This window comes from Romboutsia sp. 1001285H_161024_C4, from assembly GCF_015550185.1.
GTDB classification, from domain to species: Bacteria; Bacillota; Clostridia; order Peptostreptococcales; family Peptostreptococcaceae; genus Romboutsia_C; species Romboutsia_C hominis.
Genome location: NZ_JADNAJ010000003.1, coordinates 57,672 through 173,014, shown reverse-complemented (window position 1 = coordinate 173,014; position 115,343 = coordinate 57,672). Strand labels below are relative to the sequence as shown.

At 26.5% G+C, this 115,343-nt stretch carries 118 protein-coding genes, 1 pseudogene and 1 riboswitch (2 of these 120 cut by a window edge); of the genes and pseudogenes, 34 read left to right on the top strand and 85 right to left on the bottom strand.

All coding sequences use genetic code 11. The features are described 5' to 3' along the window. From I1959_RS07455 to I1959_RS07435, 5 genes are all read left to right on the top strand, one after another. Positions 1 to 540, top strand: partial view of a hypothetical protein gene (locus I1959_RS07455; protein WP_195237747.1) — the 3' portion only. Its footprint begins 198 nt before the window's first position; only the last 540 of its 738 coding nucleotides appear in the window; its start codon lies beyond the left edge, outside the window; the stop codon is at positions 538 to 540. Between the two features lie 15 nt (positions 541 to 555). Further along, complete coding sequence (locus tag I1959_RS07450) at positions 556 to 867, top strand: hypothetical protein (protein WP_092925833.1); 312 nt, start codon at positions 556 to 558, stop codon at positions 865 to 867. A 116-nt stretch (positions 868 to 983) separates the two neighbouring features. Beyond that, positions 984 to 1,943 carry a magnesium transporter CorA family protein gene (locus I1959_RS07445; RefSeq protein WP_195237745.1) on the top strand — a complete coding sequence of 320 codons (960 nt, stop codon included), beginning with the start codon at positions 984 to 986 and terminating at the stop codon, positions 1,941 to 1,943. 292 nt (positions 1,944 to 2,235) lie between these two features. Further along, a complete protein-coding gene (locus I1959_RS07440) occupies positions 2,236 to 3,438 on the top strand; it encodes an alanyl-tRNA editing protein (protein ID WP_195237743.1) in 1,203 nt (400 codons plus the stop codon). 347 nt (positions 3,439 to 3,785) lie between these two features. Continuing rightward, the gene (locus tag I1959_RS07435; RefSeq protein WP_092925839.1) at positions 3,786 to 4,610 is read left to right on the top strand and encodes an alpha/beta fold hydrolase; all 825 of its coding nucleotides are present in this window, start codon (positions 3,786 to 3,788) and stop codon (positions 4,608 to 4,610) included. Positions 4,611 to 4,951: 341 nt separating this feature from the next. Here I1959_RS07435 and I1959_RS07430 read toward each other — a convergent pair whose 3' ends face one another. After that, the gene (locus I1959_RS07430) at positions 4,952 to 6,064 is read right to left on the bottom strand and encodes a tyrosine-type recombinase/integrase (protein ID WP_195237741.1); all 1,113 of its coding nucleotides are present in this window, start codon (positions 6,062 to 6,064) and stop codon (positions 4,952 to 4,954) included. Positions 6,065 to 6,336: 272 nt separating this feature from the next. On the opposite strand from I1959_RS07430, the gene I1959_RS07425 reads away from it, so the two are divergent. Beyond that, a complete protein-coding gene (locus tag I1959_RS07425; protein ID WP_092925843.1) occupies positions 6,337 to 6,903 on the top strand; it encodes a GNAT family N-acetyltransferase in 567 nt (188 codons plus the stop codon). A 34-nt stretch (positions 6,904 to 6,937) separates the two neighbouring features. Then, positions 6,938 to 8,035: a leucine-rich repeat domain-containing protein gene (locus I1959_RS07420; protein WP_092925845.1), complete on the top strand. Its 1,098-nt coding sequence runs from the start codon at positions 6,938 to 6,940 to the stop codon at positions 8,033 to 8,035. 21 nt (positions 8,036 to 8,056) lie between these two features. On the opposite strand, the gene I1959_RS07415 is transcribed toward I1959_RS07420, so the two are convergent. Beyond that, complete coding sequence (locus tag I1959_RS07415; protein ID WP_092925847.1) at positions 8,057 to 8,917, bottom strand: YitT family protein; 861 nt, start codon at positions 8,915 to 8,917, stop codon at positions 8,057 to 8,059. Between the two features lie 454 nt (positions 8,918 to 9,371). Here I1959_RS07415 and I1959_RS15650 point away from each other — a divergent pair, with 454 nt between their 5' ends. Both I1959_RS15650 and trmB read left to right on the top strand, forming a co-directional pair. Then, complete coding sequence (locus I1959_RS15650; RefSeq protein ID WP_271892928.1) at positions 9,372 to 9,503, top strand: hypothetical protein; 132 nt, start codon at positions 9,372 to 9,374, stop codon at positions 9,501 to 9,503. A gap of 98 nt (positions 9,504 to 9,601) precedes the next feature. Next, positions 9,602 to 10,240 (top strand): tRNA (guanosine(46)-N7)-methyltransferase TrmB, encoded by a 639-nt coding sequence (trmB, locus tag I1959_RS07405; RefSeq protein WP_195237739.1) that lies wholly within the window; start codon positions 9,602 to 9,604, stop codon positions 10,238 to 10,240. Positions 10,241 to 10,263: 23 nt separating this feature from the next. Here the strand turns inward: trmB and I1959_RS07400 are convergent, their stop codons facing one another. Further along, positions 10,264 to 10,524 carry a hypothetical protein gene (locus I1959_RS07400; protein WP_092925853.1) on the bottom strand — a complete coding sequence of 87 codons (261 nt, stop codon included), beginning with the start codon at positions 10,522 to 10,524 and terminating at the stop codon, positions 10,264 to 10,266. A gap of 195 nt (positions 10,525 to 10,719) precedes the next feature. On the opposite strand from I1959_RS07400, the gene I1959_RS07395 reads away from it, so the two are divergent. The 8 genes from I1959_RS07395 to lexA all read left to right on the top strand — a co-directional run bounded on the left by I1959_RS07395 (position 10,720) and on the right by lexA (position 18,069). Beyond that, positions 10,720 to 10,923 carry a hypothetical protein gene (locus I1959_RS07395; RefSeq protein ID WP_092925855.1) on the top strand — a complete coding sequence of 68 codons (204 nt, stop codon included), beginning with the start codon at positions 10,720 to 10,722 and terminating at the stop codon, positions 10,921 to 10,923. Positions 10,924 to 10,994: 71 nt separating this feature from the next. Next, complete coding sequence (locus I1959_RS07390; RefSeq protein ID WP_195237738.1) at positions 10,995 to 11,567, top strand: hypothetical protein; 573 nt, start codon at positions 10,995 to 10,997, stop codon at positions 11,565 to 11,567. Between the two features lie 167 nt (positions 11,568 to 11,734). After that, the gene (gene accB / locus I1959_RS07385; RefSeq protein WP_195237737.1) at positions 11,735 to 12,205 is read left to right on the top strand and encodes an acetyl-CoA carboxylase biotin carboxyl carrier protein; all 471 of its coding nucleotides are present in this window, start codon (positions 11,735 to 11,737) and stop codon (positions 12,203 to 12,205) included. A gap of 11 nt (positions 12,206 to 12,216) precedes the next feature. After that, entirely contained in the window at positions 12,217 to 13,584 is a 1,368-nt protein-coding gene (gene accC, locus I1959_RS07380; protein ID WP_195237736.1) for an acetyl-CoA carboxylase biotin carboxylase subunit, read from the top strand. 13 nt (positions 13,585 to 13,597) lie between these two features. Then, positions 13,598 to 14,446, top strand: coding sequence for an acetyl-CoA carboxylase, carboxyltransferase subunit beta (accD, locus tag I1959_RS07375; RefSeq protein ID WP_092925863.1), 849 nt, complete (start codon positions 13,598 to 13,600; stop codon positions 14,444 to 14,446). Between the two features lie 168 nt (positions 14,447 to 14,614). Then, positions 14,615 to 15,568: an acetyl-CoA carboxylase carboxyltransferase subunit alpha gene (locus tag I1959_RS07370; protein WP_092925865.1), complete on the top strand. Its 954-nt coding sequence runs from the start codon at positions 14,615 to 14,617 to the stop codon at positions 15,566 to 15,568. A 624-nt stretch (positions 15,569 to 16,192) separates the two neighbouring features. Beyond that, the gene (locus tag I1959_RS07365; protein WP_207733553.1) at positions 16,193 to 17,338 is read left to right on the top strand and encodes a tyrosine-type recombinase/integrase; all 1,146 of its coding nucleotides are present in this window, start codon (positions 16,193 to 16,195) and stop codon (positions 17,336 to 17,338) included. Between the two features lie 101 nt (positions 17,339 to 17,439). Further along, the gene (gene lexA / locus I1959_RS07360; RefSeq protein ID WP_092925871.1) at positions 17,440 to 18,069 is read left to right on the top strand and encodes a transcriptional repressor LexA; all 630 of its coding nucleotides are present in this window, start codon (positions 17,440 to 17,442) and stop codon (positions 18,067 to 18,069) included. Between the two features lie 67 nt (positions 18,070 to 18,136). Here the strand turns inward: lexA and deoD are convergent, their stop codons facing one another. Further along, a complete protein-coding gene (deoD, locus tag I1959_RS07355; protein ID WP_092925873.1) occupies positions 18,137 to 18,850 on the bottom strand; it encodes a purine-nucleoside phosphorylase in 714 nt (237 codons plus the stop codon). Between the two features lie 214 nt (positions 18,851 to 19,064). Between deoD and I1959_RS07350 the strand changes: the two genes are divergently transcribed. Then, entirely contained in the window at positions 19,065 to 19,469 is a 405-nt protein-coding gene (locus tag I1959_RS07350) for a DUF4829 domain-containing protein (RefSeq protein ID WP_166505394.1), read from the top strand. A 34-nt stretch (positions 19,470 to 19,503) separates the two neighbouring features. Here I1959_RS07350 and I1959_RS07345 read toward each other — a convergent pair whose 3' ends face one another. Next, positions 19,504 to 20,127 (bottom strand): OmpA family protein, encoded by a 624-nt coding sequence (locus I1959_RS07345; protein WP_092925877.1) that lies wholly within the window; start codon positions 20,125 to 20,127, stop codon positions 19,504 to 19,506. Further along, positions 20,117 to 21,517: a MotA/TolQ/ExbB proton channel family protein gene (locus I1959_RS07340; protein WP_166505393.1), complete on the bottom strand. Its 1,401-nt coding sequence runs from the start codon at positions 21,515 to 21,517 to the stop codon at positions 20,117 to 20,119. The genes I1959_RS07345 and I1959_RS07340 overlap by 11 nt, the downstream gene beginning before the upstream one ends. A gap of 539 nt (positions 21,518 to 22,056) precedes the next feature. On the opposite strand from I1959_RS07340, the gene rluF reads away from it, so the two are divergent. Beyond that, the gene (rluF, locus tag I1959_RS07335) at positions 22,057 to 22,761 is read left to right on the top strand and encodes a 23S rRNA pseudouridine(2604) synthase RluF (RefSeq protein ID WP_092925881.1); all 705 of its coding nucleotides are present in this window, start codon (positions 22,057 to 22,059) and stop codon (positions 22,759 to 22,761) included. A 77-nt stretch (positions 22,762 to 22,838) separates the two neighbouring features. Further along, entirely contained in the window at positions 22,839 to 23,579 is a 741-nt protein-coding gene (gene ymfI / locus I1959_RS07330; protein ID WP_092925883.1) for an elongation factor P 5-aminopentanone reductase, read from the top strand. Between the two features lie 79 nt (positions 23,580 to 23,658). On the opposite strand, the gene I1959_RS07325 is transcribed toward ymfI, so the two are convergent. The 11 genes from I1959_RS07325 to I1959_RS07275 all read right to left on the bottom strand — a co-directional run bounded on the left by I1959_RS07325 (position 23,659) and on the right by I1959_RS07275 (position 33,555). Beyond that, positions 23,659 to 24,018 (bottom strand): hypothetical protein, encoded by a 360-nt coding sequence (locus I1959_RS07325; RefSeq protein ID WP_166505392.1) that lies wholly within the window; start codon positions 24,016 to 24,018, stop codon positions 23,659 to 23,661. A gap of 81 nt (positions 24,019 to 24,099) precedes the next feature. After that, positions 24,100 to 24,765, bottom strand: a complete 666-nt coding sequence (locus tag I1959_RS07320; RefSeq protein WP_166505391.1) for a glucosaminidase domain-containing protein — start codon at positions 24,763 to 24,765, stop codon at positions 24,100 to 24,102. Positions 24,766 to 24,957: 192 nt separating this feature from the next. Continuing rightward, positions 24,958 to 26,202, bottom strand: coding sequence for a peptidase U32 family protein (locus I1959_RS07315; protein ID WP_166505390.1), 1,245 nt, complete (start codon positions 26,200 to 26,202; stop codon positions 24,958 to 24,960). Between the two features lie 179 nt (positions 26,203 to 26,381). Continuing rightward, the gene (proC, locus tag I1959_RS07310) at positions 26,382 to 27,203 is read right to left on the bottom strand and encodes a pyrroline-5-carboxylate reductase (protein WP_092925891.1); all 822 of its coding nucleotides are present in this window, start codon (positions 27,201 to 27,203) and stop codon (positions 26,382 to 26,384) included. A 158-nt stretch (positions 27,204 to 27,361) separates the two neighbouring features. Beyond that, positions 27,362 to 28,144 (bottom strand): HD domain-containing protein, encoded by a 783-nt coding sequence (locus tag I1959_RS07305; protein ID WP_330615173.1) that lies wholly within the window; start codon positions 28,142 to 28,144, stop codon positions 27,362 to 27,364. Positions 28,145 to 28,297: 153 nt separating this feature from the next. Further along, a complete protein-coding gene (locus I1959_RS07300; protein WP_092925895.1) occupies positions 28,298 to 30,268 on the bottom strand; it encodes a [FeFe] hydrogenase, group A in 1,971 nt (656 codons plus the stop codon). Between the two features lie 105 nt (positions 30,269 to 30,373). Further along, the gene (locus I1959_RS07295) at positions 30,374 to 30,514 is read right to left on the bottom strand and encodes a hypothetical protein (protein ID WP_166505387.1); all 141 of its coding nucleotides are present in this window, start codon (positions 30,512 to 30,514) and stop codon (positions 30,374 to 30,376) included. Positions 30,515 to 30,667: 153 nt separating this feature from the next. Continuing rightward, the gene (locus I1959_RS07290; RefSeq protein WP_195237734.1) at positions 30,668 to 31,339 is read right to left on the bottom strand and encodes a response regulator transcription factor; all 672 of its coding nucleotides are present in this window, start codon (positions 31,337 to 31,339) and stop codon (positions 30,668 to 30,670) included. A gap of 19 nt (positions 31,340 to 31,358) precedes the next feature. After that, positions 31,359 to 31,634, bottom strand: a complete 276-nt coding sequence (locus tag I1959_RS07285; RefSeq protein ID WP_195237733.1) for a hypothetical protein — start codon at positions 31,632 to 31,634, stop codon at positions 31,359 to 31,361. 79 nt (positions 31,635 to 31,713) lie between these two features. Then, positions 31,714 to 32,649, bottom strand: coding sequence for a dipeptidase (locus I1959_RS07280; protein ID WP_092925901.1), 936 nt, complete (start codon positions 32,647 to 32,649; stop codon positions 31,714 to 31,716). A gap of 90 nt (positions 32,650 to 32,739) precedes the next feature. After that, a complete protein-coding gene (locus tag I1959_RS07275) occupies positions 32,740 to 33,555 on the bottom strand; it encodes an Mrp/NBP35 family ATP-binding protein (protein WP_195237732.1) in 816 nt (271 codons plus the stop codon). 488 nt (positions 33,556 to 34,043) lie between these two features. Here I1959_RS07275 and I1959_RS07270 point away from each other — a divergent pair, with 488 nt between their 5' ends. Next, positions 34,044 to 34,868, top strand: a complete 825-nt coding sequence (locus tag I1959_RS07270; protein WP_195237730.1) for a thermonuclease family protein — start codon at positions 34,044 to 34,046, stop codon at positions 34,866 to 34,868. A gap of 124 nt (positions 34,869 to 34,992) precedes the next feature. Here the strand turns inward: I1959_RS07270 and I1959_RS07265 are convergent, their stop codons facing one another. Together I1959_RS07265 and I1959_RS07260 are read right to left on the bottom strand one after the other, a co-directional pair. Then, on the bottom strand, positions 34,993 to 35,157 hold the full coding sequence (locus I1959_RS07265) for a hypothetical protein (protein ID WP_166505384.1): 165 nt from the start codon (positions 35,155 to 35,157) through the stop codon (positions 34,993 to 34,995). A gap of 52 nt (positions 35,158 to 35,209) precedes the next feature. After that, entirely contained in the window at positions 35,210 to 36,460 is a 1,251-nt protein-coding gene (locus I1959_RS07260) for a chloride channel protein (RefSeq protein WP_207733552.1), read from the bottom strand. Positions 36,461 to 36,636: 176 nt separating this feature from the next. On the opposite strand from I1959_RS07260, the gene I1959_RS15345 reads away from it, so the two are divergent. Continuing rightward, complete coding sequence (locus I1959_RS15345; protein ID WP_207733551.1) at positions 36,637 to 36,804, top strand: hypothetical protein; 168 nt, start codon at positions 36,637 to 36,639, stop codon at positions 36,802 to 36,804. Positions 36,805 to 36,837: 33 nt separating this feature from the next. On the opposite strand, the gene I1959_RS07255 is transcribed toward I1959_RS15345, so the two are convergent. Beyond that, positions 36,838 to 37,458, bottom strand: a complete 621-nt coding sequence (locus tag I1959_RS07255) for an HAD family hydrolase (protein ID WP_195237728.1) — start codon at positions 37,456 to 37,458, stop codon at positions 36,838 to 36,840. A 60-nt stretch (positions 37,459 to 37,518) separates the two neighbouring features. Continuing rightward, positions 37,519 to 37,926 (bottom strand): hypothetical protein, encoded by a 408-nt coding sequence (locus tag I1959_RS07250; RefSeq protein WP_195237726.1) that lies wholly within the window; start codon positions 37,924 to 37,926, stop codon positions 37,519 to 37,521. Positions 37,927 to 38,196: 270 nt separating this feature from the next. Here I1959_RS07250 and I1959_RS07245 point away from each other — a divergent pair, with 270 nt between their 5' ends. Then, positions 38,197 to 38,742, top strand: a complete 546-nt coding sequence (locus tag I1959_RS07245) for a peptidylprolyl isomerase (RefSeq protein ID WP_243240020.1) — start codon at positions 38,197 to 38,199, stop codon at positions 38,740 to 38,742. 99 nt (positions 38,743 to 38,841) lie between these two features. On the opposite strand, the gene add is transcribed toward I1959_RS07245, so the two are convergent. Further along, a complete protein-coding gene (add, locus tag I1959_RS07240; protein ID WP_092925913.1) occupies positions 38,842 to 39,828 on the bottom strand; it encodes an adenosine deaminase in 987 nt (328 codons plus the stop codon). Positions 39,829 to 39,909: 81 nt separating this feature from the next. Then, a riboswitch (purine riboswitch) is annotated at positions 39,910 to 40,009 on the bottom strand. A 109-nt stretch (positions 40,010 to 40,118) separates the two neighbouring features. On the opposite strand from add, the gene I1959_RS07235 reads away from it, so the two are divergent. Then, positions 40,119 to 40,847, top strand: coding sequence for a M48 family metallopeptidase (locus tag I1959_RS07235; protein WP_166505378.1), 729 nt, complete (start codon positions 40,119 to 40,121; stop codon positions 40,845 to 40,847). 138 nt (positions 40,848 to 40,985) lie between these two features. Then, on the top strand, positions 40,986 to 41,762 hold the full coding sequence (locus I1959_RS07230) for a hypothetical protein (protein WP_092925916.1): 777 nt from the start codon (positions 40,986 to 40,988) through the stop codon (positions 41,760 to 41,762). Positions 41,763 to 42,277: 515 nt separating this feature from the next. Here I1959_RS07230 and I1959_RS07225 read toward each other — a convergent pair. Genes I1959_RS07225 through I1959_RS07215 form a run of 3 tightly spaced genes read right to left on the bottom strand, consistent with a single transcriptional unit; the run spans position 42,278 to position 43,382 of the window. Then, positions 42,278 to 42,844: a manganese catalase family protein gene (locus tag I1959_RS07225; protein ID WP_195237722.1), complete on the bottom strand. Its 567-nt coding sequence runs from the start codon at positions 42,842 to 42,844 to the stop codon at positions 42,278 to 42,280. A 53-nt stretch (positions 42,845 to 42,897) separates the two neighbouring features. Continuing rightward, a complete protein-coding gene (locus tag I1959_RS07220; protein WP_195237720.1) occupies positions 42,898 to 43,161 on the bottom strand; it encodes a spore coat protein CotJB in 264 nt (87 codons plus the stop codon). Beyond that, entirely contained in the window at positions 43,158 to 43,382 is a 225-nt protein-coding gene (locus I1959_RS07215) for a spore coat associated protein CotJA (RefSeq protein ID WP_195237718.1), read from the bottom strand. The genes I1959_RS07220 and I1959_RS07215 overlap by 4 nt, the downstream gene beginning before the upstream one ends. Positions 43,383 to 43,971: 589 nt before the next feature. Between I1959_RS07215 and I1959_RS07210 the strand changes: the two genes are divergently transcribed. Then, a complete protein-coding gene (locus tag I1959_RS07210; RefSeq protein WP_195237716.1) occupies positions 43,972 to 44,112 on the top strand; it encodes a hypothetical protein in 141 nt (46 codons plus the stop codon). A gap of 51 nt (positions 44,113 to 44,163) precedes the next feature. On the opposite strand, the gene I1959_RS15645 is transcribed toward I1959_RS07210, so the two are convergent. After that, on the bottom strand, positions 44,164 to 44,289 hold the full coding sequence (locus tag I1959_RS15645; protein WP_271892903.1) for a hypothetical protein: 126 nt from the start codon (positions 44,287 to 44,289) through the stop codon (positions 44,164 to 44,166). 88 nt (positions 44,290 to 44,377) lie between these two features. On the opposite strand from I1959_RS15645, the gene I1959_RS07205 reads away from it, so the two are divergent. Further along, complete coding sequence (locus I1959_RS07205) at positions 44,378 to 44,608, top strand: integrase (RefSeq protein WP_240275834.1); 231 nt, start codon at positions 44,378 to 44,380, stop codon at positions 44,606 to 44,608. Positions 44,609 to 44,723: 115 nt separating this feature from the next. Here the strand turns inward: I1959_RS07205 and I1959_RS07200 are convergent, their stop codons facing one another. From I1959_RS07200 to I1959_RS07190, 3 genes are all read right to left on the bottom strand, one after another. Next, entirely contained in the window at positions 44,724 to 45,596 is an 873-nt protein-coding gene (locus tag I1959_RS07200; RefSeq protein ID WP_092925918.1) for a MurR/RpiR family transcriptional regulator, read from the bottom strand. Positions 45,597 to 45,865: 269 nt separating this feature from the next. Further along, on the bottom strand, positions 45,866 to 46,447 hold the full coding sequence (locus tag I1959_RS07195; RefSeq protein WP_195237712.1) for a tRNA (mnm(5)s(2)U34)-methyltransferase: 582 nt from the start codon (positions 46,445 to 46,447) through the stop codon (positions 45,866 to 45,868). Positions 46,448 to 46,454: 7 nt separating this feature from the next. Further along, a complete protein-coding gene (locus tag I1959_RS07190) occupies positions 46,455 to 47,171 on the bottom strand; it encodes a pseudouridine synthase (RefSeq protein ID WP_166505374.1) in 717 nt (238 codons plus the stop codon). A 175-nt stretch (positions 47,172 to 47,346) separates the two neighbouring features. On the opposite strand from I1959_RS07190, the gene I1959_RS07185 reads away from it, so the two are divergent. After that, complete coding sequence (locus I1959_RS07185) at positions 47,347 to 48,441, top strand: AI-2E family transporter (protein WP_195237710.1); 1,095 nt, start codon at positions 47,347 to 47,349, stop codon at positions 48,439 to 48,441. A 114-nt stretch (positions 48,442 to 48,555) separates the two neighbouring features. Here the strand turns inward: I1959_RS07185 and I1959_RS07180 are convergent, their stop codons facing one another. The 5 genes from I1959_RS07180 to I1959_RS07160 form a co-directional block, all read right to left on the bottom strand. Further along, complete coding sequence (locus I1959_RS07180; RefSeq protein ID WP_166505372.1) at positions 48,556 to 49,224, bottom strand: tetratricopeptide repeat protein; 669 nt, start codon at positions 49,222 to 49,224, stop codon at positions 48,556 to 48,558. Positions 49,225 to 49,519: 295 nt separating this feature from the next. After that, a complete protein-coding gene (locus I1959_RS07175; protein ID WP_092925928.1) occupies positions 49,520 to 50,137 on the bottom strand; it encodes a hypothetical protein in 618 nt (205 codons plus the stop codon). Positions 50,138 to 50,298: 161 nt separating this feature from the next. After that, positions 50,299 to 51,936, bottom strand: a complete 1,638-nt coding sequence (locus tag I1959_RS07170) for a hypothetical protein (RefSeq protein ID WP_195237708.1) — start codon at positions 51,934 to 51,936, stop codon at positions 50,299 to 50,301. Between the two features lie 88 nt (positions 51,937 to 52,024). Beyond that, positions 52,025 to 52,594 carry a hypothetical protein gene (locus tag I1959_RS07165; protein ID WP_195237706.1) on the bottom strand — a complete coding sequence of 190 codons (570 nt, stop codon included), beginning with the start codon at positions 52,592 to 52,594 and terminating at the stop codon, positions 52,025 to 52,027. Between the two features lie 122 nt (positions 52,595 to 52,716). Continuing rightward, entirely contained in the window at positions 52,717 to 53,289 is a 573-nt protein-coding gene (locus I1959_RS07160) for a TVP38/TMEM64 family protein (RefSeq protein WP_195237704.1), read from the bottom strand. A gap of 307 nt (positions 53,290 to 53,596) precedes the next feature. Between I1959_RS07160 and I1959_RS07155 the strand changes: the two genes are divergently transcribed. Further along, positions 53,597 to 55,261, top strand: coding sequence for a glutamine--tRNA ligase/YqeY domain fusion protein (locus tag I1959_RS07155; RefSeq protein ID WP_195237702.1), 1,665 nt, complete (start codon positions 53,597 to 53,599; stop codon positions 55,259 to 55,261). A 35-nt stretch (positions 55,262 to 55,296) separates the two neighbouring features. On the opposite strand, the gene I1959_RS07150 is transcribed toward I1959_RS07155, so the two are convergent. Both I1959_RS07150 and I1959_RS07145 read right to left on the bottom strand, forming a co-directional pair. Beyond that, the gene (locus tag I1959_RS07150) at positions 55,297 to 56,184 is read right to left on the bottom strand and encodes a YegS/Rv2252/BmrU family lipid kinase (RefSeq protein ID WP_092925938.1); all 888 of its coding nucleotides are present in this window, start codon (positions 56,182 to 56,184) and stop codon (positions 55,297 to 55,299) included. Between the two features lie 90 nt (positions 56,185 to 56,274). Then, positions 56,275 to 56,916 (bottom strand): lactate utilization protein, encoded by a 642-nt coding sequence (locus tag I1959_RS07145; protein WP_195237700.1) that lies wholly within the window; start codon positions 56,914 to 56,916, stop codon positions 56,275 to 56,277. A gap of 227 nt (positions 56,917 to 57,143) precedes the next feature. Here I1959_RS07145 and I1959_RS07140 point away from each other — a divergent pair, with 227 nt between their 5' ends. Beyond that, positions 57,144 to 57,914, top strand: coding sequence for a YaaA family protein (locus I1959_RS07140; protein WP_195237699.1), 771 nt, complete (start codon positions 57,144 to 57,146; stop codon positions 57,912 to 57,914). A 97-nt stretch (positions 57,915 to 58,011) separates the two neighbouring features. Here I1959_RS07140 and I1959_RS07135 read toward each other — a convergent pair whose 3' ends face one another. From I1959_RS07135 to I1959_RS07115, 5 genes are all read right to left on the bottom strand, one after another. After that, complete coding sequence (locus I1959_RS07135; RefSeq protein ID WP_092925944.1) at positions 58,012 to 58,893, bottom strand: GGDEF domain-containing protein; 882 nt, start codon at positions 58,891 to 58,893, stop codon at positions 58,012 to 58,014. A 40-nt stretch (positions 58,894 to 58,933) separates the two neighbouring features. Continuing rightward, positions 58,934 to 59,779: a YihY/virulence factor BrkB family protein gene (locus I1959_RS07130; protein WP_092925946.1), complete on the bottom strand. Its 846-nt coding sequence runs from the start codon at positions 59,777 to 59,779 to the stop codon at positions 58,934 to 58,936. Positions 59,780 to 60,182: 403 nt separating this feature from the next. Next, positions 60,183 to 61,595 carry a cation:dicarboxylate symporter family transporter gene (locus I1959_RS07125; protein ID WP_243240015.1) on the bottom strand — a complete coding sequence of 471 codons (1,413 nt, stop codon included), beginning with the start codon at positions 61,593 to 61,595 and terminating at the stop codon, positions 60,183 to 60,185. A gap of 449 nt (positions 61,596 to 62,044) precedes the next feature. Further along, positions 62,045 to 62,986, bottom strand: coding sequence for an alpha/beta hydrolase (locus tag I1959_RS07120; protein WP_166505369.1), 942 nt, complete (start codon positions 62,984 to 62,986; stop codon positions 62,045 to 62,047). 144 nt (positions 62,987 to 63,130) lie between these two features. Continuing rightward, on the bottom strand, positions 63,131 to 63,562 hold the full coding sequence (locus tag I1959_RS07115; RefSeq protein ID WP_166505368.1) for a hypothetical protein: 432 nt from the start codon (positions 63,560 to 63,562) through the stop codon (positions 63,131 to 63,133). A gap of 201 nt (positions 63,563 to 63,763) precedes the next feature. Between I1959_RS07115 and I1959_RS07110 the strand changes: the two genes are divergently transcribed. Then, entirely contained in the window at positions 63,764 to 64,570 is an 807-nt protein-coding gene (locus I1959_RS07110) for an N-acetylmuramoyl-L-alanine amidase (RefSeq protein ID WP_166505367.1), read from the top strand. 62 nt (positions 64,571 to 64,632) lie between these two features. On the opposite strand, the gene panF is transcribed toward I1959_RS07110, so the two are convergent. The 36 genes and pseudogenes from panF to I1959_RS06925 form a co-directional block, all read right to left on the bottom strand. Further along, positions 64,633 to 66,132 (bottom strand): sodium/pantothenate symporter, encoded by a 1,500-nt coding sequence (gene panF, locus I1959_RS07105; RefSeq protein WP_166505366.1) that lies wholly within the window; start codon positions 66,130 to 66,132, stop codon positions 64,633 to 64,635. After that, complete coding sequence (locus tag I1959_RS07100) at positions 66,132 to 66,440, bottom strand: YhdT family protein (RefSeq protein WP_092925957.1); 309 nt, start codon at positions 66,438 to 66,440, stop codon at positions 66,132 to 66,134. Before I1959_RS07100 ends, panF begins: the two co-directional genes overlap by 1 nt. A 129-nt stretch (positions 66,441 to 66,569) precedes the next feature. After that, positions 66,570 to 67,316, bottom strand: coding sequence for a polysaccharide deacetylase family protein (locus tag I1959_RS07095; RefSeq protein WP_092925959.1), 747 nt, complete (start codon positions 67,314 to 67,316; stop codon positions 66,570 to 66,572). A 273-nt stretch (positions 67,317 to 67,589) separates the two neighbouring features. Then, complete coding sequence (locus I1959_RS07090) at positions 67,590 to 68,915, bottom strand: APC family permease (RefSeq protein ID WP_092925961.1); 1,326 nt, start codon at positions 68,913 to 68,915, stop codon at positions 67,590 to 67,592. A gap of 455 nt (positions 68,916 to 69,370) precedes the next feature. Beyond that, positions 69,371 to 70,717, bottom strand: coding sequence for an APC family permease (locus I1959_RS07085; RefSeq protein ID WP_166506248.1), 1,347 nt, complete (start codon positions 70,715 to 70,717; stop codon positions 69,371 to 69,373). 779 nt (positions 70,718 to 71,496) lie between these two features. Beyond that, a complete protein-coding gene (locus tag I1959_RS07075; RefSeq protein WP_092925963.1) occupies positions 71,497 to 71,841 on the bottom strand; it encodes a PqqD family protein in 345 nt (114 codons plus the stop codon). Beyond that, positions 71,831 to 73,762: an OPT family oligopeptide transporter gene (locus tag I1959_RS07070; protein WP_092925965.1), complete on the bottom strand. Its 1,932-nt coding sequence runs from the start codon at positions 73,760 to 73,762 to the stop codon at positions 71,831 to 71,833. The genes I1959_RS07075 and I1959_RS07070 overlap by 11 nt, the downstream gene beginning before the upstream one ends. 472 nt (positions 73,763 to 74,234) lie before the next feature. Then, positions 74,235 to 74,966 (bottom strand): DUF4184 family protein, encoded by a 732-nt coding sequence (locus I1959_RS07065; protein WP_092925967.1) that lies wholly within the window; start codon positions 74,964 to 74,966, stop codon positions 74,235 to 74,237. Between the two features lie 216 nt (positions 74,967 to 75,182). Further along, a complete protein-coding gene (locus I1959_RS07060) occupies positions 75,183 to 75,731 on the bottom strand; it encodes a BMC domain-containing protein (protein ID WP_092925969.1) in 549 nt (182 codons plus the stop codon). A gap of 106 nt (positions 75,732 to 75,837) precedes the next feature. Beyond that, entirely contained in the window at positions 75,838 to 76,758 is a 921-nt protein-coding gene (locus I1959_RS07055; RefSeq protein WP_092925971.1) for a hypothetical protein, read from the bottom strand. Between the two features lie 21 nt (positions 76,759 to 76,779). Beyond that, on the bottom strand, positions 76,780 to 78,105 hold the full coding sequence (locus I1959_RS07050; protein ID WP_195237698.1) for a 4Fe-4S dicluster domain-containing protein: 1,326 nt from the start codon (positions 78,103 to 78,105) through the stop codon (positions 76,780 to 76,782). An 11-nt stretch (positions 78,106 to 78,116) separates the two neighbouring features. Next, on the bottom strand, positions 78,117 to 79,511 hold the full coding sequence (locus tag I1959_RS07045; protein ID WP_195237694.1) for an aldehyde dehydrogenase family protein: 1,395 nt from the start codon (positions 79,509 to 79,511) through the stop codon (positions 78,117 to 78,119). A gap of 24 nt (positions 79,512 to 79,535) precedes the next feature. Further along, a complete protein-coding gene (locus tag I1959_RS07040; protein ID WP_195237692.1) occupies positions 79,536 to 80,543 on the bottom strand; it encodes a cob(I)yrinic acid a,c-diamide adenosyltransferase in 1,008 nt (335 codons plus the stop codon). A 10-nt stretch (positions 80,544 to 80,553) separates the two neighbouring features. After that, entirely contained in the window at positions 80,554 to 80,820 is a 267-nt protein-coding gene (locus tag I1959_RS07035; protein ID WP_092925979.1) for a EutN/CcmL family microcompartment protein, read from the bottom strand. Positions 80,821 to 80,835: 15 nt separating this feature from the next. Beyond that, the gene (locus I1959_RS07030; protein WP_166505359.1) at positions 80,836 to 81,681 is read right to left on the bottom strand and encodes a flavoprotein; all 846 of its coding nucleotides are present in this window, start codon (positions 81,679 to 81,681) and stop codon (positions 80,836 to 80,838) included. 11 nt (positions 81,682 to 81,692) lie between these two features. Next, positions 81,693 to 82,514, bottom strand: coding sequence for an ethanolamine utilization protein EutJ (eutJ, locus tag I1959_RS07025; RefSeq protein WP_166505358.1), 822 nt, complete (start codon positions 82,512 to 82,514; stop codon positions 81,693 to 81,695). Between the two features lie 4 nt (positions 82,515 to 82,518). Then, positions 82,519 to 83,166 (bottom strand): phosphate propanoyltransferase, encoded by a 648-nt coding sequence (locus I1959_RS07020; RefSeq protein WP_195237691.1) that lies wholly within the window; start codon positions 83,164 to 83,166, stop codon positions 82,519 to 82,521. A 20-nt stretch (positions 83,167 to 83,186) separates the two neighbouring features. Continuing rightward, a complete protein-coding gene (gene pduA, locus I1959_RS07015; protein WP_092925987.1) occupies positions 83,187 to 83,462 on the bottom strand; it encodes a propanediol utilization microcompartment protein PduA in 276 nt (91 codons plus the stop codon). Between the two features lie 3 nt (positions 83,463 to 83,465). Beyond that, the gene (locus tag I1959_RS07010) at positions 83,466 to 84,047 is read right to left on the bottom strand and encodes a BMC domain-containing protein (protein ID WP_195237689.1); all 582 of its coding nucleotides are present in this window, start codon (positions 84,045 to 84,047) and stop codon (positions 83,466 to 83,468) included. Positions 84,048 to 84,143: 96 nt separating this feature from the next. Further along, entirely contained in the window at positions 84,144 to 84,503 is a 360-nt protein-coding gene (locus tag I1959_RS07005; RefSeq protein ID WP_092925991.1) for a glycerol dehydratase reactivase beta/small subunit family protein, read from the bottom strand. 9 nt (positions 84,504 to 84,512) lie between these two features. Next, complete coding sequence (locus I1959_RS07000) at positions 84,513 to 86,324, bottom strand: diol dehydratase reactivase subunit alpha (protein ID WP_195237688.1); 1,812 nt, start codon at positions 86,322 to 86,324, stop codon at positions 84,513 to 84,515. A gap of 21 nt (positions 86,325 to 86,345) precedes the next feature. Next, positions 86,346 to 86,870 (bottom strand): diol dehydratase small subunit, encoded by a 525-nt coding sequence (locus I1959_RS06995; RefSeq protein ID WP_092925995.1) that lies wholly within the window; start codon positions 86,868 to 86,870, stop codon positions 86,346 to 86,348. Positions 86,871 to 86,885: 15 nt separating this feature from the next. Next, entirely contained in the window at positions 86,886 to 87,563 is a 678-nt protein-coding gene (locus I1959_RS06990) for a propanediol/glycerol family dehydratase medium subunit (protein ID WP_195237687.1), read from the bottom strand. A 23-nt stretch (positions 87,564 to 87,586) separates the two neighbouring features. Next, complete coding sequence (locus I1959_RS06985; protein ID WP_092925999.1) at positions 87,587 to 89,248, bottom strand: propanediol/glycerol family dehydratase large subunit; 1,662 nt, start codon at positions 89,246 to 89,248, stop codon at positions 87,587 to 87,589. A gap of 26 nt (positions 89,249 to 89,274) precedes the next feature. After that, on the bottom strand, positions 89,275 to 90,087 hold the full coding sequence (pduB, locus tag I1959_RS06980; RefSeq protein WP_195237686.1) for a propanediol utilization microcompartment protein PduB: 813 nt from the start codon (positions 90,085 to 90,087) through the stop codon (positions 89,275 to 89,277). 36 nt (positions 90,088 to 90,123) lie between these two features. Next, positions 90,124 to 90,402 (bottom strand): propanediol utilization microcompartment protein PduA, encoded by a 279-nt coding sequence (gene pduA / locus I1959_RS06975; protein WP_092926003.1) that lies wholly within the window; start codon positions 90,400 to 90,402, stop codon positions 90,124 to 90,126. Positions 90,403 to 90,692: 290 nt separating this feature from the next. Beyond that, a complete protein-coding gene (locus tag I1959_RS06970) occupies positions 90,693 to 91,463 on the bottom strand; it encodes a hypothetical protein (RefSeq protein WP_195237685.1) in 771 nt (256 codons plus the stop codon). A 123-nt stretch (positions 91,464 to 91,586) separates the two neighbouring features. Continuing rightward, entirely contained in the window at positions 91,587 to 92,597 is a 1,011-nt protein-coding gene (locus tag I1959_RS06965) for a phosphotransferase (RefSeq protein WP_195237683.1), read from the bottom strand. Between the two features lie 12 nt (positions 92,598 to 92,609). Then, the gene (locus I1959_RS06960) at positions 92,610 to 93,545 is read right to left on the bottom strand and encodes a PocR ligand-binding domain-containing protein (RefSeq protein WP_195237681.1); all 936 of its coding nucleotides are present in this window, start codon (positions 93,543 to 93,545) and stop codon (positions 92,610 to 92,612) included. Between the two features lie 419 nt (positions 93,546 to 93,964). Continuing rightward, positions 93,965 to 94,111, bottom strand: a pseudogene (locus I1959_RS15875) (GNAT family N-acetyltransferase); the annotation flags it as partial. Positions 94,112 to 94,244: 133 nt separating this feature from the next. Beyond that, positions 94,245 to 95,291, bottom strand: coding sequence for an HD domain-containing phosphohydrolase (locus tag I1959_RS06950; protein WP_195237679.1), 1,047 nt, complete (start codon positions 95,289 to 95,291; stop codon positions 94,245 to 94,247). A gap of 160 nt (positions 95,292 to 95,451) precedes the next feature. After that, positions 95,452 to 97,440, bottom strand: a complete 1,989-nt coding sequence (locus I1959_RS06945) for an elongation factor G (RefSeq protein ID WP_195237678.1) — start codon at positions 97,438 to 97,440, stop codon at positions 95,452 to 95,454. A 347-nt stretch (positions 97,441 to 97,787) separates the two neighbouring features. Next, positions 97,788 to 100,352, bottom strand: coding sequence for an ABC transporter permease (locus tag I1959_RS06940; protein WP_092926017.1), 2,565 nt, complete (start codon positions 100,350 to 100,352; stop codon positions 97,788 to 97,790). Further along, the gene (locus I1959_RS06935; protein ID WP_092926019.1) at positions 100,339 to 101,028 is read right to left on the bottom strand and encodes an ABC transporter ATP-binding protein; all 690 of its coding nucleotides are present in this window, start codon (positions 101,026 to 101,028) and stop codon (positions 100,339 to 100,341) included. The genes I1959_RS06940 and I1959_RS06935 overlap by 14 nt, the downstream gene beginning before the upstream one ends. Positions 101,029 to 101,199: 171 nt before the next feature. Continuing rightward, on the bottom strand, positions 101,200 to 102,261 hold the full coding sequence (locus tag I1959_RS06930) for a sensor histidine kinase (RefSeq protein ID WP_195237677.1): 1,062 nt from the start codon (positions 102,259 to 102,261) through the stop codon (positions 101,200 to 101,202). Continuing rightward, the gene (locus I1959_RS06925) at positions 102,251 to 102,946 is read right to left on the bottom strand and encodes a response regulator transcription factor (protein ID WP_166505346.1); all 696 of its coding nucleotides are present in this window, start codon (positions 102,944 to 102,946) and stop codon (positions 102,251 to 102,253) included. The genes I1959_RS06930 and I1959_RS06925 overlap by 11 nt, the downstream gene beginning before the upstream one ends. A 230-nt stretch (positions 102,947 to 103,176) precedes the next feature. On the opposite strand from I1959_RS06925, the gene I1959_RS06920 reads away from it, so the two are divergent. Continuing rightward, entirely contained in the window at positions 103,177 to 105,099 is a 1,923-nt protein-coding gene (locus tag I1959_RS06920) for an FUSC family protein (protein WP_195237676.1), read from the top strand. A gap of 101 nt (positions 105,100 to 105,200) precedes the next feature. Here the strand turns inward: I1959_RS06920 and I1959_RS06915 are convergent, their stop codons facing one another. The 3 genes from I1959_RS06915 to I1959_RS06905 all read right to left on the bottom strand — a co-directional run bounded on the left by I1959_RS06915 (position 105,201) and on the right by I1959_RS06905 (position 108,052). Continuing rightward, positions 105,201 to 106,535 (bottom strand): ClC family H(+)/Cl(-) exchange transporter, encoded by a 1,335-nt coding sequence (locus tag I1959_RS06915; RefSeq protein WP_195237675.1) that lies wholly within the window; start codon positions 106,533 to 106,535, stop codon positions 105,201 to 105,203. A gap of 129 nt (positions 106,536 to 106,664) precedes the next feature. Further along, positions 106,665 to 107,030, bottom strand: a complete 366-nt coding sequence (locus I1959_RS06910; RefSeq protein WP_195237674.1) for a CGGC domain-containing protein — start codon at positions 107,028 to 107,030, stop codon at positions 106,665 to 106,667. A 338-nt stretch (positions 107,031 to 107,368) separates the two neighbouring features. After that, on the bottom strand, positions 107,369 to 108,052 hold the full coding sequence (locus tag I1959_RS06905; RefSeq protein ID WP_166505341.1) for an MBL fold metallo-hydrolase: 684 nt from the start codon (positions 108,050 to 108,052) through the stop codon (positions 107,369 to 107,371). A 231-nt stretch (positions 108,053 to 108,283) separates the two neighbouring features. Between I1959_RS06905 and I1959_RS06900 the strand changes: the two genes are divergently transcribed. Then, a complete protein-coding gene (locus tag I1959_RS06900) occupies positions 108,284 to 108,679 on the top strand; it encodes a (deoxy)nucleoside triphosphate pyrophosphohydrolase (protein WP_166505340.1) in 396 nt (131 codons plus the stop codon). Positions 108,680 to 108,792: 113 nt separating this feature from the next. On the opposite strand, the gene I1959_RS06895 is transcribed toward I1959_RS06900, so the two are convergent. From I1959_RS06895 to I1959_RS06880, 4 genes are all read right to left on the bottom strand, one after another. Continuing rightward, on the bottom strand, positions 108,793 to 109,992 hold the full coding sequence (locus I1959_RS06895) for a S41 family peptidase (RefSeq protein ID WP_195237673.1): 1,200 nt from the start codon (positions 109,990 to 109,992) through the stop codon (positions 108,793 to 108,795). Between the two features lie 279 nt (positions 109,993 to 110,271). Then, positions 110,272 to 111,117, bottom strand: a complete 846-nt coding sequence (locus I1959_RS06890) for a creatininase family protein (protein WP_166505338.1) — start codon at positions 111,115 to 111,117, stop codon at positions 110,272 to 110,274. A 15-nt stretch (positions 111,118 to 111,132) separates the two neighbouring features. Then, the gene (locus I1959_RS06885; RefSeq protein ID WP_195237671.1) at positions 111,133 to 112,509 is read right to left on the bottom strand and encodes an MFS transporter; all 1,377 of its coding nucleotides are present in this window, start codon (positions 112,507 to 112,509) and stop codon (positions 111,133 to 111,135) included. Between the two features lie 118 nt (positions 112,510 to 112,627). After that, positions 112,628 to 113,527, bottom strand: a complete 900-nt coding sequence (locus I1959_RS06880) for an AraC family transcriptional regulator (protein ID WP_166505336.1) — start codon at positions 113,525 to 113,527, stop codon at positions 112,628 to 112,630. 479 nt (positions 113,528 to 114,006) lie between these two features. Between I1959_RS06880 and I1959_RS06875 the strand changes: the two genes are divergently transcribed. Further along, positions 114,007 to 114,858, top strand: a complete 852-nt coding sequence (locus I1959_RS06875) for an AraC family transcriptional regulator (protein WP_195237669.1) — start codon at positions 114,007 to 114,009, stop codon at positions 114,856 to 114,858. A 25-nt stretch (positions 114,859 to 114,883) separates the two neighbouring features. Here the strand turns inward: I1959_RS06875 and I1959_RS06870 are convergent, their stop codons facing one another. Beyond that, on the bottom strand, positions 114,884 to 115,343 hold the 3' end of the coding sequence (locus I1959_RS06870) for an MFS transporter (RefSeq protein ID WP_207733550.1). 917 nt of this gene lie beyond the right edge of the window; 460 of the gene's 1,377 nt are visible here — the last part of the coding sequence; the start codon falls outside the window, past its right edge; it ends in the stop codon at positions 114,884 to 114,886.

Genomic DNA, 115,343 nt, shown 5'->3' with positions numbered 1-115,343 from the left:
ATGAGTACATATATATCTAACTTTAAAAATGGATTAGAAAATTCTTATAACATATATAACAGACAAAGTAATTGCAAAATCTCTTCACCATTTAGCAAAAGTTTGACTAAAAATATTATATACATGTTAGATGAAGTTAAATTAAATGAAGCTTTAAACATAAAAAGTTGTGAAGAATTATTTAATTCTAATAGTCATTTGTTATACACAGATGCTCTTATTCCTTATCCTGTTTTTGTAAATAGCAAAAATTATACAGGCCATACTCCAAAGCTTATGAAAAATAAGCTACTGATGAAATACATTAATAACAACTTTAAAAATAAATTAGAAGATTTAAAAGGGGTTTTAATAATACCTATGGGAAAAGCAGTAGAAGAAGTTTTGATACATTTAGCAGATGAAAAAATATTAGATAGAGACCAAATACTAATAGGATTTCCTCACCCATCAGGTGCTAATGCTTATAGATTAATCCAATTAAAAGAGAATAAAGATAATATGATTAAAATAATAAAAAAGCATAACTTTAACTTATAATATTAGGGGGATAACATGGGAGTATGTAAAAATGAGATGAAAAAACTTATTAGAGGAGAAGTGGAAGCTGTATATATAACATCAGAGATAGAGTTACATGATACTACAGCTATTTCTGTTCAAGTATGGAATTATGATAAAGAAAAAGATATAATATCATATACCACATTAACTAAATCAAATATGAGTAAACCATACCTTATAAAAATAAAAAATGGAACTGAATTTGTAGATAAAAAGTATGTAGGTGAGAGTTTAACAGATGATGCGAAACTTACATTAACGACTAAAGAGAATGCATATAAACTTTTAGAAAGTTTAAAATAGATAAAATATCCTACATATATCTTGGTTAAAGATATATGTAGGATATTTTAATATAAAAATTAAATGTATGTATATTTAATCATAAATAAAAGGAATAATATAACATAGGTGATAAAATGTATATACTTAATCTAGATACTAGAGATAAATATGATAATTTTACTGAAGGATTTTACAATAAAAATAATTCTTATATTATACTAAGTGATCCTAAGCAATTAAATCTACTTAAAAATATATTAGAGATAGATGAAATTACTTTTAATGATTGCCTTAAATTTGATGAAAATATAAAATTAGATTTATTTGATAATTATGATTTTCTTAGCATAAATACCTTTGAAATAATGAATAATGATATATACGTAGAAGAAATAAATATATACTTATCAGAAAATTTTGTATTAGTTGTATGCAATGAAGAAAATTTTATATTCGAATTTGTAAAAAATATAATAACTAATAATATTAAATTAAATAATACTTCTAATATAGTTATTTTATTTAATATTAATTATTTAATACTTAAAAATATAATAATGCATCAATTTGAAATACTAGAAAAGATAGAAGATATCATATTAAAATTAGAAGATGATATACTTGAAAATGCAATAGATGAACATGTAATAAAAATAAATCATATAAGAGGCATAACTAGATCTATCGTAAAAAATACAAGACCCCTTTTATATATAGGTGATAGAATATTAAAGGAAAATATAAGGTACTTGAAATACTCTGATATAAGGAAGCAAAATCTCGAAAACTTTCAAAGTATAGACTTTGGTATAGAGAAACTTTATTCATTTTCTTTATCCACTAGAGAACTAGCAGATAAGCTTCTTGATATTTATTCTTCTCAAGTAGCAGAAAAAACTAATAGCTTGATAACAAAACTTACTTTACTTACAGCAATATCATCGCCATTGACTATTATAACAGGTATATATGGGATGAACTTTAGATTTATGCCAGAACTTGACTTTGTATATGCTTATCCAATAGTTATAACTGTTATGATTATAATAGTTATAATAGGCATTCTAATATTCAAACTAAAAAATCTACTTTGATTATATCTCTTAATTTAATATTTTAATACTACAAATACTGGAATATAATGGTTAAAACTATTTTTTAATTGAAAATGATTTATTAATATATTTTTTAGAGGGTTTAAACCCTCTTTTTTATTTTATATTAGATTAACTTAATTATTTTAAGTCGTCTCATTTGATCAAAAGGCATTTTAGTTTATTTAATTAAGTTAAAATACTTAAAAATTAATATTATTAAGAAAGCTTTATTCTTTATAAGAAGTAGTGTAAAATTACAATTATAAATAAATTCACAGTAGGAGGTAATATGGAAAAATTATACTATACAAATCAATATATAAAAGAATTCGTCGCAGAAATAGAGGAAATATTAGAAGTAAATGGAAAATATCATATAGTATTAGATAAAACAGCATTTTTCCCTGGTGGTGGTGGACAGTTTTGCGATTTAGGAAAGATAGATGTTCATGATGTTTTAGATGTATATGAAAAAGACAATAAGGTATACCATGTAGTGGAAAAAAAACCTATAAAAATACATAAAGTAAAATGTTTTATAGATTGGGAAAGAAGAGAAGATGGAATGCATCAACATTTTGCACAGCATATATTATCAGGATGCTTTTATACTTTATTTAAAAAAAATACAACTGCTTTTCATTTAGGTAGTGAGATAAGTACTGTCGATATAAAAGGTCCTCTTACTACTGATGAAATAAGAGAAGTTGAAAGAATGGCAAATGATATAATAAGTGAAAATATAGAGGTAGAAACATTGATTCCATCTAAAAAAGATTTAAAAAAGATATGGATAAGAAGAGATTTACCAGATACTTCAGAAGAAATAAGAATTGTTAAAATAGGTGATTTAGACTCTAATGCTTGTTGTGGTGTTCACCCAAAGTCTACACTAGATGTTAGAATGATAAAGATAAGAAGATGGGAAAAAAATAAGGATTCTATAAGAATCGAATTTTTAGCAGGAAAAAGAGCTATAAACAGCTCTCTAAAAAGAGATATTTATTTAACGGATATTTGTAGATATTTAAGTTCAACTGAAGAAGAAGCTATAAATGGTGTTAAAAAACTTCACGATAAACTTGAAGATGCCCTTTATGAAAAAAGGAAGATTGAAGATGTTATTGTTAATTTTGAAATAAAAGAGATGATAAATAATTCAGATAAGGTAAATGATATATCTATTATAAAAAAGATATACATAGATAAGGATATCAAGTATATATCTAAAATAGCATCTAAAATAACTGAGTCAGAAAATGTTATATCTTTAGTTGGAGTTAAAAATGATGGTAGAGTTAATTTAGTTTTTGCTAGTTCTAAAAATATAAATACTATTAGTATGAACAATATCTTAAGAGATACAATGACACTGCTTGATGGAAGAGGAGGAGGAAGTACATTCTTAGCCCAAGGTGGTGGTAAAAATAACGGTAACTTAGAAGTAGCTATTGATTATGCTTTTGATAAAATAAAAAAAGAGTTGATTTAGTTGTTAAAGGTAAGTGTAGATTTCTATAAGTGCTATACTTACCTTATTATGTATGTTTTGGATTCTAAAATATATATTTTTAATTATATAACTTACTTTAGTTTACATAATTAAATTATTTTAAAACCTTTTTTTATTTAAATGATTAAAATTAAGTAAAAATACTTAGATTAGATTATAAGTGCATATTATTTATTCTAGATATAAATCAACATGATTTTTATAACTCTCTCTTAAAATCTAATTTAAACATTCGAATTTAGAATAAAACTTATAGAATTTTTATAAAATAATTTACAAATTAAGTCGAGATTATTATTAGACATTTTCAGAATAAAGGAGAATTTATGTTTATAAAAAATAGAGAAAATATAAATTTATATATTGAAGAATATGGGGAAGGTAAGAATTGTATATATATACATGGTGGTCCTGGGTCTTGGAGTGAAGATTTTAAAATTTATTGTAAGGACGAGTTTAGTAAATTTTGTAATATGATATATTTAGACCAAAGAGGGTGCGGACGTTCTGATGGAAACTTGGATGATGACTATTCTATAAACAGTTTAGTTGATGATATTGAGGATATACGTAAAAATCTTAAATTAAATAAACTTATTTTAATAGCACATTCTTTCGGTGGGATAATAGCAGTAAATTATGCATATAAATATAAAGAGCATGTTGAAGCTTTAATATTAACTAATTGCACTTTGAATTTAAATGATTCTTTACAAAGTCAAGTAGAGTATGGATGTAAGTTATTAAATATAGATATTGATATATATAAATATGACGAACTTATAACTAAGTGGACTTTGGTTGCCAATAAACTGATCAGAGATGATTTGTATTATAAATTACAGTATATGAATTATTCTAATTATAAAAATATTGAAATAATAGATAAAAATATGGTTAATGAAAATTTAGCTAAAAAAGCATTTTTTAATGAAGACTATTTTTACGACTATACAAATCTAACTAGAAGCTTAAATGTAAAAACACTTATAATCTGTGGTGATGAAGATTATTCTATTGGAATTGATCATTATAAAGATTTTAATTTTAAAAACAAGACCGTAAAAATATTAAAAAGTAAACACAATCCATATGTAGAAAATACAAAAGAATATATTTCTGTTGTTAGGGAGTTTTTAGAAAGTATTTAATAGTTTACTGAACATAAATTTTATTAAATAATAGTGATGTTAGAAAAGATATTAGTTTTGAACTAACATCACTATTATTTTGTTTTAAAAATTTGATATATAATTTAAATTGGGCATAATTGATGTATCATACATACTTAAGTTTACATAATTAAATTATTTTAAATGTTTTTCTGTGTTTTATAAATAAAACAACTTCAAAATATTAAAAAACTTCCTTAATTCAATTTAAAGGTTATAATTTTTATTAACATATTTACTGTTGAATAAATTTAAATATCGCCTTAAAAACGAATATAAAAAGTTAGTTTTATTACTATTTTATTTTAGAATATTTATTATCATCCTAACTTGAATAAATTTTCAGAGATTTTTTCGCTAGCTTCAACATCCATATTTTTAAGTGCGTGAGCGTAAATATTTAATGTTGTATTTATATTAGAATGACCCACTCTTTCTGATATAACTTTTATAGGTACTTTTGAATTTATAAGTAAAGTTACATGTGAATGTCTTAAATCATGAAATCTTATATGTTCTAAATTATTCTCGCATAAAAATTTACTAAACTTTTTGCTAAGGACATCTTGGGCTATAGGTTGTCCATTTTTATCATAGAATAACAAGTTAAAAGGATTTTTTATGCCTTTTAATTTAGCTTCTAATTGTTTTTTCTTATGTTCTTTTAGTAAAGATATAATCTCTATAGGAACTGATATTGTTCTTTCTGAACTTTCAGTTTTAGGTTCTTTAAGTATAACTTTGCCTTCATTTCTTACAGTTATTTTATCTATTGTTATAGTATTTTCATTAAAATCTATATTATCCCAAGTTAGCCCTAGTGTTTCAGATATTCTAAGTCCTAATCCTGAAGCTAGATATATAGGTAGTTTTAAAGGTGTATTTTCACAAGTTTTAAGTAATTTTACCATATTATCTTTATCATATATATTATTTTTAAACTTTCTAATTCTTGGAGTTTCTACACAATCTACAATATTTTCTCTTATAAGTCTTAATCTATAAGCCTTTTTCATAGCTAAATTTAATATATTTATGTGTATCTTTATAGTTTGAGGGCTAAGAATTCCAACTAAATCATCTACGTAATTTTGTATATGTATAGGTTTTAAATCTTCTAACTTATGATTTCCTAGCTTAGGTATTATATACTTTTTGCATATTCTTAGATAACAATTATATGTAGTTATAGATAAATTTATCTTATGTTTTTCTAAAAAATCCAACAAAAAATTACCGAATTTTATAGAGTTTGGTGTAGCTAATTCATCGTTTAAAATGGATTCTTTTAATTCTATTAACTTCTTAGATGCATCTCTTTTTTTATCAAATGAACCCATATTTTTCTGTATCTTTTTTCCACTTTCAACATCTTTATATTCTAAATAAACTATATAGTTTTTGCTTCTTTTTCTTATAAATGCAAAGCTCATTCAATTCCTCCATATTATTACAATTATATATATATTATATCATAAAAGAAAAAATAAAAACATTTAAAGTTCTGACATACAACTGACATAATATGTTATGTATTGCTCTAATATGTTGAAAATACTTCACTTTATTTTTTTGGCATAAAACTATATATTTTATGTTTATAAAGAACAGTTAATGCATAAATCTCATAAGTTATATAAAAGTCTTTTGATTCTATATTGTTTTTTTATAATCAAAATTAAATTTCATCAAAGGGGAGTTAAAAATGTACAACTCTAAAATGAATGTTTTAGAAACAAAACGATGTATACTTAGACCTATAACTTTAAAAGATGCTCCAGATTTACATGAGTGTTATAAGCAAGAAATAGTCGTAAAATATCTCCCATTTAAAGCACATCAGAATATTTATGAAACTAGAGAATTTATAAAAAATTTCTTTTTAAAAAAGTATAATGAGAACAAACTAGCCCATTACGCAATAGTATTAAAATCAAACAAAAAAGTTATAGGTAATATAGGTTTTAACAATATCTCTAAAGATAATAAAAAGGGAGAAATCGGAATATGCATAAACCCATCTTATTGGGGGTATGATTTATCAACCGAATTAGCTAGAGAGATCGTAAAATATGGATTTAAAAAATTAAAACTTGAGGAAATTATAGCTATAACTTATGAAGACAATAATTATTCAATAAAATCATTAGAAAACTTAAATTTTGAATATATAAAAACCTATTACAAAACATTTCATTCATCTAATAAAAAAGTAAAATGTAATTTATATAAAATATCACGAAAAAATTACTTAATGAGTAAATATAAATAAAATTTAACATCTATAATAAGGAGATGAAATTTTTATGAAAGATTTGAATGATAATTGGATAGATGATCATTTAAAGTATGCTATATCTAGTACATTAGGTGTAGAAAATTTTAATGTTACAAAAAATGAACTAAAGTTATTAGAAAAATTAGACTTATCAGATAAAAATATATCAAGTTTAAAAGGGATAGAGCATGCAGTCAATTTAAAACATCTCAATTTATGTAGAAACGAGATAAGGGATGCTTCTTTACTTTCTAAGTTAGTTAATTTAAATACATTAGAGTTATCAGAAAATAAAATTGAAGATGTTAGCTTTTTGAGTGATTTGGTAAATTTAAAATCTATAGGATTAGATAGTAACAATATATCCGAAATAAGCAATTTAGCTAATCTTACAGAGTTACAGATATTAAATATTTCAAATAATCAAATTCAAGATTTAACTTTTTTAGATTCTATTAGATCTGATAATATTAAAATTATAGCTAGCGATCAGTATATAATGCTAAATCCTGTAACTGTTTATAAAGGTCAAGACTATATTTTTAATAGTCCAATTCATTTTAGTGATGAAACTATAGTGTTATTAGACAATGTCCAGGTAAGAGGTAACTATAATTCGATTAAAACAGATAAAAGACCTTCTATATTATATTCAATTTCTAAAGTAATGATAAAAAATATCCTTTCTAATTGTTTGTTAAAGGCTGATTTTTATCATGAAATTCCATTTTCAAAATCTACTATATTAAGTGGTACAATAATCCAACAAATAAATTTAAAGATAAAAAATGTTTTAAGTGTTTTTGAGCCTGACAATATAGTTAAAATAAGTTCATTATCAAGAATATCTGGAAATTTATTTGTAGTAAATAAAGAAGCAGGTACTAATACTAAAAGTATACCATTAAAAGAAAAAACTATTACCATTATAGATAGTAATGGTAATAAAGCTTATTCATTAACCAATGAAAATGGATCATATGAGTTTAAGAATTTAAAAAAAGGAAGATATACATTACTTTTTCCATTTTTAAATGGCTATGAGTACACAACACCATCTTTAGTTATATGTAATTTATCACAAAAAGGAGAAATAATCATAGATTCTAGGGTATATAAAAAATAAAAGCGGTATTTACATACCGCTTTAACTTTCTAAAACTTTAAATCCTTCTCCTAATACCTCATGAACATTACTAACTATTATAAATGCATTGGGATCTTTCAATTTAACCAATCTTTTTAAGTGAACTTCTTGATTTCTAGGAACCACTACTAAAAGTACTTCTTTTTTATCATCAGTATATCCACCTCTACCATTTAATATAGTAACACCTCTAGATAAATCATTAGTTATAACTTCTTTTAAGCTCTCCGCTTCTTTAGATATTATAAGGAAAGCTTTAGAGTAATCAAATCCTTCCATTATTGCATCTGCTACCTTGACCATTGTATAGAGTGCTATAGCAGAATAAAGAGCAATTTCAATATTTTTACTAGCAATTCCTGAAGATATAACTACAAAAGCATCTAAACATACCATAAATTGTGTAGGCTTAATACCTTTAAACCTTTTGCTAAGTATAAGTGCAATTAAATCAGTACCACCAGTAGAAGCATCTGCTCTAAACATTATACCTATACCTATACCTAGTAGTATAGCACCTGATATAGCTGATAATAATAAATCATTTGTCACAATTAGGTCAGAAATTGGAGCCATTAAATTTACTATAATAGAAAACATAACTGTACCTATTAAGGTTTTTATAGAATTTTTTCCTCCAAGTATTTTAAATGAAAATATAACTAGAGGAACACCTATAGCTAACATTATAAAAGATACTGACATGCCCGTAACCTTACTTAATACTACAGAAAGGCCGCTAAGTCCTCCAGGTGCTATTGTGTGTGGCTTTAAGAACATATTAATACCTATACTCATAGATATACACCCTAATATTAATCCAAAAGCTTCTACAAGTAACTTAGAATTTTCCTTTTTCATTTTTACCCCCATTATATTAAATTGTCAAATTTTATCACATTTATATATTATAACAGTAAATACATAGTATATAAAGTATAATAATTATATAGTAAAATAAATTTCGTTTATTATTGATATCAAAGGGTATAATATAAATAAATTTATATAATTTAAATGATATATTTTTATTAATTTCTAGTATATTTTGTAAAATTTAATTGATTATATACACAATAAAAGTATATAATATATATAAATTTAATAATTGAAAGGAAATGATTATATGAAGGTTACTTTACCACAAACAGCGGTAGATACGCTAAAAGACATATTAAAAGATAATCAAGACAGACCTCATAATATAAGAGTATACTTTGCAGGTATAGGCTGAGGGGGTCCATCATTTGGAATTGCTCTGGATGAGCAAAAGGCTGATGACTTACAATACGATGTAGATGGATTACATTTTATAATGAGTAAAGATGACTATACTAAGTATGGAGATATAGTTATAGAAGATACAGGATACGGCTTCAAAGTTATACCTGAAAATATGAAAGATGATAATGGATGCGGTGGAGGATGCTCTGGTTGCGGACATTAATATCTAAAAAGAGTATTAGCAAATGCTAATACTCTTTATTTTTTACTAAAATTAATGTATTATTAATAGATAATAAAGTATAAAGCAAGGAGCAACTTATGAGAAGAAGAAAAGTAAAGGGTGCAGATATAAAATTATTAAGCTATGAAAATTATGTACTAAAAGATAACATAGAACAATTTAAAGGAAAATGGAATAAAAGATTTGAAAATAATAATCCTATACATGTAGAATTTGGTACAGGTAGAGGAAAATTTTTAACCACTTTAGCTAAAGAAAATCCTAATATAAACTACATAGCTTTTGAAATAAAAGAAGAAGTTCTATTAAAGGCTGTGGAAAAGGCTATAGAAAATAACTTAGATAATATTTTATTTGCATGGGCAAATGCAGCTAATATATTAGATTATTTTGAAAAAGAAGAACTATCTAGAATTTATATAAATTTTTGTGACCCTTGGCCAAAGAAAAGATGGGCAAAGAGACGACTTACACATAAAAACTTTTTAAATATGTATAATGAAATTTTAAATGATGATGGAGAGATACATTTTAAAACTGATAATGAAAATTTATTTGAATTTAGTTTAAATGAAATCACTGATAACAACTGGAAATTAAAAAATATATCTCTAGACTTAGCAAATAGTGAATTTGAAAATGTAACAACAGAATATGAAGATAAATTTATGTCTTATGGAATGAAAATATTTAGATGTGAAGCTAGAAAAAAATAAGAGGTGATATCACCTCTTATTTTTTAAAATATTCCGTTTTTTCTTCTCATAGTATATAATCCCAAACATACAACTAACAAATATAGTATGTATAAGATAATTCTTGTTGACTGTAACTCAGTATTTGAATGATGAGGTAGTACTGAAAGTATTGCAGATATTCCTATAAGTAGTGGATTTATAACGATTTGCTTATCGCTTCTTAAAACCATGATTTTTCCAATCCAAACAATAGATAAAATTAAAAATAAAATCTTTAATATAAATTCTATAGTGTCTAACATATTCAAAACTCCCCTTAACTCAGTGGATTTATTTTATAGTATTTCCATACAAAGTATATTTAATCATTAGCTTATGATATTGATGGTTATGTACTAATTTTTAATATACATAAATTTAATTATAATACTATTTGGTATAAAAATAAACATATTAAATAATAATTAATATAACTAAATTAATTAAAGGAGTTTAAAATGTGTATATATAATCATAATCTTAATAATAATAACGAAAATATATTAAAGGAAAATGAACTTATTATACTAAAAAAAATATACAAATGTATAGATATAGGAGATATTAATGAAGCTAAAAAATTAACTAATGATTTAATACAACTTCAAGATAATCTATATAATATAAAAATATTAACTACAGCTTATAATTTAATTAAGTAATTTATATAATATAGAGATATTCAAATAATAAATAGCATATTTATTATATATAGATATCTGGGGGGGATATTATGAATTTACGATTTATAAATTGGTATACTCAAGCCCTTGGAGCCATATTGGGAATAATGGCATGTGTATATGCATATTTAAAAGGATTTATATGTACATATAATAATATTTCTGTGTTTTTTGATACTATGAATTTCTTTGAAATAGTATCTAGTTATCTCTTATTACCTTTATGCATAACAACTTTTATATTATCTATAATAAAGGGATATGGCACTGACAAAGAACCTTTAAATAATAATTTAGAAAAATTAAATCTGATCTTTATTTCATTAAATGTCATTATAGGTTTTATTGGAGCTAGGATATATTTTTTAATACCTGCTTTATTTATATTATTTAATGTTTTTATGGATAATGTATTTAAAGAATATAAGGAGATTGATAGTGATGATGAGTGCATTAAAAATAATTGTCTGTTAAGCAGTAATGATATGGATTTAATTTTAATGAATACAAAAAAGGAGATAGCATTAGAACTTTTACTGAAAAATGCTGATATAGAGTTTATTGTTGATATTACAGGTTTATCTAAAGAAGAAATAATAGATATCGGTAAAAACTTAAATTAAGAAAAAAAGATACTAATTTATTAAATTAGTATCTTTTTTTGTTTATATAAAATGATATAGATTCATAATTTAATGCAAAAACTTAAATGAGATTAAATCTGTTTACAAAGTTATTTTTTATGATATAATATTAGTACCTGGTAATAATATAAGGGGGGTAAAATTATATGAAAATAAATGAAATAAAGGAACTTTTAAAGGCTATAGATAATACAAGTTTAGAATATGTAAAATTAGAAAATGCTGAACTAAAACTAGAAGTATCAAAAAAAAATAGTTCTTTAAAAAATAATATTAAAAATGAAAAAGACACTTTAAAAAATAGCGAAGAAATAGAATTAGAAAGTATAAATCATGAAAATATTAATGAATATGAAAACTCTCAAAATAAAGATAATTTATATATAGTAAAAGCTCCTTTAATGGGAACATTTTATCCATCGCCAAGTCCTAATGAAAAAAGTTTTGTAAATATTGGCGATATAGTTAAAGAAGGAGATAAGCTATGTATATTAGAAGCAATGAAGCTTATGAATGAAATAAATAGTGAAATAGAAGGTGAAATAGTAGAAATATTGGTTGAAAGTGAAGAATTAGTAGAGTACAATCAACCTTTATTTAAAATTAGGCCATTATAAGGAGGTATATTATGATTAAAAAGATATTAGTTGCGAATAGAGGAGATATAGCTGTTAGAATAATCAGAACTTGCAAAGAACTAAACATAAAAACAGTTGCTATATACTCTAAAGCAGATAGTGAGTGTTTACATAGATATCTGGCTGATGAATCAATATGTATTGGGCCTAATAATATCTCAAAAAGTTATAATAATATAGATAATATAATATATTTAGCTCTTAAACTTGAATGTGATGCTATACATCCTGGATTTGGATTCTTATCAGAAAATCATGAATTTGCTAGAAAATGTGAAGAAAATAATATTATTTTTATCGGACCAAGTAAAAAACAAATGGTTTTAATGAGTGATAAATCTAGAGCTCGTGAAACTGTTATTAGTTTAGGTATAAAGGTAGTTCCTGGTTCTGATGGAGTACTAAAAAACAAAGAAGAAGCTTTTGAAGTAGCAAATAAGATCGGTTATCCAGTAATTATAAAAGCTTCTAATGGTGGCGGTGGGAAAGGTATGAGAATAGTCTATACGCAAGACGAACTGTTTTCAAGTTTTGATATAGCTAGTTCTGAATCTTTAGCATCATTCGGAAGTAGTGATTTATATATGGAAAAATTCATAGAAAATCCTAGACACATTGAAGTTCAAGTATTTGGAGATAAATTTTCAAATGTAATACATTTGGGTGGAAGAGATTGTTCTATGCAAAGGAAAAATCAAAAAGTACTAGAAGAATCACTTTCTAACTACTTAAGTGAAGAAGAGAAGAATAATTTATATAAAAGTGCTGTTAATATCGTAAAAGGAATTAATTATATAGGTGCAGGAACAATAGAATTTATAATAGATAAACACAAAAATTTTTATTTCATAGAAATGAACACAAGAATACAAGTAGAGCATCCTGTTACGGAAATGATTACAGGAATAGATCTTATAAAACTTCAGATCTTAATTGCTGATAATAAGCCTATACCTTTTAATCAAGAAGAGATAGTATTTAAAGGACATGCTATTGAATGTAGAATAAATGCTGAAATACCAGAAGAAGAATTTAAACCATGTCCTGGTGAAATAACATCACTAAACATACCTGGCGGATTTGGAACAAGGTTTGATACCTTTGTTTACTGTGGATATACTATACCTCCTCTTTATGATTCTATGATAGGTAAGCTTATTTGTTGGTCAGAGAGTAGAGAAGAGTGTATAAAAAAAATAAATAGAGCGTTAGATGAAATAATTATAGAAGGTGTGAGAACTAATATAAATTTTCAAAAATCACTTATAAATAGTGAAGCTTTCTTAGAAGATAGGCATTATACTAAATTTATTGAAAATGAATTTCTGGGAAATACGCAGATAGCAACAACTATATAAGGGAGAAATCATTATGATTAAAAAATTTTTACCATCTAAAGAAACTAAATATATCACAGTTTCTCTGGATAATAAATTTAAAAAGAATAGTGTAGATGATAAATTTTGGATATATTGTGAAGGTTGTAATGATCATGTTTTTAAAAAAGATATAGAAGATAATTTAAATATATGTCCAAAATGCGAAACACATTATAGTATTAAAGCTAGAGATAGAATAAGTTTAATTTCTGATAATGGTACTTTTAAAGAGTTTATGTTTAAAATTGACATTCAGGATCCATTAGAATTTCCGAATTATTTAAATAAACTTAATAATTACAAGGAAAAAACTAAAGAAGATGAAGCTGTTATTTGTGGCACTTGTAGTGTAAATGGAATAAAAATAGTTTTATGTGTAATGAATCCAGATTTCATGATGGGAAGTATGGGCAGTATTGTTGGTGATAAGATAACATATTCTATAGAATATGCAGCTAGTAATGATCTTCATATAATTATTTGTACGGCCTCAGGAGGGGCTAGAATGCAAGAAGGAATGGTATCATTAATGCAAATGGCTAAAACTTCTCAGGCCATTTCTAAGCTCGAGGAAAAAGGATTATTATATATAAGTTTATTAACACACCCTACAACTGGCGGTGTTAGTGCTAGTTTTGCTATGCTTGGAGACATAATTTTATCTGAACCAAATACATTAATTGGCTTTGCAGGTAAGAGGGTTATAGAACAAACTATAAATCAAAGGCTTCCTAATAATTTCCAAACTTCTGAATTTTTACTAGAGCATGGATTTATAGATAAGATAGTTAATAGAAAATATTTAAAAGATACATTATATACTATACTTTCACTACATTAAATAAATAGATATAAATTAGCGAATAAATACAAAAAATTTATTCGTTAATTTTTTAGAAATAAATATTAAATAAATGAATATTTACATTTAAGTTGAATATATAAAAATTTAATTTAAGATATTTCTATGGAGGAATAGAATGGATATAAATACTTATGGAGGAATAGAATGGATATAAATACTATTGAGATAAATAAAAAAATACAGAAATTAAAGGCAGATATAAATAATTTAACTGAAATATCCAAATCTAATCAAATAGATTTAAGTAATCAAATAAGAGAATTGGAAGAAAAACTAAGTAAATTAAAAGATGAAGCTAATGTTAATTTATCACCTTATGAAAAAGTTTGTTTAAGTAGAGATATAAAAAGACCTACAACAAAAGATTACGTTGATAGAATTTTCTCTAATTTTATAGAACTTCATGGAGATAGGCTGTTTAAAGATGATTCATCTATAATCGGAGGAATAGGCAATATAAATAATTTTAAGGTTACCATTATAGGTCATCAAAAAGGAAATGATGTTCATGAAAATATTAAAAGAAACTTTGGGATGCCTCATCCAGAAGGATATAGAAAAGCCCTTAGGCTTATGAAACAAGCTGAAAAATTTAAAAGACCTATAATTACATTTATAGATACACCGGGGGCATTTTGTGGTATAGAAGCTGAAGAACGTGGTCAAAGTGAAGCTATTGCAAAAAACTTACTTGAAATGAGTAAACTTAAAGTACCTATCATATCCTTTATAATCGGGGAAGGGGGAAGTGGAGGAGCACTCGGAATTGGTATTGGAAATGATGTATGTATGTTGGAACACTCAGTTTACTCGGTAATTTCTCCTGAAGGACTGTCGAGCATATTATTTAAAGATTCCTCTAAAGCTAAAGAAGCTAGTGAAGTAATGAAACTTACTAGTAAAGACTTATATGCGCTTGGTATAATTGATAAAGTTATAAAAGAGCCATTAAACGGTGCTCAAGAAGATGTGGATTTAGTAGCTAACAAAATAAAAGAATTTATATTAGATAGACTTGATTACTATGAAAAACTTACTGAAGCTGAAATAGTTTCTAAAAGATATGATAAATATAGAAAAATCGGAAAATGCTTGTAGATTTAAAAAAATATACCTATATGATAAATTTAATTATATAGGTATATTTTATTTTGTATTATAAAAAAATACACTAATATAAATTCATTTAACAAATTTATCTATTATGCATGCAGATTTATTAAATTAATATTAATAATAAAAATTAAAATAAATTTAATATTGATAATTGGAAGTAGTGGTATATTTATAAATCTTTAAGATTTAACTAGTCTTTAAATGTATATTTAGGGAATAGTTATTATAATTAATAATATTATGCATATAAATTTATTAAATTTAGCAATTTGTACCTATGCTTATATAGATTTAATTAATTTATATTTATTTGCTAATACTCTTTTTTTGTTTCTATATATTTTGTTTATAAATAGTTTTTCATATTGCATTTTATAGTTATCTTTCTTAAAGATATATTTATACATTAATATTAAAGATTTTTCATCTAATATATAAGTATATTTAATATACTTTATTTTAAGCTTCAAATGCTTATACTTAATCTCTTTACAATGTAATTTGTAAGTAATACTTAAATTTTAGGAATAGTTGAAATACGAAAAACCTAGTGTTATTATATTTTATAGTTATAATAACTTTTCATTTTATAGTTGGAGGTAAATTTTGAAAGATACAAAAATATTAAAAATACATAATAAATCAGATAAACCAGATAACATCGTCATACGTGATAACAATCTTATAGAAGAATGTATAATAATAGAAAAATCATTGCCTAATTTTATGAAAGATTACTTTGTTTATTTAAAAGGATCTGTATCTGTCTCTACTAGACATGCATATTTAAAAGATATAAAATTTTTCTGCAATTACTTAGTTGAATCTCAAGAACTAACAATAGCTAAAGAAATATGTGATATTACCTTAGAAGAATTTAATTTAATAAAAGCAAGAGATGTAAACTTATTTTTAGGTGATTATTGTACTAGATACTATAAACATACATCCCAAGATACAACTTTAATTTATGAAAATAATAATAGAGCCCTTGCTAGAAAAAAATCATCTCTCTCTACTCTATTTAAGTTTATGTTTAGAAATGAACAATTAGACAGCAACATAACTGATGGCTTTAATCCAATTAAACTTCCTAAGCCTCAACCAGATGCTATAAAAAGACTCGACATAGATGAAGTCGCTAAAATGCTTGATTCTGTTGAAAATGGTTATGGATTAACTGATAAAGAAAAAGTTTATTGGAGGAAAACTAAGCTTCGTGATAAGGCTATTTTAGCTTTATTTGTTACTTATGGACTTAGATTAAATGAGCTCAGAGAGCTAAATATTTCTTCTTTTAACTTTTCTAGGGGTGAATTTAAAATATATAGAAAAAGAGGTAAAGAAGTCTTGATGCCAATTAACCATACTTGTGAAGTCGTTGTTAAGGATTATATTTATAATGAGAGGACAAAAAGTGAATTATTGGCTGAAGAACACAAAGATGCTTTATTTTTATCTTTACAAAATAAAAGAATTACACCAAAAGCTATCAGACAACTTGTTAAAAAATATACGTCTATTTCTATGGAAACATCTAGAGATAGTGGTTATAGCCCTCATAAACTTCGTGCTACTGCCGCTACTTCTCTAATTCAAAATGGTTTTTCTATATATGATGTACAAAATCTATTAGATCATGACAATGTCACTACTACCCAGCTTTATGCTGCACATAAAAAACATGTTAAAAGAGATATTGTAAATAATTTTGAATGGATAGATGATAAAAAAGAAACTTCTTTAGACTAAATAGTAAATACTTCTTATTTCGGAACGAATGTTTGAGAAAAGGGAAACATTGTGCTACAATATAAGTATAATGCAATAATTGACTAGGAAGGAGAGATTTTATGTATATAGATTTGAGTAGCAAGCAAATATTAATATTAGAATTTATAAAAGATCAAATAGCCTCAAAGGGGTATCCACCATCAGTTAGAGAAACATGTGATGCTGTAGGGTTAAAATCAACTTCTACTGTACATGCACATTTAAATAAGCTTGAGAAATTAGGGTATATAAGAAGAGATGCTACTAAGCCAAGAGCTATAGAAGTTTTAGATAAAGCTGGATTCGAATCAGATTTTCCTACACCAGAAATGCTAAATCTTCCTCTGGTTGGACAAATCACAGCAGGGTTACCAATACTTGCAAAACAAAATATAGAAGAGTACATAACATTACCAGCTAATCTAGTTAAAGGTAGCAATAACTTTGTTTTAAAAGTTAAAGGTGATAGTATGGTTAATGCAGGTATTTTAAATGGAGACTATGTTATTGTGGATAGAAAAAATACTGCTGTTGATTCTGAAATAGTAGTAGCCCTTATTCACAATGAATATGCTACAGTAAAGACATTTGAAAAAGATGGAGATGTTATTAGGTTAATACCTCAAAATGATTTTATGGAACCAATAGTTCTAACATCCAGAGATGTACAAGTTATAGGCATTGTTACAGGTGTGTTTAGAGTATTATAATAAATTTAAGTATTTATAAGTAAAAGATATGGTATTATAACCATATCTTTTACTTTTGATTTAAAATTTAAGCTAATTCTAATGCGATTTCCATCATTTTTGTAAATGCTACTTGTCTATCATGAGATGAACACTCTTCTCCTGTAAAAGGACAATCTGATATTGTAAGTATAGTAAGTGCATTAACTCCTGCTCTAGCAGCATTCATATAAAGACCAGCTGCTTCCATTTCTACACATAGAACCCCCATCTTCTTCCATTTTTCTAAATTACCTAGTCCTGTATCAGAATAAAATACATCACTTGAAAGTATATTTCCAACAGTTACTGTAGTCCCCTTATCATTAGCTATATTTACTGCTTTTTGTAGTAATTTATAACTTGCTATTGGAGCATATGTACCTGGTAAATTATATTGTGATGCAAAGTTTGAATCGGTACAAGCACCCATACCTATTACAATATCATGTAAATTTAAGTTTTCATTTATTGCTCCTGCTGAACCAATTCTTATAAGGTTTTTAACTCCATAAAAGTGTATTAATTCATAAGAATAAATCCCTATTGATGGTATACCCATACCACTTCCCTGTACAGATATTCTTCTCCCTTTATAATAACCTGTATATCCAAACATCCCCCTAACAGTGTTATATTCTACTACATCTTCTAAAAAGTTTTCCGCTATAAATTTAGCTCTTAGCGGATCTCCAGGAAGTAATATAGTTTCTGCTATATCTCCTAGCTTTGCATTATTGTGCGCCGTTGGTGTATTATTCATATTTTAACCTCCTTAAAACATTAAGTATTAACAAATTTTAACTTATAATTTATTTTTAGCTTATATGATAGTATACTATAATTAAGTGCACCTTTTCTAGGCATAAATACCTGAATTTAAGCATTAACTTAATTAAAATTGTTAATTAGGAGGTGATTTCATAAAAAATAAAACTAAGAGTAACCAGACATTAGCATTACTACTTTTAATACCTATGCTTATATTTTCTTTTTTAGCAACAATAAAATCTGAAGGTATAGAAAAAAATGATAGCTCTAGAGAAGTTGTAAATGAATATTTTAACTCAATCAATAAAAAAGACATATCTAAAATAAATCAAATTATTACAGATCAAGATGAAACTAATTTATTAAGTTCTAAATTAAATTATATAGACAAAATTACATTAAAATCACTAGAACGAGAAACAAACAATAGTTTACTAAAATCATACACAAAATATAGCAAAAAAAGCATCGACAATATTAGAATCTATAAAGTTAAGTACAAAATTGATTATACTACTCCTAAAAATATAAATAATACATATGAGTCTTGGATATACCTTTGCCGAGATAATCATAGTTCTAAATGGTTAATAGATGTTTTTGATATGTAAAATTATAAAAAGGTGGTTTATATCCACCTTTTTGTTAATCAACATCAATTTCATACATTAACTCTACTCTTCTTGATGCATCTTTATTTATAGTACCGTCGGTATTTTTTATAAGCTCAGCCTCAGATCTACCTATAGCTTCGATATCCTTTAATACCTTATCTTTATATTTATAATCTCCAATTTCCTCACCTACTATAAATGTAGCTACACTATAAGCCCTTTTTTGGGATAAATCTAGATTGTATAAATAACTCCCAACATCATCTGTATGACCTTTTATTACTATTTTTGATATATTACCCTCATAATTACTATAAAGAGCTTCTACGTACCTTGGAATAAATATTTTAAGCATTTCTTTGGCTTCTTGTTTTAACTCATAACTATCTACATCAAACAATGTACTTTCTCCAAAGGTTACTAATCCGCTCTTTTCATCAATCAATACATTTAATCCATTATCTTTTAATGTGTTTTTAACTGAATCATTTATACTTTTTGCTAAATCTTTTTCAACTGAACCCGTTATAGATTCACTACTAAAAAGTATGAGCATTATAACCATTAGTACAGTTGCTATCATATCTGTAAAAGTTGGCCAAAAGCTACTCTTCTCAAACTCTTTATTAATAGTTCTTCTGTATTTATTTATCATCTTTACCATCTCCAATTAATTTATTTAAAGATGATTTACTTAATTTATTTCTTTTTTTTGAATCTATAGATATGAACTTATTTTGTCTTTTCTTTCTTAATACATCTGAAGTCCTTAATAACTCATTAGATTTACTATAATTAGAGTTACTTTCTTCTATATCATAAATTTCTTCTTGATTTTCAGTCTTATATCTATCTTCTTTCATATAATCCATAGCAACAGCTTCTTTATAAATTTCTATGTAATCAAATATCATATTCAATTTTTCATCTATATCTTGACTTGAAATTGCTATTACAGATGCTAAATGTTTTATTGTTTGATCTAGGTTTATTTGCTCTTTGTTTATGTTACCTTGCATATTAGATATATTTTTTTCATAGTCTACAAGCTTAACTAATAAATCTTGAGCAGTTCTTTCATATAAAGCAAAGTTAGCAGATAAGCTTCTTAAAAATTCTCTCATTTTATATTGATTTTCAACAGACTCATTTATGTTTTTAGAAGTAAGCTTTATATCTAATAATATTTCTTTATTTATATCCTCTTGAACATCATATTTATCAAATAATTTATTAAATCTTACATTCAATATATTAAATTGTTTATCTAATTTTCTAATATCTTGATCAAATACTTTTATAGAGTCTGAAGATCCTAGAAGTAAGTTCTCTAACGTCTTTATACTGTTTATAAATTCTTTATTAAATCTATTTAAATCTTTTGATATATCATCAAACTTCTCTATAGATTCTATTGATTTACTAATTTGCTTTATAGTATCTTTTACATCTTCTATTTTATTATCTAAGTCTTTAGATTTATTATGAGTTACATCAGAAGTTAGTAAATTTTCGCATTTTAGCATAAACATAGTTAATATTTGTTCACAATCATTACGAGAAAGTATAGTATTTAATACAATAGAGCTAACTATTCCGCAAATACTAGTTATAAACGCAGTTTGCATCGAACTTATAGTCTGAGGAAGTGAATTTATTATATCGCTAGTATTTATACTTAAAAGCATTAACGAAAGTCCAACAAATGTTCCTAATACACCAAGCAATATACAGTTAGATGATGAGCTCTTTATCGATTTAATATTATCAAGTACATATCTTTTTTTAAATGTTAAATTGGAACAAACTTCCTCAATAAATGTAGTTATATTAACTTGAGCATGACTATTTTCTAGTAAGTATAAATCATATTTCTCTTTTATAGATTTATATTTCATACTTCTTTGGTTATGCTCATTTAAACTTATATAATCACTATTTATATAATTATATAAAGCTTTATTTAAGATTACATTTATAATGCTATAAATAAGTATTACTAAAACAAAGAAAACTGTTAATATATTTATAAATAAACTATTCAAAACTTCTCTCCTCCCTTAATATTTATATAATTATATATATGTACTAGCCCAAAATAAAATTCAAAAAAATAAAGTGACTTAAACCTAAGTCACTTTATTAACTATCATAACTAGCCTACATTAAGTTAAATTATTGGTTTTATCTTTGAAAAAGCTAGATAACTCTTGTCTTAAGATTATTGTAGGGAGTTTTTAATAGTGTTACTAAATACTATGAAAAATTTCTGTAATTTGTTACTATAAAAAATAAATTCAAATCGAAATATATAAATATATATAATTCGTATGTTTACGTATGTTTATAAGGAAGTTAAAAATATAAACTCGAGTTTTTTTGCCATTTATGCATATATTATTATTTAAATATTGTTATATAATTCGTTTTTAAGAATCCCCCTATATTTTAAAAATGTATTATATAAAGACTATCATTATATTAATTAAACATATTTAAGTCATCATTTGTACCTTGATTAACATATTCAACTGTAATATACTTTAAAAGTATTATTTAAGATGAAGAAACAAAGGAGAACGATATGAGGCTAAACAATTACATTAGCTCTACTGGAATGTGTTCTAGGAGAGAAGCTGATAAATTAATACAACAAGGAAAAGTTTCTATAAATGGAAAAATAGCCAAAATAGGTCAGCCTGTTGAGGTTAATGATATTGTAAAAGTTAATGGAAAAAGAATTACTCCTAAAAAGAATAATGTATATATAGCATTAAATAAACCTGTTGGTATAACATGTACAACAGAACGTCATGTTAAAGGTAATATAATTGATTATATAAACTATCCAGAAAGAATATTTCCTATTGGAAGACTTGATAAACCATCAGAGGGATTAATACTTTTAACAAATGATGGATCTATCGTAAATAAAATATTAAGGTCTGAAAATAATCATGAAAAAGAATATGTTGTTACAGTTGATAAGAATATAAATCAAAAATTTATAGAAAAAATGAGTTCTGGCGTTAAAATATTTAATCCTGTTAATAATAAATGGGTTATAACTAAAAAATGCCATGTTAGTAAAATAAATGATCGTACATTTAAAATTATATTATCTCAAGGATTAAACAGACAAATACGTAGAATGTGTGAAGTGTTTGGGTATAATGTTGTAAAATTAAAAAGAGTGAGAATAATGGATTTAACCTTAAAGGGAATACCCACTGGAAAATGGAGAAAACTAACAAGTAAAGAAATGGATAATATATTACAAAAATTATAAAGTGTAGGTTTATATAGATTTTACAATCATATAAATTTTTTCTTTTAAAATAGACTTAAGAAAGGTTAAAACTAAATATGAATAAAAAAACAGTTTTAATAACAGGTGCCTCTAGGGGTATTGGTCGTGAAATGGCAAAAGTATTTGCTAAAAATGAATATAATGTTTTAATAAATTATAATAAATCAGAAAAAGAAGCCAATGAACTTTACGATGAACTAATCTCAAAAGGATATTCAGTAGTTTTATATAAGGCAGATATATCAAATCCTTTAGAAGCAGATGCAATGGTTAAGTTTTGTATCGGTACTTTTGAAAGAATTGATGTACTTATAAATAATGCTGGAATAACTGATTATAAGATGTTTACAGATACAACTAATGAAGATTGGAATAATATAATAAATACAAATTTAAATAGTGTTTTTTACACTACTAAATCTGCAGTAAAATATATGTTATATGAACATAGTGGTAAAATAATAAATATATCTTCTATCTGGGGAATGGTTGGAGCATCATATGAGGTAGCATATTCTACATCGAAAGCTGCACTAATAGGTATGACAAAAGCTTTAGCAAAAGAATTAGGACCTTCTAATATTCAAGTTAATGCTATAGCACCTGGAGTTATACAAACAGATATGTTAAATGGTATACATGAAGATGTTATTGAGGATTTAAAAAATGAAACTCCATTGTTAAGATTAGGCACTCCGCTGGATATAGCTAATTTAGCTTTATTTTTAGCTAGTGAAAAATCAAATTTTATAACAGGCCAAGTTATAAGTTCTAATGGTGGATTTGTAATAAATTAGATATATTCTATGTAAAATACTTATTTATGATTATAATTAATCTAAAGTATTTTACATAGATTTTACACTTTAAATTAATTTATTTTAGAAAACCAGCATCTTGATTTGTCATAATCTCTTTCGAAAAGCATAATGGACATGTTATTTCTTCATTTGTATAATCTATAGTATAAATACTTCCGCAAATAGCGCACCTAAATTTACAAATAGTATTTACTTTTTCCTTTGTCTCACATTGGGTTATTTTTATAGGAATATCTTCTATGATAGCTATTGTTACTTTTTTTCTAATATCTAATATTAGTTGTGAAATTTCATTTAAAGATAAATTAAATTGCTTAGAACATTTTTTTAAATCAAATTGTTCTAAATTTATAAACTTTAATATATCTAATTCTCTAGATGTTATCTCTATATACTCAGCCTTTTCATGTTGCATAAATTATCCTCCTATCTATAAATATATATAATATATTATGATTAATATATATTCTTATAAGCTAATAGATTAGATATATTTTTATTCATTTGCGTAAAGTTTTTTATATACATCTAAGAATCCAGAAGCTAATTTATCTACTTTTACTTCCCACTCCTTATTTTTTCCTTCATCAGGACAATAATGTATCTGTACATCATCTACAGATACCCCTTCATAATAAATAGCTCCTTTTGTAAGGTAGTTATTAGCAAGATGCTTAGCTGTATATAAGACTGATTCATATTGAGTAGAAAATAATTTTCCCTTCGATTCATCTGTATAGACTTCAAATCCAGTTAAATTATTATCTTCAACAGCTCTTCTTGATGTAGCAAATCCACTTTCAAGAGCTACTATAGCTGCCATTGTAAATGCATTTACACCATAAAGTTCCTCGGCATCGACAAATGCCTCTGAAAGATGAATCATAGTAGATGCACCTTTATAATTCTCAAATACATTCTCAAGTTCTTCTTTTTTTACTCCACTTTCAACAGTAATATCTTCTCTTTTATAGGTAATATTTGAGGCTCTATTTTTTTCTATGAGCCTTACATTTTCTTTATTTAAATTTTCCTTAGTACTAGATAGAACATAGCTTTTTATTTTAATATTTTCGTTCACTTTCTCATTTGATGAAGATATAAATATTATAAATGAAACTACAAGTATACATATTACAATAGATTCTTTAATAAATTTCATACTATTTTTCTCCTTATTGAACAATAAATATTGTTTTAATATATATTCAACTCTATAATTGGCATTCCCTTTATATAATTTAATACAAAATTTTGCTATATACTTCATCTTTAATCTTTAATATATATTTTTTCAAATAAAATGTAAATAAAAAGTCCTAATAAATTAATACTAGGACTTTTTATTTACATTTTATTTAATTGTTCTTATATTTACAATTGGTTTTCTTAACATATAATCTTTATCTACTTTAACATCTAACTTTATTTTAACAATTTGTCTTGCATGTGGAGCAGATTCTATCTCTTCACCATATTCATTGTACATTTCAAGAATTGTTGCATTAACTGTTTCTTTAAATGGACCTATAACTTCTATTTTATCTAACACATTCATTTTGTTTCTTTGCTCTACTATATAAAGGCCAGTTTCTTCTTCATAATCCCTAACTATTCCTATAAAATCATAATTTCTTATATATGAAGCTGAGTCATAGTTGTGTGCTTTTTCGCTTGGTCTATCAATGAAAAATCCAGTACTATAATCTCTATGACTTCCCTTTTTGAGTTCTTCTAGCCACATAGGATTAAATTTCCAATCAGTAGGGTTTTTATAATATTCATCAAGTGCCATTCTATATGCTCTAACAGTAGTAGCCACATAATACGCCGTTTTCATTCTACCTTCTATTTTTAAGCTTGTTATACCACTTTCAATTATTTGTGGTATGTATTCTATCATACATAAATCTTTTGAATTAAAGAAAAATGAAGAATCTATTTCATCTACAACTTTTTCATACTGACCAGGATTAACTTCATCAACTAAAGTATATTTCCATCTACAAGGTTGAGCGCAAGCACCTCTGTTTGCATCTCTTCCTGTTGTATAGTTACTTATTACACATTTTCCTGAATATGACATACACATAGCTCCATGAACAAAAGCTTCTATATCCATATCTTCAGCAGCATTGTCTCTTATTTCTTTTATTTCCTTAAATGATAATTCTCTAGCCATAACTACTCTTTTAGCACCTTCTTTATACCAAAAGTTTGATGCTAATGAATTGGTTGTACTAGCTTGAGTACTAATGTGTATTTCCATGTTAGGTATTGTTTCTTTAACTATAGTAAATATACCAGGATCACTTACAATAACTGCATCTACATTTATTCTATCTAATTCTAATAAATATGCTTTTAGTTGGTCTAATTCTTCATTTCTTGGTATTATATTTACTGTAACGAAAACTTTCTTTCCTCTTTCATGTGCAAATTCTACACCTTCAGCCATTTGCTCTATAGTAAAGTTTTTAGCAGCCGATCTCATGCCAAATATTTCTCCACCAAGATAAACAGCATCTGCACCATAAGTAAAAGCTATTTTTAATCTTTCTAAGTCACCTGCTGGTGCTAGTAATTCCACTTTATTCATATATGTCTCCTTAATCTTTTATATCTTTATTTTAATTAAATTAATTTATATTTATTATAAAATAATTATAATGGGTATTTAAACTCTGTAGTTCTACTTTATTCTACATAATTTACCCAAATATAAATTTATAAAACTTATATTAATATTTTATACAACTATTCATTATACATTATAATTTATTTTTTAGAAAGGTCAGCATTACTCATTTTTTTTGACTTATCAATACAGTTATCTATTGCTTTTATTATAGATTTCCTAAAACCTTCTTCTTCTAAAGATTTTACAGCTTCTATAGTAGTTCCTCCTGGAGAGCACACCATATCTTTTAATTCACCTGGATGAATATTTGTTTCTAATACCATCTTAGCCGCTCCCATAACAGCCTGAGATGTAAATTTATAAGCCATATCCCTTGACATACCATGAGATACGCATGAGTCTGCCATAGCCTCTATAAACATAAATACATATGCAGGAGATGAACCACTCGCTCCTATAACAGCATGTATTAAGTTTTCATCTACTACTTCACTTTTCCCAAATGAATCAAAAATACTCTTTACATCTTTTAAATCTTGATCCGATATATTTTTATTTTTACAAAGTGCACTCATACCTTCGTTTACAAGCGCTGGAGTATTTGGCATAGTTCTTATTATTTTTTTATCATCGCCTATTATATTTTCTATAGAGTATATAGTTTTTCCAGCTGCAATAGTTACTATTATTTTATTATCTATTACGTCTTTAATATTATCAAGTATTATATCATATATATTAGGTTTTACAGCAATAACAATTATGTCTGACCTTAATACAACTTCTCTTGAATCTTTTGTTGTATTTATATTAAATTCATCTTTTGCATTATTTAAAGTATTTTCACTTAAAGCTGACGCATATATGTTTTCAGGTCTAATAAGCTTTGAATTTATAATTCCTTTAATCATAGCTTTAGCCATATTACCACAACCTATAAATCCTATTTTTTTATTCATATCATTCTCCTTATGTTTTTATTTATATATAAACAAGTATAACAAATCATTGATATTATTACATGCAGATTATATAAAAAATAAAGTCACAAGTTTTACTCGTGACTTTATTTTTAACAAAATTTCATATGGTTTTTAATTTTAGAATTATTTATGTTTTATAAATAAAGCTTTGTTTCTAGCCTTCTATCATACTCAGACCATTCATCATCGCTTGTATTATCTTTTATTTGAACTATCTTATTCATAGTAGCATCGACTGAATCTGCATAATTTATTATAAATGATTCTTCCATGTTAGCTGGCCTTGGAGAACCATATTCTATTTTACCATGATGTTGAGTTACACATCCTTTTATTCTTCTTATAAAGTCTTCACTAAATGTATAATCTATATTATTAAAAGCTCTATCTAACATTTGTACTCCAATTACTATATGTCCTTCTAATTCTCCTTGTAGAGTATACTTAAATGGACCATGGTATTCAAGTTCATATAATTTACCTATATCATGAAGCTTAGCACTTAATATTGCTATTTCTTTTCTTTTGCAAGAGTATCTTTCACATAACACTTTTGTCAAGTACATTACATTTAAAGTGTGTTCAGCAAGACCTCCTATATAATTATGATGCATGGATACTCCACCTATAGCTTCTTTAAATTTATTTAAAAATTCTTCATCTTTGAAAAAATAATCATTTAATAGTTTACCTTCTGTAGATATTATATATTTTTTTGATATTTCTTCTATTTCATTTAGTATATTTTCTATAGGCTCTTTAGTTGTTGGTAAATAATCCTTGAGGTCATAATCCTTAATTTCATCAAATTCTTCTATATCTAATATAGAATTCTTCTTACAATTTATAGATAAAACTTTACCTAATGGTACTCTGTAAGGAAGTTTAGCTTTAATATGACCACTTTTATCACTCATATTAAATACATATTTATTACCATCCCTATGAAGATATTTCATAACCATAAGAGAGGTTTTTATTTGTTCATTATTTTTAATATCTCTCAAAAAGATTTTTTTATTACCCATAAAATTCACTCTTTCTTTAAAGATCATTATTTAAGTAAGTTTCTATTCTTCTTTACTTGCATCAGTGTTTTCATCTTTTCCTCTTTTTACCTTCACAAAGTATTCAGTATGAAGCAATTCATGTGCCTTATGGCTTAATGGATGATCTAAGTGATTGTCGTAGATTGCTCTTACCTTAGGATTATCTTTGGATACTCTAAGGTCTAATGATCTATCTATGGAATTTAAACCTTCAGCTCTTTGTTGAAGAGTTTCAAGTCTTTTTTTAGCTTTAGGTTGTCCACCTCCACCAACACATCCATAAGGACATGCCATTATTTCAATAGCATGAAAAAATTCTTCTTTATTTCTTATTTTATCAAGGAGTTTACCAGCTTCTCTTAAACCATAGGCAATACCTATTCTTAATGTTAAATCATTAACTTTAACTTCTGCTACCCTTAGACCATCCCATCCTCTAAGAGATTCAAATTCAACTTTTTCTAGTTTTTTACCAGTCATATTTTCATAAAGAGTCCTAGTCGCAGCTTCTATAACTCCTCCTGTTCTACCAAATATTATTCCTCCTCCTGTGTAGTCACCCAGTACCGAATCAATAGGAGAATCCTCTATTTGACTTAAATCTATATTTGAATCTTTAAATAACGTCATTAATTCACTAGTTGTTATAACGTAATCAACGTCATAATTAAGATCACGTGAAAACTCTGCCCTTGAAGCTTCGTATTTTTTTGCTATACAAGGCATTATAGAAACCAATGTTACCTGGTCTCTTTCTAGCCCTTTTTCTTTTGCCCAAATATCTTTTGCAACCGTTGCAAACATCTGCATAGGTGACTTAGCAGATGATGGTACGTCTAACATATCAGCATAATTTTGTTCTATAAATTTAACCCAAGCAGGACAACAAGATGTAAGTATTGGAAGTCTTACACTTTTATCACCTGAGTAATATTTTTCAATTCTCTCTTGAAGTTCAGCAGCTTCCTCCATAATAGTTAAATCTGCAGCCCAAGTGGTATCGAATACATAATCTACGCCAATCTGTCTAAGCGCCGATGATATTTTATTTTCCACATTAGTACCAGGTTCAAGTCCAAAAGCTTCACCTATTGCAACTCTAACAGCAGGTGCCATTTGAGTTATTACTAACTTATTTGGTGTAGCTAGATCTCTTAAAAATCTAAAAGTATTATTTCCTGTAGTTATAGCATTTACTGGACAAGCAGCTACACATTGTCCACAGTGGGTACATCTTGTATAATCTATGTAATGTCTACTTTTTCTTTCTCCTTCAATACAATCAACCGGACAAACTCTTTTGCAAGCTCCACATCCTATACATTTTTTAGTTATAGATAGCTTTATAAGATGGTTACACTGGAATGTATAACATCGGTGACCTTCTATATGCTCTTTTATCTCATCATAAAACTTATCTATAATTTCTTCCATTATATTGTGTTTTTGATTAACTTTTTCTTTTACTGTACTTGCAAGTCTTCTTAGAAAGAAAATATCTCTCATATTCGCTCTACCTTTGCTGATTCTATCAAGTAGCTTCCACATTCTTATTATCTCTTTTTTAGCAACTAAATAGTTATCTAAACTACCATCTTGCATCTTACCTAAAAGATAATCTATATAAAATTTAGCATATTGTATTATACAGTCTTCGTCAGAAAGAATTATTATAGTTTGACTTGTGTTTTTATCAAATAATTTAAAATCTAATTCTTGATCTAAATTATCTTCAGTTATAAATCCTCCAAATGGCATACCTAGTTGTGCTGCTTTAAATCCACTATCATTTAATAGCCCTCCTGCCATAGTTATTATTTCAGCAAGTGTTGCACCTTTAGGAACTTCTATTATACCTGGAGAATTAATTTTTCCAGAGATAGCAATTCTTCTTTTACCTTCTTTTGTTAATTTTTTTAATTCTTCTTCACTAAAAACGCTAAATACAGAACCAAGTGAACTATGTATTATAGTTTGTCTTTCATTTGCCATGTCTGCACCTCTTATATAATTTTTATAATTTACTATTTAATTTTCCCGTAAGTTTTAATCTTATTCTTTAAAAAGATAAAATAAAAACCTGATGCTATCAGGTTTTTATTTTATCTTTTCTATTAATTTTTTTAGTAATATCTGTTTTATTTCATTATTTATATTTACAGATTCTTGGGGTTTCTTCTTTGAATTTTTCTGATTTATCTTTTTAGTCTTAGAATTTTTGTTGTTTTTTTTAGACATTTTACCCCTCCATTTTATAATTTTCTTTTAGTATATATATATTCAAAAAAATATATATAGTTACATAAAACAAGATAATCTGTCGTTTTAAAAAACATATATAATATATTTTAAGTATAATAAAAAAAGTGCAACTAAATTAGTTACACTTTTTTATTTCATTATATACCCAAGTCCTCTTCTAGTCTCTATATAATCCTTAAGACCTATTTCTTCTAATTTTTTTCTAAGTCTATTTATATTTACAGATAGTGTATTATCATCAACATATAAGTCTGAATTCCACATGTAGTTCATTAATTCTTCTCTAGTTACTATTTTCTCTTTGTTTTTTATAAGGTAAGATAATATCTTTATATCATTTTTACTAATTTCTAAAGAACCTATAGATGATTTTACAGTTCCCTTTGATAGGTTTAAACTTAAATCCTTGAATTCAAGAATATCCATATTTTCTGAATCATTATAAACTCTTTTTAATACAGAACTTATACGTGCTAAAAGTATTTGTGTATTATAAGGTTTAGTTACAAAATCATCTGCACCTAAATTTATACTCATAAGTTCATCTACTTCATTGTCTCTACTTGTAACTATTATTATTGGTATATTAGAAATTTTTCTTATCTCTCTACATATATAAAATCCATCATATATAGGTAAATTAATATCTAATAATATCAAATGTGGTTTTTCATTTTCTATATCATTTATTATATTTTCAAACTTGTCTGATGCAAATACTTCATAACCATATCTATTAAGTAATGCTTTTAACTCTTCTCTTATAGTCTTTGAATCTTCTATAATCATTAGCTTTTTCATATTTTGTCTCCTTATATGACTACTTAACTTCAATTATACATACATTAGTCTGTGGTGGTATACTTAAGGTCATAATGTTAGAATGATATGCGACTACAAAGTCTCCTATATTTAAATCTTTAACAGATATTTCATTATACTCGTTATCTAGTATTAAAGTTTTATCAGAATATACAAGCCTTGTATAAGTGTATATATTACCTGGCTCTTCGCCTATAGTTATAAATATATACTCACCGTTTTCAAAAATAGTTATATCAATTATAACTCCTTTTTTATAGCTAGCATATTTCATAATATACCTCCTAAAACTCATTTTAATGTATGATATTCTTTAGATTTATATTATGTTAATCTATTCTTTTTAAAACTTTTTAGAGAACATCCTTTATAACTCTTAATGCATTTTTATACATCATTTTATCGATTTCACATTCTTTAAATCCAGCTTTTTTTAGTGAGTAATAAAGTTTTTCCATTTCACCTATATCATAAACTTCGACTGCATTTTCTATTCCATCAAAATCACTTCCTATAGAAATTACATCTATTCCACCAATATTTGCTATATGTTTTATATGATATATTATATCATCTATTTTAGTTATGGAGCTTTTTCCTGTAAAATAACTACAGAAATTTATTCCCATAACACCACCACTATTTGCTAATATTTTTATCATATCATCACTTAGATTTCTAGTTACATTAGTTATACTTCTAGCATTTGAATGTGATGCTACAAATGGCTTTTTAGATATATTCGCTACATCATAAAACCCTCCATCATTTAAATGAGAGACATCTATTATCATATTAAGTTCGTTCATGCATTCAACTACTTTTTTCCCAAATGGCTTTAAAGAATTGTATCTAAAATCGTGATTATTATGAGGATAACCTATTTCATTTTCATAATTCCAAGTTAATGTTATTAATCTAACACCTTTATCATGTATTTTATATAAATTATCTATATTTCCATTTATAGCTCCTCCTTCTTCGATTGAAAGAATTGCTGATATTTTATTATTATTAATATTAGATACTATATCCTGATAACTTGTTACTAGACCTATATACTTCCTATTTTTAATTATCTCTTTATTAAATTTTTCATACATGTCTTCAAACCTTTTATATGGATCTAACCTATATTTATTTAGGTCAAAATATAATGCAAATACTTGTAAAATAGAATTTGATTTTCTTAACTTTTTTATGTCTACAGAAAAATTATTTTCATATAAATCTTTATCTTCTTCCAACAATCTATCTATTGTATCACAATGTAAATCTATAAGCTTCATAATAGTCATCTCCCTTATCTTAATTATATATTAGATTATAGATTTAAAATAAAAATAAAGCTACTAATTTAGCAGCTTTATTTTTATTAATTATTTTATATTATTCACTATACCTGTTAGTATACTATCTAATTCCATACTTATTTCATTTACTCCATTGTGAGTTATATTTATTATTTCTTTAGTCATAGGAAGTTCTCCAAGTAACTTTAAATTCATTTCACTCAAGAATTTTTCAGTTTCTTCTCCTTCAAATAACTTTATTTTTTTATCGCAATCAGGACATTGTATATAGCTCATATTTTCAACTACACCTAATATATCAATATTTAGCATTTTGGCCATATTAACAGCTTTGGCAACTATCATTGATATCATATCTTGAGGAACTGATACCATTACTATTCCAGTTAAAGGAATAGACTGCATAACAGTTAGTGCCACATCTCCTGTACCTGGAGGCATATCTATTAATAAATAATCTAAATCTTCCCACATAACATCTCTATAAAATTGCTTTACAGTATTTCCTATTAATGGACCTTTCCAAACTATTGGCTGATTTTCATTATCTACCATGTAATTTACAGACATAGTTTTTATATTTTCTTTAGTTATTATAGGGTATATATCTTTGCCATTTGGAGATATAGCTCTCTCATTTGATACTCCCATAAGCCTTGGAATACTAGGTCCTGTTATATCAGAATCAAGAATCCCAACCTTATATCCCATTTTATTTAATTTCTTAGCAAGTAGTGCTGTTACAGTTGATTTACCAACGCCACCTTTACCACTCATAACACCTATAACTTTTTTTATATTATTTTTTGGATTATTTTCTATATTACAAGTAGATTGGCTCTTACAACTTGATTTTGATGGACATGAACTACAATTTGACATTTGTATCCTCCTAAAAGTTTTAGTTTATCTAAATTTTAAATTATATATAATATTATTTAATGACTATATACCCATTATATCCTTATATAAACATTTTTAGGCACAAATTTTGTATAGGTTAAAAATCTTTTTATAGATAAATCTATTATTTGAAAGGATATACTATATGAACAACTTTAAAAAAGGTGAATACAAAAAAACTATAGAATATGCTAAAAAGCTTCTTAATAATAATGTAGACATGACAGATATAGTAGCTAAAACTAATTTAAGTGAGTAACAAGTAAAAGATATTATGATAAAAAAAGAAAAAGAGTTAAATGATAAACAAGATAAGTTTTTTACATATATGAAATTTTTTATTTGTTATAGTTTATAAAAGTATTTCAAATTTTCATGAACAAATTTCATCATTTTACTACAAAATAGTTGCATTAAATTTAATATAAATAGTATTATATATAAAGTATGTAAAAGAGGTGAATTAAATGAAAATTTTAGAAAAACTAAAATATAAAAGAAGTTTACTATCTATTGTAATATCAATACCATTATTTTTTGCAGGATGTACTAGTAAAACTTCTAATTCTAAAGTATTAGATAGTCAAATTTCTAATCATAAGAGTAATGTAAGTCAAAGTTTAGATGTAAATTCTAAAGATGTAATAAAAGCTACTGTTGATAGAGTTGTAGATGGAGATACAGTTGAAATAATACTTCCTAATAATAAAGAAGTTGATACTAGATTATTATTAATAGATACTCCAGAAACTAAGCATCCAAATCTTGGTGTACAAAAATATGGTCCGGAAGCTTCTGAATTTGCTAAATCATTGCTAAAAAAAGGAGATACTGTTTACTTTGAACTTGATGGAAAAACTTCAACAGATAAATATGGAAGATATCTTGGATATTTATGGTATACATGCCCTGAACACAAAAAATTAGAAATGTATAATGAAAGAGTTGTAGAAGAAGGATTAGCAAGAGTTGGCTATATATACAACCAAACTAAACATCTTGATGCACTAAATAAAACTCAAAGCGAAGCTAAATCTAATAAGTTAAATATCTGGTCAATTAATGGGTATGTAACTGATAAAGGATATGATATGTCTAAGATAAATGAAGAGGAAAGTTCTAATACTATAAATTCAAATGATAAAAATGTAGTATATGCTAATGGTGGTAATAGTAAGTCTAACTCCTATCATAAATCAAGAACTTCTCATGGAATGAAGGGCGCTATAAAATTGACTGAAAAAGAAGCTTTAAATAAAGGTTACAGTCCATGTTCTAAATGTTTTAAATAAAAAGTACTATTTACATATATATTTTTTAATTTAATATTATTTATTAGAGAATAAAATTAGAAAAAGTACTTACTAAAGTTATTTAACTTTAGTAAGTACTTTTTCCTTTCATTTTACATGGATATTATTTAATTATCGTATATATTCCATCACAATCAGAGCATTTATAATCTGGCTCTTTATTTTCAGTAATTTGAACTGATATAGATTTACATTTATTACATTTTAACTTATAAATATTCCCTTTTTCTAAAAGTGAATCTATTAAAATATTACCCTTTTTACTCATATTTTTCCCTACCTTTTAATAATATGTATTCTTATATTATCATATATTCTCTTTAAGTATATATATCTTCTTCATCTGGTTTAAATAATGAATTTTTCTGAGATGTATATATAGTACTTCTACCTGCAAACACATAGCTTATTGCACAAACTATAAATAGATATTCTATATTCGAAGAACCAAATAGCTCGATTCCCATTATAAATGATGATATAGGAGTTTTGGTTGCTCCAGCAAATACAGCTATCATACCCATACCTGCTAAAAATGAAATAGGTAATCCAACTATTCCAGCAAGTAAATTTCCAAGTGTAGCGCCTATTACAAATAATGGAGTTACCTCACCACCTTGAAAACCTACAGCTAAAGTAAGTGAAGTTAATACTAGTTTTATTATAAATGAATCTTTAGAAACTACTGTTGTAAATGAATCACTTAGTAAATCCAAACTTAATCCTAAATATATTCTGGTTCCAAGTATTAATACAATAATTATAATTATTATTCCGCCTATAAAACTTTTTAAAGTTGAATTTGGTATTTTTTTGCTAAAAAATTTCTTTAATTCATGTGTAAGTTCTGCAAATAGTTTACTTGTAAAACCAAATAAAGCCGCACACAATATTACCTTAAAAAATACATCAACGCCACCTATAACATCAACTACATTGTAATGACTGTGGTGAACATTAAGTAATTTAGCTATAAAATTTCCAATATAACTTGATACAAAACATGGTATTATAGCTTCGTATCTCATTTTGCCAATAGAGCTTACCTCAAGTCCAAATACGGTACCTGCTATAGGTGTTCCAAACACTACTCCAAAACCACTGCTAACTCCACTTATTATTAATATTGTATAATCTAATCCTTTTAATTTTAGTATTCTACCTATCTTTGCTGAAATACTTGCACCTATTTGTACTCCAGTACCTTCTCTACCTGCTGACCCACCAAATAAATGAGTAATAAATGTTCCAAAAAATACCAGTGGAGCCATCCTAAACGGTATATGGCCTTGACCTTCATTAATTCTTTCAATTATAAGGTTATTTCCCTTAGCTGAGTCTCTTCCAAACTTGGCATATAAATAACTTACTAATGCTCCTCCTAATGGAAGTAGGTATAAAAGCCAAGGATTAGATTTTCTTGTATTTGTTGCAAATTGTAAACAATTTAAAAATAAAGATATTACTAATCCAACTACAGCACCAGATATAGATGCTAGCACAAACCATCTTAGAAAGGAAATTAATATCAAGCTACTTTCTTTGATGTGAACCTTAATTTTATGCAACATTTTCACCTCTTATTTCGTTAAATTTCTATTTTTGTACTAACAATATAATACTCTTTTTATTATGGAAGTCAACATTTTTACTTTTTATAAATATGATTTTATATACTTTCACAATAAATATTTTATAAATTATATAGACATACTAACTATAAAGATATGATAGTAGAAAAATTGTTATGAAGAAAAATACTAGTTTAGAATTTAATTCAGAGAGTAATGTCAAAATGACTAATACTACTAAAAAAAGGTTAGAAGGTACTTGCCTTCTTTTGAAAAAAGATCTAAGATGTTTAAAAATGAGAAAAATAAAAAGTATACAAATAAATTTAAATAATAAAAAATAGATTATGGTTATATAACCATAATTTATTTTATCTTTATATAAAATTTAATATATCACTAGGTTCATTTAAACTTATAGTTGCATTTATATTTTTATCTACAGCTCCCCATAAAGCTAAAGCAAAGTCTACTTCACAATTCTTAGAACAATTATAGTCCGATATGGAGTCCCCTACATATAATGTATCATATGGATTTATATTTAGCATTTCCATTACTTTTTTTAGTGGTTCTGGGTGTGGCTTATGATATTTTGTATCTTCTTCTAATACTATAGCACTCATATACTCATGAAGTCCTGTAGGCATAAAGTCAATTTCATATTGAGACTTATTTTTAGAACTTACAATGCCACATATTATATTTTTAGAGTGCATATGTTTTATAATATCTTTAATGCCATCATAGAGTGTTGCCTTTTTTTCATATTCATTTACATACTGAACCCATTTTTCATAAGATTTGTCAATATTATTAAAACCTAATATCTCTAAAGTTTTCTTTCCTGGAAGACCCAAGGCAAATAAAAGACTTTCATATGTCATATCTATTTCTTTTTCTTCTTTAATTAGCTTGATTAATGGATATATGTTCATATTTGCTGTATTTAATATAGTACCATCAATATCAAATATTATATTTTTATATTTTTTCATTATATCCCCCCCTTTCCATTTTATAGTACCTTATTTTATATGTATTTTCTACATATCATTTTAGTATTCTAAATTATTTAGATTATACTTTGATAATTCTTTTTTCAATATTTCTCCCTGTTCCTTCGTTATTATATTTTTAGATACAATATTATCTACATTTTTTATTTTAAGTGCATTTTTTTGATATTTATACTTATTGATATGAGCTTCATATCTTTTATTTTCCATTTTATCAGATATATATTTGTTTATAGCTTTAGCATCTGTGTTACTTAATACTTTTTCTTGTCTAAGTTTTTCTATACAGATTCTCCATATAAACTCTGCTCTTTTTACTTTTTGTTGCTCTACGGTAAATTTGTACTCCATTATAGGTTCATTTGCATAAGAATTTATATTAACTGATATAACTAAAAATAAAAATACTATACAAAGTATTGATATGTATTTTTGTATTTTTTTCATGTCTTTACCTCCATAATGTAAAAAGTATTTTTAGTTTATATATAAATATTTTACATATTATATGTAGTAATTTATATATAATGCTAAAATAAAAATTCATATTGGAAAAATATAGATATATCAATCTTTTATTAATTTTTTTATGCTATAATAAAACGACTAAAATTTAATTAGGATGGTGATTTTATGAGAACTAAAACAAAGAAAGGTTTTATAGGAGCTTTAGTTGCAGGAGCTTTAGCTTTAGTTGGATGTTCTTCAAATGATGAAATGGCTGATGAGGTTAGAACTCCACCTGAAAAGCTTCCTATTGCTACTATAATATTTAAAGACTTTGGAACTATTAAGGCTGAACTATACCCTCATATAGCCCCAAATACAGTTAGTAACTTTATATACTTAGCTAATAATGGTTTTTATGATGGCTTGACTTTTCATAGAGTAATAAAAGACTTTATGATTCAAGGTGGGGACCCTGATGGCACTGGTATGGGTGGCCCTGGATATAGTATTTATGGAGAATTTACTAAGAATAAGTTTAAAAATGATTTAAAGCATACTAAAGGAGTATTATCTATGGCTAGAAGTCAAAATAAAAATAGTGCTGGAAGTCAATTCTTTATAATGACTAATGATTCTCCTCACTTAGACGGCCAATATGCTTCTTTTGGTAAGGTTGTTAACGGGATAGATGTAGTTTCTAAAATAGAAAATGTTGAGACTGACAAAAATGATATGCCTACTAGAAAAGTAATTATAGAGTCAATTAAAGTAGATACATTTGGTACTACTTATGATGAACCTAAAAAAATGTAGCCATATTCTACTTGTAGAATAATTTATTAAACTATAATAAATTATTTCAAATAAATATCACTTCTTGGATAATTTATCTAGCCAAGAAGTGGTCTTTATTTATATAAAGCTTTTTAACCAGTTTTTAGTTTCTTCATCAGAAAATGTTGCTTCTACTGTATTTAAGTATATATTTTTATACTCTATTTTATTAATATTAAACTTCCTGAATATTAAATCTATCTCATTTGTTAAATCTATATTAGATACTGTTCGATTATCTGTATTTAACGTTACATATATTCCATCTTTATAAAAATCATATAATGGATAATTATTAAAATCATCTATTGCTTTAGTTTGAATATTACTTGTTGGGCACATTTCAAGATATACTTTGTTTGATTTTACTAAATCATAAGCTTCTTTCATATCTTTTATTCTAACACCATGGCCTATTCTTTTTGCACCTAGTAAATTTATAGCATCTATAACATTTTGACCACTTGCAGCTTCCCCTGCATGTATTGTTACATTATATCCATACTCTCTAGCTTTATCTATTACAGGTTTAAATTTATTGCAAAATCTTTCTTCCTCACATCCTGCTAAATCTATAGCTACTACTCCCTTATTTATAAATCTTTTCCCTGCTTCTACAACTTTAAGTCCATCTTCTACACTCATAGTTCTTAAACAAGATAATATTACATTACCCTTTATATCATATATATTTTGAGCTTCTTTTATTCCGTCTATTACACTTTGTATTATCTCTTCTACACTTAGTCCTTTATTAGTGTGTAAAAGTGGTGCAAACCTAACCTCTATATATTTTACATTTTCTCTTTGTGCATCTTCTAAAAGTTCAAAAGCTATTTGCTTTAAGCTTACTTTACTTTGCATTACTTTATTTGGTAAGTCAAATTTCTCTAAGTATTCATTAAGCGATGCACAATCTTTTTTTATCATTACCAATTCTTTTATTTCATTTTCTTTATATGAAGGTATCTCTATATTTTCCCTCTTTGCTATATCTATTATTGTTTGTGGTCTAACACTCCCATCTAAGTGACAATGTAGTTCTATTTTGGGTAATCTTCTCATAATAAATTGCCTCCCTAATGTTTTATATTTTTAGTTTTTTGTATAAAAAAATTCTTGATCACAAAGAAGTTTATACATTAAAATCAAGTAAAACTCCTTCGTAATCAAGAATTATAGGTTCTTGGTAGAAACTCCCAAACCATATTATTGGGATTATACGTAGACTATTTAAATTGTTTATTTCTAATGATTTTATTATCTTTTTATAGCATTGTCAATATATTTTTATATTAATAATCTATTTTTTTATGTAAAATAAAGTTAATACATTTATTTGGAGGGTTAAACCATTGCATGAAATTAAATACAAAGATAATTCTATAAAATATTCTATAATAAAAAAATCTAATATAAAAAATATTTATATTAAAGTTAAATATCCTGGTATAGTTACTGTAACTTCACCAAGTGATATATCTAATTTCCATATTAATGATTTATTAAAATCTAAGATTCATTGGATATTAAATAAATTACATGAACTTGATGAGATAAATTTTAGTACAAAAAAACTTGAACTTATAGATGGGGATAATATTTATTACCTTGGAAGTCCATATACATTAAGAATTAATAATAATAAATTCTTATCTAAAAATAGTATATATTTAAAAGAAAATGAGTTTATAGTAGACATAAGTTCTCATATAGGTATATCAAATAGACGTAATGTGATTTATGAATTACTCAAAGAATGGTTTATAACTTCTGGTAATAAAAAAATTAAAGAAAGATTAAATATATACTCTAAAATTTTAAATATATATCCTGAAAATATTAAAGTTAAAGAACAAAAGACTACGTGGGGGACTTGCTCTTCTCTAGGTAATATATACATAAACTGGAGGATATTTTTAGCGCCTATTGATATTATTGATTATGTATTAGTGCATGAGTTATGTCATTTAAAACATATGAATCATTCAAAAGAGTTTTGGAACTTAGTTGAAAGTGTAATACCAAATTATAAAAATAAAAGAAAGTACCTGAGAGATAATTCAAATAAATTAAAAATATAGTTATCTTGTAATACTAGGTAAAATTTATCTTAACTAAAAATGTATATCATCATTAACTTTGGCAAAAATTATTAAATACATAATTACTTACTTTCTATATGTAAATGAAGTATTTAATTTTAAAAGCTGGAGGATATAATGAATAAATTTAAAAATGAAAATATACTAATAGGTGCATTTCTTATTTTATTGTCACTATTTTTGCACTATATACATTACTTAATATTTAAAGATGCTCATCACACTTTGATATTTTTATTTGCAGATATAGCCTTTATACCTATGGAAGTATTTTTCACAACATTATTTATAGACAAATTACTAGAAAAAAGAGAAAGAGCGCATATAGTAGAAAAGCTTAGTTTACTAATAGGCGTATTCTTTACAGAGATAGGAACTAAATTACTGAATCAGTTTACTATTTGTGATAAAAATATTAGTAATATTGGAAATATGGTTGATTTAGATAGACTAATAAATGATGTTGATTATTTTAAAAATATTAAATTAATTACATCTAAATATGACTATAAAATTGATTTAAATAATATTGACTTAACTGTAATAAAAGATTCTCTTCATGAAAGCAAGAACTTACTTGTAATTTTAATAAGTAATGAATATTTACACGATCACGAAACTTTTACAGAAACTATTATGGCACTTTTTCACTTAAAAGAAGAAATTGATACTAGATACAATATAGATATTAAAGAATATGAAAAGGAGCATTTGGAAAGTGATATATCTCAAGTTTATCGATATCTAACTTATATGTGGTGTCATTATATCAATTATTTAAGTTATAATTATCCTAGTTTATATGTAAAAGCACTTATAAACAATCCTTTCGATACTCGCTCTAAGAAAGAAAAAGATGAAGTATATTTAAAGCATTTTAATGTATATAAATAATTTATAAACTTAAAAGATTATATAGTACTTAAAAATTAAAAAAATAAGCAATATACCAAAATAAGTATATTGTTTATTTTAAATCCATTCATAAATAGAATATTGTAATTATCATCTAGAAAATCTAAATATATAATTTATTTTTTACAATATGACATACAACTTTTGGCATATGCTTAGTATACACTTATGTTCTACAAGTAAATATATAAGCATAGAGCTACAAACTTGTTTAGTATATATGAACAACTAGTATAATTGGACGTAAGTGACCTGACCATAGTCTATACATTTTGTCTTTGGTCTTTTGTATTAAAATTTATATATAAATATATGTAGAAGTACATAAAAATACTCCCAAACTATTACTCTGGGAGTATTGCAGCAAATGCACTGTAATTATACTTTTCAAACTGGTTACTTAGCCCTTGAAATATGTTAATTTGCTAGCTATATTTTACTAAGATAAAATATAGCTAATATATAAGATTTTTTTATTTAGTATTTTATTAGAATTATTGTCTACATTCTGTAAAGTCGTAAACATCCATTAATGCCTCGCCAAATCTTTGATAGTGTACTACTTCCCTTTCTCCTAAAAATCTAAATATATCTTTCAAATCAGGATCATCAGTTAAATTTATTAATTGGTAATAAGTCGCTAATGCTTTTTGCTCGGCCGCCATATCCTCATGTAAATTAGTTACAGCATCACCAAACACATTAATATAATCAGTTGTAAAGTTTACTCCATTAGCATCTACTGGTTGAAGTCCATGTCCAAATGTTGCATAATTTGCACCTAGTCCAGCAGCCTTAAGTTCTTCAGGAGTACAATTGTTTGTTAATTGATATAGAATTGAAGAAATTATTTCCACATGAGCCATTTCTTCTGTACCTATATCAGTTAAAAGTGCACGAGATTTTCCAGTTGGCATAGTATATCTTTGTTGAAGATATCTAATTGCTGCAGCCAACTCACCATTAGGTCCACCTAATTGGGTCATTATAAGTTTAGCCATCCTTGGATCTGCATATTTTATGTTAACTGGATATTCTAATGTTTTTTGATAAATCCACATTTTAATGTAGTCCTCCTTAATCTATATTTAATATTTTTAATATTTCTATATTTTTATTCATAAAATTCATTATCCCATGGCCAATAACCACATACCCATCTCCATGGATAATTGCTTGGTGAATACCCAAAATTGGTTAATGGTCCATACTTAATTTCATAATCATATCTGGCTTGAGCATACTTATCGCTATATTGGTTGTATGAATTTAAAGCGTTTTTATCTTCTGGATTATTATCTAAATATAAATTTAATTCTATACAAGCAAAACTGTATTCTAAAACTTTATCTAAAAGATTCCTTCTACTTGATCTCATTCACATCTATCCTCTCTATGTTTAAATTTAACTCTATTCATAGGATTTGCGTATAGCCAATCGTTGTAATTGTTAGATTCTATTAAATCTAATTCTGGAAACAAAGTTCCTCTTCTCAATGCAGTTTTTGGATTATATGAATTATTATAAACCTGACGTTTAACATATGGTCTAGCGAATCCACAACCACACTTTAGTTCAACAGTACTTAAATTATCCATGATTGTCCTCCTTAATTTTTTAATTCGTGAACTTATTTTTTAATAATAGTAAATAATCAAATTGATCTTATTTTCATAGTTAAAATTTTTAAATAATCATTCTGAGTTCTCTATAAATTTTGAGAATATAATATCAATTTAATATATAATATTCATTATTTAGACAATTTGTGAATATATTCAATTAAAAAACATAAAGCATCAAATTTTTCAATAAGATACGACATATACTTATATATCAATAGACTATAATGGACCACTGAAGTACGATCTATCTATGATTAATTTAATCATAAGATTATATATAAATTAAACAGTTATAAAGTAAATTCATATGAATCATTTTAGATAATAACATGATTTTTTAATCCAAAAACAAATTATTAAATGTTTATATAATATTTTTTATAATTTATTTCTTATCATATAAAACACATTGAGTAGAATATTACACTTATTTAATAGATTAAGAAAAAATAATTAAACTTATAAAAAGGGGGAATTTTTAATACATTATCATAATAGGAAAATAAAACGTTAAATTTAATATTTAAGAGGATGGACACTCTTAAAAATAAGAAGTGCAAATATGAAATTATTATTTGAAAGGTTAAATTATCTAAAATCATTTAAAAAATTTAACTTTTTGGCCTTTATAGAACCTAATTACTCTGAAATAGTTGACATAATAAATTTATTAGAAGATCACCCTGTAACAGCTAAGAATTAATAAAAATACTTGATAACTTTCAAAAACATATAAAATGTATTCCTGGTAAATCTACACAAAAAATATTAATAAAGGAATTAAGTATTCTATTTTCACATTTCTTTTTAACTGTTGATTTTCTAGTCTTTTTTGTATAACTTCTAATATATATTTCTTTATCATATAAGATTTCTTCATTTTGTTCTAAGTCTAAAATTCAATTCTGAGCTAATGCATTTTATTTTAAGGGCTGTATTATCTGAAAGTTATAGATTAAAAGAGATCAATGAGAATACATGTAATTTTATATAAAAAGATGAATTTGAAGCACATGTTTATACTAAAGAGGAAACATACAAACGTTACATTAGTGTTATTATCTGGAACAAATATTAAAACTGTTGTTAATAGATTAGGACATAGTGATATTAAGATTAGTATGAATAAATATAGTCATGTTTTAGAAGAAATGGACAAAGAGACTTCTATAAATCTTAGTAATATTTTATTTAAATAATTGTCAGTTTTTATATAAATGTCAGTTTACTGCTATTAAATAATATTCAATATAAAAAATAAATAAGCAATATACCCAAGTTTACTGAGAAAGTATATTGCTTATAGAATGTATTCTACTCGTAAACAGAGTATTGATCCCAAATTTTTTCTAAATCACTAAAGTGTTCTTTTATGTCTTCTTTTTCTTTCATACCAACAGATACTATTAAAGCATTAGCTATACTTAATGCAGGTACTAGTGAATCAACAAATGATGCCATATTACTTTTTACTAATAATACATCATCTGCTAAAGATGCAACTGGTGCAAATAAGCTATCTGTTAATGATATTATATGAGCTCCTTTTTCTTTAGCATAACTTACTATTTGATATGACTTTTTAGAATATCTTGGGAAGCTTATAGCTATTATTACATCTTCTTCATTTATTTTTACTATTTGTTCAAATGCGTCCCCCATATCCATTCTTATTATATGAACGTTATCAAGTATTATATCTAAGTAAAAGCCTAAATATTGAGCTATAGTAAATGAACTTCTCATACCTAATATATATATTTTTCTGGCCTTAAGTATCTTATTTGCAGATTCCTCAAATGCTTTTTCATCTATTGTTTCTAGTGTTGATTTTATATTATCTATATCACCTTTTAGTATTTTATTAAGTATTGTACTATCATCTGAATATTCTTTTGCCATTTCCACTCTTTGAACTGTTGTAAGCTTATTTTTTATAAGTTCTTGTAGTGCTTCTTGAAGTTTAGGGTATCCAGAATAACCTAGTGCATTTGCAAACCTTACTACTGTAGATTCACTAACTCCTACTGTTTCCCCCAATTTGCAAGCTGTCATAAAAGCTACTTTATCATAATTTGATAGTATATATTGAGCTATTAGCTTTTGTCCTTTACTAAGTCTTGGATATTGTGCTTGTATGTCTGAGATAAGTTTTTTACTATCTTTTAAGTCTCTAGTATCTTCCATTTCTTTCTCCTTATAATTTATATATTACCAAAATTTCTAAATTCTTTTAGAAATGCCTCTATATTCAAATTTTCTGTATTTTTAATGTCTGATTGAGCATCGAATATTATTATACCACTTTTACATATATATTTTAAATACTCATTTAAAGATTTTTATATAAAAAACATATATAATTTTATTTTTATCTAGCATCATATAATTAATTCATCTTAAGAAATATTTTTTCAAAAATAAATCAGCTAAAAAAACCATGCTTAAAGCATGGCTTAATATTCTTTTTTCTTTTCTATTAAAATAAGCTCTGGTGGATTATTTATTTGATTTATAAATTTACATTCTAATACATTAAACTCACTTTGATTTAAGCTTTTAACAAAATTATATACACAATTTTTTTCTTCTAGCCCGCCTTCATGTCCTGTATAAATTGCAAGACTTATTACACCATGAGGCTTAAGTAGCTTTAAGCTATTCTCTATAGCCTTTATTGTTGTATTTGGCTTTGTTGTAATCATGTGTTTAGCCCTTGGTAAATATCCCAAGTTAAACACAACACATGAAATTTCTTTGTCAATATATTTGTCCATGTTTTCATGACCATCTAAAATAAGCTTTACCCTAGAAGATAACTCTTCTTTTTCTAACTTTTTAGATGTTGATTGTATAGCTTCTTCCTGAACGTCAAAGCTATATACAAAACCACTTTTTCCTACTTTCTTAGCAAGATATGTTGTATCGTAACCATTACCCATAGTAGCATCTACAACTATATCTCCCTCATTTATTATTTGTTCTAGATACAATTTATTTATGTCTATTACCTTAGTTAGATATTTAGCTTTTATCATAATTCACCTACTTTATACCCTTTAAGTATTTTATCTCATCACTAGTTAAGTGTCTGTAGCTTCCTACTTCAGTTTCTTTTAAAGTTATTTTACCCATAGCAACTCTTCTAAGTCTAAGTACTGGATGATTTATAGCTCTACACATCTTTCTTACTTGTCTATTTCTACCTTCATGTATTTTTATTTGACATATTGAATAATTTTTTTCTTCATTTATTTTTACTATTTTAAACTTAGCAGGTGCTGTTTTATAATCTTCTATATACAAACCTTTCTCAAAGTTTTCTATTTCTTCATTAGTTGGTACACCTTTTACTATTGCCATATAAGTTTTATCTATCTCATGTTTTGGATGAGTTAATTTATATGTTAAATCACCATCATTCGTAAGAAGTAATAATCCGCTAGTTTCATAATCTAGTCTTCCAACAGGATATATTCTTTCTTTTATATCAGTTATTAAATCAAGTACACTTGGTCTGTCAAATTGATCTTTTACTGTTGTTATATATCCTTCTGGCTTATTTAAAACTATGTATACTTCTTTTTCATCTAGTCCTATTTTTTCTCCATCTATTTCTACTATATCTTTAGCTTCATCTACCTGAAATGATAATTCTGTTATAATTTTTCCATTTACACTAACTCTACCATCATTTATAAGTTCTTCGGCTTTTCTTCTTGATGCTATACCACAAGACGCTATATATTTATTTATCCTCATATTACACCTTCTCTTTAATATTTTATCATGATAATAATTCACTAATATAAGACTTTTTATTATTACAATTATATATAATAATACATTGTTGTTAAAAACAAAACCCTAATTTTTTTTCGTTTATATGAAATACTATTAATATATCTAATTTAAGTACATTTTTAAGGAGAATATTATGATTTCAAAGGAAAATATAAAGTATTATGTATTTATAGCTTTTATAACTATACTTATATATAAGTTTATAGATTCACCAGAAAATTTATTATCTAATATAAAGGGTTTATTCATGATTCTAAGTCCTTTTTTTATAGGTATTTTATTTTCTCTATTGATAAACCCATTTATGGTATTTCTTGAAAAAAAGTTTAATATTAAAAGAATTTTAAGTCTTTTAATATCTTATATTGGTATTTTTTTATTAGTATCTATCTGTGCTAATATGATAATCCCCTCTTTAATAAATACATTGAGCACTTTATTAAAGGAGATACCTTATTGTATAAATACTTTACATACAGTATTTACTAAGCATATATCTCATTTAGATATATTAAAACTATTGATATATAAAATAGAAGATGGATTAAATATACTATTAAAAGAACTTAATAATTTATCTTCAAAAACTTCCACTGATATCTTAAATTATATACTTAGTATAACTTCTTTATTTTTTAATATTTTAATGGGTATTATATTGTCTTTTTATATATTATATGATAAAGAAAATATAATACTAAGTTGTAAAAATTTATTATACGCTATTACCACTACTAAAAAAGCTAATTCTTTTTTAGAATTTTTTAAAACCTTTAATTATATATTTTATCATTATATAGTTGGTAGAATATTAGACTCATTAATAATAGGAATACTAGCTTTTTTAGGATTTAAGTTTATAATTAAAATTGATAATGCTATATTTTTATCATTTATAATTTTTTTAACTAATATAATACCTTATTTCGGTCCATTTATAGGAGCTATACTACCTATTTCTATGACTTTTCTTTATAGTCCCCTTAAGGCACTTTGGGTATTTGTATTTATTTTTATTCTTCAACAAATAGATGGAAATATAATCGGACCTAAGATTATGGGAGATCAGGTTGGACTTAGTCCACTTTGGGTTATATCTGCAGTACTTATAGGAGGATCATTATTTGGTATATTAGGTGTTTTTTTATCTGTTCCTTTTGCAGCATTAATAAAAATTTGTTTGGGTAAATACATAAACAATCATATAAATATTAAAGATTCAAAATAAGAATTTTCATCAATTAAATATTCTTTTATATTATCTATATGAAATAAAATTTACAATTTAAGTACAATAAATAGCTATGATTTAAATCATAGCTATTTATTGTACTATACAACCTTATTTTAAAATTTTATCTACTATAGTTCGTATTTTTTGTTCTACAGTTTGAGGAATAGGTTGAGTATCTGGATTTGTTGAAGGGATTATAGGAGGTGTTCCCGGTTGATTAGGAACTATTGGTTGTGTTATTTCCATATTTTCTTTTGAGTTTCGCTCTTCTTTTTGCTTTTCTTCAGCTTCTTTTCTTCTATTTTCCTCTTCTTTAGCTAGTATTATAGCTTGAATACTTGAAACTTGCTTTTGTGCATAAATTACACCTTTTTTAGAAGCTTCTTTTGCATTTTCTTTCCTTTCTTTCTGAGCTTTTTGATACTCTTCATCTAATTTTATAAGTTCTTTTTTCTTAGTTAATGCCTCATTTTTAATACTTGATGAACCATCTTTTATATCTTCTATACGTTCAAGTTCTTTTATAGCTTTTTTATAATTTCCTTGATTTTCATATTCATTAGCTTTTTCCATATTAACAGCTTGCATATACATAGCTCTGGCCTCATCATCTGCACTATCGGCCTGTAATGCATCTGCTAATATGTCCCTAGCTTTATCATATTCATGTTTTTCTAAAGCAACTTTTCCCTGACTAACTAAATCATCGTCTTCTTTAGAACAACCTACCATTACAATTGATATCAATGATAATAGTAAAATTAATTTTAATTTCATTAAATCCCTCCTTATTATCTAGTAATAATTCTATCATATTTGTTGTTCATATAGGAGAAAATATCGAAATTAATATTTTTAAAAACTTTTTTGTTTTATTTTTAGCTAAAGTGTTGTAAATATTCATTTAGAAACCTAATTTTTTAGCTATTATCACTTTAATTAAAAACTTTCTGCAATGTGTTGTATATTTGATATTATTAAAAATATGATTAAACATATTTAAAGTGTAGGCATAATAAATATCTACACTTTTTTAATATTAAATACTATATTATATATAAATACAAATCTTTTATATATATCTAAACAATTTATTTAAAAATATATCTACTATTTCAACTTCACCATCTAACTTATTTACCCTACTTCTTTGTAAATCATCTATTTCTTCCCCTGTTATAACTAATACTTTTGGAGTTTCAAAAAAAGGTATTGTTGATTTTTTTATTTTTTCATCCATGTTTTCATACTTAGAAGTGTTTAATTTCTCATCTATTTTTATGTCTATCAAGATTTGCTTTATATCTCCATATTTATCAATATATTCTACAAATAAATCATACTTTGAATTTCCTACTGATATATTTCTATAGAATCTTTTTATATCATATCCATTATTATTTAGTTTGATTGCCACTTCTGATCCAACAACTACCTTTATAAGTTCTTTACCTTTGTATTGTTTACTTCCATTTAGGTAATATACATATGAATTGTCTTTATACCCTGAATAATTTATATTACATGGATACTTTCTAAGTGTATAATCATTGCACATCTTTCTTAAAGTTTTTTTAAAAGATTTTTTTTTGAATTTCTTCCTTGTCCCAAAAACTTTTCCAAATTGATTTTCCGTCATACACCTAACTCTACTTACTAAAATCAATATCTCTTTTTCTATCCCAAGCATATTGTCTATCTCCTTGAAGTTATTTGATATTAAAGGTCATATATTATTATATTAAGCAAGTACTATAAAATTTACAAATTTTAGGTGATTTATTTAAAAATTCAAATATTATATTTAATTAAACTAAAAAGAAGTAGCAAATTTGCTACTTCTAACTTAAATCATTTATTTTCTTTAGTCATGTTACCTATACTTAAGTTATCAAATTCAACTATATCTACAAATCCCTTTTCCCCTTTTTGGTAAGTTATTTTAACCTTATCTCCTACTTGAGTAAGTGGTAAGTCTATAGATACTTTTGATGTTGCATTAAATACTTTATCACCATTATTTTCTAAAGTCAGATAATAGAAAGTATTCCCTGACTTTACATCTGGGCTAATTCTAGATACAGTACCCTCTACTATTTCTGTTGTTGTATCATTTTCTATTTTTATATTATTTCCTTTCGAAGAAAGTGCCTCTCTATAATTCCTAAGTGCTTCTTCTTTTGTTTCTCCAAGCCCTAATATGCTAAAGTCTTCTACTGATATAAATGCAACCATCTTAACTAATCCTGCTTTATCTTTTAAAGATGAAACATATGTAGGAGTTCCAAGTATATTATACATCACAGGGAATGTTGCTTCATAGTTTTTCTCTTGAACTTTACCCTCTGCAGATCTCATAGCTGCTGCTTCTGTTGCACCTGGTTGTTTATATAATTTAGCTTCTTTAGTACGAGTATCAACTAACATAAACCCTATAGTTGATTCATCTCCACCAGAAGAAGTTATCCCTGTATACCAATATGATTTATCATCATTTCCGTAAACTAAAGATGTTCCTTCAGTTGGAACTAAAACGCCTTCTTCTGATATTACAGAATTTAAAAATCCTTTCACATATAATCCCCAATCATTTATTTGATCTGTTACAAATTCTTGAGGCTGTATTCTATCTATCCATTTTGGTGCATTTTTTATATTATACCTCTTAGTTTCTCCAGTTTCTGCATCTACTGTAGCCACCCCAATAGCATTAGCACCGCTATATCCTATATCATGTTTGTATAATGTTGTAACCCAATAAGGTCTGCCTTCATCATTTATTTCAAGTGTAAAATCTGTCATACCTACATTTACAATTCCTTTTAAATACATATGTCTGTGTAAGTCTTGATGTAGATATGCTTCTGGTTGATATACTATCTTAACAGGTTTCCCGTCTATCTTTTGAACTAATCTTACATCTTGAGGATTACTAGCAGATACCATTACATATCCGTTAGTTCCATCCATGGATGTTATCCATTTTATTAAATCTCTATGTACAAGTGGTGCCACCCAATATAAATTTCCATTTACACTTTGTATATGAAATTTACCAAGTTTAGCAACACTTCCTAACGCTGGTACTTCTCCAACTTTTTTGTCTCCCAATTTCATAGCCATATCTTCATCTACTAAACGAATATCTGCTACACTTACAGGACTTACATCTTTTGTAAAGGTGCTTTCCTTAACCTCTCCTAATAAGTTTCTATATGATTTGGAATGAAGTATTGGTGAAGATGTTATAAATGGAACAGCTATATTATAAGCTATAAGTATTATAGCTATAAAAAAATTGTATTTTGCCATTTTAGAAGTCTTTTCTGACCTATCAAGCATCATGTCTAATATGCCCGATAAACCAAAAAATAGTATAAGTGTTGATGTAAATGATATGAAGTCAAAACTTAAAACTGGTAGTTTTATGATTAAATATATCAAAATGACTATAAGTGATATTATGTACGGTTTTATTTTCTTTCCCATTAAATACTCCCTTTCTTATTATTTGTATTTAATTACATTATATCCATTTATTGTAAAAAAATAAATACCTCTTTAAAATAAGAGGTATTTATACATTAACTGTTCTTCTTAAGTACATATCATTTTTATTTCTATCGTAGTATTTAGAAAGTAATCCTTCGTATTCTAGCACTAAACCTTTATAATCATAAAAATCATTAGGCCTTACTTCATAAGAAGGCTTATTCATAATATCTATATCACTTTTTTCTAGCATATCAGCAACAAAATGTGAACATACATATTTAAATTCTTTTTCTCTAGGTCTATCTATGCTTAGATATAAAAGTGCTTTTACATCATAATCATATTGTTCTCTATTTTCACTTACATTCATTATATTCTTGTATAATTTATGATATTGTTCATCAGTAACATCTAACGAGTAAACACGACACATAGTGTTAGTTCTTATAGCGTATAAACCTTCATTTATATTTTCCTCCACAAACCCTGCAAATATAGGAGTTTTAGGATTTAACCTTCCAAATGAATACATAGGTCTTAATTGTTCATTTAAAGATATTGATACATGTGCATATGGGGTTTTACTTATACGTCTTATAAGAAACGATAATACTGTACCTGTATATGTTGTTATAATATATACTTTTTTCATATTACTCTCCCCCTTCATTAAAATATAACTATAAAATTATATCACAAAAATATATATATAGTAAATGTTTTTGTGAAATTATTTGTCGAAAATTATAAATATTATATTTATATTATTTAATTCTATTTAGGTACATTTCCTGTATGTATTCTATTATTTATTTTTCTTCCAAGTATCCAAGATATAATTACAGCTAAAGCAAATACTACTACTTTAATAGGTTCTTGTAAAACTTTATCCAAATCTTCCCCAATGTAACTTATAAGTAAAAACATTACAAATTTTCCAAATACCATTCCTGATATATAATTTTTTATTTCTGTTCCTGCAAATCCAGATGAAATTGTTACTAAAAAATCTGGTATAAAAGGACATGCATAAGATATAAATATAGTGTTAAATCCTTGCTTATGAATCCAAGAAGTTATCCTTTTTACTTGTTCTTTTGATTTATACTTTTGTATGTATTTTAACCTTGAAAACTTATTTGCTATATAGTATAGAATTATAGATGCAATTGCTGACCCTACCCATGACACTAAAAAACCCATCCACATCCCAAGAACAAAAGCATTTGCTAGCACTATCGCAATTAATGGAAGTATTGGAGCAAAAGTCTCAAGCATTATAAGTAAAAATCCAACTATTATGGCTAATGCCTTGTGGTCTGTTAATGAATATAGTATTTGTTCCATAATTAACTACTCCTAAATATATGTTTATTAGTTTAAAAAATGACTATCATATTATTATTATTTAGACTTATCTAGTAAGTATACATTTTTTTATGGCATTTTAGGATTTAAGTTCACTATTTAAACGGAAATTTATCATAATTTTATATTTATATTATAAAATTTAGTCATTCGTATAATAATTTTAAGTATATATATTTAATTATATCTTTATTTTTTTACAATATTAGATTAAAATTAATATTATGGATTATAGTACTTTTTTGTACTATGGATAAAAAATTAATAAATGAGAGGTACTATTAATATGTCAAACGAAAATGTTTCATCTAATTTCATAAAAAACATTATAGTTAATGATTTAGAAACTGGAAAACATGACAGCATTATAACTCGTTTTCCACCAGAACCAAATGGTTACTTACATATAGGTCATGCTAAAAGTATATGCTTAAACTTTGGTCTTGCAAAAGAATTTAAAGGAAAAGTAAACTTAAGATTTGACGACACTAACCCTGTTAAAGAAGATGTAGAATACGTAAATTCTATAAAAGAAGATGTTAAGTGGTTAGGATTTGATTGGAATAATTTATTCTTCGCATCAGACTATTTCGATACAATGTACGAAAAAGCTGTGCTTCTTATAAAAAAAGGTAAAGCTTATGTGTGTGAATTAACACCTGAAGAAATGAGAGAATATCGTGGTACATTAAGTGAACCTGGTAAAGACAGTCCTTATAGAAACAGAACTGTTGAAGAAAACTTAGACTTATTCGAAAGAATGAGAAACGGTGAATTTAAAGATGGAGAAAAAGTATTAAGAGCAAAAATTGATATGTCATCTCCTAATATAAACTTTAGAGATCCTATAATATATAGAATAGCTCATTCAACGCACCATAACACAGGAGACAAATGGTGTATATATCCAATGTATGCATTTGCTCATCCATTAGAAGATGCAATAGAAGGAATAACTCATTCTATATGTACTTTAGAATTTGAAGATCAAAGACCATTATATGATTGGGTTGTTAGAGAATGTGAAATGGAAAATATCCCTAGACAAATAGAATTTGCAAGACTTAACCTTACAAATACTGTTATGAGTAAGAGAAAGCTAAAGCAACTTGTTGACGAAGGTATAACTGATGGATGGGATGATCCTCGTATGCCTACTATATCAGGTCTTAGACGTAGAGGATATACTCCTGAAGCTATAACAAACTTCTGTAGAGAAATTGGTGTATCTAAAGCTGATTCTAAAGTTGATAGCCAAATGCTTGACTTTTTCGTAAGGGAAGATTTACAACCTAAAGCTCCACTTGCTATGGGTGTTTTAAGACCTTTAAAATTAGTTATAACTAATTATCCTGAGGGTCAAATAGAAATGTTAGAAATCGAAAATAATGCAAAAGACGAAACTAAAGGAAAAAGAATGGTTCCATTCGGTAGAGAACTTTATATAGAACAAGAAGACTTTATGGAGGAACCTGTTAAAAAATACTTTAGATTATTCCCTGGAAACGAAGTTAGATTAAAAGGTGCATATTTTGTAAGATGTAATGAAGTTATAAAAGATGAAAATGGAAATGTAACTGAAATACATTGTACTTATGACCCAGAAACTAAGAGTGGTTCAGGATTTACAGGGCGTAAAGTTAAATCTACTATACATTGGGTTGAAGCAACTACTGCTAAGCCTTGTGAATTTAGATTATATGAACCATTAATACTTGATGATGCTCCTGAAAATGAAGGTAAGCATTTCTTAGAACAAATAAACCCAGATTCTCTAGAAATACTTCAAGGATTTGCAGAGCCTACTCAACTTGAAAATGCTAAAGTTCTAGATAAATTCCAATTTGTTAGAAATGGATTCTTCTCTGTCGATACTAAATATACTACTGATGATAAATTAGTATTCAATAGAGTTGTTCCTTTAAAAAGTTCATTCAAACCTTCAAAATAATAAATAAAAAAGGAAGCTAAATTTAGCTTCCTTTTTTATTTTACTCCAAGTATTTTTATTCCATCTTCTATACATTCTATATCCAGAGGAAAATCTGGCCCTCTTTCTCCATCTATATCAGTTAATAAACCATCACAACAATCTATTCTTACTTTTTTAGTTTTAAAATATAATATCTCACTTTCATTGTATGTATCTAAGTGCTCACCCTTTAATATACTTATAAGCACTGGTATTGATTTTGGTATAGGCATTGCTTTAAATATAATAACATCTAGGTAACCATCGTCTACTTCTGCTTTGTATGCCAAATTTAAATTACCTGCTGTTTTTCCATTAAAGACTAACATAAGATACATATCACCCTTGTACATAACTTCTTTGGAATTTACATTTATATTGAATTTTCTTAGGTGAAGAGCTTCCTCTATACCTGTAATATAATAAGATACTTTTCCCATATAATTTTTTAATTCTGGATTTATCTTCTGAGATACATCAGTAAACATCCCTGCACTAGCTACATTTATAAAATATTTATTATTTATTTTTCCTATATCTATACTTTTAGGCTCTGAATTGAGTATATCTTTAACAGCTTTATTTATATCTAATGAAATATTTAACGCTTTAGCAAAATCATTAGCTGTTCCTGTTGGAAGTATAGCAATAGGTATATCTACATTAAATTCTTTCATAGCATTTAGAACTATGTCTACTGTTCCATCTCCTCCTGCTATTAATAAATGGTCATAAGTTTCATCCATATCTAAAAAGGCTTTACTTATGTGCTGATGTTTACTTAATCTATATGGTATAAGTATGTAGTTATATTTTTGATATATTTTTATTATATTATCAAGTTGGTTTGTTATTTTTTTCTCACCTGAGTTTGGATTATATATAAGCTTTACTTTTTTCATATTTCCTCCTTACTACCCTTGGTGATATACATATTATATATTATTGACAAATTATGTATTCATTATGTGTAGGATAAATTGTATACTATTTTAATACCCAAAACTTTCATTTATAAATATTATATGTATTCTATTTGGTATTCTTTGTTTTTTTATAATAGTATATTCACAGCATATTCGTTCACTGCTACTACAGTCCATACAATAGCCTACCTCTTTACATGGCGTCTTAGTATTTAACCTTTTAGCATTCGCAGGGGCAGATACTACTTTATTTCTATTTATAGCTTCATCTATATTTTTTACTATCTTATTTACTCCACATACTACTATAACTTTATCAGGTCCATAAAGCATGGCAGCCACTCTATTTCCCATTCCATCTACATTGTATAATTCTCCTTCTTCTGTTATAGCATTAGTACTAGTGAAGTATGCATCTGCACAGAAAGATTTTCTAAATATCTCTTTCATCTCCTGAGGTGAGAGATTTTCTTCGTATCTATCTAAAAAATTATATCTACCACTTCTTAATAAATCTATAATACCTGTTTTAAATAAAGTCATAGAGCCACCACAAGCTACTAATGACTTTTCATCAACTAACTCTTTTATTATATTTATAATATCATCCGTATCTTTTGCTAAATAACCATTCATATTGTTTTTTTCTAAAGCTTTAATTGTTTTTTCTATTCTTTTTTCATTGATCCAAGTTATATTTTTATCCACAATAATTCACTCCTTAAAACTATATTTTATATAAATTTTTCAATACATGTTAATTCTATCACAGTTATATACTATTTCTAAATATTTTTATATTACATACTTATATGATTAAAATTTTTATATTAAGGGTATATAATAAACTTATGAAATTCAACTTAAAATATTAATCAATTTTACTTTAATTGGTGTAAGTATAAATTAGTAAATAAATATATGAGAGGTGTAAAATGATTACTATAATTTCTCCTACTACAACTATGAATTTTGATAAGAATATAAGATTGAATAAACAATCTATACCTATATTTAAAGATGATATAGATTATTTAATTAAACTTTTAAAATCATTGAAAAAAGAAGAACTATCAAATCTTATGAATCTAAGTGAAGATTTAACTATATTAAACCATAATAGACATAAAAATCTATCTACTAAAAATAATCCAAAGTGCGAAAGTATCTTAGCTTTTGATGGAGAGGTTTTTAATTGCATGAAAATTTATGAATTTACACATGAAGATTTTGATTTTGCTAATGGAAATATAAGAATACTTTCAGGACTTTATGGTATACTTAAGCCATTTGATTTAATAGAACCCTATAGACTTGAGATGAAGTCTAAATTAGTTAATAATCGTGGGGATGATTTATATAAATTTTGGAAAGATAAAATAACTCAAAATATAATGAATGAATTAAGCACACATAAAAACAAAATACTAATAAATCTAGCTTCTTCTGAGTACTTAAAGTGTATAGATTTAAAATCTATAAAGAAAGACTATACATTTATAGATATAAACTTTAAAGAATATAATTCTAGCAAAGACACTTATCAAACTAAAGGTCTTTATGCAAAACGTGCCCGTGGATATATGACATCTTTTATAATAAGAAATAAAATAGATAAAATCTCAGATTTAAAAAAGTTTAATATTGATGGTTATAGTTTTAATGAAAATTTGTCAGATGATAATAAGCTTGTATTTACTAGATAGTATTTTTTAATATTATTATATATCATATTTAAAGTTATATTTTAAAAGTAAAAAAGTGCTTTTAAGTTAGTATTTATACTACTTTTAAGCACTTTCATTATTTATGTGATATATTATTTCTTCCTTTTTGTTTTGAAAGATAAAGCATTTTATCAGCAGATTCTAAAATAGATTCTACTGTTTTTGTATCTTCATCTAACGTGCTTATTCCAAAGCTTGATGTTATTTTTATAACCTTATCTTTCCATTTAAATTCATGTTTTTCTATTTTATCCTTTATAGCTTGTACTCTCTTAGTTACATTTTTTAATGACATATTATTAAATACAATTATAAATTCTTCTCCTCCATATCTTGCTACCCAATCTATATCTTTTCTTATATTATCTTTTAGTATTTTACCTACTTCTTTTAGTACAAAATCTCCACACAAATGCCCATATGTATCATTTATCTGCTTAAAATAATCTAAGTCTAGCATACAAACTGATAATGTCTTATTTTCATTTATACTATCTAATATATTAAAAGGTAGCATTTCATTTACATATCTTATATTAAAGCAACCTGTAAGTTCATCCTTAACAACTATTTCATTTAATCTGTTAACTTCTTTTGTTATATCACTTATACTTTTTTTACTTATCTCTTCTAATATGTTATCCTCCGTTACATCCTTTAACGCTTCTACTATATATTTTGTACAATTTATTTTGATTAAAGTTGCAATTACAAAATATACTTTTTCTTTATTAAACTCTATTTTTGAAAAAGATTTTTCTTCATTATACGCTCTAATTGATATACAATTTTCACATACTTGATTTCTATTCCAAAACTCATAACAAGGTAGCTTTTCTATATCTACCTCATTTTTTATTTGATGTATAACTACTTTTCTTATTGGATCTACTATTCTAATACAATCAAATAAATTATAAAGTATATCTCTTTCATTTATATATTCATATGTATTCATACCTTATTTATCTCTCCTAATTACAAATAAGTGTCTATTATTATATTTTTTCATTAAATTTATATTTGTATATATTTCTTCTTAAGTAAATTTTAGCATTGATTTCTATACCTATCAATATAGCCCAACTACTTAAATAAATCCACGTTATTAAAACTATTATTCCACCAATACTTCCATATATAACTTCATAATTTGCATAATAATTAGAATAATAAGAATATCCTAAAGATACTAATATCCATCCAAGAGTTGATATTATAGCACCTGGTGTTGCTTCTGACATTTTTACTTTTTTATTAGGGCTATATCTATATATACTTATAAGTATTATAACTAAGGTTAATATACCTATAGTGTATCTTAGTATATCCCAAATATACATAAATATCTTATCAAGCCCAATAAGTCCAAATATAAAGTATCCTATCTTTTCTCCATATACTAAAAATACCATTGATGAAAATATTAAAAATAATAAGGTTATAGTTGATAATATACTTATAAAAAACACCTTTATAAATGATCTAGTTTCCTCTACCTTATAAGATTTATTAGCACCTCTTATCATAGCTCTTACTGCTCTTGATGATGTCCACATAGTTAGCAGAAAACTTGTTATTATAAAATTTTTGCTTTTATTTTTCATAGCAGAATAAATTATAGCTGATATCATATTAAAAGCACTTTCTGGCATCATATGCTCAAATAATAATATATATTTATTTATTTGAATAACAGGCATATATGCTATAGTACTTATAGTAAACATTAAAAATGGAAAAAGGGATAATAGTAAATAAAAAGACATTTCAGCAGCTTTTGAATTTATCTCTGTATAGTTTGAATTTCTAAATACATCTATAATCTTATCTATCTTTTTCATATGCCCCTCCTTATTTTTATAGTGTAAATTTTTCTATTTTATGGTAATATTTTATTCTAAACTAATAATACATAAGCCACTTAAAATATTCACTATTTTACCATTTTATCATACTTTTTAATAAAGTTAAATTTAGGAATATTTCATAAAAAAAGAATGTAGCTAATATACATCCTTTTTTATTATTTGTATTTTTATAGTTTTCACAAAACTATTATATTTTTTTAATATTTAAATATGTAAGTTTTTTGTAGATATGTTCTTTTATTTTTTAGTATTTAATTCTACTAGGAACTTATATTAATAATTATATATTCTTTATTATACAATATAGTGAACTAACTGTATCAAGTTTCATATATATTAAATAAAAATAGCCCTCATAAATGAGGGCTATTTTTATTTAAGCGCTTCTATCTTCAGTTGTTACTGTATTTTTTCTATTGTAAATATCTTTATCGATTTTGCCAAGTGAATTACCAACAGCTATTGAAGTTACCGATGCTCCATTTACATTTATCATTGTTCTACCCATATCTAGTATTGGATCTATTGCAAGTATTCCACCAGCTAATGGGAAATACGCTCCAAGTCCTACTCCTGATACCACTACTGATACTGCCATTGTTGCAGTTCCTGGAAGACCAGCAATTCCTAATGAGCTTATAGTTATAACTACAAGTAGCATTACATAGAAACTTATATCTTTATCTATCCCAGCCATATTTGCAACTGTTATACCCATTAGTGCAGGGTATATACCAGCACATCCATTCATACCCATATTAGCACCTAAACTTGCTGTAAAACTTGCTACACCTTCTTCAACACCATGCTTTTTAACAAGTGTATCTATAGTTACAGGAAGTGTTCCTAAACTTGAACGAGATGTAAATGCAAGAAGTAGTGGTTCTGCCGCATTTTTTATATAAGTAATTGGATTTAACCCACAAGCTGCTATTATTATTAAGTGAACAACAAATAGTATTGCTGTTGCTACATACAAAGCTACTACAAATTGTACAACAGATATCATTGAAGATAATCCTCTTGCAGTTATAGTATTTGCTAAAAGTGCAACTACAGCATATGGCATAAATTTTATAACTGTCATTGCAACACTTACTATTATCTTATAGAAAGCTTCTACCAAATCTATAAATGGCTTAACTGTATCCATATATTTTTTCTTTGTTCTGTTTGTCGCAAGCCCTAAGAATGTAGCAAATATTATTATTGCTACTATATTTCCATCTGCCATAGATAGTACTGGATTTGATGGTAATAATCCTCTTAAAGTGTCAACTAATGGAGTTATTTCTCTCATTTCTGGTGCTTCTATGCCAGTTGCTTCAAATCCAACTCCTAGTTTCATAACATTTCCTACTACTATACCTATTATTGCTGCTAAACATGTTGTCCCAAGTAGCATTCCTAAAGATTTAAATGTTAATGCTTGTAAATTGTCCCCTTCTTTCATATTTATTATAACTCTTATTATCGATACAAATACCATTGGAACTACTAACATTTTTAATAAATCCATAAATCCATACCCAAATAATCCATACCACTTACTTACTTCTTGTAACCAATCAACTTGTGATGGATCTTCAGGAAGACCTGCCACTAATTGGATTATAACCCCTAGTATAAGTCCTATTATTGTCGCATAGATTGTTCTTGTTGAGAACTTTACTTTCTTCTTTTCAAAGTGTTTAACTATGAAAAACGTCCCTATTAATAGTGCAATAAAAATAATTGTTTTGATGTTTGATATCATCAAAAACCCTGTTAAGAATGAACTCTCTCCCATTTTGTCCTCCATAATATTATTTAATTTTTATAAATTAACCAGTACGTTAATCATTTTTTAATTAACTTGGCTAATTTTTCATCTGACTTTCCAATATTAAAACTTTATAAAAATACGTTTTCATATTTAAAATCATAGTTAAATTTTTGTAAAGTATTTTCTTATTTTTACTTAATATTGTTAAGTTTTTCTCCTCTTATATAAATTATGATATATTATTAACATTCTATTGTCAATATAACTTTTAATATATTTTAAAGTTTTTTATGCTTTTTACTATATTTTTATAAGAATTAATATAATTTACCCGTATAAAACTTAATTTTAATTAGTTTTCTTACTTTTACAAATTCTTACTTTTGTCTTTTTCATACTTTATTTTTTTAACAACTCTAGAATCAATTATTCAAAATAATTATTTTTTAAATACAAAAATAAAAACTACATAATTATGTAGTTTTTTGTACCAATTTATTGTTAATCCAATCTAATATATCTTTTATAACGTCATCTTTATTGGTTTCATTTAGCATTTCATGCCTTCCACCTTCATATAATTTACAACTTACATCTTGTACTCCTAAATTTATGTATCTATCCCTTAAATTAAAAACACCTATTCCAAACTTTCCTATTGGATCTTTATCTCCAGATAATATATATATAGGTAAATCAAGAGGAATTTTAGCCAAGTTATGTTTATCTTCTATTTCTTTTAATCCTTGTATAAAATCATAGAAAAAACCACAAGTAAATATTAATCCACAAAATGGATTATCTATATATTTTTTAACCTCTTCTTCATCCCTACTTAGCCAGTCAAATTCTGTTTTAGTATTTTTAAACTTTCTATTATTTCTACCGAATATTAAGTTATCTATAAATTTACTTCTATATAATCGTCCATGTTTTTTTATTTCTCTATTTATTATTATCTCTGCTAAATTTAATATAAATCCATGGTCTCCATTTGAACCTGACAATATAACTCCATCTATATTATGTGAATACTTCATAATATAGTTTTGACTAGCAAAAGATCCCATACTGTGCCCAAATAAATATATAGGAAGTCCTTCATTTTCATTTTTTATAATATTTGTTAATATGTTCATATCCTCAACCAAATGATAGAAGCCATTTTCCTTCGCTAAATATCCAACATTTTCAACCGTCTTAGCAGTCTTGCCATGACCTCTATGATCATTTATATAAACTATATAACCATTTTTAGTTAAATGTTTCGCGAAATACTCATACCTACTAGCAGTTTCGTTCATACCATGTGCTATTTGAATTATACCTTTTGGCTTGTCTGTTTCCCCTTCATACTTATATACATGTATATCTAAATTATCATTTCCCTTAAAATAAAAATTTGTACACCTCATATATTCTTTCAATTCCTTCTATTCATTTTAATAATTATTATATCAAACTTTTATAATCTATAATATATTTTTTTATATAAATTTACCCAGTATTAACTTTTTATTTTTAAATAAAAAGTTACCAACCTACAATATGTGCATTGATCACTTTACCTTTTTAATCTTTTTCTTTTTATATTTCTTCTTTTTAGGTTTTCTAATTAGATCGGCTATCATTTCATCATCAACAGTCTCTCCTATAGCATCAGCTAGGGTGTCCGTCTCTTCTAATACTTCTTCCTCCTGCTGCTGGCTTAATTCTGTTTCTCTTCCCGCTCTTATAGCTTCTTGCGTTCTTAGCATAACTAAATCTCCATTTAACATATTTATAAAAGATATTAATAAGCTTAAATCTTCCTCATTTAATTCTTCTACTATTGCATATGCTAATGTCGAAGATAGCAATACAAAGTCTGCATAAGAAAACCTATCTAATCCCAGACTTTGAGTACCTTTATTTGATTTAATTTTGGAACACTTATCAATTGCCTTTTTAATTTGTTTATTTTCTCTATTTATATTATTTTTATTATCCATAATTAAATATACTCCTTGTAAAAGTATACGAGTTATAAATATTCTATTTGAAAAATTTATATACTATATGTTATATTCTTACAGTTTTTTAAAAATTCTACTTTGTCTACTTTTTCAATAAATTACATTAGGTTGAAAAATTTTTTTAAACTAGTATAATTAGAGTTGAATTTAATTTTAGACATCTAAGGAGGAACATTTTTGAGTATTAAACATATGAGAAAACCTATAATAGCATTGTTATTGTCTTTATCATTTATGTCAAATATGACTATATCAAATGCCCAAAGCTATAAAGTATTTATAGATGCAGGCCACGGGGGAAAAGATAATGGTTCAAGCTATGGTGCTAGAATAGAAGATAATCTAAACCTTCAAATAGCGGAAAAAGTAGAAAAGCTATTAAGAGAAGAAGGCATATACGTTGAGACAACTAGGAATAAAGATGAATATGTATCTTTATCTAAAAGAACTAAAAAATCAAACTTATCTAATTCTGATTTATTTATATCAATACACCAAAATACATCAGAAAGTAAAAGTGCAAATGGTATAGAAACTTATTACTACGATAAAACCAATAAAGGTCTTGCTAATATTTTTCAATCTAATCTATTAAATTCTACTAAAGCTAATGATAGAGGTGTTAAAAAAGGTAACTTGCAAGTTTTAAGAGATAACAATAAGCCATCTATTCTTATCGAATGTGGCTTTATATCAAATGATAATGAAGGATTCAAATTGTCTACAAAAGCATATCAAGAAAAAATAGCTAATGGTATAGTTAATAGTGTCAAAGAATTTTTTAACATTAAAGGAAGTTTTTCCAATATAAAGACTGTATTAAATGACAATGTTAAAGTTAGAGCTGAGAGAGGTACTTTATTTGCACCTATTGGATATTTGCAAAAAGGAGATAAAGTTAAGATAGTAGACACTAAGCATGATTGGCACAAGATAAAATTTGGTAATACTTATGGATATGTATCCTCTGTATATGTTAAGTAAATTTTTATATTATTGTTAGATATAAAAGAGATACCTCTATTTGAGGTATCTCTTTTTTCTTATCATTTATAATATATACCCCAGAAAGTTTCTAAAACATCTTCATCTGGTTCTTTTGTATTTTTAGATATTATTATAAAAGTTATTAATGATAATACTAAGGGAAGTACTATAGTATGCATCCCAAATGGTCTATTCCATATTTGGCTAAATAATATATATGAGCCTATACCTACTATAATAGATGATATAGCACCAGATGAATTCGCCCTTTTCCAATAAAGCCCAAGTATTATTGGCCATAAAAATGTAGAAATTATTCCTGCATTAGCGTATAAATTTAGCCAAACTATTAATTCTGGTGGATTAAAAGCTACTAAATATATTATAATACCAAGAAGTGCGGTACATAATATACTTATCTTTCCGCTTAAATTAGAATTAGTCTTTAAATTAGGATTTATATAATTTGAAATTAAATCATTAACTATAGAACCTGATGCTACTAATAACTGTGAATCTACTGTTGACATTATAGATGCTAATGGTCCTGCAAGTAATATTCCTGCTATTACCGATGGAAATAACTTGGTTGTTAATGTTGGTACAACTAAATCTCCAGATTCTATACCAGTAACTAATGTTGAACCAAATGCCCCTACTAAATGCATTCCAAGAAGTAATATCATAGATACTATCGTTCCATATTTTATACCATCATGCAAACTCTTAGTGTCTTTATAACTCATAGCTCTTTGAGATACTGATGGGATACCTACCACTGCAAATCCCACTAATATCCAAAATGATGTTACCCAAGCTATAGTCATATTTCCTGGTGTTACTCCAAATGGAGTTATCATTCCCTCATTAATAGCTGCCATATTTTGAATTATATTATTTATTCCACCACCTGCAATTATAGTACCTATAAATATAGCTATAGTTGCTATAGTCATTATTACACCTTGAATTGTATCAGATAATGTAACTGCTCTAAATCCACCTACTACAGTGTGAACTATAACTGTTATTCCAAATGCAGTTAATGCAATGTTGTAATCAAGACCTACTGAACCTTGTAAAAGTCTAGCCGCTCCTACCCACTGTGCTGCCATTGCCGCTATAAAAAATATAACTATTGATATCGACGTCATTATAACTACTATGTCTGATTTATATCTTGCTCTTAAAAAGTCTGTTATAGTCACTGCATTTATTTTTCTAGATATTATAGCAAACTTTTTTCCAAGGACCGCTAATGTAAAATATCCTGTTGGCATTTGTGCCATCGCTAAAAACACCCATCCTAGTCCTTCTTTGTAAGCAGTTCCAGGTCCACCTATAAAACTTCCTGCACTTAAATATGTAGTAACTAAAGTCATAGCAAGTACAAATCCACCTAAATCTCTTCCTCCTGTCATATATTCGTCCATAAAAGAATTATCTTTATTTGAATTTCTTGCTCTATTTACAAACTTCATAGAGTAAAAACCTACTCCAAATATAGCTATAAAGTATATAACTATAGGAATTAATACTTTGTAATTTACATTTTCCATTACTTAAACTCCTTTTTGTACATCTCTACTTCTTCTTTGCTTAAACCATCAAGTGGCATATCTTTAAAGAACTTATTTATTGTAATAACTGTAAGTATAGAAAAAAGTATTCCTCCTACTATACAGCTCATAAAAAACCATGCAGGAAAACCTAGTATATATGTATACTCTTTAACTGGTCTATTTGAAAGTCCATATCCAAATCCAAACCACCATATAAGATTTAAGAGTCCAAGAATAAGTCCCATTATAGCTTCTTTATTACACTGTTTATATCTTGGATCTTCTACTATTTTTTTATCATCCATAAATTTAATCCTTTCTATATTATTTAAATAATATAACTATTTTAACCACGTCCTATTTTATTATTTTTTGTATTATTTTGTCTAGTAAAAATTTTAAGTAAACAAAATAGCTATCATTTTGATAGCTATTTATTTAGTATTAATATTCCAAAAATTCTTTGGTATTTGTTTTTCATTTATAGGAAGTATTTCATATCCTTCTTCATTTAAATAAGTAAGTACTTCATCTAATGCTTGTACTGTTTGTTTTTTTTCGTGCATAAGTATTACTACTTCTTTTTTATTTTTAACCTGTTCTTTTACAATTTCTATTATTTTATTAGAATCATTTTTCCAATCTTGAGTATCTATATTCCAATCCCAAAGCTTATATCCTGCATCAACTAAATTTTCATATGACTTGACTGGTGTATACGGTTTGCTTCCATAAGGAAGTCTTATTATATTTGATGTCCTTCCAGTTATCTCATAAAAAGTTTCCTTATTTTTATCAAATTCTCTTTTAGCTGAATCGTAATTTTCATAAAGTTTATTTACATCATGCGAAACACTATGAAATCCTGCACTATTTCCACTTTCGACAATCTCTATTACAGCATCCTTATTTACTTTCATATTCATATCTATCATAAAAAATGTCGCATGTGCATTATGCTTTTTAAGGATTTGTAGTATGTCTTTTGTGTACTTGCTTGGACCATCATCTATCGTTATATAAGCGATTTTATTGTTTGTATTAGCAGTTTCATTTACATCATAATATATAGGTAAACAAGTATATTTATCTATATATTCTAAAGCACTTGTGTTATTTGGTATCATAGCAAATGTTAAAAGTCCTACACTTATTGCTAGTTTTAATCTTACATTTTTCATATGAGTTCCTCCTTTATAGTTATTATAAATTTATGCCTTTTAAGGAACATATTTGTATAAATTTTTACGTTTTAAACGTTTTTATAATCTTAGTATTGGTAAAAACCCTTTTTTATATCACTAAAAGATAAAACTTATTCTGTAAATATTTATGTAATAAAAATAAAAATTTACTTTAATTTATAAGTGTATCAATAAAACTCTTCACATTTTTATATTTAACATAAAATCCTTCTAATAAAAAAGTACAAGCAATACGCTTGTACTTTTTTATTAATTAGTTTTATTTTGCATATAATTATAAATTGGTAATCCTATAAGAGTTATTATTATACCTCCTAAAGATATCATTGTTGTTTGTAAACCAGCAAAACATAGTTGGTTTATTACAACGAATAATCCACTTAATATAGCTATAGCTGGTATAAATGGATATAATGGAACTCTGTATGGTCTAAATAAATCTGGTTGATCTTTTCTAAGCTTTATAACACCTATAAATGTTAGTACGTAGAATATCCATATAGCAAATATTGATAAATCTGTTAATAAGTTGAACTGTCCTGATAATGCATATATAGCTGATAATGTTGCCATTGCTATTATTGAGTTAGCTGGAGCTTGAGATTTATTTAATTTAGTTAAAGTCTTGTATCCTGGTAGAGTTTTTTGTTCTGCTAAAGTATACATAACTCTTGGTCCTGTTAATAAGTATCCGTTAAGTGTACCAAATACTGATATTAATATACCTATTGTTATTAATTTACCACCCATTGGTCCAAACATAGCCTCTGCAACTGCTGCTGCTGGTGCTGAATAGTTAGCTAATTCACTTGCTGGAAGTACCCAAAGATATGCTAAGTTTATTACTACATAAACTCCCATAACTACTGCAAGCCCACCAACTATCGCTCTTGGTAAATCCTTACCTGGATTTTTCATTTCTCCAGCTAAAGCACCAACATTTATCCATCCATCATAGGCAAATAATACTGCTATTAATAATTGACCTATAACTCCTGCTGGGCTTATTCCATCTCCTACTAATGGTGTCATTACTGGATTTGTTCCGCTTCCTTTTATAAATCCAAATACCATTATAAGTGCTAAAGGTATTAACTTACATATAGTAGCAATTGTTTGTATAGCTCCACCAGCTTTTGATCCTAATGTATTTAACGCTGCAACAAATAATATAATACCTACTGCTATAGGAAGAGTTAAAGACTCATTTCCTATTAATGAAACTGCTTGTTGTGCAAATATAACTCCTAGTGCTGCTATTGTTGCTGGGAAGAATAATACCGTTTGCATCCACCCTGTTAAAAATCCTAGTTTCTTGCCATATATTTCTTCAATATATACCATCATACCACCAGTTTTTGGTATAGCTGCTGATACTTCAGCTGCCGTTAATCCTGCTGTTATAGTTATGATACCTGCTACTACCCATGCTATCATTCCAAGTCCTGGCTCTCCACCTGTTGTTTGATAAACAGCTTGCGGCTTAAAGAACACACCTGCACCTATAACCATACCAACAACTGTTGATAAAGCTGCAGACATCCCTAAACTTTTTTGAAGTTCTTTACTTTCCATATATGCCTCCTTATTTATTAAGTTTTCTATAATTTCATTATAATATTTTTTGAAATACTTTCAATACATTTTTTTATTTTTTTCGACAACGTTTTTCTAAATTATGTATTTTTAGAAAATTTTTTTAAGATTACTTTAATTTTTATATTTTTATTTATTATATAAATTTTCTGTTATTTTTTATATTTCAGCTATTTAGCCAAATTAACTTTGTATACTTAAATTTAAATATGAATTTTTTTCTTTACAAAGATAATCTATTTAATCTTGTAATTATTTTTTTCAATAAAAAATCTTTTTGAAAAAAACTTAGTTTTTTTGTTTTTTGTGCAAACATTTTCTTGAAGTTAATTTCAATAATTTAGACAAAAAAAATAGAACTTCTAAAGTTCTATTTTTTTACTTTGTGTATTTTAAGTTTTCTATTATTTTTGTGTGTTTTTATTCGTAATTTATTATGCTACCCTTTTTATATCTTTTTCCTTTTGATTCTTCTTCATCATATAATTATATATAGGCAAACCTATAAGAGTTACTACAACTCCTCCTAATGACATCATTGTATTTTTAGGTCCTGCAAATAATAATTGGTTTATTACTACAAATAATCCACCAGCTATTGCTATTAAAGGTATTACCGGATAAAACGGAACTTTATATGGTCTATGTAAGTTTGGCATAGTTTTTCTCATTTTTATAACTCCTACAAACGTTAACACATAAAATGACCAGATAGCAAACATTGATAAGTCACTTAGTAAGTTAAATTGTCCAGATAATGCATAAAGCGCTGATAAAGAAGCCATCACCATAGTTGCATTTGCTGGTACATCATATTTATTTAATTTACCTAAAAATTCAGGTAATGTTTTTTGTTGTCCTAATGTGTATATTATTCTAGGTCCTGTAAGTAGATATCCATTTATACATCCAAATACAGATATTAATATACCCATAGTTATTATTTTACCACCAATAGGTCCAAATATTTCTGTTGCAACAGCAGATGCTGGTGATGCATATTTAGCTAATTCACTTGCTGGAAGTACCCAAAGATACGCTAAGTTTATTACTACATAAACCGCCATAACTAAAGATAATCCACCTATTATTGCCTTTGGTAAATCTTTTCCCGGATCTTTCATTTCCCCCGCTAAAGTACCGACATTTATCCATCCATCATAAGCAAATAATATAGCAACTAATAATTGTCCTATTACACTAGTTGCACTTATTCCCTCTCCTACTAATGGAGTAGTTATTGAATTATTCCCTGATCCACTTATAAATCCAAATACCATTATAAGTACTAAAGGTATTAATTTACACACTGTAGATATTGTTTGTATTGCTCCACTAGTTTTAGAACCTAATGTATTAAGTCCACCAACTAATAATATTACCCCAACTGTCATAGGTATTACTAAATTTTCATTTCCAAGGAGTATCGCTGATTGTTGCCCAAACATAACTGATATTGCAGCTATTGTTGCTGGGAAAAATAATACTGATTGCATCCATCCTGTTAAAAATCCTAATTTTTCACCATATATTTCTTCTATATATACCATCATACCGCCTGTTTTTGGTATAGCAGCTGAAACCTCTGCTGCAGTAAGACCTGCTGTTATTGTCATGATACCTGCTATTACCCAAGCTATCATTCCAAGTCCTGGCTCTCCACCAGTTAATTCATACACTGCTTGAGGCTTAAAAAATACTCCCCCACCTATAACCATACCAACTACTGTTGATAAAGCTGCAGCTGCCCCAAGATTTTTTTGAAGTTGCTTATCTTGCATATTCATATTCCTTTCTTCACCAAGTTTTGTCATAAGTTGTCGCATTTATAATTATAATATAAGTATAATTTTTTTCAATACAAAAATTTTTAATTTTAAAAAGTTTCAATTTCTAACTTTTTAAAATTCAAACTATCATTTTTCCTCAATTTGATTCATTATTTCCTCAAAAAAAATCCACCTAATTTTATAGGTAGATTTTCTAATAATTTTATTTTCCTGTTATATGTTCTATTGTAATTCTTATTACATTAGTGACATTTTTTCATTTAAAATATATTCTATTTCTTCTTTAAAAAAGTCTTTGCTATACTTTTCTATTAATTTTATAAGTGCCCTTCTCCTTCCTTACCGTCTACTTTACATGCTATACCAAATCCTATTACTCTTTCATAATTTGTAGAAAATTTACTTGGCAAAATATTTGTATATCCCACTACACTAAAATATACTTTTCATTGATTTTTATATTTTCTATCTTATGACCACTCTTAGCACTATGTAAATATATAAAATTATTATGATAAATATATCTTAAATGAAGACTATATGGATACCCATTCTCACTTATAATTGCTAGTGTCATATACTCCCCTTTGTCTAGTATTTTTTATTCGATCTACATCTAATTTTCTTTTTGTTTTCTCATTGATTTAAACAGCTTTTCCTCCATGTATATTTACTATTATTTTTATAAATTTTAGCATACCTTAGCCTTAGTAGTAAAAATTTCAATAAAAATAGGATATCTAAAAGATATCCTATTTTTATTGAAATTTTTAATTATTAATTTTTTCAATGTAATTACAGTTTGCATCTATATGATTTAAAAAAATAAGTAATCTTTCATATAGAGGATGTGATTTTTCTCCATACTTTAATTCTAGCTCTTTACCAATTTCTTTTACAGTTTTTTTCCCGTCAATATTAGAAAATACAAAACTGCCATATTCATCTAGTTCAGTCTTTTTATACATTGGAATTTTAAACTTTAATTTTCTAAAAAACTGTTGAATTTTATGATCTTGTTTTTCAAGTATCGTTACAACACCTTCATTTACTTCATAATCTATTTTATCATTTATTTTAAATACAATATTTAAAATATCTTCATTAGTTTTCATTGTTTTTTACCTTAGAGCTTACAATTGGCCATGTAGTAAGTACAACTAATACTAAAAGAAGTATAATAGCCATCATATTTGAAGCTGCAAACCCACTAGGACCAGCACCTTTTATAACACCTGTTACTTGTAATATTATACCGACTAATCCTATTATAGAACCACCAGCAACAAGCCCTGATGATAAACTTATACCATTAGCAACTTTGACCTCTTTTTCTTTATCACTTCTTGAAGTTTTTTCAACAAATACACGTATTAAAGCTCCTACTAATATTATAGAAGTTGTTGCAATTGGTAAGTAAAATCCTATAGCAACTGTCATTATAGGTAGATTTAAGAAGTATAAAACTATAGCCATAACTACACCAACTATTACCATAACCCAAGGTAATTGACCAGACATAATTCCTGATGTTAATGTTGATATTAAGTTAGCTTGAGGTAATGCAAATGGAGGATTATCTCCTGTTACTACTAATTGATTTGCAAGTAGTAATGTAGTTCCTACAACTACTATTACACCTACTATACCAGCTATTGCAAAATATTTTTGCATTTCATTTTTGCTACCACCTATTATATAAGTTACCTTTTGAGATTGGCTATATCCTCCAGCTATAGATATAGAAACAACTATAAATGTACCAAATAATAATAGTGATTTATTATCTGCTAAATCAGTCCATCCCATTATAACAAATACTAATGTCGCTATAACTAAAGATGCTATTGTCATACCAGATACAGGAAGATTTGATGTACCTATAGTCCCTGTTAAACGTCCAGCAACTATAACAAATAATCCTGCTAATAATAAAGATACTACTACACCAATAATTGTCATTACTATACCATTTGATATAAAGAATGCTCCTACAACTGCTGCTACAATTCCGCCTAATAGTATAATACTTTGTAATGCGCTACCATCTTCACCGTCAACAGATGTTGATGATTTTGCTTTCATAGTTTCTTTTACAGATGCTATTATAGTTGGTATTAATTTAACTGCACCTATTATACCTCCACAAAGCATCATACCAGCCCCTATGTATTTTACATAGTTACCAGCTATATCATTTACACCCATTTGGTTTATCGCCATTGTAGGATCATTCCATACCTTAGCACCTTCTCTTGCCATATCAGTAAAGTATCCTATTAGAGGCATAATACCAAAATGAGATAATAAAGAACCTGCAAACATTGTAAGTGCAACTTCAAGTCCTACTATAAATCCTATCCCTAAAAGAAGAGGATTAACTTCTACTTCAAATTTACATTTATAAAACTTATTTCCAATAAAGCTTATAACATTATTGGCTACGTTTAAAAATGAACCTGTTAATACAGTTATAAGTCCACTTATACCAAATCCCATACCCATATACTTCATTGAATCTCCACCAGCATCTGAAGCAACTAATGTTTCAGATATAGCCATTGATTCTGGGTACATAAGCTTACCATGTTCTTCAATTATTAAATAATTGTACACAAGTGATGCAATTCCAATACCAAATAAAACTCCACCTACTCCAACTATAAATCCTTCTAAAAATGTAACTTGACTACCTATTAATAAAATAGCAGGTAATACGAAAATCATACCACTTGCAACTGATTCACCACCACTTGCCATACCTTGTACAATATTTTTACCAAGAATACCTTTTCCTTTTGCAAATGCTGCTATAAACGCTGAACCTATAATAGAACCTGGAATACCTGCGGCAACTGTAAGACCAGCTTTCATTCCTGAATATGCTGTTGATGCTGCAAATATTACGGCTAAAATAATACCTATTATCAGTACTGCCATATTTGCACCAGTCTTCGATTTGTCTGTTATGTAAGGAACATAGTCTTTACCTGATACTCCTCCATAAGCACCTTTAGATAATTTTTTATTATCCATTGAGATTCACCTTCCCTTTATTTAATTTTCTTTATTATATCATACTATTTCGAATTCTAACTTTTTTACACAATTTTAATTTAATTATGAACATTTATAATTTTTACTATATTTTACCTATTAAGTATTTTGTATAACAGCTCTCTTAAGTTAGATATTATTATATGGTTATTTTGCACTATTTTTCAATATATATTAGTCTATATTATTAATTTAAATATAAACTATATTATTTACCATATATCAACTTTATTTTAACAATTTACATATACGCAATGATTAGATTAAAAGCATATAGATATGAACTTTGTTTTTTCCCATCATAGTCTTTGATATTATGAGAATATATAAAGAGCTTGGTAGGTAAGTTATAACGATTAGTTCTAATTTTCATAAAGAGAGGATTTTTGTAGATTTTTTGGTATAGTGCATAAATATCTATGCACTATATTTTTCTATTTATAAAAATTTATTAAATTTTATTTTTGTCTAATAGAAAGCCAGTTATTGAATAAGATATAAATAAGGAATTGATAAATGTTACAACCAATCTACCAATACCTATAAAAGCACCTGTTTTAACAAAAATAAATATGGAAACAATCATAGTAATTATGAATACTAATACAAGACTTAAGTATATCTTAAATTTGTTTATCTTAAGATAAAAAATATTTTTACCTTTAATAGTATAAAGATATATAAATATAACTAAAAAGCCTATCATTGTACTACCATGTTGGATTATTTTATAAATTGGAATAGACATATTAAATATATTAATGCTATCTCTTAAAAAAGCTATATTGTTAACAAAAAATCCACTAATATGAGTAAAACTATCCCAAAGTACATGAGTTATCATACCTATTAAACATGATATTACAAACTTTAATATTTCTTTTTTATTAGATAATGTGTTTTTTAATTTAGTAAGGTGTATATATTTATTTGATATAAAATTAGGCATACTTAATATAAGTGCTTTTTGTATATATTTGTAAAATACATAATTTATTAAAAAGCACATTGGAAGATTAAAAAAGAAAAATCCTAAAAATTCATGACCTATATTGCTACTTGGACTAAATAGTACAAAGTATATAAAATCAGGTGCCATAGATCCTAGTATTAATCCACTAAAATTAAAGTACTTATTTTTAAATGGAATTACTATAGCAGGATGAGAAAATGTAAATGGCATATTATAAATTCCTTTCTAATATTAATTAAAAAAATATTATATCATAAATTAATATTAGAAATACATATAGTTATTTTTTTATATATTTTATTATATCTATAAAAATTCTAGGTAATAAAAGATATATTATTTTAATATGTTTCTATAATTCACTTAATAATACAAAAAAATCTAACCTATAAAATCAAGTTAGACTTTTTGTTAATTATTTTTACTCTACATTAATTTATTTATTAAATCTCTATGTGGAGATGCTATAGAAGATGTACTTGTTATCTCCCCACTTTCTTGTAATTCATTTGTACAAGATTTTATAGCAGAATTTATAGATGCTATATCTCCACACATTACTATAAATCCCTTTCCACCAAGGCCTCTTGCAAGTCTTATTTCTATTAATTCAATATTAGATGATTTAAGAGCTATATCTCCAGCTTTTATAGCTGTTAGTGCTGATATTGTTTCTATACATCCAATAGATTTAATATTTACTGGTTCTATAGTACCTGTTAAGGCTGGTATTACATCTTCATGTATATTATTTATCACATGACTTTCAATTAAAAATATTCCTGCTTTATCTTTACCTGCTTTTATAGCATTTTCTACTGAACCTACGTTCCCACTCACTATTATCACATATTTTCCCGGACAAATTGGATTAGCTAATATTAATTCTACATTTGCTGTTTTTAGCATTGTATCTGCAACTTCTATCCCTATGGGAATACTTTTTAATTCCACAAGTCCAATTGATTTTTTCATATTGTGTCCCCCTAATTCTTATCATGTTTGCTAATATGTTTTATCTAAATTATATTTATCTATAATTCAAATATGTAAAATTTTAAAAATTATTGTTTAGTTTTAATTAAAATATGAAGTTTATTATAAATGTACATATAAATATTGAGAATGCCGGTGGATCTATATGAGAGTCACAATTACTATTAAGTGTATTAGCTCCGAAATCTCCAATTAAACAACTTATAATTCCAAACAATACTCCAAATATGGGATTTCCTGAAACAACAGCTGCAAGTGCTGATATTAATGTTATATGATGTGTTGCTGGTGTAGCCGAGCCTGTTTGTGTAAATATTAAAGAAAGTGCACTTATTCCAAAACATAGTGTTGGGAATAATGATATTACCTCTGGAGCTACTTCAAAGGTATTGGAAAGTGATGCTGCCACATAAGAAACTACTATTCCTAATGATGCACCTAATACTATATTATATCCAAGCATTTTTCCGGTAGATAAGTATTTTCTTTTTTTATTTTTATCATATTTACCAAATAGTCCACTATTTCCAAGAGTTAGCCTTGCTATTACACCCAGTGTAAAAACTGTCATACCTGGAGTATCTGTTGGAAGTACTAGAACTGATGCATATAAATAATTTATTAAAAAACCTAATATCCCAAATATCCCACCAACTAACAAAACTTTATAGTCTCCTGTTAGGTTTAAGGATAAACCTATTGATGTTCCACTTTCTACTTCATCACTACCTAAGATTTTTTCTCCAGTTGATGTTACTTTAGATGTACTTGTGCTTCTTTTGTTTGCTGCATATGCTGCTGCTGCAACCCCACCTGCAAATGCTATATGAGGTCCCAAAAAAGAACCAAAAGCTACATTTCCAACAACTAAATCTGATCCACCTGCCATCCCTATAGCTGCACCTGCTATCGCTATCACACCTGTAAGTATAAATGCTGGTAATGCTCCTATTAAAGCTCCAAATGCTCCTCCTCCAAAAGCTGCTACCATTGCAAATATATCCATGTTACTCCTCCTAATAAAAATTTAGCTTTCTATTAATACATACTTATCATTTACTTCTTTTACTAATCCTTCTATACTTGAATGAATTGATGTTCCTAATTTATCTTCTTTTGTAAATGCAATTAGCTGTCCTTTAAGAACTTTATCTCCTTTTTTTACAATAGGTGTTGCACTTATTCCTATATGCTGATTTAAAAGTATTTTTACCTTTGTAAAATTCTTATAAATATTTGTTATTTCTGCGTTTTTATCATACTTCGAAAGATCTAACTTAGATATTAATTTACTTACTGGATATCTTTTATATTCTCTAAATGGATGTACATCTATTGGTGTATTGTTATTATCGTTTTTTATATTTTTTGCTGACATTTGTTTTTTTAGATTTGAATGTAATTTCCAAGGTTGTAAATTCATAATACAAGCATATTCACATAACCTACATTCACAGCATAAAAATGCTGTTGTTAAACTAGATTTGGTATCGCAAATACTTGAATAACTTGCTATTCTTATTAGTTTATGTGGATTTATATTATGACCCAATAAATTTCTAGGGCATATTTCACTACATAAACTACAATGCATACAAGAAGTTTTAGCTTCTTTTAATGTTTGAGATATATTTTTATTTATAGATTTAACTAGACTATGTTCTTTAGGTAATACTATAAGACCTTTAGTTGTTTTTGTAATTACATCATCTAATGAAACTATTTTACCCATCATAGGTCCACCATTTATAACAACAAATTCATCTAAATTACTCCCTCCTGCTAAATCTATAACTTCTTTTATGGATATACCTATAGGAACATTAACTGTTATTTTTTCTTTAACATCTCCAGTTACAGTTACATATTTATTAGTAACTTTTAAATAATTGTAATAAGCTTCATATATATTTAATAAAGTCTCTACGTTTAATACTACAGCTCCTACACTAAGTGGAATTGAACCTTCTGGTATTATTTTTTTAATAGTTTCATACACTAATACCTGTTCATCTCCTGCTGGATAAAAATTAGGCATTTTATGCATTTTTATATTTTCATACTCATTAATTATAGTTTCTATATTTTCTATGGCTTTTTTATACTTAGATTTTAATCCAATTATTGCAACTTTAGCGCCAATATATTTTTTAACTAAATCTATAGCGTCTAAAAGTTTTCTAGATTCTTTAGCCATCAGTTGTTGATCTACTCTTAAAAGAGGTTCGCATTCAGCTCCATTTATAATTAAATAATCTGCCTTTGTATTTAATTTTACATGAGTTGGAAATCCAGCTCCACCAGCACCTACTATACCAGCTTCTTTAATAATGCTTATTAAATCTTTTTCCATAATCTCACCTCTTATCTGATATCAAAGCCATCTACAAGTACACATCTTCTTTTTCTAGCAAAGGTTTTAGCGCTTGTTAAACCTTCTCCTGTTGGACCAGCTATTGTAAATGTTGTATATCCTTCTCCATCTACGCCTATGCCAGAATATGATGGTCCATTTTTAACAAATATAGTGGTTTGAATTAATTTAGCCATCTTACTTAATTTATCAATATTTTTAGAATGCATTATAGCTGTATGTCTATTTCCATGTTCAACTTCTATAGATAGTTCTATAGCTTCGTCAACATCTTTAACTCTAACTATTGGAAGTATTGGCATCATTAATTCTTCTATAACAAATGGGTGATTTTTATCTGTTTCCATTATTATTACTTTTATATCATCCTCAACTTGTATTCCTATCTTATCTAATAAATATCTTGCACTTTTTCCAACACATTCAGTATTTAATTTTAAATCCTTAGATAAAACTAAGTTTTGTAAGTTATTTAAAGTTTCCTTATCTTTTATTTCATATGCCCCATTTTTTTTCATATTGAATATTAAATAGTCAGTAATTTCATCTACTGCTATAACTTCTTTTTCTGCTATGCATGGAAGATTGTTATCAAAGCTACATCCATCAACTATATCTTTTGCTGCTTTTTCTATATCTGCAGTTTCATCAACTACTGCTGGAGGATTTCCAGCCCCTGCTCCTATCGCTTTTTTTCCAGTAGATAATACTGATTTCACAACGCCCGGCCCTCCAGTTGCTACTAGCAATTTAACTTTTTCATGTTTCATCATTATATTTGCATTTTCTATTGTAGGATTTTTTACCGTTACCACTAAATTATCTGGGGCTTTAGCTTCTTTTAATGCTTTATTTATAAGTTTTATGGTGAATAAAGATACTTCTTTAGCTCTTGGGTGAGGACTAAAAACAATTGAATTTCCTGCTGCTAACATTCCTATAGTATTACAAAGAATGGTTTCTGTTGGGTTTGTTGTAGGTGTTATAGACCCTATTACTCCATATGGAGAAAGTTCTACTAAAGTAAGACCTTTATCACCTGTATAAGCATCTGTTTTTAAATCTTCTACACCTGGTGTTTTCTCTAGTACTAATCTATTTTTCAAAAGTTTATGGCTGTAATTTCCCATACCAGTTTCTTCAACTGTCATTTTGCATATTTTTTTTAAATTTTCTTCTTTATAAAATTCATTTTTTATAGCTTTTATGTATTTATCTCTATCACTTAGGCTATGCTTTAAGTACTTTCTCTGAGCTATGAATGATGCTTCTATAGCATCGTTCATACTTTCAAATATTCCATATTCACACTCTTTTAAAGAATTTTCATTATTTAATTCACTTATAACCTTTTTTACTATTTCCTCAACATTTAACGCACTCATTATTATCCCCCCATTACATTTTGCTTAATTGCTTTTCATTTTCATCATTTGTATTGAGTATAAAGCTATCTCCATATCTTCTTCTACACTGCCGCCACTTACCCCTATAGCTCCAACTATTTTTTTATTGTTATATATTGGATATCCTCCACCAAAGACAACTATTTTATTGTCATTAGTATTTTGAATACCATAAAGTGCTTCTCCACTTTTACAAAGCTTACCTAGTTTATCAGTTGATATTTTTAAGGCATTTGCAGTATATGCTTTATTCATGCTTATATTTATACTACCAAGTAATGAATCTTCCATTCTATGAAGTAATATAAGATTACCTCCACTATCTACTGCAGAAAAAACTATAGGAACATTTAATTCTTTTGCTTTTCTTTGAGCATAATTAGCCATTTTTATTATATTTTCTAGTTTAAACTCTATACTCTCTTCATTTCCTTTTTCTATATTATTAAATTTTTCTAACTTATCTATAACCTTGCTTTTTATATCATCTATCTTACAATAAGTTTCTTCTAATCTTGCTAAAGCATATAATGTATCCGATAATCTATTTACGTATTTTAGTAATTCATCTCTAATATTACCATTTTCTTTTAATGTAACTATATTTCTTTCTGCTCTTCTTATTATAGTTCTTGCAACATGAATAGATGCTGAAGACTCATTTTTCCCAGGTATTATAAAACTTTTTTGTCTTCCATTTAGCTTACTGCACTCATCTACTATATGTTCTAATTCTTTTATGTCTTCTTCATTTACTGTATATGACAACATAGATAATCCTTTTTCATCACTAGCAAGTTCAGCACCTACTATAAATAATTTTCTTTGTATTTTATTTAGATAACTTTTTATATCTTCATTTTTACTTTGAGAATACGCAACTCCAAGCATTGATATAGCCTCATCTATTGTTCCATAGCATTCTACTTTATAATCATTTTTTGATACTCTTTTACCACCAAACAGACTAGTACTTCCTTTATCACCTGTTTTTGTATATAAATTAGCCATATTATATCACCTAATTATTAACTTCTATACTATCTACTATTCCAACTATTGCACAGTCTATAGGAGAATCAGATGAAAATATCTTTCTTGCAGAGCTCCCTGTTGCAACAATTACAGTCTCTCCAACTCCAGCGCCTACTGAATCTACTACAACATGTGTGTTTCCAACCACTTCTAATTTTTCATTTAATTGCTTTACAAGTAGAAGCTTTGTTCCTATTAATCCTTCATTTTTAGTAGTTGATACTACTGTTCCTACTACACTTCCTAGATACATATTTTTCACCTAGCTTTATATTTTTAATATATTTATATTGTATTTTAATGCCTCATCTTTAGCCGAAGGCGTGATTATAGAATCTTGATTTATTTTTATTACTTTATAGTGTTTTAAGTTATATACATCTATTTTACTTATTATTTTCTTATTTAAGAGTATTTCTTTAATCTCTATATTTTGTTTACTACATATATAATCAATTTCATCATTATTTTTTTTATTAGTGTTTAAACTAAAATTATCTTTATATATTTTTATAACTTTTTTTTCTAAATTTACTGATGTAGTTAATATAATATTGTAATCTTTTAATTTTTTTATATTATTTCTAAGTAAATCTTTATATGAATTGCTCATATTATCTTTAAATATAGATATTCTTTCTTCGTTGTCTGGGCAGCATCCATTAATACTTGCTATTACTTTTTTACCATTAATTAAGGAATAACTTATTATATTAGTAGCTATATTATCATTTATTCCATTTGCAATTTTGCTACAGGTATTAACTGTTAATGTAGGTATCATTATAATAGTATTTTCTTTTACTAGACTTATTATATTTTCATTGTCATCTTCTTTTATAACTTTTTCCACTTTAAAAAATTCTTTTATTAAATTTTCATTAAATACATTTAAAGCTCCATTTGATAATACTATTGTTAATTTAAATCCTCTATCTTGAAGCATTTTAATGCATTTAAATGCATCTTTAAATCCAATACTAGCACCAGTAAATACTACTAACAATTTTTTATTGTAGCTTTCTAGCTTTTCAAATACTTTTTCTACTATATAATCTATAACTACACTTTCTACATTTTCACTAATTATGTTTTCAAGTTTTTTTAAATCCAATTTATCACCTTCTATATATGGCAATTCATTGCTATTCCAAGAGGTGTTACAAGTAGTGGTTCTAATGGTTTTACTGTTTCTATTTTTATTTCTTTTTTAAATACTTTTTCAAATTCACTAAAGCAACAAGCACCACCGACTACATAGATAGTGTCTATATTGTAATCTTTTATATACTTTTTAACTATAGATGCCATTTTTTCAATGACAGGTTTTACTATTATAAACGTATCTTTTTCATACTTTTTCTCTTTTTTTATAACTTCTGCTTCTTCAAAAGGTATTTTATTAAACCCTGCAAGAACTAGTGTCATATGAGTTCCACCTGTTGCTTCATCAGCTGTAAACACGACTTCCCCATTTTTTATTATACTTATCCCAGTAGTCCCTCCACCAACATCAACTACTGCCCCATTAGTTATTTTAAGTACTGTAGCTGCTGCACTTGGCTCATCTATTATATTTAAAACTTCCATATCACAAGATTCTACTACATTACATATAACTTTAGTATTTCCCTCAGTAATTCCTGGAGGGATTGCAGTTGAAGCATAAGTTAATTCACATCCTATAATTTGTTCTACTTCTTCTTTTAATTTTCTAAGTATATTAGTTGCACCTATATAATCTACAACTATCCCATCTTTAACTACAGATGAAGCTTTCATAGCTCCAGCTATAGGATTATTATTTTCATCTACAACAGATAAAACTATATTTGCAGTTCCTAAATCTACTCCTACTTTTAGCCTACCGTTATATTTATTGCACTTTTTTTCTTTTATAAGTCTTGAAAACTCTTTTACCTTATTATTGCAGTCATTTAGATTCACATTCTCACCTATTTTCTACAATTTTAACTAAGTCGTTATTTTTTATTAAGCACGAATTAGCTTCATCTATATCTAAATGCATTTCTAGTTCAAAATTTTCATTTACTCTAATTAATACGTTTCCTAGTATAGCTTTTCTAATCCCCGTTATCTCAACATCTACTATATCTTTATCACATAAATTTAATTTTTTAGCATCATTTGGTGACATATGTATATGTCTTAATGCACAAATTACACCTTTTTCTTTGACAACTTTTCCTTTAGGCCCTATAATTTCAATACCAGGAGTATCTTTTAGATTTCCTGATTCTTTTATAGGTGGATTTATACCTAATTTAAAGCCATCCGATACAGAAATTTCAATCTGAGTTTCATTTCTTAAAGGCCCTAAAATTCGAACTTTTGTTAATTCTCCTTTAGAGCCTTTTATAGTTACACATTCATTTGCAGCATACTGACCTGGTTGCTTTAAATCTCTAAATTTACTTAGTGATTTATCTTTGCCAAATAGTATTTTAAAATCTTCTTCACACAAATGTATGTGTCTATTTGAGATACCGATAGGGATTAAAACTTCTTTTTCTTCTTGTAATTTTTGTATTACTATTTTAGTTATTTTTTCTACTAATTCCTTATTGTTAAAATCCATTTTAATCACCTATTTATATATTATTCTGATTTTGGTAATATCTTTTCAACATCAGTATGAGGTCTTGGTATTACATGCTTAGATACGAGTTCTCCTACTTTCTCAGCTGCTACTGCCCCTGCATCTACAGATGCCTTAACAGCTCCAACATCTCCTCTAACCATAACTGTAACTAATCCTGATCCTATCTTTTCATATCCTACTAGCTCAACATTTGCAGATTTAGTCATCGCATCTGCTGCCTCTATAGCACCTACTAATCCTTTAGTTTCTATTAATCCTAATGCCTCTCCCATTTTCTATTCCTCCTTAAAATCATTTAGTTCATTGTAGTGAATACAACTATTTTTTAATTCTCCTTTTTGTCTTTTACATTCTGGGTCTTTACATAAATTACAAGTATAATTTTCTTTATTATTTAAATTGTTTTCTTCTATGGTATTTCCTAATTCTTCACTTTTTATATAATTTAAATCATCCTCTAGATTAACTATTTTTACATTTTCTACTATATCTTTAACTAATTCTTTATCATCTTCATTGTATAAATCTACATTTTCCTTAGACTGATTATCTATTTGTATTTCTTTATATCCTATAGTTTCTTTGTTATTAATTAATATATCTATTTCTTTACTTGGTCTAGGTATTATTTTATAGGAAAATACCTTGCTTATTTTATTGGCAGCAACAACAGAAGCTTCTATAGCTGCCTTAACAGCACCTACATTTCCCTCTATTTTTAATGTCGCCATACCTCCACCTTTCGAGAGCTCATATCCTATTAAATTAACATTTGCAGATTTTACACATACATCTGCTGCTTCTATACAAGCTGCAAGGCCAATTGTCTCTATAATTCCAATAGCTAATTGGGACATTTTACCCTCCCCCTAATCTAATGTTTAAGTAATATTTATAATAAATATAAAACTTTATACAATTGTTAGATAAACTATATGTATCTTATAAATATTTTAAAGTTCTTTGAAAGGTTTTTTTATGACTAATCTAGCTGCATTTTGACCTAGTGTTCTCATTATAGATTCTTTAGATGATATTTTTATAGTAAAAAGAGGACTATCTTTTTCTAGTTTATTATAGTGAAGTATTATAAAATCTTTATTTACTCCAATCCCCACTCCTAATATAGAGTCATTGCAGGCATTATAGCCTAATTTTATAACATCTTCTTCACAAATTCCTAAAATTTCATAAGGTACATTCTCTTCTTCTATGCCAAGTATAATTTCTCTAAATTTTAACTCATCTATTTGATTTTTGTTATAGTATATTTTTATACTTGGCTTTTTCGTAACACTTATATTCTTAGCCATAAAATTCACCTATTCTTCTTTTAAATGTAAAACAAGTCCTGTTGCAACTGCATTTCTAGGTCCTTCTACACCCCTGATATTTGCTCTTCCTGCAACTACATTATACTGAGATAATGCATTTGTAACTAATTGAGGAATCTCAAAATCAAGTGCACTTCCTCCAACCAAAACTACAAACGCTATATCTCTTACATTATTTGTTGGGCTTACCTTTTTTAGTGCTCTTATAGCATTTGTAACAAATACTCTTTCTTTAGCACTTTTTCTAATTAATTTTATTTTTTCTAGTGATTCATCTATTTCAATAGGAACCATGCCTTCTGGTTTTAGTATTACAACCTTTGCAAATAATTTAGAATCTAATGCTTTGTTAAAAAACTCTACAGCTCCACTTTCATGTCTTATATTGAAAAGACTCTCTACCTTAGCTAATGGATACTTTTTTATGTCTTCTGCTAGTTCAAAATCATCTATTCCTAATTCTGATTTTATAAGCATAGTAACCATATTTCCAGCACCTGCTAAATGTATTGACTTTATTTCATTTTCTTTTGTAATTATAGAAGCATCCGTAGATCCTGCACCCATATCTAATATTGCAAGTGGTTTGTTACTTCCTGGAGTAGTTAATGCTCCACGAATTGCCATATCAGCTTCTACTCCACCTACATTGACATTTACCCCTAGGCTTTTTGTTAATTCATCTGCTATTTTTTGCATTTGAAGTTTATCAGCTTTTACCATAGCTGCTATTCCTACTGCATTTTCTAGTGAGAACTCATTAGCAATACCACCTTTTACAATCTGAGGAACAAAAGTATCTACAGATAGTAAGTCTTGTATTTTAATGTTTTTTGGGTGTTGATTTGTTAAATTAGACATAACATGCCTTACTTTTTCAAGCATTCCTCCCACATTAGTCCCAGGTTCTCCTTTAACATCACAAACAATATTTACGCTATTTATAGCATTCATAATTTTTTTAGCACCTTCATCAATTCCAACAAAAGCTTTTTTATTTAGTCCAACTATTTCAATATTTCCAGCAGGTATTTTTCTTTCTTTAACATCTCCCTTAGGAGTTTTTACAACAACTGCTGATCTGTTTCCAATTAATGCCCTAGCTATTGGAACAACATGTTTAGTTTCTTCTGAAGTTAGATTAAACAATGTTGCTATTCCATATGGATTAGATAATACTTCAACAACTCCTCCAATTGGTGCAACTTCTATGGCACACTTCATATTTAGAGGAACTTTTTCAACTAAACTAACCTCATCTACTATAGGAATTTTCTTGTTTAATCTATTATTAATTAGTACTCCATCATCTTTTTTTACTATAGCTCCATTTATATTTAATTTATCTGAATATAAATTTATTAATTTAGATGAAACTTCAAAGTCAAATTCTTTAGGTATAACAACTATTACATCTTTGTTCTTATCTACACTTTCTAATTTATCAATTTTTACAGTTTCACCAACACCAACTCCTACTCCACCTGGTGTTAAAGGGTTATGGCCTATCATTGTAGACTCTGTTATTATGGTTTCTGTTATAGTTTCCATAGCTACGTCTCCTATTACTGGAGCAGCTTCATTTACTCTGATTTCATCTAAATTTTCAATTTTTAAATTAGACTTATCTAAAGAATTTTTTAAAGATTTAAATACTCCATTTATATTTTTCATAGTTCCTTTAATTCCTGTTGTTTTAACTATAGAACTTGATAAAAATTCAATATTGTTTTCATCTATTTTTGCTAAGGCCACTTCAGTAGTAGCATTACCTATATCTATACCAGCTACTATCTTCATTTAATACCCTCCAAACTACTTTTACTCCACTACCTTTAACCTTCCTCTTTGTTCATAAACATTTGCAGCTTCTATAACAAACTCTGCATTTATAGTGCATCCATATTTATTTCTTAGTTCATCTGCTATATCATATAATTCTTGTTTAGTTGATCTATATGGTCTTAGTGCATCGTATATTTCAAGAATTCTATCATCTGGAACTACTATAAGTTCTGCTGCCTTTCTTAAGTTTTGAGCAAATGCATTTCTTCCAACAGATTCAGCTACTTGTGCTTGTAATTCTAAAGTTTCTTTAGATATTCTTATATCTTTAGATCCAATTTCACCTCTTATTACTTTGTCTAAAGTTACATCTGATAATTTTATTCCAGATTGTGATTTTATTTTTTCCGGTATTTTCTCTCCTAATGGATAATTAGCGCTTGTGACTTTATCACTTTTTAAAACATTTTTAACAGCATTTGAAACTTCATTTATATTAGTAGAGTTCATATTTTTTAGTACTTCCTCTACGATTTGTTTTATTAATAAATCTTGATTCATCATTACCCTCCTTGTTTATTTAAATGTTATCTTCAATTCTTGAGGTTTTTTGTTTCTATCAACATGTTCTGTTTCTTTTATATGTAAAAGTGCTGCAATTGCTTGATATTTTGGTCTTGCCATTTGGTCATTTTTCACTGGCACTGGAGCTGGTGATTCATTTTTAGCATATTTAGCTGCATTTTTACCTATTTGTCTAAATGTTTCTAAATCTATAAGTGGAGCTTGGGGGAATAATTCTAAGTTACTTAAAGGAAATAAATCCTTTTGATGTATTATTGTTGTACCTTTTGACTGTATACCTATTCCTATTCCTGAACCACTTAGTTTTGCTGCATCATGTGCTATAAAAGAAACATCAGACGTTCTATAAATTTTTGCTAGTCTATAAGTTAATCCTTCTTCTTCAATACCTGCTATAACTTCTTTTAATACTTTATCGTGTTCTATACCAACTATAGTTTTAGTTTGATGGTTAAAAAATGCTGGCGCTAAACCTATAACTACTTCATCGCTTCTAGTACCTTTTTTCAAATCTCCAACTTCTACTAGTTCTAATTTTTTATTATCATCAAATACTACATTTTCTTTCTTTTCTTCTTTTTTGCTATTGCACTCTACATTATCATTTTCTACCATTTCTTTTAATATTTCTTCTATTACACTTTTTAATAATTTCTCATCTATAGACACAATTTTCACCTCTTTTTCTATTTTTAGAAGTCTTCTGGACTTACTGCATTTTCAATATTTTTGATTTGTTCCCATCTTTCATCACTTATTTGATATCCAGTTTTTGGCCCTCTATAATCATTTGGATAGTTTACGGCACTTTTTACTTTAAAATCTTTGTCAAGTATAGCTGCTGTATGCAAATAATCCCCTGCTATTCTTTGCTTTAACATATTAAACACACTATCTGCTACATCTTCAAATCCACCTTTATAAAGTGCTTTAACTACATCTACCCCTGTAACTTCTTTGTTCATCATTTCTTCAGTAGCTTTTAAATCTTCAACTACATTTCTATTTGGCATATCCTTACTTCCATGTGCATAGGTTGCAGCAGTTACTTCTTCTTCTGTAACTTCTGGAAGATTTAATTCTTTAAATAATACTTGTATAACTCTAGCTGCCTTATTTCTAACTTTAACAACTTCATCTTCACTAACAGGCTTTAGACCGCCATCTATTTTTAAATCTCTTTGAATTATATTCCAATCATCATAATCTTCTGCATCCCAGTTAGAACCTGCAAACATATTATCATAATTTGGAGTTGCACTATATCCTGAACATATAAAATCTGTTCCTGGCACCATTTGCATTAAACTTCTTGCAACTCTTCTTAAATCAGAATGTGTAAATGTTTGGTCATTACTAGATGCACACTCAAGATCTAACATTGCAGCTATTAAGTTTTCTGCAAGTATAGCTCTAACTCCACTAGGTACTCCTGCTGGTACTCCAACACAACTTACTGAACCATTTTGTATTCCTTGAACTCCACAACCCTTAGTTAAGAATAGACATCTAGCTTCAAGATATAGCATTGACTTTCCTTCTGCGTATCCCATTTGAACTTCAGAACCTGTTCCTGATGTAAATCTCATTTTAAGTCCTCTTGATGCATATGAAGATGCTAGGAAACCTTTAGACCAAGGAGTATCATCTCCATCCATAAATACAGACTCTGTTCCATAGACAGATACAGTTTCAGCGTATCCTGTTAATCCTCTCATTCCTAATTTTAATTCTGTTGCTTCTTCAACAGCACATTGAGTAAGTATTCCAGGGCGACCTACTTGAGCTCCAACTAATAAAGCTAGGGCATTAAATGGAGCATATCTTGCTATACCTACTGTAGTTTCTTGTTCATCAAATCCTCTTAAAGCTGCTTCTGCTGCATCTGCTGCAATTTGAACTGGATGATCTTTTACATTAGTAACATGACATTGATTTGAAGGCATCTTTCTAGCTCTCATCTTTGTCATTGACATCATCATTTCAAGTACATTCATCTGGCTTACAACTTCAACTATCTTAGCTGGAGTCATAGCAGTTGTAAGTTTTACTATTTCTTCTCTTCCAACATTTATATCAACAAGCATTCTAGCTAATTCTAATGAATCCATGTTTAAAACTTCTTCTGCTCTTTCTAAATTTATAGCATGATCTGCTATAAAAAAGTCTAGCATATCAAAGTCTTCTCTTTTCTTTCCATCTAATTCTATTACTATTTTATTTTCTATTTTTATACTAGGTGTTGGGTCATTTGGTCCATCCATTGCTATAAGACCAACTTCTGGCCACTCCTTTACAAAACCATCTTGGTTTACTGGTCTATTTTTTAAAACTTCAAAACGTTTAGATTTCAATGTATTCACTCCCCTTATTTAAAATCTTATATGTATGGTATTGTTGATGACTTTAATTCTTCATTACTTAAAGTTAATAATAATTGCTTTCCTACTTCCCTTGCTGCTATTATAGACTGTCTAACAGCTCCTGAATCTCCTGAGAATGTAAGAATTACTTCGTTTGAGTAACTAGTTCCACCATTTCCTGGAGTTGAATATCCTACAACATCAACATTAGCGGCTTTTACAGCAGTATCTGCAAGTAATACTCCAATAGCAGCTGGTGCTCCAACTGTTATCCCAAAAGATTTTCCAATAGGTGCTCCAAACGCTTTATTAAGAGCATAGCTAGCCCTTGCTGTGTATTGGAATTCTAAATGTCCTGCGCTACTTCCATAAACATCACCAAAAGTTCTTTCTAATTCATTTAATGTAACTTCAACAGCTCTTCTAGCATCTGATACATCTTCTGCACCAAATATTATTAAAGAACCATGTCCTGCTCCACCTTCTGTATCTCTAGGAAGCTCTATTAACAATATTTCACTATTAGTTGCCTTTACAGCCTCATCTGCTGCAAATATATGAGGTCCAGCCCCTGTTCTTCCACCAACTATCCCTATTGATCTATATTTTTTATCTATATTCATTAACTCGTGTAAGTTATAATCTACATTAGCTATAACAAGACCTATAGTGTTTCCTATTGCTGTTCCTACAAACTCTGTTAAGCTACAGCTATTAGGCTCTTCATATTTAGCTTCTTCTACTGTTTCTTCTTTAACTTCTAACTTTGGAGTTTCTCCCATTTTCTTCATTACTTCATCCATTATTTTTGACATTAAATCTTCTTTCATGAAAATTTCCCCCTTAACCTAAATTCTTATTTAATATTAGTTATTGCTTGGTAATATCTTTTCAACATCTGTATGTGGTCTTGGTATTACATGAACTGATACAACTTCTCCAACTTTCTCTGCTGCTACTGCTCCTGCATCTACAGATGCTTTAACAGCTCCTACATCTCCTCTTACCATTACTGTTACTAACCCTGAACCTATTTTTTCATATCCTACTAGTTGTACATTTGCTGATTTTACCATAGCATCAGCAGCTTCTATTGCCCCTACTAGTCCTTTTGTTTCAACCATTCCTAAAGCTTCTTTTTGCATAATGGGAGTACCTCCAAAAATTATTCTTGTTCTTATTTAAATTCTAGTATACTTTTATGGAAATATTTTATTTAAATAGTACAAATTTTAAGACTTTTTAAATATTTTTATGATAAATTTTATCTTAATAGGATAATTTTTTGTACTATATTTTTCTTTACATTTTTAATTTAATATTAATACAAAAAAATAGTAAGGAATTATCCTTACTATTTTTTATATTCTAATAATTTATCTATTATTTCTTCTTGTTCTTTCAAATCTTTATTCCTCTTATAAAGTTGTATACCCTATTCCATATTTTTATAATAACTTAAAGATATATTATTAGATTCAATATCTTCAATTATTACACTTTCAGCCTTATTTATCTTTTCGTCAAATACTAAATTTAAATTTAAACCATCCTTATTTAAAGAATAAGATACTAAATTTTCATTATCATTACTAACAAATCCATCTATTTTTTTTAACTTATCATCTATTATTTTTCCTAACTCTAGAGAACTATCTTCCTCTATACTTTCTGCTACTTTATAATATGCTTCATACAAACTACTTTTATTTTCATTTAGTAAGTTTACTAATTCCTTTTGTTCTTGTACGCTTTCTGGATACATCTGAAAACTTAATATTCCATTTGCTTCTAATATGTCTTGATAATAAACTTCTACATAAGTTTCTTCTTTATCTTCCTTAGTTATAATATATGAAGCAAATTTTATATCTTCTAAATTTTCTTTTTTATCATTATCTAAATAAGAAACACTAAGAGATTTATTACCTTCTTTGAATGTATAAATTTTAGTTGAATAATCTTTTTGTTCTCCATTTTCACCAGTTAAATATACAATTCCATCTGAAATATCTACTGTTTTATCCTTAAGCCTTTCTTCTAAATCCACAGCTTTTATTTCATTACTATTTTGTTCACTTTTTACAACTTCAAAGTATGTATTTTTTAAGATTTCTTTATTTTCTATTGTGCTAGTGCATCCTGTAATAAGTAAACTAAATATAGTTGTAAGTCCTATTATTTTAACATGTAAATCTTTTATCACATCTATTTCCCACTTTTTATTTAGTTTATTATTTCTTAATTAAATTGTTTTATATTTCATGTATCCACATTTATTTCAACTTTCATAAAGGTTACTTTTCCTACCAATTGTACTCTACTATATCTATAAGTCTATTAATACACTTTTAAGATTCTCTATCCAATAATATATATTTAAATACTCATATTTATCTTCTAAATTTGAATTAGCTAATAGTGATACTAAATACATTTTGCAGGAAGCTAAAATTCCAACTTTCAATAAAGTGTCCCATGTTCTTCTAGTTAATTTATATCCAATATAATTTTCTAAATTCATTTTATAATAATTTAGTAGTATAGTTTTATCAAATTTAACATTTACAGATGTCATAAGATACCAAAATACATCTAATGTACAAGGTTCACATCCACTATTAGCCCAGTCTATAATTCTTATATCATTTTGATTTATGTAAAGTGTATTATCTGGTCTATAATCTCCATGCAAAAAGGTTTTAGGATAATAAGAAAATATACTATCTATTTCCTTTATTTCATCATATTTATTAAATAAATTTTCTCCTAAAATATCTTTTAATATTATTTCTCCTTTTTGATAATTTTCTTTAAACTCCTCAACTTCACTTACTTTAGTCTTTGTTAAAAAATTACAATATTCATCTACATTTAATAACTCCTTATAATTTGTTATGTCATGTTCTTTAAATTTAGAGTGGAATTTCGCTAAGTTATTTAAATAGTAAAGACACTCTTTCTCTGAGTTATTTGTTTTTTTGTATACAGACATATCATTCATAAGTATTGCATAGCTATTATCCCCTATGTAATAACCTAAATAAATGTCATTTATAAACTCTTCTAATTTTGAATATATATCATCTTTAAATATAGCTAATTCTCTGCCTTCATCTTTATTTACTTTTGCTAGCCAATCTTCCTTTAAATTATTTATTTTTAGATATAGGCTTTTTTTATCTTGCCTAGAAAATAATGTAATTTTATATATTTTAGCTCCTGATAAACCGTTTGTTTTTATATTTTCTAACTTTATATCTCGTAAACCAGGTAGTATTTGCATTAAATAATCCTTACTTAGAAGATCTTTTATTGATTCTTTTTTTAATACACTCAAAAAATTCCTCCCTTAGGTATCTATTTGATCATTCTGTAATGTGCTCCTATACTCACTAGGTGTTAAACCTACTATTTTTTTAAAAACTTTACTAAAATAGTTAGGTTTATTAAAAGATAAATCTATAGATATATTTAGAATAGGTGTATCTGTATCTTTTAACATTTCTTTTGCTAATTCTATTTTTTTATTTGTTATATAGGTTATAAAGTTTATACCAATATCCTTTTTAAAAGTCTTACTCAGATAATTTGGACTTAGATTTATATGATTTGCTACCTCCTCTAGTGTAATATTTTTTTTTATGTTTGAATGAATATAATTTAGTGCTTTGTGTATTTCTTCAGAATATTGTTCGCCCTCTAAATTATATTCTTTTATTAACTCAATATTAGTAGCTCTATCTATTTCGACTTTACTGTTATTAAAATCAGAATTTATTTTGACTATATCTTTATTTATAATATAATTTGATATTTGGTACATAAGATCTGCTGCATATTTGACTTCTTCATAAGTCTTTATCTTTACATCTTTATAGTATTTAGATAATTCTTCATTATATTTATCCTTTAAAACATTGTTTTCTTCTTTTAAATCTTCTTTTAATCTTACTTGACCTCCTAATATTGCTCCTATATATGTATTTTTTGCCATTATAGGTATAGCAAAATCTACTAATCCTGCATGACACTTGTATATATGTGGCTTTTTTGTAATAGCTGATTGTACCCCTCCATATGCATCACATTTATAACACTTTCCTTTTAATTCATCATTATTTCTTATATATGTACAAAACTTAGTGAAATTACTTTCTTTCGTTATAGGTTCACCTTTATAGTCTACTATAATCGCTCCCATACCAAGTGAATTTGCAAAGCTATCTTGGATATTTTGGAGAACTTCAATTTGAGCATACTCTTCTAGTTCAAAAAACTTCTCCATTAAACTCCTCCTTAAATTATTATTCCTAATTTATAATTTATATTATTTAATTATATATATTTCTACTTATATTTGTTAAATCCTGTCATAAAATACATTTTATTTTTTTAGCAAACAAGTTAAATGTATTTCTAAATTATTATAACTGTTCTTATAATACCTTTATAACAATATCCAAAATAAATGTCTTATTGTACAATAAAATAGAGCAATAGTCTTTATACTATTACTCAACTTAATTCTTAGTACATATAAAATTATTCATATAAATATATATTTATAATTAGGTAAATTATAATTTATATAATAGCCTTTATTTGTTTCCATTCATCTTCTAGGATTGCCATCAAAATATCATCCGCATATTCCTTGCCATTCCAAACTGCATCTCTCAATACACCTTCTCTTTTAAATCCAGCAGCTAAATATGCTTTTTCGGCACGATGATTAAACGAATAAACATCTAGTTCTAAGCGATGAAGATTTAATTTTTCAAATGCAAAATCTCTTGTCTTTTTTATAACCCAAGACCCTATGCCTTTTCCACATTCATCAGAATGAAATATCCCAATTCGATAATTGGCACTTCTATTATACTTTCACCAATAATTCTTCCATCAGGTGAAATAATTAAAAAGTCATATCTATCTTCTACACATTTTTTGAAAAATTCAACCACTTCATCGTGATCAAATTTTACTATAAAATCTGTCTTGCTAACTCAAACTCAGAATTTATTTCTTCAAATACTTCAGTTATAACAGGATCAAAAGCTATCCCCTTACCATCTAATATAATTTCAACTGCTTTGTCATGTGTAAAAGCTTCTTTATAAGGTCTCTTTGTTGTTAGCGCATCATAAACATCTGCTATTGCCATTACTCTAGCGCTAAGTGGTATTTCTTCTTCCTTTAATCCATCTGGATAACCTGTTCCATTCCACTTTTCATGATGAGATTGCGCCATATCCTTCGCTATATATAAAAAACTTTCTCCATCAGTTTGATTTATCATCCTTTGAATAGTCTCTCCTCCAAGTTTACTGTGAGTTTTCATAAACTCAAACTCTTTTTCATCTAAATAACCATTTTTAAGTAAAGTTTTATCATTTATACCTATTTTACCTACATCATGAAGTGGAGCTGAACGTATCATATCCTTTACATAATCTTTGCTTAATATATCACTATATATATTTCTTTCTACCAAAGCTTTAGTTAGTATTTCTACATACTTTGCAGTTCTTTTAACATGACCCCCAGTATTTTCGTCCCTACACTCAACAAGCTCTGCGATGGATATCATCATAACATCTTGGAGATGTTCTATCATCTCGGTTTTTTCTATTACTTTTTTTTCTAAATCTATCCTATAGTCATATAATTCTAGATGCATCTTTATACGACTTATCATAATTTGAGGAACAAATGGCTTTCTAATAAAGTCTATAGCTCCTTTTTCAATGCCTTTTAATTCACTTTCTATATCTACTTGTGAGGTTAGAAATATTACTGGTATATCAACTAAATCTTTATTAGATTTTATCTTTTCTAAGGTTTCATACACATCCATATCTGTCATATTTATATCTAAAAATATTAAGTCTGGTTTGTTTTTAGTTAGAAACCTTAAAGTCTGTATACCAGATGTAAGTAAGCTAACTTTGCAATGTGGTTTTAAAATTTGTTCTGCTCTTTTTAAATTTGTTACGCTATTATCTACGATCAATATATGCTTATTTTTCATAAGTTCTCCCTTTTAATCTTTTATATTCCTTTATATTATACTATCATTCATTAGCCTTTCTAATATTTCAATTTAAATTTTTTCTATCGTAAAATATTAAAAATAAAACTAATATATTTCTTAATAATAGTTAACCTTAAATGTTATTTACTATTATTCATTATTTTATACAATGCATGTGAAGCTTAGCCTCACTTCCTTTTACAACATAACCTTGTCCCTTTGAACAAAATATAGAGTTTGATGTATATTCATTATCACTATTTTTATCATAAGACCTGTGTTCTAAGACATAGTCAGAATTATGACACCTATCATATCCATCAAATATGAAGCTAACACTTGAACTTCCCTTACTAAAAGCAGATAACCCTAAGCTATAATCCATAAAAGTAGCAACAGGCCCTCTACCTTCTATGGTTACTAAATTTTCATTGATAATCGGCGTTTCAAATTCTCCATTCATTTTTTGAATATCTGATATGATTCTTCCCATATAATCTAAGTTTGTCTCAATTTTAAACTTATAGTATGGCTCAAGTAATACATTTTCAACTTTTTCTAATCCTTGTCTTAATGCTCTTAAAGTAGCTTGTCTAAAATCTCCACCACTAGTATGCTTTTTATGTGCTCTACCAGTAAGCAAAGTTATATTTAAATCAACTAATGGGTATCCACCTAATATTCCTCTATGCTCTTTTTCAAATATATGAGTTTTAACTAAATTTTGATGACCTATGGCTAAATCATCTACATGTGCTTTGCTATTAAAAGTGATACCTAAATTTCTAGTATTTGGTTCTACTAGCAAATGAACTTCTGCATAATGACCAAGTGGCTCAAAGTGACCATATCCTATAGTACTGTTTAATATACTTTCTTTGTATAGTATTTCACATTTTCCAAAGTCTACATCTAAGTTAAATCTTTCTTTTATTACTTCTTTTAAGATTTCTAATTGAATTTTTCCCATTACATGTATGTGTATTTCTTTAAGATTTTCATCCCATAAAACATTTAATGCAGGTTCTTCTTTATTTAACATCTCAAAAACACTTAATACTTCTTTTATGTTTAATAGACCATCAAATATAACCTTTGATTTTAATGTTGGAGTCATTTCATATTTGGTTTTTATATTATAAATTTTCTCTATTTCGTCTTTTTCAAAACCATGTTCCATTATGAAATCTCCTGCTACAGTATTATTTAAACCGCTTACAACAAATAATTCTCCACAATTAGCCTCATTTACAGCTTCAAATTTGTTAGAATTGTATTTTCTTATGTTATTTATCTTTTCAGTTATTATTTCTTCATTAACTTTATATAAAACTTCATTTTTCACTTTAATACTTCCTTGTAGTGCTTTTATATAAGTTAATTTATTTTTATTGTCATCATGTTTTATCTTATATACTTTACCTATAAATTTTTCTTCTAACTTGTAATTTGTATATGTTAAAAAATCTAGCTTTTCTAGGAAATTATCTATTCCTATATCATTAAGAGCTGACCCACTTAATAGTGGATATATTTTTGATTCCTTTATCATTTCTTTGAAATTTTTAATCCAAAGATTGTAGTCATAGTCATCATTTAAATATTTTTCAAATAATTCATCATCTCTTTCAGCAATAAATTCTATAAGCTCTTCACTTAAAGTATTAGTTATATTAGTATTAGTTATATCTATAGCATCTTTAGTTAAGCTATTTTGTATATCTTTTATCACTAAGTTTAAATTAGAGCTTTCTCTATCCATTTTATTTACAAAAAATATTATAGGAACTTTGTATTTATTAAGTAGTCTAAATACTGTTTTTGTATGTGATTGTATTTTATCTACTCCACTTATTATTATAACTGCGTAGTCCATTATAGATATAGACCTTTCCATATCTGGTGAAAAATCTATATGTCCTGGTGTATCTATTAAGTAATATTTAGAATTGTTGTAATTAAACATTCCTTGTTCTGAAAATATTGTTATACCTCTTTGCTTCTCTATGTTATGATTATCTAAAAATGTATCCTTATTATCTACTCTGCCTCTATTTCTAATTGCATTTGTATGATATAGTACTTGTTCACAAAATGTAGTTTTACCAGCATCAACATGAGCTAATACCCCTATTGTCTTATTCATATGTCTCTCCTATTTATATAAATATCAATATTATCCTTAATTATAATAACATTATGTTTTTTAATTTTATAATTTATATTTTATCATATTTAGTAGTTTTGTAGTATTAGTCATATTTTTTAATAGATTTACGCTTTTGATATAATTCTAATTGCTTTTCTCATACTGATTTAATCAATTAAATATACATAAGTAAGTCTATGTTTTTATAAATATTAAAAAGAGCAATAAATTTTATATTATCGCTCTTTTATATCATAATTTAGTAAAATTTATAATTTTTAAAATTCTAATAAAAATCAATTTGATGGAGAGAATATAATATTCTCTCCATTTTCATATAAATATTATTCACTTACCCTAATTCTTTCTACTATACTTTCTTTAGAAGTTATTTTGTAAACAATTAAGGGAACAGTTACACTTACTAAAAGTACTAACACTATACACATTGCTAAAGCTTCTATTGGATAGGTATATACAGAATATCTAAGCTTCATAATATTAAATCCTAGAAAAGTAGATAAACTACCTAAAGTAAGATTTACAAAGGTTATTATAACTCCATAATACATACCTTCTAGTGCTAACATCTTTTTAAGCTGTTTTTTAGTCATTCCTACTGCTTCTAGCATTGCAAATTCTTGATTTCTTGACATTATATTCGTTACCATAGTATTTATAAAATTTAAAAATCCAATTAATCCTATTATAAACACTCCACTCATTCCTATAATAGTTATTGTAACTTGATTTTCTTTAGCTTCTTCTATATATGTTCTTTTTGAAGAAATATGAGTATATGGATTAGAGTACTTTTCATTTAATTTTTCTATATTTTTTTCAACTTCATCTACGTTTTCATCTACATTAACTACTACATTTTGTACATATGATTTTGGTACTATTTTTTTATAGTCATCTTCATTTACATATACATCCATGTTGAAGTTTTCTCCTGCACCAATTATTGCCATTACCTCAAATTCATTCTCTGTATATCCTTCTTCTATAGTATTTCCTTTAAGGTATTTTAACTTAATCTTATCTCCTACTTTTATTTTGCTATTTTCATGTCCTCTAATTATTATATATCCACCTTTGTTAAACTTTTCTATATCTAACTTTCCTTCTATTATGTTTCCATCACTATAATAATCTAACATATTATTTGCTATCATTTCTTTAATTATTTTCCCTGAAGACACTCCGCTTATATCTAATGTTACACTTTTGTTAGTAGCTGCAATTTCTCTATAATCATACCCTTGCCAAAATCTTTTTACATGATCTTCATTTATTGGTTGGCTTAGTAATTCTTCTTTTATTGCTCCTTCATAGGCTACAAGCCCTAAATAATCTTTATATATTTTCTCTACACTTTTTACCCCATCTAAATTTTTAACATCTTTTATAAATTCTTCATCTATTGGTATGATATTTTCATGTATCCTTGAGTTTTGTGCTTCTCCATGTTGTATTTCTATATCACCTAACATCATACCTTCTGCTGCTCTTTTAGGGTCTGAACTACTTATTATAGTTGATACACTTAAAAATATCATACAACTTAAAGACATAGACGTTAAAACTAATAATGCTTTTTTCTTATTTCTAAACATATTTGAAAGTGCCATTTTATGAATTTTAGAACCACTCTTACCTTTTTTTGCTTTACGTTTTATATTACTATCTCTATCACTATATCTTGTAGCATCTACTTCAGATACACTACTTGCAAGTTTTGCAGGTTTCATACAAGATATTCTTACTGTTATATATGAGAATATAATAGCACCTATAAATATAGCAGGATTGCTTGAATCTATTGATTTTAAACTTGATATAGTAGTAAATTTCATAGCCATAGGAAGTAATATCTTTCCTATTATAACTCCTAAAAATAGTCCTATTGGTATTGCTATTAATGATAATCTATTAGCTTGATTTATTATTAATTTTTTTAATTGTTTTGGTGATGTTCCTATAGTTTTAAGAAGTCCATAGTGTTTTATGTCTTTTACTACTGATATATAGAATATATTATATATTAAAAGATAACCACTTGTAAGTATTACAATTACTAATAAAATTACTGGAAGAGCATTTCTTATAAATTCACTAGTATTTGTTACTTGATTATCTAAAAATGCTGGATTTACACTATATTTCCCTGAATATGGCTTAATTTCATTAATTAAACCTTCAATTTGTTTTTCTAAGTTTTTATCATTTTTAAAATTAAAAGTTATACATAAAGGACCTATTTCATTATCTTTTTTATATTCATTGTAAAAATCATCACTTATATATATATCATGAAGTGGTATAGCTGTTGCTGTTTTGTATGTAAAATATCCACTTAATTTAAATTTATATGTTTTATTTTCTCCAGTATAAGTGCCATCTTTAGCTGCTGGAATATCTATATTTACTTCAGTGCCTATTTTGTGAGGTAGTTTTAACATATCTAATACTTCTGTTGGCATAACTATATCTTCTTTAGACTTTGGTAAACTCCCCTTTATCATCTCTGTATTGATAGCATTTTTTACACTTTGACCGTCATAAACTGCTAGATTTACAGTTTGAGTTAAAAACTCTGGATTTTTAGCACTATCAATATTTTTAATTATACCTATACTATTTTGGTCTACACTTTCATCATTTTTTATTATATCTATCTGACTTTTATCTACATCTTGCATCTGTACGTGAGAACTTGTTCCATATTCCATCATCATATAACTATTAAAAGCATCCATCATAGATACTCCTACTGTAAATAGCGATGTAAATAAAACTGTAGCTAATGTTATAGCTATAATAGATATAATATTTCTAATTTTATTAACTTTAAAGCTTCTTTTACTTATCTTTTTTATAATTTTTTGATTGTTATTTTGTAGCATGGCTTTCACCTCTAATTACAACTTTTCCATCCTCAATTCTTATAATTCTATCTGCCATTTGTGCTATTTGTTCATTGTGAGTTATCATTATTATAGTTTGGCTAAATTTATTACTAGTTACTTTTAAAAGTCCTAGTACATCTTGCTCAGTTTTACTATCTAAGTTTCCTGTTGGCTCATCTAGTAGTATTATAGATGGTTTTGTTGCTAGTGCTCTTGCAATTGCAACTCTTTGCTGTTGTCCACCTGATAAGTTGTTAGGTAGGGCATCTACCTTCTTACTAAGTCCTAATGTGTTTATTATTTCATCTATATATTCACTATCTACGCTACATCCATCAAGTTCTATTGGTAGTACTATATTTTCATAAACATTAAGTATAGGAACTAGATTGTAGTTTTGAAATACAAATCCAACATTACGTCTTCTAAATATTGTAAGTTCCTCATCATTCATTTTAAATATGTTATTGTTTTCAATTACCACTTCTCCTTCACTAGGTCTATCAAGTCCTCCTAACATATGTAATAATGTACTTTTACCACTTCCCGACGTACCTACTATAGCAACAAATTCTCCTTTATTTATACTTATATCAACCCCATCTAATGCTTTTACTATGTTTTCTCCTGTTCCATAGTACTTTTTCAAACTTTTACTTTCTAATATTTTCATTTAATTAAAATCCCCTTTTGATTTTTTATTATCTTATCTACTTAAATATTATCATATAAATATTTTAAAAATCCTCACAGTATTGTGATATTGTTTATATAAATCATAACAATATTGAGATATATAAAATAAAAACACTGTTAATATAACAGTGTTTTTATTTTATATATTTTAATTTTTCATATACACATAAAAGGTTGTTCCTACATCCTTTTTAGATTCTACTTTTATATATCCACTTTGCTTGTTTATAATCTCTCTTGCTAGATAAAGTCCAACCCCAATACCTTCTGTATTAATAACATCATTACTTCTATAAAATCGTTTAAATACATTATTTATCTCAGATTCATTAATTCCAATACCAGTATCTATTATACTTATTTTAGTAAATAGCTCCATTTTATTTAGCTTTATATTTATACTTCCATTATTCTTTGTGTATTTTACTGCATTTTCAACAATATTAAATATTGCCTCACTAGTCCATTTTTTATCATGATAAAGTTCTAGCTTTTCATCAATATCTACACCTATAGATATATTTTTTTCCTCTGCCTTTAAGTATACTCCACTAAGTGCACTTGCAATTGTATCACTTATTCTATATTTTTTAATATTTAATGTTATTATTCCATTTTCTAGTCTAGACATTTTTATAAGTGACTTGACTAACCAATCTAATTTATTAACTTGATGTTGCATGTTTTCTAAAAATATTATCTGTTTATTTCTATCTAGTTCTCTATTTATTAAAGTTTCATTATACATAGAAATATTAGCTATAGGAGTTTTTATTTGATGAGAAATATCAGATATTAAGGATTTTATATTATCTTTTTCCTCTAAATATATTTTATTTTTATTTTCTATAATTCCTATCATATATTTAAATTTATTTTGAATTTTAGATAATAAAGTATCCTTATTAGTTTCTAAAACTATTTCTTTACCCAATATAAAAGCATCTATATTATCTATAATATCATTACTAAATTTAAGAATATTTGATTTTATAATATATATAAATAATATTCCTATTGTTAATGATAAAAATAAAAAACAAAAACTTATATTGTTAATTGTTTTAACTTCCTCAAAAGAGTTTGGATACATATATATAATACTTTTTGTTTGTTGTCGGATTAAAAGAAGTGCTATTATTGATATTATTATATATATAATAGAAAAGTTTATATAGTAGTTACTAAAAATATTTTTACTATTTTTCATTCTTTTCACCAACCCACATATACCCCATTTTATATACAGTTTTTATGTATTTATGATTAGATGATTTATCTTCTATTTTACTTCTTAGTCTATTAATATTTACTGTTAGGGCATGTTCTTCTATGTATTCTTTGTCATTATCCCAGATTGAATCTATCAAGGCTTGTCTTGTAACTATTTGACTTTTGCTCTTTACTAGTTTTTTTAGTATTTTGTATTCTATTGGTGATAGCACAATATTTACTTTATTTTTAGTTACTAACATTTTTTCAAAATTAAATTCAAATTCTCCTTCAACTAAAGTATCTTCATATTTTTCTTTATTACTACAACGTCTAATCAAAGCCTCTACCCTTTGCATTAATATGTCTATACTAAATGGTTTTGTTATATAATCATCAGCTCCTATTTTAAATCCATTTATAATATCTGATTCCATATCACATGCAGTTAAAAATAGTATCCCTACATTAGAATTTTCTCTAATTTTTTTGCAAAATTCAAATCCATTTCCATCTGGTAAGTTTATATCTAGTATTATTAAGTCTATATTATTACTATTAAAAATATTTTCCCCTTCTTTTAGATTGTAGGCAGGTATTACATTAAATCCATCTGCTTGTAAATTAAAACAAATTCCATGATTTAACATAATGTCATCTTCTACTATTAGTATATTTCTCATTTTGATTATTCCCCTTTATAAGTTATACATTTTATTATATTACCAAATAATTATATCATTATTTTAAATAATTTTTCAAATTCATATATGCCTTTGTTTGAACTATATCATGTTAAATAAAAACATCATTATATGTTAATGATAAAATTGTAACACTCTAGATTTAAGTATAAAGAATAAGGGTATATTTAATAAAAAATTAAACTTTCAAACTACAAAGGAGCTTTGACATGGATAAGAAAAAAGTAATTTCAACAACTATAATGTTTTTAGTTATAGTTGCTGCTATAATAGGTTTTAAATCTATATTTGGTGAAATTAATACCTTAGTTGGAGTTGCAGGCATTACAGCAGCTCTTTCTTTACTTGGTACTGATTATACAATAACACCAATAAAAAGTACTATATATTTTGTATTTATTGAAGTATTACTTGGGGTTAGTTCATTTTTAGCATCAACTAATGCTTTTTTAGGATTAGTTATAACTTTTGCCATTATATTTTTTATATTATACCAATTTACATATAATACAAAAAAACCTACATATATTGCTTTTACGCTTGGTTATTTCTTTATGCTTTATACACCTGTTAGCATCAATGAATTGCCTACTAGATTAGTATCTCTTATATTTTGTGGACTTTTTATAATGACAGTACAAATGATTGCAAATAAAAATAAGTTACAAAAGCAATCTAAAGTTACTATTAAAACGGTAATAGAGTCTATTAATGAAGAAATAGTATTAATGATAAATAATGATAGTATAGAAAGTGTAAATAATTTAAATTCTAAAACTTATGATACACTAAAAGAGCATATATCAGATGTATATAAAAGATTGGATAAAAATATTGAACTTCCAGTTTCATTAATCCAATCATTATTTATATGTCAGTTTTTAGAAAGTGTAAACTTAATACTAGAGGAAGTTAAAAACAATACAATTAATGAAGAATTTACTTATATCTTAAATAAAATAAAAGCATTACTTTGTAATATAGATGAGTTTATAGATAGAAATATAACAGTTGATGATGTTATACTTAAAATAGATGAATTCTTAATTGCTAGCGAAAAATCTAACTCAAAGTACTACAAAATTTATGAATTACAAGGTTGCGTAAGTTTATTAAAAGAAGACTTAATACTTTCAAAAGAAAAAAATTCAAAAGAAGTTTGTAAAAAGTATTTCGTATCAAATGCAATTGATAGATTAAATGATTTAAAAAATAATTTAAATAAGGACTCTCTTAAGTTTACTTTTGCATTTAGAGGTGCATTAATTACTAGTATTGGTGTATTTGTAGTTGCTTTCTTTAATATACCACATGGTAAATGGTTAGTTTTCAGTTTATCATCTATTGTCCAGCCTTATCTTGAATCTGGACAAACTAAAGGTAGGGAAAGAATCTTAGGAACTATAATTGGATTAATTATATTTGAAATTTTATTCTCTATAGTAACAGATAATTCTATGAGAGCTTTTATTATACTTATAGTTGGATATATTAGTAATTACCAAACAGAGTATAAGTATCAAATGATATGCACAACTATTTCGGCTCTAGGAGCAGCATCTATTGGTAATAATATAAACGAGCTATCTATTAGTAGAATATTTTTCGTTCTTTTAGGTACTATAATTGCTCTATATGCAAACAAAGTAATTTTACCATATAAAATGAGTGATGTTACAAAAAACGAAGTCAAAAATTCTTTAAGTTTAAATGAGCAAATACTTGCCAAATTATACAATACAGGATTAGTGAATGGAACTATTAATGACGATTTAAAGGATGTAATTACTCAAAATATACGTCTTAATAAAAAGATATATTTTAATAATAATATTTTGTTATCAGATGATTTAAATGAATTTGTACATAAGCAACATATATTTATTAATAAACTACGTTTCTTAGTAAATAACTTTAAGAAATACACTAATAAAAATTCATCACATAACTTAGTTTTATTTTACGATATAGATATGCTTTTAAATAAGGATATTTCTACAAAAGATATTATAGATTTCTTAAATAATATAGATGATAGATTGAGTAAGTTAATATTAATAAATGTACTTGAGTTAAAAGAAACTATTATAGAATCTAAAGATATATCAAAAGTTATATACAAAACTCTATAATAAAATAAGGTTATTCATTAAACAAAGTGAATTACTATTAAAAGCTAAATAAACTAAAATAAAAAGCCAAGCTTAATGCTTGGCTTTTTTCTATCTAAATATTATTTACTGCTTTCTTTAATTTTATCATAAGCTTTAACTTTATTTTCAAGTAAAGAATCATAAATAGGAGGGCAATTTAATAAATTAGCTACTAAATACGCAACCCCACAGACTACTATAATAGGTCCTAGCTGAGTAAGTGCTCCACTCATTTCAAATACTAATATAAAGCCAGTAATAGGAGCTCTGACAACAGATGTAAACATCCCTGCCATTGCTAATAATATAAAGTTATTTAAATATGAAGTATCTATAGCTCCCATTAAAACTAAAACTTTTCCAAATATAATTCCTACTAATCCACCTAATGTTAAAATAGGAAATAGTATACCTCCAGGAGTTCCTGGTGCAAAACTTATAAGTGAGAATATATATTTTCCTATTAATAATATTATAGCTAATTTAATAGTAAGTCCACTAGCTAATATACTATTTATAAGCTTATCCCCACCACCTAAAACTTGAGGTAAAAACATGCCAAATACAATAGCTAACATAAAAGGTATAATCATTTTATATCTTAGTTTTGTATTTATATTTGAATATATGTCTATAGTTTTAAGTAATCCTTTATTATATATAACTCCACTTAACCCAATAACTATTCCAAGTACTATTAAAGATATGTAGTAATTAGCTGGCATATTTAAAACTTTATCAACTATTAAAGTATGTGTTTCTCCAAAAAATATCCATGTAACTAAATCAGAACTTACACAAGCTGCAACAGCTGTTATAAATAGTACTGGCGAAAAACTTTTATGTACTTCTTCTAAGATAAACATAACTCCAGCAAATGGTGCATTAAATGCTGCTGCAAGACCAGCTCCCGCTCCTGTTGAATATAAATATACAAATTCTTTTTTACTTAGTTTAAATCGTCTAGATATAGCATGTGCAAAACTCCCACCTAATTGAATAGATGGACCTTCTATACCAAGAGATAGTCCAGCTCCCATTGCTAGTACACCATTTACAAATTTACTTACTAAAATTTTAAAAGAATGAATTATTTTTAATCTTCCTTTTAAACAGCCTTCAATTTGTGGAATACCACTACCTGATATCATAGGATTTTTCTCAACTGAATATCCAACAATATATCCTATAATAGCAAACACTAGTATTCCCAAAATTACATATTCCAAGTGATTAGCCATAAAATTGTATATATTTAAACTAATTTTTTCTGCATATTTGGAGCATAACCTATACAAGGAAACTATAAATCCTACACCTACTCCTATTAAAATACTTTCAAAAACAATTCTTATTTTAAAAGCCTCTGAGCAATTTCCATTATCAGGTATACAACTATTTTCTAAGTTATCCATTTTATCACCTCGTATATAATATTACCCAATTAAATAGCTACATAACTTTTTCTATTTAAATTTTCGAAAAATAGATAATCTTTATTTATTGTATAGTAAAGCCAAGTCTTAAGCTTGGCTTTACTGTAATTATTCACTTTTTAGTATGTTTATATTATTGTTCTTTTTACCTTCTTTTGACCCGTGTGTATATCCAATTACTTCAAAATGTTTAGCAAATTCTTTAGCATACTCTTCATAATGAGAGCATCTCCCTCTTATGCATGTAGATATATGTATTACATCAACTTCTGCTTTTTTTAATTTTTCTATTTTTATATCTAAACTTTCTAATGGCTTTTCATCACAACCATTACAAGTATTAAAAGCAACTAATTTACAATTACCTTCATATCTTTCAAATGAATCTTTACATTCATTAAATGCTCTAAAGCATCCATTAGCGGTACACCTTTGTGAAACATCCCCACAAGTATATATAGCAACTTTTTTCAATTTCTTCCTCCTATGCTTTTTATTTTTACTGTATTTATATATAATTATACATTATTTTGCCTTTTTTTCAAATTAATAGTAAAATTTATTTTTAAATTTAAATTATAAATATATTTTACAACTATATAAATATAAGCAATTATTCTTATAAATTTATACATTTAAAGGATACTACTTAATGAAACTTAGTTATACAAAATTCCATTCGAATACTAAAAATATTATAAGTATAATAAAATAGGGTATCGTATTTCACGATACCCTATTTTATTCTATATGTTTATCATTATATACAGTATAAATTTCTTTTGTAACTATCAATATGTTCTACTTACTTATTACTTGATATCAAATTCTCTATTTATTTCATTAACATGAATAATTCTATCCTTATAATCTTTAGATTCCTCCATTTTAGATAACTTATCTACAAGAGAATAGTCCCCGCAACAATGCATAGGAAAAGCTAATTTAGTATTAGTGTTTCTCATAAATTCATCAAATCCTAAATAAAAGTATTTTCCTTGTCTAGAATCAAGTGGTACAAATGCAATATCAAAGTATCTATCTTTTATCTTTTCTATTTCATGTTTATACATCTTTTCCATCTTTTTATTTTCACTATCAATTTCACCTTCCCAATGCCACCAATTCAAATCACCTGCATGATAAATAGTCTTACCTTCTACAGTTATTATAAATGCCACTCCTAAATCTGTTGATTTTAAGGTTTCTATTTTCATTTCATCAAGGTATACTGTTTCATTTTCCTTTACAAAATAAATATCTTCTTCTTTTTTAACCTTTATATCATCTGATAATATGTATTTTATGTTTTTATAATTGGCTCTTAAATCAAATACTACCGGACTAAAATGGTCACTATGATTATGACTTACAAAAACGTAAAGTTTCTTGTTTTTATCAAATTTTGGTAGATCCCCTTCAAAATAATCAAATAGTAAGATATTTTTTTCAAGTTCTACACAAAAGCTACTATGATGAATATATGTTATCTTCAATGTTAACACTCCTTTTATTCTATTTATTATATTCTATATTATTTTTACCCTTATTAAGTCATATAAATTATATACTTTTAAATGTTGTATACTTTTTACTATTTTTAAATTTAATTATATTATATATATTATTCAATTATTTTCCTATTACAATTATCTATACTTATATATTTATAATGTATTAAACATGGAGTATAATAAGTAAATATAAAAAAACTAGAGGTGAAACAAATGAAGAAAAAGGTAAAAGTAGTTGCTGCTATAATAGAAAATGATAATAATGAAATCTTATGCGCGCTTAGATCACCAAAAATGGTGCTTCCAAATATGTGGGAGTTTCCAGGCGGTAAAGTTGAAAAAGGCGAATCATTATATGAAGCTATAGAGCGCGAAATAAAAGAAGAGTTAAAATGTAATGTTAAAGCTATAGATATATTTAATGATATTGATCATGAATATGAAAATTTCATTGTGAATCTTATATGTTTGAAGTGTAAATTAGTTGAAGGTAATCCAATGGCTTGCGAGCATTCTAAGATTATATGGTTAAAAAGAGAAAACTTAGATTCTTTAAAGTGGGCTCCTGCTGATATATCTGCTGTTAATAGATTGATAAAAGAAAGGTAATAAAAATGATAAATAGGATGAAAATATACTTGTGTAAAAGCAATTTAATTACATTCTATTTATCATTTTTAATAATATTAAGAAGGTAGCTTTATTTAACTTTTGCTTGTTATTTAAGCATTAATATTTTCAAGTTGTAATACCTTTTTTATGCAGTTATCATTTTTAAAATTTGTAGTTCTTTTACAGTCTTTTATTTCAAAATCTGGAGTAGTTTTAAATTCTTCATCACATATTCCATCTTTATTTAAATACATACCACTTGCCATCCTAACTATTAAGCCGCTATTTTTTAACTTAAACAACACAGGGTCTAATCCTCCACCATCTCCTCCAGTAGTTTGTCCTATTAATGTTGCAAATTTAGTTTCCTTACAGAACATAGAAAATGACTCTGATGATGAATATATTTTTTCATCTACAAGCAAGTATATATTACCTTTAAATTTTAAATCATTATTAGATTTTATAGTATAAGACGTATTTTCAAAATCACTAAACTTTTTTAAAGTCTCCTCTGGCGCATTCTTCTTTACATTCATTGGTAGATTTTCTATAGGTTCTAACTTTATATTTCTTACATCAGTATATCTTTTAACTATTTTACTATTATTTCTATAAGTTCTATAACCATTCATTTTAATATCATTTTTTATAAGCTTAGATACTATTCCTTGCCAATACCTATCGCTTCCTCCTAAATTTCCTCTTATATCAATAATTAAAGCTTTGTATTCTCCTAATGTGTTAATATAATCTCCAATCATCTTTAGATCTTTATCTGTAGATCCATTCTTTGATGCCATTGATGGTAAGTATATGTATCCAACCTTATCTTTAATTACATCTTGTAAAATTAACTCTTTTTTTAAGAGAATATCCTTTGGTATTTTTATTTTAGGATTTATAGAATTATATCTATCTACCACTTTTTTATCGTCAAGAAAATCATACCAATTATTCTTAGAATATGATTTTTTAAAAAGTTCATATCTTTTTTTATTGTCTATTAATTCAGTATGCCTATTATTTAAATCAGATAATATAGATGACATTTCTTCTATAAATTCTTCGTCATTTTTAGTATTTTTAATTCTTTTTAGATATTTGTCCTTATTTCCTAGCCAATCTATATTGTTACGTCTCTTATTTACATCTAGATAAGGATATCCATTTTTTATAGCATCATAAGCATACTCAAAATCCTCTATCTTCTCTTCCTTAGATAGTTGACCCTTTTTAGGATAATTGCAATTACCTACTGCTATTATAAATATAAAAATAATTGCTAAAAACAATATTTTCTTTTTCATCCAATTCACATCCTTATTGTTCCAATAATCTTAAACATTGTAACATTACTTTACAAGAAAATCTAGATTACTAAATTATGTATGTATTTAATTTTGTATATATATTTCTCCCAACAATTTGTTCAAAAAACTAAATTCATTGCACATCTTTTAAGTATTACATTCATGAACTCTATATAATCAATATATCTTTCGCTAATTGTAAAAAGGATATAAGCAAATTTTTATAAAATTTACTTATATCCCCTATCTTTGCAAATATTATTATATTTTTTCTCTCTATACTCTAGTTTTTGGTAACCATTCTCCATATTTAGGAGCTACTTCTTCATTATAGAATTTATCTAAATCATTAATCATTTCAACTACATTTTCCATATCTATATCATCAACAATTTGCTCTATAAGCTCTATCCCACGTTTAGCATATTCTAATCTTTGTTCTGCAGATTCAACTCTAGGAGTTGGCATATGGTCTTTAGGATCCCCAAAATAATATCCTATAGATCCTGATTGATAAGCCATATCAAATAAAGGATTTGCAAAAGCAACTGTTTGCTCTACTTGTTCTGAAAAATCCATTCCTTCGCCTATGCTAAGCGGTATATCTTCTAATCTCCCCATTAGTTCATATGCACCAAACGATATGTAATGAAAATCATTGATATCTTTAAATACGCCAGATGATTTCTTAAACATTGACATACATAAATCCAAGTATAATATAGGAACCTTAGTATCATCAAAAAAATCTCTAACCATCGGGCTACAAGTCATATGCGCTGGTCCATGAAAACTTATATATATTTGTCTTTTAAAACCTTTTGTTAATAAGCTTTTAGCTATTTGATATAAGTAATCTATTCCTGCTCTTACACTTACTTGAACTGTACCTCTACCTGAAGCTGTAGCTCCTGCATAAAAATATGGTAAATTATTAAGTACTAACCCATTAACTTTTTCTGCCATTTTTAATGCAAAGGCTTCAGATATTACAGTCTCGCAGTCTAAAGGCATTCCACCATGCATTTCTACTGTTCCAACTGGAACTATTATAATATCATTTTTATCTAAATATCTTTCAACTTCATAATTTGTTAATCTAGGTAAAAAACGAGTACGCATTTATTATTCTCCCCTTTATCTTCTTTCTTTTAATTCACTATACATTTGTTGAGTTTTTTTATTATTTAAATTAAATATTAAACCTATTCCTATAAGTTCAAGTATACATGTTACAACTATTATACCTGTGCTTAAATATCTTATATTTTCAGCAACACCTACTGGTTGAGATGCAGCTCCTGCAACATATCCTATTAACCCTAAAGCATAACTTGCCACTGTTGAAGCTAAAGTTGACCCTATCTTACGAGAAAATGTATATATAGAGTACATTGATCCATCATTACGTTCGCCTGTTATCCACTCATGATAATCTAAACAATCTGTTACTAAAGCCCAAATTATAACTGTAAATACACTTTGTCCTATGCAGAATATAGTATTTAAAATTAAAAATACATATGGGTTTGGTATTGGTACTAAAAATAAACCTACAGAACCAATAGTATTAAATAAAACAGTATAAAGTATTAAGTTTCTTTTTCCAAGTTTTTTAGTAAGTGTAGGTATGAATACTACACAAAGTATTGTAATTGGTAAAGTTGCAATAGTAGCCATTGTTAATATTTGAGGAGCATTATAATACTCTTTATATAAATATGTCCCCATTGAACTATTAGCAGTAATATATAATAATGAACCTACTGTAGCAACCATTACACCAATTAAAGGTCTATTTTTTACTACACTTTTTAAAACATTAAGATAGTTGAATTTACTATCTGTATTATTTTCTTGACTATGTCTTTCTGTTGTAAGTGTTAGTAATCCTATATAACAAAGTATAGATAATATCCCAAATACAATAGCAACTTTAAAAAATGCTGATGGTACAACATTTCCACTTTTATCAAATAAAATTTGAGGTAATGCCGCTAAAGCGCCAAATCCAACAATCATTCCTCCAAGAGAACGAGCACTAGATAATTTAGTTCTTTCAACTGGATCTTGAGTTATTACAGCTGCCATTGATCCATATGGCATAGATGTTCCTGTGTAACACATACCATATAATATATAAGCTACAGATACCCATATATATTTTGCCGTATTACTAAATGAAGATACATCTGTAAAGCATAATACCCCTGATATAGCTAATGGAACTATGAATAGCTTTATCCATGGTTTAAACTTATCTCCTGATTTACCTATTCTCCATCTATCTGGAAATGATCCCATAATAGGGTCATTTATGGCATCCCATAAACGTGAAACTAAAAACAGTGTTCCCATATAAAATGGTGATATACCTAAAACATAAGTACAAAATGTTAAAAAGAATGAATCTACATATAAGTTAATAAAGCTTCCACCCGTATCACCTAGTGTATATCCTATCATATCTTTAAAACCAAACTTTCTTTGACTACTCTCAATTTTAATATCCATTATTCCCCTCCCTAAGATATCATTTTTAAGATTTTTTTAATGATTTTAATGTATTTAGCAATATATTGTTATTACTTTATATAATATATACTAGTACACTAGGAAATCGTTTTGAATATTATATTTTGTTGGTAATATTGGTAATCTTGCTATTCTTACTTATTTTTTTCATATATTCACTTGGTGTCATATTATTTACCATTTTAAATGCTCTGTAAAATGTAGCATAATCATTATAACCGCATTCTTCATATATCTTGCTTGGTAATAATCCTTGATGCATTAATTTCTTTGCATTTTCCAACCGTTTATGTGTTATATACTGACCTATTGAAATTCCTAAAAGTTTCTTGAATTCATGAGAAATATAATATTTACTTACAAAAAAGTACTTTTCTAGGTAATCTAATGTTATTTTTTCGTTATAATGTTTATTTATATAATCAACAATATAGGACATTAAAAATCCATTCCCTACTCCATTAGATATACAATCAACTTGATTCATACTCATTCTATTAAACTTAGCTAACATTAGTCCTAATATAGAAGTTGAATATATATCACTTGCATAATCATCACGATAATGCTCATCTATAAACTGATCTAACATAGAAATTATGTATTTACAATCTGGTGCATTTGGATGTAAATAGTTGCAATAATAAATGGAGTTTTTATTAAAGCATAAAGATAAATCACTTTTCATCGTCGATATTTTTTCCATATAAGACTTACTTATCCATAATACTATACGTTCATATGTACTCTTAGTATCTAAAAATACAGGTCCATGCTCCTCATCTGGAGGAATTAATATAACATCACCATATCTTAATTTATACTCTAAATCATTAACCTTATACTTAATATTCCCAGATAAGAAAACACATACTTCATAAAAATCATGTACATGTATTGGAATTTCATTTTTGACTATATTTTTATAATAGAAAATTTCAAAATCTTCACTATCCATATTCTGGTTATATCTAAAAATATTAACCTTTGACTTCAATATATTCCCCCCTAAAGTCATAATTTCTGTCTATTTATAATTATTATATTCTTAAAATTAACTAAATTCAAATAATAATTATAACTAAAAAAGATCTATTTCAATATTTAATCAAATACATTTATTTTTAATTTTGCCATTGATACATGACCAAGAAGTCAACCATCAATTCACTCACTAATGCTATATTATTTTTGACATTTGGGTATGGTTAAGTAACTGTTACTTTTATGTTTTTGCCACAACCTAAATAAACAGTATTTGTATTTATAAACTTAAACATATTATTCTATATTTTAAAATAAATCTATTATCAATAGTTTCAATAACAACATTTAAAGCATCTTCTTATAAAAAACTTTAAAGAACATTAACTCAATGATATTTTTTATTTATTTTTTTTTAATATCTGTGATAATATTTATATATATCAGATATTCATGAAAAATCAAAAAAATTGTTTTATCTAGGAGTCTATTATGAATACACTTAAATATGAATCGGTAAATATCCACGATGATATAGGCGTAAAACTCTATCTATCTGTTGATAACGGAAGTTTTACAGCTAAACACTGGCATTATAGTCTTGAAGTTATTCTTATACTTAATGGAAGTTTTAATCTTTTTGTAGATAATGAAAAGATAAGTTTAAAAGCAAATGATTTAATAATTTTAAATCCAAAGCAAGTTCATTCAGCTATTTGTTCTGATAGTAATGAATCTATAGTTCTTCAAATTCCTTATAAGTTTTTAGAAGAAAACATACCTAATATAAATAACTTGCATATTAATTACAAAGAATTACTTGATAATTTTGATGATATTACTGTGAATAAATTAAAAAACACTTTAAATAAATTATATGAAGTATATAGCAAAGAACCCCAACTATATATATTAAACTCAAAAGCTTTATTATATGAGTTTTTATATATCTTATATGGTAATTATTCAATTTCTACAGATTCAATATCTTATCAAGATACAGATAAATATTTCGATAGATTAAAAATTATAACTGATTATGTTAAAGAAAATTACAAAGAACAAATTTCTCTATCTACAGCAAGTGAAGTTGTAAACTTAACACCTCAATATTTATCTAGATTTTTTAAATCACACATGGGAATAACGTTTACATCGTATGTAAATAATATCAGACTTGAAAAAATGTATAATGACCTTATAAATACAGATAATAATATATTAGATATTATTCAGGATAATGGTTTTTATAATTATAAACAATTTATGAAGCTATTTAAGAAAATATATAATTGTACACCAAGCCAAAAACGCCAACAAATAAATGAAACTAAAAAAAGGTGAGAAATTTTTCCTCACCTTTTATATATTATCTGTTTCTTAATTCACTTACTATCTCTCTACATTTTTTCTCAGTTAACGGGTACATCTTTATAAGTACCAACATCCCTATTGTAAGTACTACCGGTATAATACCATTTACAGCACGAATACCAGCTAAAGCTTGTGGAGTTTGAACAACATTTGCAACATATCCTGTCATAGATAGCACTACACCTGGAACTAATCCACCTAAAGCCATTCCAAATTTAAAGAAGAACCCTATTATAGAATAAGTTATACCTTCTCTTCTCTTTCCTGTTTTTAATTCCCCATATTCAATAGTATCTGGAACTAAACTCCACATTATCCCAGTACTAGAATAAGCTACACCATGAATTACTCTAAGGATCATAAGTAAAGTTATATGTTCTTTTCCTAAGAACATCATTCCTACTGGAAGAGATAAAGTAACTACAGTAAACCAAAATATTATTTCTCTCTTATCA

Bases quoted from the DNA above. Each gene is read 5' to 3' on its own strand.
- I1959_RS07450 (WP_092925833.1), top strand. From the start codon at position 556: ATGGGAGTATGTAAAAATGAGATGAAAAAACTTATTAGAGGAGAAGTG.
- I1959_RS07445 (WP_195237745.1), top strand. From the start codon at position 984: ATGTATATACTTAATCTAGATACTAGAGATAAATATGATAATTTTACT.
- I1959_RS07440 (WP_195237743.1), top strand. From the start codon at position 2,236: ATGGAAAAATTATACTATACAAATCAATATATAAAAGAATTCGTCGCA.
- I1959_RS07435 (WP_092925839.1), top strand. From the start codon at position 3,786: ATGTTTATAAAAAATAGAGAAAATATAAATTTATATATTGAAGAATAT.
- I1959_RS07430 (WP_195237741.1), bottom strand. From the start codon at position 6,064: ATGAGCTTTGCATTTATAAGAAAAAGAAGCAAAAACTATATAGTTTAT.
- I1959_RS07425 (WP_092925843.1), top strand. From the start codon at position 6,337: ATGTACAACTCTAAAATGAATGTTTTAGAAACAAAACGATGTATACTT.
- I1959_RS07420 (WP_092925845.1), top strand. From the start codon at position 6,938: ATGAAAGATTTGAATGATAATTGGATAGATGATCATTTAAAGTATGCT.
- I1959_RS07415 (WP_092925847.1), bottom strand. From the start codon at position 8,917: ATGAAAAAGGAAAATTCTAAGTTACTTGTAGAAGCTTTTGGATTAATA.
- I1959_RS15650 (WP_271892928.1), top strand. From the start codon at position 9,372: ATGAGTAAAGATGACTATACTAAGTATGGAGATATAGTTATAGAAGAT.
- trmB (WP_195237739.1), top strand. From the start codon at position 9,602: ATGAGAAGAAGAAAAGTAAAGGGTGCAGATATAAAATTATTAAGCTAT.
- I1959_RS07400 (WP_092925853.1), bottom strand. From the start codon at position 10,524: ATGTTAGACACTATAGAATTTATATTAAAGATTTTATTTTTAATTTTA.
- I1959_RS07395 (WP_092925855.1), top strand. From the start codon at position 10,720: ATGTGTATATATAATCATAATCTTAATAATAATAACGAAAATATATTA.
- I1959_RS07390 (WP_195237738.1), top strand. From the start codon at position 10,995: ATGAATTTACGATTTATAAATTGGTATACTCAAGCCCTTGGAGCCATA.
- accB (WP_195237737.1), top strand. From the start codon at position 11,735: ATGAAAATAAATGAAATAAAGGAACTTTTAAAGGCTATAGATAATACA.
- accC (WP_195237736.1), top strand. From the start codon at position 12,217: ATGATTAAAAAGATATTAGTTGCGAATAGAGGAGATATAGCTGTTAGA.
- accD (WP_092925863.1), top strand. From the start codon at position 13,598: ATGATTAAAAAATTTTTACCATCTAAAGAAACTAAATATATCACAGTT.
- I1959_RS07370 (WP_092925865.1), top strand. From the start codon at position 14,615: ATGGATATAAATACTATTGAGATAAATAAAAAAATACAGAAATTAAAG.
- lexA (WP_092925871.1), top strand. From the start codon at position 17,440: ATGTATATAGATTTGAGTAGCAAGCAAATATTAATATTAGAATTTATA.
- deoD (WP_092925873.1), bottom strand. From the start codon at position 18,850: ATGAATAATACACCAACGGCGCACAATAATGCAAAGCTAGGAGATATA.
- I1959_RS07350 (WP_166505394.1), top strand. From the start codon at position 19,065: ATGCTTATATTTTCTTTTTTAGCAACAATAAAATCTGAAGGTATAGAA.
- I1959_RS07345 (WP_092925877.1), bottom strand. From the start codon at position 20,127: ATGATAAATAAATACAGAAGAACTATTAATAAAGAGTTTGAGAAGAGT.
- rluF (WP_092925881.1), top strand. From the start codon at position 22,057: ATGAGGCTAAACAATTACATTAGCTCTACTGGAATGTGTTCTAGGAGA.
- ymfI (WP_092925883.1), top strand. From the start codon at position 22,839: ATGAATAAAAAAACAGTTTTAATAACAGGTGCCTCTAGGGGTATTGGT.
- I1959_RS07325 (WP_166505392.1), bottom strand. From the start codon at position 24,018: ATGCAACATGAAAAGGCTGAGTATATAGAGATAACATCTAGAGAATTA.
- I1959_RS07320 (WP_166505391.1), bottom strand. From the start codon at position 24,765: ATGAAATTTATTAAAGAATCTATTGTAATATGTATACTTGTAGTTTCA.
- I1959_RS07315 (WP_166505390.1), bottom strand. From the start codon at position 26,202: ATGAATAAAGTGGAATTACTAGCACCAGCAGGTGACTTAGAAAGATTA.
- proC (WP_092925891.1), bottom strand. From the start codon at position 27,203: ATGAATAAAAAAATAGGATTTATAGGTTGTGGTAATATGGCTAAAGCT.
- I1959_RS07305 (WP_330615173.1), bottom strand. From the start codon at position 28,144: ATGAGTGATAAAAGTGGTCATATTAAAGCTAAACTTCCTTACAGAGTA.
- I1959_RS07300 (WP_092925895.1), bottom strand. From the start codon at position 30,268: ATGGCAAATGAAAGACAAACTATAATACATAGTTCACTTGGTTCTGTA.
- I1959_RS07295 (WP_166505387.1), bottom strand. From the start codon at position 30,514: ATGTCTAAAAAAAACAACAAAAATTCTAAGACTAAAAAGATAAATCAG.
- I1959_RS07290 (WP_195237734.1), bottom strand. From the start codon at position 31,339: ATGAAAAAGCTAATGATTATAGAAGATTCAAAGACTATAAGAGAAGAG.
- I1959_RS07285 (WP_195237733.1), bottom strand. From the start codon at position 31,634: ATGAAATATGCTAGCTATAAAAAAGGAGTTATAATTGATATAACTATT.
- I1959_RS07280 (WP_092925901.1), bottom strand. From the start codon at position 32,649: ATGAAGCTTATAGATTTACATTGTGATACAATAGATAGATTGTTGGAA.
- I1959_RS07275 (WP_195237732.1), bottom strand. From the start codon at position 33,555: ATGTCAAATTGTAGTTCATGTCCATCAAAATCAAGTTGTAAGAGCCAA.
- I1959_RS07270 (WP_195237730.1), top strand. From the start codon at position 34,044: ATGAAAATTTTAGAAAAACTAAAATATAAAAGAAGTTTACTATCTATT.
- I1959_RS07265 (WP_166505384.1), bottom strand. From the start codon at position 35,157: ATGAGTAAAAAGGGTAATATTTTAATAGATTCACTTTTAGAAAAAGGG.
- I1959_RS07260 (WP_207733552.1), bottom strand. From the start codon at position 36,460: ATGTTGCATAAAATTAAGGTTCACATCAAAGAAAGTAGCTTGATATTA.
- I1959_RS15345 (WP_207733551.1), top strand. From the start codon at position 36,637: ATGAAGAAAAATACTAGTTTAGAATTTAATTCAGAGAGTAATGTCAAA.
- I1959_RS07255 (WP_195237728.1), bottom strand. From the start codon at position 37,458: ATGAAAAAATATAAAAATATAATATTTGATATTGATGGTACTATATTA.
- I1959_RS07250 (WP_195237726.1), bottom strand. From the start codon at position 37,926: ATGAAAAAAATACAAAAATACATATCAATACTTTGTATAGTATTTTTA.
- I1959_RS07245 (WP_243240020.1), top strand. From the start codon at position 38,197: ATGGCTGATGAGGTTAGAACTCCACCTGAAAAGCTTCCTATTGCTACT.
- add (WP_092925913.1), bottom strand. From the start codon at position 39,828: ATGAGAAGATTACCCAAAATAGAACTACATTGTCACTTAGATGGGAGT.
- I1959_RS07230 (WP_092925916.1), top strand. From the start codon at position 40,986: ATGAATAAATTTAAAAATGAAAATATACTAATAGGTGCATTTCTTATT.
- I1959_RS07225 (WP_195237722.1), bottom strand. From the start codon at position 42,844: ATGTGGATTTATCAAAAAACATTAGAATATCCAGTTAACATAAAATAT.
- I1959_RS07220 (WP_195237720.1), bottom strand. From the start codon at position 43,161: ATGAGATCAAGTAGAAGGAATCTTTTAGATAAAGTTTTAGAATACAGT.
- I1959_RS07215 (WP_195237718.1), bottom strand. From the start codon at position 43,382: ATGGATAATTTAAGTACTGTTGAACTAAAGTGTGGTTGTGGATTCGCT.
- I1959_RS07210 (WP_195237716.1), top strand. From the start codon at position 43,972: ATGAAATTATTATTTGAAAGGTTAAATTATCTAAAATCATTTAAAAAA.
- I1959_RS15645 (WP_271892903.1), bottom strand. From the start codon at position 44,289: ATGAAGAAATCTTATATGATAAAGAAATATATATTAGAAGTTATACAA.
- I1959_RS07205 (WP_240275834.1), top strand. From the start codon at position 44,378: ATGAGAATACATGTAATTTTATATAAAAAGATGAATTTGAAGCACATG.
- I1959_RS07200 (WP_092925918.1), bottom strand. From the start codon at position 45,596: ATGGAAGATACTAGAGACTTAAAAGATAGTAAAAAACTTATCTCAGAC.
- I1959_RS07195 (WP_195237712.1), bottom strand. From the start codon at position 46,447: ATGATAAAAGCTAAATATCTAACTAAGGTAATAGACATAAATAAATTG.
- I1959_RS07190 (WP_166505374.1), bottom strand. From the start codon at position 47,171: ATGAGGATAAATAAATATATAGCGTCTTGTGGTATAGCATCAAGAAGA.
- I1959_RS07185 (WP_195237710.1), top strand. From the start codon at position 47,347: ATGATTTCAAAGGAAAATATAAAGTATTATGTATTTATAGCTTTTATA.
- I1959_RS07180 (WP_166505372.1), bottom strand. From the start codon at position 49,224: ATGAAATTAAAATTAATTTTACTATTATCATTGATATCAATTGTAATG.
- I1959_RS07175 (WP_092925928.1), bottom strand. From the start codon at position 50,137: ATGCTTGGGATAGAAAAAGAGATATTGATTTTAGTAAGTAGAGTTAGG.
- I1959_RS07170 (WP_195237708.1), bottom strand. From the start codon at position 51,936: ATGGGAAAGAAAATAAAACCGTACATAATATCACTTATAGTCATTTTG.
- I1959_RS07165 (WP_195237706.1), bottom strand. From the start codon at position 52,594: ATGAAAAAAGTATATATTATAACAACATATACAGGTACAGTATTATCG.
- I1959_RS07160 (WP_195237704.1), bottom strand. From the start codon at position 53,289: ATGGAACAAATACTATATTCATTAACAGACCACAAGGCATTAGCCATA.
- I1959_RS07155 (WP_195237702.1), top strand. From the start codon at position 53,597: ATGTCAAACGAAAATGTTTCATCTAATTTCATAAAAAACATTATAGTT.
- I1959_RS07150 (WP_092925938.1), bottom strand. From the start codon at position 56,184: ATGAAAAAAGTAAAGCTTATATATAATCCAAACTCAGGTGAGAAAAAA.
- I1959_RS07140 (WP_195237699.1), top strand. From the start codon at position 57,144: ATGATTACTATAATTTCTCCTACTACAACTATGAATTTTGATAAGAAT.
- I1959_RS07135 (WP_092925944.1), bottom strand. From the start codon at position 58,893: ATGAATACATATGAATATATAAATGAAAGAGATATACTTTATAATTTA.
- I1959_RS07130 (WP_092925946.1), bottom strand. From the start codon at position 59,779: ATGAAAAAGATAGATAAGATTATAGATGTATTTAGAAATTCAAACTAT.
- I1959_RS07125 (WP_243240015.1), bottom strand. From the start codon at position 61,595: ATGGGAGAGAGTTCATTCTTAACAGGGTTTTTGATGATATCAAACATC.
- I1959_RS07120 (WP_166505369.1), bottom strand. From the start codon at position 62,986: ATGAGGTGTACAAATTTTTATTTTAAGGGAAATGATAATTTAGATATA.
- I1959_RS07115 (WP_166505368.1), bottom strand. From the start codon at position 63,562: ATGGATAATAAAAATAATATAAATAGAGAAAATAAACAAATTAAAAAG.
- panF (WP_166505366.1), bottom strand. From the start codon at position 66,132: ATGGAAAATGTAAATTACAAAGTATTAATTCCTATAGTTATATACTTT.
- I1959_RS07100 (WP_092925957.1), bottom strand. From the start codon at position 66,440: ATGGATGATAAAAAAATAGTAGAAGATCCAAGATATAAACAGTGTAAT.
- I1959_RS07095 (WP_092925959.1), bottom strand. From the start codon at position 67,316: ATGAAAAATGTAAGATTAAAACTAGCAATAAGTGTAGGACTTTTAACA.
- I1959_RS07090 (WP_092925961.1), bottom strand. From the start codon at position 68,915: ATGGAAAGTAAAGAACTTCAAAAAAGTTTAGGGATGTCTGCAGCTTTA.
- I1959_RS07085 (WP_166506248.1), bottom strand. From the start codon at position 70,717: ATGCAAGATAAGCAACTTCAAAAAAATCTTGGGGCAGCTGCAGCTTTA.
- I1959_RS07075 (WP_092925963.1), bottom strand. From the start codon at position 71,841: ATGAAAACTAATGAAGATATTTTAAATATTGTATTTAAAATAAATGAT.
- I1959_RS07070 (WP_092925965.1), bottom strand. From the start codon at position 73,762: ATGGATAATAAAAAATTATCTAAAGGTGCTTATGGAGGAGTATCAGGT.
- I1959_RS07065 (WP_092925967.1), bottom strand. From the start codon at position 74,966: ATGCCATTTACATTTTCTCATCCTGCTATAGTAATTCCATTTAAAAAT.
- I1959_RS07060 (WP_092925969.1), bottom strand. From the start codon at position 75,731: ATGAAAAAATCAATTGGACTTGTGGAATTAAAAAGTATTCCCATAGGG.
- I1959_RS07055 (WP_092925971.1), bottom strand. From the start codon at position 76,758: ATGGATATATTTGCAATGGTAGCAGCTTTTGGAGGAGGAGCATTTGGA.
- I1959_RS07050 (WP_195237698.1), bottom strand. From the start codon at position 78,105: ATGGAAAAAGATTTAATAAGCATTATTAAAGAAGCTGGTATAGTAGGT.
- I1959_RS07045 (WP_195237694.1), bottom strand. From the start codon at position 79,511: ATGAGTGCGTTAAATGTTGAGGAAATAGTAAAAAAGGTTATAAGTGAA.
- I1959_RS07040 (WP_195237692.1), bottom strand. From the start codon at position 80,543: ATGGCTAATTTATATACAAAAACAGGTGATAAAGGAAGTACTAGTCTG.
- I1959_RS07035 (WP_092925979.1), bottom strand. From the start codon at position 80,820: ATGTATCTAGGAAGTGTAGTAGGAACAGTAGTATCAACTACTAAAAAT.
- I1959_RS07020 (WP_195237691.1), bottom strand. From the start codon at position 83,166: ATGGATTTTAACAATAAGGAATTAGTAGAAAAAATAACTAAAATAGTA.
- pduA (WP_092925987.1), bottom strand. From the start codon at position 83,462: ATGGGAGAGGCATTAGGATTAATAGAAACTAAAGGATTAGTAGGTGCT.
- I1959_RS07010 (WP_195237689.1), bottom strand. From the start codon at position 84,047: ATGTCCCAATTAGCTATTGGAATTATAGAGACAATTGGCCTTGCAGCT.
- I1959_RS07005 (WP_092925991.1), bottom strand. From the start codon at position 84,503: ATGGCTAAGAATATAAGTGTTACGAAAAAGCCAAGTATAAAAATATAC.
- I1959_RS07000 (WP_195237688.1), bottom strand. From the start codon at position 86,324: ATGAAGATAGTAGCTGGTATAGATATAGGTAATGCTACTACTGAAGTG.
- I1959_RS06995 (WP_092925995.1), bottom strand. From the start codon at position 86,870: ATGAATCAAGATTTATTAATAAAACAAATCGTAGAGGAAGTACTAAAA.
- pduB (WP_195237686.1), bottom strand. From the start codon at position 90,087: ATGAAAGAAGATTTAATGTCAAAAATAATGGATGAAGTAATGAAGAAA.
- pduA (WP_092926003.1), bottom strand. From the start codon at position 90,402: ATGCAAAAAGAAGCTTTAGGAATGGTTGAAACAAAAGGACTAGTAGGG.
- I1959_RS06960 (WP_195237681.1), bottom strand. From the start codon at position 93,545: ATGGAGAAGTTTTTTGAACTAGAAGAGTATGCTCAAATTGAAGTTCTC.
- I1959_RS06950 (WP_195237679.1), bottom strand. From the start codon at position 95,291: ATGAAAAATAAGCATATATTGATCGTAGATAATAGCGTAACAAATTTA.
- I1959_RS06945 (WP_195237678.1), bottom strand. From the start codon at position 97,440: ATGAATAAGACAATAGGGGTATTAGCTCATGTTGATGCTGGTAAAACT.
- I1959_RS06940 (WP_092926017.1), bottom strand. From the start codon at position 100,352: ATGCTACAAAATAACAATCAAAAAATTATAAAAAAGATAAGTAAAAGA.
- I1959_RS06935 (WP_092926019.1), bottom strand. From the start codon at position 101,028: ATGAAAATATTAGAAAGTAAAAGTTTGAAAAAGTACTATGGAACAGGA.
- I1959_RS06930 (WP_195237677.1), bottom strand. From the start codon at position 102,261: ATGAAAAATAGTAAAAATATTTTTAGTAACTACTATATAAACTTTTCT.
- I1959_RS06925 (WP_166505346.1), bottom strand. From the start codon at position 102,946: ATGAGAAATATACTAATAGTAGAAGATGACATTATGTTAAATCATGGA.
- I1959_RS06920 (WP_195237676.1), top strand. From the start codon at position 103,177: ATGGATAAGAAAAAAGTAATTTCAACAACTATAATGTTTTTAGTTATA.
- I1959_RS06915 (WP_195237675.1), bottom strand. From the start codon at position 106,535: ATGGATAACTTAGAAAATAGTTGTATACCTGATAATGGAAATTGCTCA.
- I1959_RS06900 (WP_166505340.1), top strand. From the start codon at position 108,284: ATGAAGAAAAAGGTAAAAGTAGTTGCTGCTATAATAGAAAATGATAAT.
- I1959_RS06895 (WP_195237673.1), bottom strand. From the start codon at position 109,992: ATGAAAAAGAAAATATTGTTTTTAGCAATTATTTTTATATTTATAATA.
- I1959_RS06890 (WP_166505338.1), bottom strand. From the start codon at position 111,117: ATGCGTACTCGTTTTTTACCTAGATTAACAAATTATGAAGTTGAAAGA.
- I1959_RS06885 (WP_195237671.1), bottom strand. From the start codon at position 112,509: ATGGATATTAAAATTGAGAGTAGTCAAAGAAAGTTTGGTTTTAAAGAT.
- I1959_RS06875 (WP_195237669.1), top strand. From the start codon at position 114,007: ATGAATACACTTAAATATGAATCGGTAAATATCCACGATGATATAGGC.